This window comes from Microbacterium sp. GXF6406 (assembly GCF_054798215.1).
Window position 1 is genome coordinate 56,610 of the sequence record NZ_JBSJZH010000004.1, and the last position, 86,103, is coordinate 142,712.

General features: G+C 66.0%; 84 protein-coding genes, 3 tRNA genes and 1 pseudogene (1 of these 88 cut by a window edge). 44 read left to right on the top strand and 44 right to left on the bottom strand.

Features of this window, described 5'->3' with window-relative positions; genetic code table 11:
- A pseudogene (locus tag ACWAUG_RS04035) lies at positions 1 to 171 on the top strand (sulfite exporter TauE/SafE family protein); it begins 672 nt to the left of the window's first position.
- Here ACWAUG_RS04035 and ACWAUG_RS04040 read toward each other — a convergent pair.
- Both ACWAUG_RS04040 and aspS read right to left on the bottom strand, forming a co-directional pair.
- Positions 149 to 661: a GNAT family N-acetyltransferase gene (locus ACWAUG_RS04040; RefSeq protein ID WP_460801415.1), complete on the bottom strand. Its 513-nt coding sequence runs from the start codon at positions 659 to 661 to the stop codon at positions 149 to 151. The pseudogene ACWAUG_RS04035 and the gene ACWAUG_RS04040 sit on opposite strands and share 23 nt — an antisense overlap.
- Positions 662 to 783: 122 nt before the next feature.
- Positions 784 to 2,565, bottom strand: a complete 1,782-nt coding sequence (aspS, locus tag ACWAUG_RS04045) for an aspartate--tRNA ligase (protein WP_460801416.1) — start codon at positions 2,563 to 2,565, stop codon at positions 784 to 786.
- A gap of 198 nt (positions 2,566 to 2,763) precedes the next feature.
- Here aspS and ACWAUG_RS04050 point away from each other — a divergent pair, with 198 nt between their 5' ends.
- From ACWAUG_RS04050 to ccsB, 7 genes are all read left to right on the top strand, one after another.
- On the top strand, positions 2,764 to 3,069 hold the full coding sequence (locus ACWAUG_RS04050; RefSeq protein WP_460801527.1) for a DUF5684 domain-containing protein: 306 nt from the start codon (positions 2,764 to 2,766) through the stop codon (positions 3,067 to 3,069).
- 39 nt (positions 3,070 to 3,108) lie between these two features.
- Positions 3,109 to 3,732, top strand: coding sequence for a histidine phosphatase family protein (locus ACWAUG_RS04055; protein ID WP_460801418.1), 624 nt, complete (start codon positions 3,109 to 3,111; stop codon positions 3,730 to 3,732).
- 285 nt (positions 3,733 to 4,017) lie between these two features.
- Positions 4,018 to 5,247, top strand: coding sequence for a hypothetical protein (locus ACWAUG_RS04060; protein ID WP_460801420.1), 1,230 nt, complete (start codon positions 4,018 to 4,020; stop codon positions 5,245 to 5,247).
- Between the two features lie 211 nt (positions 5,248 to 5,458).
- Entirely contained in the window at positions 5,459 to 6,019 is a 561-nt protein-coding gene (locus tag ACWAUG_RS04065; RefSeq protein ID WP_460801421.1) for a TlpA family protein disulfide reductase, read from the top strand.
- A complete protein-coding gene (locus ACWAUG_RS04070) occupies positions 6,016 to 6,783 on the top strand; it encodes a cytochrome c biogenesis CcdA family protein (RefSeq protein WP_460801423.1) in 768 nt (255 codons plus the stop codon). The genes ACWAUG_RS04065 and ACWAUG_RS04070 overlap by 4 nt, the downstream gene beginning before the upstream one ends.
- Before the next feature lie 34 nt (positions 6,784 to 6,817).
- Positions 6,818 to 8,485: a cytochrome c biogenesis protein ResB gene (gene resB, locus ACWAUG_RS04075; protein WP_460801424.1), complete on the top strand. Its 1,668-nt coding sequence runs from the start codon at positions 6,818 to 6,820 to the stop codon at positions 8,483 to 8,485.
- 9 nt (positions 8,486 to 8,494) lie between these two features.
- Entirely contained in the window at positions 8,495 to 9,460 is a 966-nt protein-coding gene (ccsB, locus tag ACWAUG_RS04080) for a c-type cytochrome biogenesis protein CcsB (protein WP_460801426.1), read from the top strand.
- A gap of 310 nt (positions 9,461 to 9,770) precedes the next feature.
- Here ccsB and ACWAUG_RS04085 read toward each other — a convergent pair whose 3' ends face one another.
- A complete protein-coding gene (locus tag ACWAUG_RS04085; protein WP_460801427.1) occupies positions 9,771 to 11,804 on the bottom strand; it encodes a YhgE/Pip domain-containing protein in 2,034 nt (677 codons plus the stop codon).
- Positions 11,801 to 14,554 (bottom strand): MMPL family transporter, encoded by a 2,754-nt coding sequence (locus ACWAUG_RS04090; protein ID WP_460801429.1) that lies wholly within the window; start codon positions 14,552 to 14,554, stop codon positions 11,801 to 11,803. Before ACWAUG_RS04090 ends, ACWAUG_RS04085 begins: the two co-directional genes overlap by 4 nt.
- Positions 14,555 to 14,668: 114 nt before the next feature.
- On the opposite strand from ACWAUG_RS04090, the gene ACWAUG_RS04095 reads away from it, so the two are divergent.
- Entirely contained in the window at positions 14,669 to 15,295 is a 627-nt protein-coding gene (locus tag ACWAUG_RS04095; protein WP_460801431.1) for a TetR/AcrR family transcriptional regulator, read from the top strand.
- An 18-nt stretch (positions 15,296 to 15,313) separates the two neighbouring features.
- Here the strand turns inward: ACWAUG_RS04095 and ACWAUG_RS04100 are convergent, their stop codons facing one another.
- Entirely contained in the window at positions 15,314 to 16,291 is a 978-nt protein-coding gene (locus ACWAUG_RS04100) for an o-succinylbenzoate synthase (protein ID WP_460801433.1), read from the bottom strand.
- Between the two features lie 172 nt (positions 16,292 to 16,463).
- Between ACWAUG_RS04100 and ACWAUG_RS04105 the strand changes: the two genes are divergently transcribed.
- The 8 genes from ACWAUG_RS04105 (at position 16,464) to ACWAUG_RS04140 (ending at position 24,051) form a co-directional block, all read left to right on the top strand.
- A complete protein-coding gene (locus tag ACWAUG_RS04105) occupies positions 16,464 to 16,796 on the top strand; it encodes a PadR family transcriptional regulator (protein ID WP_460801435.1) in 333 nt (110 codons plus the stop codon).
- Between the two features lies 1 nt (position 16,797).
- Positions 16,798 to 17,784, top strand: a complete 987-nt coding sequence (locus tag ACWAUG_RS04110; RefSeq protein WP_460801437.1) for a permease prefix domain 1-containing protein — start codon at positions 16,798 to 16,800, stop codon at positions 17,782 to 17,784.
- Between the two features lie 9 nt (positions 17,785 to 17,793).
- A complete protein-coding gene (locus tag ACWAUG_RS04115; RefSeq protein ID WP_298037439.1) occupies positions 17,794 to 18,693 on the top strand; it encodes a 1,4-dihydroxy-2-naphthoyl-CoA synthase in 900 nt (299 codons plus the stop codon).
- A 15-nt stretch (positions 18,694 to 18,708) separates the two neighbouring features.
- Positions 18,709 to 19,857: an AMP-binding protein gene (locus tag ACWAUG_RS04120; protein ID WP_460801439.1), complete on the top strand. Its 1,149-nt coding sequence runs from the start codon at positions 18,709 to 18,711 to the stop codon at positions 19,855 to 19,857.
- Between the two features lie 60 nt (positions 19,858 to 19,917).
- Entirely contained in the window at positions 19,918 to 21,099 is a 1,182-nt protein-coding gene (locus ACWAUG_RS04125) for a sensor histidine kinase (RefSeq protein ID WP_298037441.1), read from the top strand.
- Positions 21,096 to 21,731: a response regulator gene (locus ACWAUG_RS04130; protein ID WP_298037442.1), complete on the top strand. Its 636-nt coding sequence runs from the start codon at positions 21,096 to 21,098 to the stop codon at positions 21,729 to 21,731. The genes ACWAUG_RS04125 and ACWAUG_RS04130 overlap by 4 nt, the downstream gene beginning before the upstream one ends.
- A 101-nt stretch (positions 21,732 to 21,832) precedes the next feature.
- Positions 21,833 to 22,594 (top strand): ABC transporter ATP-binding protein, encoded by a 762-nt coding sequence (locus ACWAUG_RS04135; RefSeq protein WP_298037443.1) that lies wholly within the window; start codon positions 21,833 to 21,835, stop codon positions 22,592 to 22,594.
- Positions 22,591 to 24,051 (top strand): ABC transporter permease, encoded by a 1,461-nt coding sequence (locus ACWAUG_RS04140; protein ID WP_460801441.1) that lies wholly within the window; start codon positions 22,591 to 22,593, stop codon positions 24,049 to 24,051. The genes ACWAUG_RS04135 and ACWAUG_RS04140 overlap by 4 nt, the downstream gene beginning before the upstream one ends.
- A gap of 118 nt (positions 24,052 to 24,169) precedes the next feature.
- Here the strand turns inward: ACWAUG_RS04140 and ACWAUG_RS04145 are convergent, their stop codons facing one another.
- Positions 24,170 to 24,358, bottom strand: a complete 189-nt coding sequence (locus ACWAUG_RS04145) for a helix-turn-helix transcriptional regulator (RefSeq protein ID WP_298037445.1) — start codon at positions 24,356 to 24,358, stop codon at positions 24,170 to 24,172.
- A gap of 1 nt (position 24,359) precedes the next feature.
- Positions 24,360 to 24,827: a hypothetical protein gene (locus ACWAUG_RS04150; protein ID WP_298037446.1), complete on the bottom strand. Its 468-nt coding sequence runs from the start codon at positions 24,825 to 24,827 to the stop codon at positions 24,360 to 24,362.
- 119 nt (positions 24,828 to 24,946) lie between these two features.
- On the opposite strand from ACWAUG_RS04150, the gene ACWAUG_RS04155 reads away from it, so the two are divergent.
- Positions 24,947 to 25,618: a 2-phosphosulfolactate phosphatase gene (locus ACWAUG_RS04155; protein ID WP_460801443.1), complete on the top strand. Its 672-nt coding sequence runs from the start codon at positions 24,947 to 24,949 to the stop codon at positions 25,616 to 25,618.
- Between the two features lie 215 nt (positions 25,619 to 25,833).
- Here the strand turns inward: ACWAUG_RS04155 and ACWAUG_RS04160 are convergent, their stop codons facing one another.
- The 4 genes from ACWAUG_RS04160 to ACWAUG_RS04175 form a co-directional block, all read right to left on the bottom strand.
- A complete protein-coding gene (locus ACWAUG_RS04160) occupies positions 25,834 to 26,322 on the bottom strand; it encodes a SprT-like domain-containing protein (protein ID WP_460801445.1) in 489 nt (162 codons plus the stop codon).
- Between the two features lie 53 nt (positions 26,323 to 26,375).
- Positions 26,376 to 26,909: a hypothetical protein gene (locus ACWAUG_RS04165; RefSeq protein ID WP_298037451.1), complete on the bottom strand. Its 534-nt coding sequence runs from the start codon at positions 26,907 to 26,909 to the stop codon at positions 26,376 to 26,378.
- Between the two features lie 80 nt (positions 26,910 to 26,989).
- Entirely contained in the window at positions 26,990 to 27,850 is an 861-nt protein-coding gene (locus ACWAUG_RS04170; RefSeq protein ID WP_460801447.1) for a spermidine synthase, read from the bottom strand.
- A gap of 10 nt (positions 27,851 to 27,860) precedes the next feature.
- Positions 27,861 to 28,751, bottom strand: coding sequence for a TIGR01777 family oxidoreductase (locus ACWAUG_RS04175; protein ID WP_298037454.1), 891 nt, complete (start codon positions 28,749 to 28,751; stop codon positions 27,861 to 27,863).
- A 215-nt stretch (positions 28,752 to 28,966) separates the two neighbouring features.
- Here ACWAUG_RS04175 and ACWAUG_RS04180 point away from each other — a divergent pair, with 215 nt between their 5' ends.
- From ACWAUG_RS04180 to rpoC, 6 genes are all read left to right on the top strand, one after another.
- Positions 28,967 to 30,637, top strand: coding sequence for an ABC transporter substrate-binding protein (locus ACWAUG_RS04180; RefSeq protein ID WP_298037455.1), 1,671 nt, complete (start codon positions 28,967 to 28,969; stop codon positions 30,635 to 30,637).
- 85 nt (positions 30,638 to 30,722) lie between these two features.
- Positions 30,723 to 31,727, top strand: a complete 1,005-nt coding sequence (locus ACWAUG_RS04185) for an ABC transporter permease (RefSeq protein WP_298037457.1) — start codon at positions 30,723 to 30,725, stop codon at positions 31,725 to 31,727.
- Positions 31,724 to 32,674 (top strand): ABC transporter permease, encoded by a 951-nt coding sequence (locus ACWAUG_RS04190; protein WP_460801450.1) that lies wholly within the window; start codon positions 31,724 to 31,726, stop codon positions 32,672 to 32,674. Before ACWAUG_RS04185 ends, ACWAUG_RS04190 begins: the two co-directional genes overlap by 4 nt.
- A gap of 19 nt (positions 32,675 to 32,693) precedes the next feature.
- A complete protein-coding gene (locus ACWAUG_RS04195; protein ID WP_298037464.1) occupies positions 32,694 to 34,358 on the top strand; it encodes an ABC transporter ATP-binding protein in 1,665 nt (554 codons plus the stop codon).
- Positions 34,359 to 34,579: 221 nt separating this feature from the next.
- Positions 34,580 to 38,074, top strand: coding sequence for a DNA-directed RNA polymerase subunit beta (gene rpoB / locus ACWAUG_RS04200; protein ID WP_460801452.1), 3,495 nt, complete (start codon positions 34,580 to 34,582; stop codon positions 38,072 to 38,074).
- Between the two features lie 58 nt (positions 38,075 to 38,132).
- Positions 38,133 to 41,999, top strand: coding sequence for a DNA-directed RNA polymerase subunit beta' (rpoC, locus tag ACWAUG_RS04205; protein ID WP_460801454.1), 3,867 nt, complete (start codon positions 38,133 to 38,135; stop codon positions 41,997 to 41,999).
- 63 nt (positions 42,000 to 42,062) lie between these two features.
- Here the strand turns inward: rpoC and ACWAUG_RS04210 are convergent, their stop codons facing one another.
- Positions 42,063 to 42,665, bottom strand: a complete 603-nt coding sequence (locus tag ACWAUG_RS04210; RefSeq protein ID WP_298038534.1) for a hypothetical protein — start codon at positions 42,663 to 42,665, stop codon at positions 42,063 to 42,065.
- Between the two features lie 68 nt (positions 42,666 to 42,733).
- Here ACWAUG_RS04210 and ACWAUG_RS04215 point away from each other — a divergent pair, with 68 nt between their 5' ends.
- The 3 genes from ACWAUG_RS04215 to ACWAUG_RS04225 all read left to right on the top strand — a co-directional run bounded on the left by ACWAUG_RS04215 (position 42,734) and on the right by ACWAUG_RS04225 (position 44,818).
- The gene (locus ACWAUG_RS04215; RefSeq protein ID WP_460801456.1) at positions 42,734 to 43,654 is read left to right on the top strand and encodes a PfkB family carbohydrate kinase; all 921 of its coding nucleotides are present in this window, start codon (positions 42,734 to 42,736) and stop codon (positions 43,652 to 43,654) included.
- Between the two features lie 87 nt (positions 43,655 to 43,741).
- Positions 43,742 to 43,826 (top strand) — tRNA-Tyr (locus tag ACWAUG_RS04220).
- Between the two features lie 167 nt (positions 43,827 to 43,993).
- Positions 43,994 to 44,818 carry a hypothetical protein gene (locus ACWAUG_RS04225; RefSeq protein ID WP_460801458.1) on the top strand — a complete coding sequence of 275 codons (825 nt, stop codon included), beginning with the start codon at positions 43,994 to 43,996 and terminating at the stop codon, positions 44,816 to 44,818.
- Here ACWAUG_RS04225 and ACWAUG_RS04230 read toward each other — a convergent pair.
- The 26 genes from ACWAUG_RS04230 to ACWAUG_RS04355 all read right to left on the bottom strand — a co-directional run bounded on the left by ACWAUG_RS04230 (position 44,808) and on the right by ACWAUG_RS04355 (position 66,225).
- Positions 44,808 to 45,629, bottom strand: a complete 822-nt coding sequence (locus ACWAUG_RS04230) for a DNA adenine methylase (RefSeq protein ID WP_460801459.1) — start codon at positions 45,627 to 45,629, stop codon at positions 44,808 to 44,810. The two genes, ACWAUG_RS04225 and ACWAUG_RS04230, sit on opposite strands and share 11 nt — an antisense overlap.
- A gap of 43 nt (positions 45,630 to 45,672) precedes the next feature.
- Positions 45,673 to 46,032 (bottom strand): DUF2958 domain-containing protein, encoded by a 360-nt coding sequence (locus tag ACWAUG_RS04235; RefSeq protein WP_460801461.1) that lies wholly within the window; start codon positions 46,030 to 46,032, stop codon positions 45,673 to 45,675.
- An 86-nt stretch (positions 46,033 to 46,118) separates the two neighbouring features.
- Positions 46,119 to 46,523, bottom strand: a complete 405-nt coding sequence (locus ACWAUG_RS04240) for a hypothetical protein (protein ID WP_460801462.1) — start codon at positions 46,521 to 46,523, stop codon at positions 46,119 to 46,121.
- Between the two features lie 8 nt (positions 46,524 to 46,531).
- Complete coding sequence (locus ACWAUG_RS04245) at positions 46,532 to 47,032, bottom strand: hypothetical protein (RefSeq protein WP_460801464.1); 501 nt, start codon at positions 47,030 to 47,032, stop codon at positions 46,532 to 46,534.
- 75 nt (positions 47,033 to 47,107) lie between these two features.
- Positions 47,108 to 47,488, bottom strand: coding sequence for a hypothetical protein (locus ACWAUG_RS04250; RefSeq protein ID WP_460801466.1), 381 nt, complete (start codon positions 47,486 to 47,488; stop codon positions 47,108 to 47,110).
- A 17-nt stretch (positions 47,489 to 47,505) separates the two neighbouring features.
- Positions 47,506 to 47,811 carry a hypothetical protein gene (locus ACWAUG_RS04255; RefSeq protein WP_460801467.1) on the bottom strand — a complete coding sequence of 102 codons (306 nt, stop codon included), beginning with the start codon at positions 47,809 to 47,811 and terminating at the stop codon, positions 47,506 to 47,508.
- A gap of 67 nt (positions 47,812 to 47,878) precedes the next feature.
- Complete coding sequence (locus ACWAUG_RS04260) at positions 47,879 to 49,480, bottom strand: Gp37-like protein (RefSeq protein ID WP_460801468.1); 1,602 nt, start codon at positions 49,478 to 49,480, stop codon at positions 47,879 to 47,881.
- An 8-nt stretch (positions 49,481 to 49,488) separates the two neighbouring features.
- A complete protein-coding gene (locus ACWAUG_RS04265; protein ID WP_460801470.1) occupies positions 49,489 to 50,715 on the bottom strand; it encodes a hypothetical protein in 1,227 nt (408 codons plus the stop codon).
- A 14-nt stretch (positions 50,716 to 50,729) separates the two neighbouring features.
- Complete coding sequence (locus ACWAUG_RS04270; protein ID WP_460801471.1) at positions 50,730 to 53,183, bottom strand: tape measure protein; 2,454 nt, start codon at positions 53,181 to 53,183, stop codon at positions 50,730 to 50,732.
- 11 nt (positions 53,184 to 53,194) lie between these two features.
- A complete protein-coding gene (locus tag ACWAUG_RS04275) occupies positions 53,195 to 53,599 on the bottom strand; it encodes a hypothetical protein (RefSeq protein ID WP_460801473.1) in 405 nt (134 codons plus the stop codon).
- A gap of 38 nt (positions 53,600 to 53,637) precedes the next feature.
- Entirely contained in the window at positions 53,638 to 54,081 is a 444-nt protein-coding gene (locus ACWAUG_RS04280) for a hypothetical protein (RefSeq protein WP_460801475.1), read from the bottom strand.
- A 105-nt stretch (positions 54,082 to 54,186) separates the two neighbouring features.
- A complete protein-coding gene (locus ACWAUG_RS04285) occupies positions 54,187 to 54,693 on the bottom strand; it encodes a phage tail tube protein (RefSeq protein ID WP_460801476.1) in 507 nt (168 codons plus the stop codon).
- A 1-nt stretch (position 54,694) separates the two neighbouring features.
- Complete coding sequence (locus ACWAUG_RS04290; protein ID WP_460801478.1) at positions 54,695 to 54,928, bottom strand: hypothetical protein; 234 nt, start codon at positions 54,926 to 54,928, stop codon at positions 54,695 to 54,697.
- Positions 54,925 to 55,362, bottom strand: coding sequence for a hypothetical protein (locus ACWAUG_RS04295; protein WP_460801479.1), 438 nt, complete (start codon positions 55,360 to 55,362; stop codon positions 54,925 to 54,927). Before ACWAUG_RS04295 ends, ACWAUG_RS04290 begins: the two co-directional genes overlap by 4 nt.
- A complete protein-coding gene (locus ACWAUG_RS04300; protein WP_460801481.1) occupies positions 55,359 to 55,772 on the bottom strand; it encodes a hypothetical protein in 414 nt (137 codons plus the stop codon). The genes ACWAUG_RS04295 and ACWAUG_RS04300 overlap by 4 nt, the downstream gene beginning before the upstream one ends.
- A complete protein-coding gene (locus tag ACWAUG_RS04305) occupies positions 55,765 to 56,166 on the bottom strand; it encodes a DUF6093 family protein (protein ID WP_460801482.1) in 402 nt (133 codons plus the stop codon). The genes ACWAUG_RS04300 and ACWAUG_RS04305 overlap by 8 nt, the downstream gene beginning before the upstream one ends.
- Positions 56,166 to 56,741 carry a hypothetical protein gene (locus ACWAUG_RS04310; protein ID WP_460801484.1) on the bottom strand — a complete coding sequence of 192 codons (576 nt, stop codon included), beginning with the start codon at positions 56,739 to 56,741 and terminating at the stop codon, positions 56,166 to 56,168. Before ACWAUG_RS04310 ends, ACWAUG_RS04305 begins: the two co-directional genes overlap by 1 nt.
- Before the next feature lie 84 nt (positions 56,742 to 56,825).
- Positions 56,826 to 57,749 carry a phage major capsid protein gene (locus tag ACWAUG_RS04315; RefSeq protein ID WP_460801486.1) on the bottom strand — a complete coding sequence of 308 codons (924 nt, stop codon included), beginning with the start codon at positions 57,747 to 57,749 and terminating at the stop codon, positions 56,826 to 56,828.
- 54 nt (positions 57,750 to 57,803) lie between these two features.
- A complete protein-coding gene (locus tag ACWAUG_RS04320) occupies positions 57,804 to 58,457 on the bottom strand; it encodes a hypothetical protein (protein WP_460801488.1) in 654 nt (217 codons plus the stop codon).
- 82 nt (positions 58,458 to 58,539) lie between these two features.
- Positions 58,540 to 59,511 (bottom strand): hypothetical protein, encoded by a 972-nt coding sequence (locus ACWAUG_RS04325; RefSeq protein WP_460801489.1) that lies wholly within the window; start codon positions 59,509 to 59,511, stop codon positions 58,540 to 58,542.
- The gene (locus ACWAUG_RS04330) at positions 59,483 to 60,961 is read right to left on the bottom strand and encodes a phage portal protein (RefSeq protein ID WP_460801491.1); all 1,479 of its coding nucleotides are present in this window, start codon (positions 60,959 to 60,961) and stop codon (positions 59,483 to 59,485) included. The genes ACWAUG_RS04325 and ACWAUG_RS04330 overlap by 29 nt, the downstream gene beginning before the upstream one ends.
- Before the next feature lie 23 nt (positions 60,962 to 60,984).
- Positions 60,985 to 62,616: a hypothetical protein gene (locus ACWAUG_RS04335; protein ID WP_460801493.1), complete on the bottom strand. Its 1,632-nt coding sequence runs from the start codon at positions 62,614 to 62,616 to the stop codon at positions 60,985 to 60,987.
- Entirely contained in the window at positions 62,609 to 63,118 is a 510-nt protein-coding gene (locus ACWAUG_RS04340; protein ID WP_460801494.1) for a hypothetical protein, read from the bottom strand. The genes ACWAUG_RS04335 and ACWAUG_RS04340 overlap by 8 nt, the downstream gene beginning before the upstream one ends.
- Positions 63,119 to 63,190: 72 nt before the next feature.
- Complete coding sequence (locus ACWAUG_RS04345) at positions 63,191 to 64,153, bottom strand: hypothetical protein (protein WP_460801495.1); 963 nt, start codon at positions 64,151 to 64,153, stop codon at positions 63,191 to 63,193.
- On the bottom strand, positions 64,150 to 64,500 hold the full coding sequence (locus tag ACWAUG_RS04350) for a hypothetical protein (protein ID WP_460801497.1): 351 nt from the start codon (positions 64,498 to 64,500) through the stop codon (positions 64,150 to 64,152). Before ACWAUG_RS04350 ends, ACWAUG_RS04345 begins: the two co-directional genes overlap by 4 nt.
- Before the next feature lie 54 nt (positions 64,501 to 64,554).
- Positions 64,555 to 66,225 carry an N-acetylmuramoyl-L-alanine amidase gene (locus ACWAUG_RS04355; RefSeq protein ID WP_460801498.1) on the bottom strand — a complete coding sequence of 557 codons (1,671 nt, stop codon included), beginning with the start codon at positions 66,223 to 66,225 and terminating at the stop codon, positions 64,555 to 64,557.
- A 175-nt stretch (positions 66,226 to 66,400) separates the two neighbouring features.
- Between ACWAUG_RS04355 and ACWAUG_RS04360 the strand changes: the two genes are divergently transcribed.
- A complete protein-coding gene (locus ACWAUG_RS04360) occupies positions 66,401 to 66,592 on the top strand; it encodes a hypothetical protein (protein WP_460801500.1) in 192 nt (63 codons plus the stop codon).
- A 730-nt stretch (positions 66,593 to 67,322) separates the two neighbouring features.
- On the opposite strand, the gene ACWAUG_RS04365 is transcribed toward ACWAUG_RS04360, so the two are convergent.
- The 5 genes from ACWAUG_RS04365 to ACWAUG_RS04385 all read right to left on the bottom strand — a co-directional run bounded on the left by ACWAUG_RS04365 (position 67,323) and on the right by ACWAUG_RS04385 (position 71,209).
- Positions 67,323 to 67,691, bottom strand: coding sequence for a hypothetical protein (locus ACWAUG_RS04365; RefSeq protein ID WP_460801501.1), 369 nt, complete (start codon positions 67,689 to 67,691; stop codon positions 67,323 to 67,325).
- A gap of 428 nt (positions 67,692 to 68,119) precedes the next feature.
- On the bottom strand, positions 68,120 to 68,359 hold the full coding sequence (locus tag ACWAUG_RS04370; RefSeq protein ID WP_460801503.1) for a hypothetical protein: 240 nt from the start codon (positions 68,357 to 68,359) through the stop codon (positions 68,120 to 68,122).
- Positions 68,359 to 69,873 carry a hypothetical protein gene (locus ACWAUG_RS04375; RefSeq protein ID WP_460801504.1) on the bottom strand — a complete coding sequence of 505 codons (1,515 nt, stop codon included), beginning with the start codon at positions 69,871 to 69,873 and terminating at the stop codon, positions 68,359 to 68,361. Before ACWAUG_RS04375 ends, ACWAUG_RS04370 begins: the two co-directional genes overlap by 1 nt.
- 189 nt (positions 69,874 to 70,062) lie before the next feature.
- Complete coding sequence (locus ACWAUG_RS04380) at positions 70,063 to 70,677, bottom strand: hypothetical protein (RefSeq protein ID WP_460801506.1); 615 nt, start codon at positions 70,675 to 70,677, stop codon at positions 70,063 to 70,065.
- On the bottom strand, positions 70,664 to 71,209 hold the full coding sequence (locus ACWAUG_RS04385; protein ID WP_460801507.1) for a hypothetical protein: 546 nt from the start codon (positions 71,207 to 71,209) through the stop codon (positions 70,664 to 70,666). Before ACWAUG_RS04385 ends, ACWAUG_RS04380 begins: the two co-directional genes overlap by 14 nt.
- 450 nt (positions 71,210 to 71,659) lie before the next feature.
- On the opposite strand from ACWAUG_RS04385, the gene ACWAUG_RS04390 reads away from it, so the two are divergent.
- From ACWAUG_RS04390 to ACWAUG_RS04465, 16 genes are all read left to right on the top strand, one after another.
- A complete protein-coding gene (locus ACWAUG_RS04390) occupies positions 71,660 to 75,025 on the top strand; it encodes a DUF3854 domain-containing protein (RefSeq protein WP_460801509.1) in 3,366 nt (1,121 codons plus the stop codon).
- Positions 75,026 to 75,500: 475 nt separating this feature from the next.
- Complete coding sequence (locus tag ACWAUG_RS04395; RefSeq protein ID WP_460801510.1) at positions 75,501 to 76,226, top strand: hypothetical protein; 726 nt, start codon at positions 75,501 to 75,503, stop codon at positions 76,224 to 76,226.
- Entirely contained in the window at positions 76,223 to 76,408 is a 186-nt protein-coding gene (locus ACWAUG_RS04400) for a hypothetical protein (RefSeq protein WP_460801512.1), read from the top strand. The genes ACWAUG_RS04395 and ACWAUG_RS04400 overlap by 4 nt, the downstream gene beginning before the upstream one ends.
- A complete protein-coding gene (locus tag ACWAUG_RS04405; protein ID WP_460801514.1) occupies positions 76,408 to 77,211 on the top strand; it encodes a DNA adenine methylase in 804 nt (267 codons plus the stop codon). Before ACWAUG_RS04400 ends, ACWAUG_RS04405 begins: the two co-directional genes overlap by 1 nt.
- The gene (locus ACWAUG_RS04410; protein ID WP_460801515.1) at positions 77,208 to 77,390 is read left to right on the top strand and encodes a helix-turn-helix domain-containing protein; all 183 of its coding nucleotides are present in this window, start codon (positions 77,208 to 77,210) and stop codon (positions 77,388 to 77,390) included. The genes ACWAUG_RS04405 and ACWAUG_RS04410 overlap by 4 nt, the downstream gene beginning before the upstream one ends.
- 29 nt (positions 77,391 to 77,419) lie before the next feature.
- Entirely contained in the window at positions 77,420 to 77,815 is a 396-nt protein-coding gene (locus tag ACWAUG_RS04415; RefSeq protein WP_460801517.1) for a hypothetical protein, read from the top strand.
- 83 nt (positions 77,816 to 77,898) lie between these two features.
- Positions 77,899 to 78,171, top strand: coding sequence for a hypothetical protein (locus tag ACWAUG_RS04420; protein ID WP_460801518.1), 273 nt, complete (start codon positions 77,899 to 77,901; stop codon positions 78,169 to 78,171).
- Between the two features lie 36 nt (positions 78,172 to 78,207).
- Entirely contained in the window at positions 78,208 to 78,519 is a 312-nt protein-coding gene (locus tag ACWAUG_RS04425) for a hypothetical protein (RefSeq protein WP_460801519.1), read from the top strand.
- Positions 78,516 to 79,850 carry a site-specific integrase gene (locus ACWAUG_RS04430; protein ID WP_460801521.1) on the top strand — a complete coding sequence of 445 codons (1,335 nt, stop codon included), beginning with the start codon at positions 78,516 to 78,518 and terminating at the stop codon, positions 79,848 to 79,850. Before ACWAUG_RS04425 ends, ACWAUG_RS04430 begins: the two co-directional genes overlap by 4 nt.
- 321 nt (positions 79,851 to 80,171) lie before the next feature.
- On the top strand, positions 80,172 to 80,675 hold the full coding sequence (locus ACWAUG_RS04435) for an FBP domain-containing protein (protein ID WP_460801522.1): 504 nt from the start codon (positions 80,172 to 80,174) through the stop codon (positions 80,673 to 80,675).
- An 87-nt stretch (positions 80,676 to 80,762) separates the two neighbouring features.
- Positions 80,763 to 81,563: an enoyl-CoA hydratase/isomerase family protein gene (locus ACWAUG_RS04440; protein ID WP_298038529.1), complete on the top strand. Its 801-nt coding sequence runs from the start codon at positions 80,763 to 80,765 to the stop codon at positions 81,561 to 81,563.
- A gap of 89 nt (positions 81,564 to 81,652) precedes the next feature.
- A complete protein-coding gene (locus tag ACWAUG_RS04445; protein ID WP_460801523.1) occupies positions 81,653 to 82,627 on the top strand; it encodes a hypothetical protein in 975 nt (324 codons plus the stop codon).
- On the top strand, positions 82,624 to 83,430 hold the full coding sequence (locus tag ACWAUG_RS04450; RefSeq protein WP_298038526.1) for an inositol monophosphatase family protein: 807 nt from the start codon (positions 82,624 to 82,626) through the stop codon (positions 83,428 to 83,430). Before ACWAUG_RS04445 ends, ACWAUG_RS04450 begins: the two co-directional genes overlap by 4 nt.
- Positions 83,431 to 83,561: 131 nt before the next feature.
- Positions 83,562 to 84,872: a M23 family metallopeptidase gene (locus tag ACWAUG_RS04455; protein WP_460801525.1), complete on the top strand. Its 1,311-nt coding sequence runs from the start codon at positions 83,562 to 83,564 to the stop codon at positions 84,870 to 84,872.
- A gap of 66 nt (positions 84,873 to 84,938) precedes the next feature.
- A tRNA-Thr gene (locus ACWAUG_RS04460) sits at positions 84,939 to 85,010 on the top strand.
- Between the two features lie 34 nt (positions 85,011 to 85,044).
- Positions 85,045 to 85,118: transfer RNA gene (locus ACWAUG_RS04465), tRNA-Met, on the top strand.
- Positions 85,119 to 85,241: 123 nt separating this feature from the next.
- Here ACWAUG_RS04465 and ACWAUG_RS04470 read toward each other — a convergent pair.
- Positions 85,242 to 85,961, bottom strand: coding sequence for a hypothetical protein (locus ACWAUG_RS04470; RefSeq protein ID WP_460801526.1), 720 nt, complete (start codon positions 85,959 to 85,961; stop codon positions 85,242 to 85,244).
- Positions 85,962 to 86,103 lie beyond the last annotated feature (142 nt).

Consider the following 86,103-nt stretch of genomic DNA (forward strand, 5'->3'; position numbering starts at 1 on the left):
GTCGCCGGCAGCTATCTCGGGTCGCGCATGGCGATCTCCCGCGGCACGAAGTTCATCCGCGTGGTATTCCTCGTCGTCGTGGCAGGTCTCATCGTCAAGCTCGGCTTCGACGTCTGGAACGAGAACATCGCCGTCGCGCTGGATCGCGTCAGCGCGGCAGGTGGTACTTGAAACCCACATGGGATGCCGTGAACCCGAGGCGCTCGTAGAAACGATGCGCGTCGGTGCGGGCGGCATCCGATGTCAGCTGCACCATCTGCGCGTCGAGTGCGGGGGCCGCGGCATCCGTCACCCAGCGCATGACCGCCGAACCGATCCCCGCCGAGCGCAGATCGCTGCGCACACGCACGGCCTCCACGAGCAGGCGCCGGGCGCCGCGCCGGGCCATGCCGGGGATCGACGTCAGCTGCAGCGTGCCGACGACGGCGCCGTCGAGCTCGGTGACGAGCAGATCGTTCGACGGTTCGGCGAGGACGGCGTCGAGGGCCTCGAGGTACGCGGGACGGTCATCGATGGATGCCACATCTCCACGACTCGCGCTGATCGGGTCGTCCGACATCAGGGCGATGAGCGCATCGCCGTCTGCCGCGGTCGCTCGGCGCAGGAGCACCGACCCGGCACGGCTGTCGAACGAGTACGGCAGAGGCAGGGATGCGAGCATCTCCCCATCATCCCCGAGTCTGCGCTGTCGAGCCCCCGTCTACGCGTCGAGCCCCCGTCTTACCTGCGCAGGTAAGACGGGGGCTCGACGTTAAAACGGGGGCTCGGCGAACGAGCGTCGGCTCAGGCCTCGTCGTCCTCCGGGACGAAGTCGACGCCGGCCTCGGCGCGCTGCGCATCCGTGATGGGGGCGGGTGCGCTGGTCAGCGGGTCGAAGCCGTTGCCGGTCTTCGGGAACGCGATGACCTCGCGGATCGAGTCGGTCTTCGTCAGGTGCTGCAGCACGCGGTCCATGCCGAGCGCGATTCCACCGTGCGGCGGGGCGCCGAACTTGAACGCGTCGAGCAGGAAGCCGAACTGCTCCTGAGCGACCTCGTCCGAGATGCCCATGACCTCGAAGACGCGCTTCTGCACGTCCTCGCGGTGGATGCGGATCGAGCCGCCGCCGAGCTCGGTGCCGTTGCACACGATGTCGTAGGCGTAGGCGAGAGCCGAACCGGGGTCGGTGTCGAAGGTGTCCTGGAACTCCGGCTTCGGGCCGGTGAACGCGTGGTGCACGGCGGTCCATGCGCCGGCGCCGACGGCGACGTCACCGGATGCGACAGCATCCGCGGCGGGCTCGAACATCGGCGCGTCGACCACCCAGGTGAAGGCGAACGTGTCGGGGTCGAGCAGACCCAGGCGACGGCCGATCTCGACGCGGGCGGCGCCGAGCAGTGCACGCGACTCCTTGGCGGAGCCGGCGGCGAAGAACACGCAGTCGCCGGCCTCCGCGCCGGTCAGGGCGGCGAGTCCCGCCTGCTCCGTCTCGGACAGGTTCTTGGCGACGGGACCGCCGAGTGTGCCGTCTTCGTTGAAGAGGACGTAGGCGAGGCCGCGTGCCCCGCGCTGCTTGGCCCAGTCCTGCCAGGCATCCAGCTGCTTGCGCGGCTGCGATGCGCCGCCGGGCATGAGCACCGCACCGACGTAGTCGGACTGGAAGACCCGGAAAGTGGTCTCCGAGAAGTACTCGGTCGCCTCGACGAGTTCGAGTCCGAAGCGCAGGTCGGGCTTGTCGGAGCCGTACTTGGCCATCGCGTCGGCGTAGGTGATGCGCGGCAGTGGCGTCTGCACGTCGACGTCGATCGTCTTCCACATCGCGACGATGAGAGATTCCATCATCTCGATGACGTCCTGCTGCTCGACGAAGCTCATCTCGATGTCGAGCTGTGTGAACTCCGGCTGGCGGTCTGCGCGGAAGTCCTCATCGCGGTAGCAGCGGGCGATCTGGTAATACTTCTCGACACCGCCGACCATGAGTAACTGCTTGAACAGCTGCGGGCTCTGCGGCAGGGCGTACCAGCTGCCGGGGTGCAGGCGTGCAGGCACGACGAAGTCGCGGGCGCCTTCGGGCGTCGAACGGGTCAGCGTCGGGGTCTCTACCTCGATGAAGTCGCGCTTGTCGAGCTCGTCGCGGATCGCCTTGTAGACCTTGGAGCGCAGACGAAGAGCGGATGCTGCGGCCGGGCGTCGCAGGTCAAGATAGCGGTGCTTGAACCGCACATCCTCGCCTGCTGTTTCGGAGTCGCCGAGGCCAGTGGAGACCTGGAACGGCAGCGGGGCGGACTCGTTGAGAATCTCGACCGTTGTCGCAATGACCTCGACCTCACCGGTCGGCAGGTTGGGGTTCTCGTTGCCGTCCGGGCGGCGCGAGACCTCGCCGGTGACCTTCAGAACGAACTCGCTGCGCAGCGGATGCGCACTCTCTTCGTCGCGGATGACCACCTGCGCGATACCCGAAGCATCGCGGAGATCAATGAACGCGACTCCTCCGTGATCACGACGACGATCGACCCAACCCGTAAGGGTGACGGTCTGACCGATGTTCGAGGCATCCAGGGAGCCAGTCGTGTGAGAGCGAAGCACGGAAGATTCCTCCAGTTCAGAAAAGGGAACTCGCCCATTCTACGGGGGCGCGCCGATGACCGATGAGCCAGTAGGTGTCGTCCGGATAGACTCCGTCGTAACTGGCCGATAGCGCCACTCACGCATAGGAGCGAACCCGTGGATTTGAATCTGGTTACCGAACAGGTGTTCTCGACGAGCTCAGTCCTATTGAGCATCGTGATTTACGTGATCTACGCGATCACGATGTGGAAGGTGTTCGCGAAGGCGGGCTATCCGGGCATCCTCGCGCTGATCCCGATCGTCAACTGGATCATCCTCGTGAAGATTGCCGGGATGAGCGGCTGGTTCGTGCTGCTGTATCTCATCCCGATCGTGAACATCGTCTTCGCCATCGTCGTAGCGGTCAAAGAAGGCGCTAATTTCGGCAAGGGTGGTGTCTTCTCGTTCTTCCTGCTGTGGTTGTTCCCTGTCATTGGGCACCTGATCATCGGGTTCGGCTCCGCGCAGTACCGCCGCGTCTGAACGACGCCACGATGCCGGGGCATCCCTAGACTGAGCAGTATGCCCGCCGAACGCCTTCATCTCGTCCGCCACGGCGAAGTTCACAATCCCACCCGTGTGCTCTACGGGCGACTTCCGCACTACCGGCTGAGCGAAGCGGGCAGGCAGATGGCGCATGCCGCGGCCGAACACATCGCTGATCTGGGGCGACCGGTGACTTCGCTGCGTAGCTCGCCGCTGCAGCGGGCACAGGAGTCGGCCGAGCCGTTCACGGAAGTCTTCGGGCTGGATGCTGTCATCGATGAGCGGGTCATCGAGCCGACGAACGTGTTCGAAGGCACCCAGATGCGGCGCTCGCTGCGCGACCCTCGCAACTGGTGGCATCTGCGTCGGCCGTCAGTGCCCAGTTGGGGCGAGCCTTACTTCTCGATCGCTGAGCGCATGGAGCAGGCGATGAACGGCGTTTGGGATGACACCGTCGGTGGCGATGCGGTCATCGTGTCTCATCAGGCTCCGATCTGGGTGACGCACCTGCATGTGGCAGGGCTGCGATTGCCGCACGATCCTCGAACCCGGCGTTGTGCTCTGTCGAGCGTGACCTCGTTCGAGCGCGTCGGTGATGTTTGGCGAGAGGTCGCGTACGCCGAGCCCGCATCGCAGGGAATCGACCTCGGCGCAGTCTGACTCGGGCGCTCCCTTCCTGGACGGCGAACGATCCATTCCTGGACGGCGAACGAGGGGCCACCTGCCCGGCGGCGGCTTTCGCGCGCCACGAGGGACAGCCCCGACCTGGCCACGACTCCAATCCGGTCTAGACGTTGTGCTAGTAGGTCTGGCAATTCGACTATTGCCTAAGGATCCTCTACCGTGGTATGGCCTCCCGGGGAGGGTTGGCGTCCAAATCTGAGGGGGGGGCGGGTCATGAATGATCGCGTCTTATCACGAAAATCCGAGCGATTCAGAAGGTTGGTGGCGGGCCTAGGCGCTCTGCTGCTGGCCACGACGTTCCTCGTATTCGGCTCGGCGCAGCCGGCGGCAGCCGCGGCTAACGGCGAGCTCGATGTTCGCGCGATGAGTATTGAGTGCGGGTTCACGAACCTCACCACAGGCAATGAGTCGGGCACGCGTTGTGCCGACATCCCGGGCACCTGGTACCCGAGCGAGACGGCCAACTACCAGGCGATCAAAGCAGGAGGCGGAACGCCGCAGGCCTGTGAGGCAACCGCGGTGACCGCTCCGGCAGAGAATATCTCGGACGCTTCGGTCGCGGTTGAGCCCTTCGACTGCCACGGTCGCACGCACGGTACACCCAACCTGCTCGCTTCGATCTTCTCCGGAACCGACGCTGATGGTCTCCCGGATCTTCCGAGCGAATCACCGTGGCCCAGCAATGGTGATGAGTGCGTCGTGACGACTCCGCTCGTCACTGATGTCACTGCGCCAACCTGCGGTGTCGGCACGAACAACCGGCACACCTCGGATCTGTACATTCTCGAGGGCTACCTCTTCCTTCCTGCTGTCGCCAGCGGTGAGATCATCATCCGCGCGAGCAACGAGGATCTGTCTGGCCAGGAGCGTGCCGAGTACATGGCATTCCTGGCGTCTGCGGACGAATCGTTCGCGAACCTGGAGTTCCGCGGTGAAGCGCAGACTGCGGTCAACCAGGCGAGCGGGATCGACTTTCCGGTAGCGGTCAGCACAGATGTCGGCCAGGTCTGCGCAAGCTCCACGAACGCATTCCGTCTGTACATGCAGGACAACATCGATGGATCCTCTGCCTCGCTGAAGTGGGACCTGGGAGAGGGTGACGGTTTCGTCAGCATTCCCGCGACAAACTTCGGCAACAACCCGACCGCTGCCCCGGGATGTGAGCCGCCGACGGACCCGACCGAGCCGACCGAGCCGACGGACCCGACCGAGCCGACGGATCCGACGGATCCGACCGAGCCGACGGATCCCACAGACCCGACTGAGTCGCCCGAGGCGACGGAACCCACGGACCCGACCGAGCCGGCCGAGCCCACGGTTCCGACCGAGCCGACGGACCCCGCGCAGCCGGCCGCGCCGCGCGAACCCTCCGCTGACGGTGGCCTTGCGGCCACGGGTGGCGCCGACCTCATGCCTTACGGCCTGATGGGTGCTGCCTTGCTCGTTGCCGGTGGAATCGCGCTCAGCATCCGCCGCGTACGTCGCGCTTGAGCTGACAGCAGATCAGACGGCCCGCCCTTTCGAGGGCGGGCCGTCTGTCGTTTGGCCGGATACGAGACCGCGCCAGAGATGGCTTCCAGCATCCAGAGCACCCATAGGGTCTCGAGCCTAAACTGGGGGAGTGCCTCTCGCATCGACGAATCGTGACAGCCGCCTCTCCATTACTCGACGTTCGCGTCGAATAATCGGAGCCGCGTTCGCCGTGCTGTCTGCTGTCGCTCTGAGCGCGTGTGCGCCGGACTCGGTCGCCCAGCAGTACCTCGAAGGTAGCGACAAGGGCTACATCTCCGCTGAGCTGACGGTGAGCGAGATCGCACCCGATGAGCGCGGGGAGCCCGTCGAGTTCGCGGGAGTAACCGAGCACGGCGACGAGTTCACCAGCTCTGAGATCGCCGGAGATGTGACCGTCGTCAACTTCTGGTACGCAGCCTGTGGGCCCTGCCGAGTCGAAGCGAAAGATCTCGAGGCGGTCTGGCAACAGTACGAAGACCAGGATGTGTCCTTCGTCGGGGTCAACACCTACGATCAGCCCGACACTGCTCGCGCATTCGCCGAAGAGTATGGCATCACCTACCCGAGCCTCATCGATGTCGACTCCGGCGATGCGAAGCTCGCGTTCGCGAAGGTCACCCCGATCCAAGCGACGCCGACCACGCTCGTTCTTGATAAGCAGGGGCGCGTTGCGGCTCGGATCATCGGCCAGCTCGATGGACCGAGCATCCTCTCCACCCTCGTGGGAGACGCGCTCGCGGAGAGCGCGTGAACACTCAGGAGCTGATCGGCTCTGGAGCCCTCTGGCTGGCGATTCCGGTCGCCATGCTCGCCGGACTCGTGTCCTTTCTCTCGCCCTGTGTGCTGCCGCTCGTGCCGGGATACCTCGGTTTTCTCGGTGGTGCGGCGGCGCCGCGTGGAGTTTCGGGAACGTCGGCAGGCTCGGGGAGCAAACCCGCCCGTGGCCGTCTGGTCCTCGGCGTGCTGCTGTTTATCCTCGGCTTCAGCGTCGTCTTCATCGCCTTCACGGCCATCGGTGGCGCAGCATCGGTGTTCTTCCTGCAATGGGGCGAGCTGATCACCCGCATTCTGGGCATCGTGATCATCGCGATGGGGCTCGTCTTCGTGGGATTATTCGGATTCATGCAGCGGGAGGTCCGGCTGCAGGTCAACTCGAGAACCGGTCTCATCGGCGCGCCCTTGCTCGGCTTTGCCCTCGGCATCGGCTGGGCTCCGTGCATCGGGCCGACACTCGCGGCCATCACCGCCGTCTCCTGGACTCTCGGCGATCCCGTGCGCGCAGGTCTGCTCGGTCTGGCGTACAGCCTCGGCCTCGGCATCCCGTTCCTGCTCGTCGCGCTCGGTTTCGGCTGGGCGACGAAGGCGGTCGGGTTCCTGCGCCGCCACATCCGTATCGTGAACATCATCGGCGGTGCCCTGCTCATCGCACTTGGCCTGCTCATGGTCACCGGGTTGTGGACCGAGATCATGTCGCGGTTGACGGCGGTGATGGGCAGTGTCAACCTCCCGCTCTGAGAACGCCGCCTCTGAAGACAAGAACAAGGATGCTGTGAAAACCGAATCCACTGATCCGCTGCGCCCCTCCGACCACGTCAACAGCGACGGCGGGGCGATCATCCAGCCGCGTCTCGGTGTCGTCGGCTGGCTGCGCTGGGGCTGGCGTCAGCTGACGTCGATGCGCACGGCGATCATCCTGCTGCTCGTGCTGGCGGTCGCAGCGATTCCCGGGTCGATCTTCCCGCAGCGCATGGCCGATCCCAACGGCGTCACGCAGTGGCAGAGCGAGAACCCCGACCTGTTCCCCGTGCTCGACGCGATGGACCTGTTCGATGTCTACCTGTCACCGTGGTTCTCGGCGATCTACCTGCTGCTGTTCATCTCGCTGGTCGGTTGCGTGCTTCCGCGCATCAAGCACCACATCACCGCGCTGCAGGCGCGGCCGCCGCGCACGCCGGCGCGCCTGAAGCGCCTCGAAGACCACCGGGAGGCGACGCGTGAGGCAGCGGATGCCGACGCCGAGGCCGCCCGGTCGATCGAGGTCGCCCAGAAGCAGCTCAAAGCACTCGGCTACCGTGTCGAGCGGTACGACCGCGGGCGCACCTGGTCGGTGTCGGCCGAGCGCGGATATTGGCGTGAGACCGGCAACCTGGTCTTCCACTTGGCCCTCGTCGGCGTGCTCATCACCGTCGGCATCGGCGGCAGCTTCGCCTACACGGGCCAGCGCGTGGTCGTCGAGGGACAGACCTTCGTCAACACGCTGCTCGACTACGAATCCATGAACCGCGGACGTTTCGTCAGCGATGAGGCGCTCGAGCCGTACGCCATGACGCTCAACTCCTTCGACGTCACCTATGAGGAGTACGGCAGCGCGGCCTCCGGCCAGGCCGGCGGGTTCGCGGCGAATGTCAGCGTGCGCGAAGAGGGCGACACGTGGGATGACGCCGTGCGCGTCAACCACCCGCTCGACATCGCCGGAGACAAGATCTATCTCCTCGGCAACGGATACGCGCCGACCATCACGGTGCGCAACGCCGATGACGAGATCGTCTTCCGCAACTCGGTCCCGTTCCTCCCGCAGGACACCAACCTCACCTCGCTCGGCGTCATCAAGGTCACCGACGGCATGCCCGAGCAGCTCGGCATCGCCGCGTTCTTCTACCCGACCGTCGCCCAGCTCGAGTCCGGGGCGTACACCTCGATCTACGGCGATCTGTACAACCCCGTGCTGACGCTGCGCGTCTACGAGGGCGACCTCGGCATCGACGGCGGAACGCCCCGCTCGGTGTACGTGCTCGACACCGAGGAGCTCACGCCGATCGTCGGCGACGGCAGCGGCGTCGAATCGATCGAGCTGCAGCCCGGCGAGACGGCAGAGCTGCCCGATGGGCGAGGAACCGTCACCTTCGAGAACGAGGCGCCGGCCGGTTCGACCGACTACCTCGACTCCGTGAAACGGTTCGCCTCGCTGCAGATCCACCACGATGCATCCGCCGTCTGGGTGCTGGTCTTCGCGCTGCTCGCCCTCGCCGGACTGATGATCGCCCTCTTCGTGCCCCGCCGGCGCATGTGGGTCAAGGCCACCGCCGAGGACGGCGCGATCACCCTCGAGTACGCGGGCCTCGCCCGCGGTGAGGATCCCACGCTCGCCGCCGCCGTCGACGACCTCGCCGCCGGCCACGCACGGCTCCTCGATTCCGCAGAAACCCCCCGAAAGTAGACTGGGACCATGGACCTCGATTCCCTCTCGATCCTGTTCATCTGGACAGCGATCGCGATCTACGCCGGCGCGTTCGTCGCCTACGCGTTCGATCTCGCCCGCCGTTCGGAGGTCAGCGCCGATGCGCGCTTCGAGCGCGAGTCCGCGCTGGTGGGCGCCGGAGCATCCGGCGCGCCGATCGTGCAGGGCGCGAAGACGCCCGCCAAGCCGCGATACGTCATGGCGCGCATCGGCACGACGCTGACGGTGATCGCCTTCCTCCTGCACCTGGGAGCGACGGTCATGCGCGGGATCGCGGCCGAGCGCGTGCCGTGGGCCAACCTGTACGAGTTCGCGATGACGGGAACGCTCCTCATCGTCTTCGTCTACCTGCTGGTCCTCACCCGGGTCGATCTGCGCTTCCTCGGCACGTTGATCACGGGGCTCGTCGTGATCCTCATGGGCACCGCGGGGCTGAGCTTCTACGTCGGCGTCGTGCCGCTCCCCGATGCGCTCAAGAGCGTCTGGCTGGTCATCCACGTGTTCGTCGCCTCGCTCGCGACCGCATTCTTCGCGCTCGCGTTCGGACTGTCGGTCCTGCAGCTGCTGCAGTCGCGGCGGGAGCGCCGTCTGGCAGAGAAGGCCGAGAAGCCGGGGCTGAAGTTCATGAGCACCCTGCCCGGTGCGGAGAAGCTCGAGGGGATGGCGTTCCGTTTCGCGATCGTCGGGTTCATCTTCTGGACCTTCACGCTGATCGCCGGCGCCATCTGGGCGCAGGATGCCTGGGGCCGCTACTGGGGCTTCGACGTCAAGGAGACCTGGACCTTCATCGTCTGGGTGCTCTACGCCGGATACATCCACGCCCGCGCGACGCGCGGTTGGCGCGGCAACCCGTCGGCCTGGCTGTCGATCGTCGGCTTCAGCGCCGTGATCTTCAACTTCACGATCGTGAACGTGTTCTTCAAGGGACTGCACGCGTACAGCGGCCTCAGCTGAGTCGCGCCGTGGCTGCCGGTCGGCAGCGCCGTGGAGGAACCGCCCGGAGACGATCGTCTCCGGGCGGTTCGCCGTTTCGGCGGGGTATGCGCGGTCGGTGTGTGGTCGGTGTGGTGCCGTCAGTCGGATTCTTCGGGGCCTGTGCCGGTGCTGCGAGGGCCCTGCCGGCCGGGACACGCCGTGAGCCGGGGCTGCTGTCCGACGGGCGGCACACGGGCCGGGGCCGGCATGCGGCATCCGGCACGAGCGCAAACAGAAGATCCCCCGGAGCGGATGCGTTCCGGGGGATCTTCAGTGAGCGGGACGGATGCTACGCCTGGGCGAGCACAGCCTTCGCCGAGGTCGTGCGGCGCAGGGCCACCACGAGGGTCGTGACGACCAGGGCCAGCACCGCCCACACGATGAGCGCCGCCACGGCCGCGCCGTTGCCGGCGATGAGGCCGGTGAACGCCGGCGCCGTGGGCAGGGCCGCGCTGATCGACATCAGCCATCCGGGAACAGTGGAGATGAGGCCGGTGGCGACCGCGACCACACCCACCAGGGCGCTGATCCAACGGCCGATGCCGCCGAAGACGGCGACGAGGGCCTGGTTCACGGCGGCGAAGGCGATGCCGGCGATGACGGCGGTGCCGGCGAACGCCCACCAGGCGGCGGCGTCGTACTTCGCGACGAACTGCACGATGAGAGCGACGAGCACGCCCTGACCGGCGCCGAGGAGGGCCGCCGGGGCGAAGGCACGCAGGGCAAGGGCTCCCGAGGCGCGACGCGAGGTCAGCGTGCGGGCGGTGTGCGCACGCATCACGAGGAACGAGGCGAGGCCCCCGAACCACAGTGCGACGGCGGCGAGCAGCGGGATCGCGGTCGGGCCGAAGATCGTGCTTCCACCGGCGTCGGAGGACACCGGATCGGCGATCACCGAGGCGATCGAGGTCGATTCCTCGTCGGTGAACGAGGGGAGCTGCTCGGATGCCGTGCGCAGGCCGCCGGCGAGGTCGCCGGTTCCTGTGGCGAGGGCGTCGAGGCCCTCGGCGAGGGTCGTCGCGCCCTCGGAGAGCTGGGTGGCGCCGTCGCCGAGCGCGGTTGCGCCGGTGGACAGAGCGGATGCGCCGCTCGCGGACTGGTCGACGCCGTCGGCCAGCTGCGTGAGCGCACCGGCAAGAGAAGTCGCACCGGCGCCGGCCGTGCGCAACTGGGCGGCGAACGTGGACGGGAGCGCCGCGACGCCGGTGGAGACGCCGTCGATGTGGCCGTTCGCGTAGCCCGCTGCCGCTGCCGCGTCGCGTACGGATTTTTCCGCACCGCCCACGGTCTGTGCGTCGGCGTCGATGGCGGTGGCGCTGGCGGCGAGCCGGTTGCAGAAGTCTTCACCGGCGGCAGCGGGGTCGCATTCCCGTGCCAGGTCGCTGAGGCCCGCTGCATTTCCGCGGAGCGATGCGGCGGCCCCGCCGAGGGTCGTCGCTGCCGAGAGGGTGGAGTCCGCCGCGGTCTGCGCGTACCCGGCTGCGGCCGATGCCGCACCGACGAGCTTGTTCAGGTCGCCGTCGGGGGCCTCCAGAGCTGCGGCGCCCTGGGTGAGGCCGGCGCCGAGCTCACCGGCGCCGGCGGCGGCGGAACGGGTTCCCGAGCCGATCGTGCCGAGGCCGGCGGCTAGGTCGTTCGCCCCGCTGCCGAGCTGGGTTGCGCCGTCGGCGAGCTGGGTCGCGCCGCCCGGGAGCTCTGCTGCGCCGTCTGCTGCGCTGCGCGCTCCGTCGGCGAGCTCGAGGGCCCCGGAGGCCGCTTCACCGATCTGATCGCCGATGGTCGTGAACCCGACGAGCACGTTCTCGAGGGTGGCCTCCGAGAGCATGGTGCCGAGGCTGGATGCCGCGGCCGAGGCGATCTGCGAGGTGATGAGGTCGTCGGCGATCAGGGCGTCGTCGGGGGTGGTGACGGAGATGGTCGCCTGCTCGGGGGTCCCCTCGCCGGTGAACGCCTGACCGGCGGAGGTCGCCGCGGCGGAGAACTCGGCGGGGATCGTGACGACCGCCTGGTACTTGCCGGTGGCGAGGCCATCGGCGGCGTCGTCCTCGTTGGAGATGACCCAGGTGAGGTTGGAGTCGAGGTCGTCCGAGCCTTCGACGAGGCCCGAGGAGAGCTGGCGCCCGAGAGGGGTGTACTGGTCGTCGATCGTGACGGGCTCGTCGAGGTTGACGATCGCCGCGGTCATGCTGTCGAGGCGATCGGTCGGGTTCTGCAGCGCGGCGACGAGGATGCCCCCGATGATGGCGGGCAGCAGCAGCACGCCCAGCAGCGTCAGCCAGGTGACGGGCTTGCGGGAGCGGGCGCGTTCGATGGGGAGGGTCATGCGGTCACCTCGGAGTCGTGGTGTGCGGGCGACGCCGCGGCGTCGAGGAAGTCGGGCGTCGGCCAGGACGCCTCGGTGAGGATGATGCGCGCGGTGCCAGCATCGGATGCCGTGGCGAGCACGGCGAGCTCGCGCCGTGCGGCGGCGTCCCGCAGCATGGCCGTGGCCTGATCACGCTGGGCGCCGGTGAAACGGTCGATGCTGTCGATGACGACGAGCTCGGACGTGCCGCGCAGGGCCTCCTGCAGGTCGAGCAGCGCAGCATCCGGGTCGTCGACGAGGACGAGGCCGACGCGTCCGCGCACCCAGGCCGCCCGGCCGGGCAGCAGGTGGCCGTCGACGCGCAGCAGCCCGGATTCGGGGGTCAGGCGTCCGGAGATCGCGAGGGCGAGCGCACGGCGAGCGGCACGGCCGCGGCCGTCGACGATGAGAGCCTGCCCGGGGGCGAGGCGCAGTGACAGCCCCTCGATGAGGGGAGCATCGCCGCTGAGCACGAGGTCGTCGGCGGCGACGAGCGAGCCGTCGCCGGGCCATGCCTCGAGGTGGCGCTCGCGCTCGACGGCCTCTCCCTCGATGTCGACGCTGGGCAGGATCTTCTCGAGCCAGGCGGGGATCTCCCACGCCTTCTCGCCCAGCAGCGCCATGAGCGCGGGGATCAGTGTCATGCGCACGAGGAAGGCATCGATCGCGATGCCGGCGGCGAGGCCGAGCGCGATCGGCTTGAGCGACGAGTCACCCTCGGGCACGAACGCGACGAACACGGCGAACATGATGAGACCGGCGGCCGTGACGACCTTCGCCGATCCGGTGAATCCGCTGCGCACGGCGCGCTTCGCGGCTGCCCGCCGCGCTGCGCGGTCAGGGGATTTGGCGTCGGGGTCGTGGACGAAGTCCTCGCGCATGCGCGAGACGAGGAAGACCTGGTAGTCCATCGCGAGGCCGAACAGCACGCCCATGAGGATGATCGGCATGAAGCTGATGATCGGACCGACCTTCGCGACGTGCAGGAGGTCTGCCGCCCAGCCCCAGGAGAACACGGCGCCGACGACGCCGAAGGCGGCGACGATCGACAGCAGGTATCCGAGGGCGGCGGTGACGGGCACCCAGATCGAGCGGAACACGATCGTCAGCAGCACGAGAGACAGGCCGATGACGAAGATGCCGAAGGGCAGCAGCGCTGCGCCGAGCTGGTCGGAGATATCGATCGCGACGGCGGTGAAGCCGGTGACCTTGATGTCGATGCCGAACTCCTCGAGCCATTCGTCGTGGTGCGAGCGCAGTTCGCGCACCACATCGGCGGTGGCCGGGTCATCCGGGGCGGTCTCGGGGATCACCTGAACGATGCCCGTATCGGCGGTCTCGTTCGGGGTGGCGAGCGCGACCTCCTTGACGCCGGGGATCTCGGCGACGGCATCCCCGAGGTCTTCCATGAGGCCCAGAGGATCGGTGGAGGTGACGATCGTGCCGGTGAGCACGAGCGGACCGTTGAATCCGGGTCCGAACTCCTCGGCGACGAGGTCGTAGCTCTGGCGCGCTTCGTCGTCGGGGGCGAGCACGCCGGCGTTGGGGAGCGCGAGGTTGAGGCTGAGCGCCGGGATCGCGACGGCCCCGAGGCCGAGGATGACAGCGAGCGAGACGAGCACCGGATGCTTCGTCACCCCGCCGACCCAGCGATCGGAGAAGCCGCGGCGCGGTGCCTTCGCGGTGCTCTTCGGGGCCTTCTTCGGACGGCCGACGATGCGCATGCCGAGGAAGCCGAGCACGGCGGGCGTCAGAGTCACCGAGATGAGAACGCCGAAGGCGACGGCGACGGATGCCGCGATGCCCATGGTCGTCAGGAACGGGATGCCGGCGAAACCGAGGCCGATCAGGGCGATGAGCACAGTGATGCCGGCGAAGACGACGGCCGATCCCGCGGTTCCCACAGCCCGGGATGCCGATTCCTCGGGGGCGACGCCCTCGCGGACCTGGTCCTGGTGGCGCGCCATGATGAACAGCGCGTAGTCGATGCCGACCGCGAGCCCGAGCATGAGCGCGAGCAGCGGGGTCGTGGAGGAGATGGTCGAGAAGGCGGTCGCGGCGTAGATGCCGGCGATCGAGATGCCGACGCCGAGGACGGCGGTCAGCAGCGGGAGGCCCGCGACGACGAACGAGCGGAACGTCACGACGAGGACGAGCAGGGCGATCACCAGGCCCACGGCCTCGGTGAGGGTCACGCCCGGGATCGAGATCGCGAACAGGTCGCCGCCGAGCTTGAGCTCGGTGCCGGCGGGCAGTTCGTCGCGCAGCGCGTCGACGGCGGCGGTGAGAGCGTCCTTCGTCTCATCCGAGACGTCGGTGGACTGGCCGTCGAACTGCAGCTGGACGATCGCGGCGGTCTCGGACTCGTTGACCATCCCCTCGATCATCTCGTCGTAGGGGGAGGTGACGGCCAGGGCGCCCTTGAGGTCGGCGAGCTCATCGACGGCATCCTCGATCGGCTCACGATAGGCGGCATCCGTGATCGAGTCGCCGTCGGCGGCGACGACGATGAACTGCGCGTTCGTGCCGCTCACCTGCGGGAACGAGCGGCCGAGCTGCTCGATGCCCTCCTGCGCCTCGGTGCCGGGGATCGTGAAGGAGTTGTCCGTGCCCTTCTGGAGGAACAGGGCGCCACCGCCGGCGAGGGCGAGGACGATGAGCCAGGCGGCGAGGACGCGCCAGGGGTGGCGGAACGACCAGCGTCCGAGGGACGACAGGAGTGTGGACACAGGATCCTCCGAGGAGTCGGACGGGAGAATGGATACAGATGTGTATCCGATACATCTCTGTATCCTACGCGGGTCGGGCGTGTGAAACTGTGGGCAGGATGTGAGAGTGGGAGCATGACGATTCCGGTGACGAAAAGGCGCGAGAACACCCGTGCGCGGCTGCTCGACGCTGCCGCCCAGGTGTTCGCCGAGGTCGGCCTGGAAGGCGCCAGCGTCGAAGCGATCTGCGAGCGCGCAGGATTCACCCGCGGTGCCTTCTACTCGAACTTCGTCTCGAAGGACGAGCTGTTCCTCCAGCTGGCGTCCGCCTTCGCCGAGCGCCGGCTCGTGCAGGTGCGCGCCAGCATCGCCGCATTCACCGAATCCGGTGAGCTGCACAGCGGCGCCGACGCTTTCGAGCTCGTGCGCCGCGTGCTCGAATCCGGCGAGGAGGATCGCCTCAGCATCCTCATGATGAGCGAGATCCGCATCCGCGCCCTCCGTGATGAGGAGTTCGGCGCCGCTTACCTCGCCCAGGAGAAGGACCTCGTCGACGGCATCCAGGAGATCATCCGGGGCATCGTCGACGCCGGCCTGTTCTCGTTGCGCGTCGACGTCGAGACCGCCGCGCGCATCCTCATGAGCGTGTGGGGCGATGCCATGGTGATCGGGGCGATCGGTGGCCTCTCCGAGAGCCAGATGCAGGACACGGGAGGCGCCATGCTCGGACGCCTCGTGGAGCTCATCGTCTGCGAGCCCTGATCCCTCAGGGCTGATCCGTCAGCGCGGCGCGAGCAGGGCGTGGCAGCGGGTCAGGCGGTCCAGCCACGCGTCGCGCCGGTCATCGGATGCCGCGAGCCGGTCGAGTCGCGCAGCATCCGGGATCACACGTCCCGCCGGGATCGCTCCATCCAGGGGCACGAGGTCGGCGACGTCCTCGATGAACAGCGCGCCGGTGCCCAGGCCGCAGTCGAAGTCGAGCGCGGGGAGCGCGGCCGCGAGCGCCGCGCCCTGGCTCAGGCCCACGGCGGTGTCGAGAGCGCTGGAGACCACCGCGGGCAGGCCCGCCTCGGCGACGATGTCGAGGGCGCGGCCGATGCCGCCCAGCGGCTGCGCCTTGATGATGACGAGGTCGGCGGCGCCGGCGCGGGCCACGGCGATCGGGTCCTCGGCCTTGCGCACGCTCTCGTCGGCGGCGATCGGGATATCCATGTACTTCACCCGCGCACGCAGCTCGGCGAGCTCGGCGACGGTGGCACAGGGCTGCTCGGCGTACTCGAGGTCGAACTCGGCGAGTGCGTGCAGGGCGCGTTCGGCCTCATCCACGGTCCATGCCGCATTGGCGTCGATGCGCACGCGCCCCTCCGGGCCGAGTACCTCGCGCACGGCGCGCACGCGGGCGATGTCGTCGGCGAGGTGCTGGCCGGGGTCGGCGACCTTCACCTTGGCGGTGCGGCATCCGGGGAAACGGGCGAGGATTCGGGGGACGTCCGCCGCGTCGACCGCCGGGACGGTGGCATTGACGCGGATGCTCGCGCGGTGCGGTGCGGGCTGCTCGTTCCATGCGTAGTCGATCGCCGCCGCGAGCCAGGTTGCGGCCTCGGCATCGTCGTACTCGACGAAGGGCGAGAACTCCGCCCACCCCTTCGGGCCCTCGAATAGGAGCGCCTCGCGAGTGGTCACCCCGCGGAACCGGGTGGTCATCGGCAGGGTGACGACGCGGGCGGTGGCGAGCAGGTCTTCCAGCGCGGGGAGCATGTGCCCATTGTCACCCCGACCTGCCGCCTCGCGCCGAACCTCGCACCGAATCGCCCGGCCGTGGCGTGTCGAGGGTAGTCGGGGCGGGCGGTCTCGCCTGAAGCCCGGGACGGGGGAGAAGGGGAGAAAACATCCATTGCCATAGTGTGTCTCACACGGTAAGGTGTGAGACATGAATGAAGTGACCGACACGCATCTGCAGGAACTGCGCCGCGGAACCGTGGTGCTCGCCTGCCTGCAGCTGCTGCGCGCGCCCGGGTACGGCTACGGTCTGCTCGAGCAGCTCGAACGACTCGGCTTCACCACCGACGCGAACACGCTCTACCCGTTGCTGCGCCGGCTCGAGAAGCAGGGCTTCCTCACGAGCGAGTGGAACACCGATGAGGCCAGGCCCCGCAAGTTCTACCGCACCTCGACCGAGGGCGCCGCCCTCGCCGACACCCTCACCACCGAATGGGTCGCCCTCACGCAGGCGATCGCCGCCCTCACCGAAGAGGAGAACTGACATGCCCAGCACGTACACCGAGCGATACATCGCCGCCGTCGCGAAGACCCTGCCGCCGCAGACCCAGGACGACGTGCGCGTCGAGCTGCAGGCATCCATCGCGGATGCCGTCGACGCGCGCATCGACCAGGGCGACGATCCGGCCGACGCCGAGCGCGCCGTCCTCGCCGACCTCGGCGACCCTGCCGCGCTCGCCGCGGGCTACGCCGACCGGCCGCTGCACCTCATCGGACCGCGCTACTACCTGACCTGGTTGCGGCTGCTGAAGCTGCTGCTGTGGATCGTGCCGATCTGCGTTGCCGGAGCAGTGGCGCTCGGAACGACGATCTCGAACGCGCCGATCGGCGAGATCATCGGCCAGACGGTCTCCGTCGGAATCAGCGTTATCGTCCACCTGGTGTTCTGGACCACGCTCGTCTTCGCGGTGCTCGAACGCACCGGCGCCGACACCGGAGCGGTCTGGAACGTCGACATGCTCGCCGAGCCCGAAGCATCCGGAAGCGGCCGCAGTGATGCGATCGCCTCGATCGTCATGGTCGTGATCCTCGCCGGCGCGATTGTCTGGGATCGCCTGCGCGGGTTCGTCCTCGCCGACGGCGAGGCGCTGCCGATCCTCAACCCGGATCTGTGGCCGTGGTGGGTGGCGGGGCTCTTCGCGCTGCTCGCGGCCGAAGCCGTCCTCGCCGTCGTCGTGTGGGCGCGGGGCCGCTGGAGCGTCGGCGCCGCGATCGTGAACACGGCACTCGCGGTGCTCTTCGTCAGCTGGGGGCTCACGCTGCTCGTGCGCGGTGAGCTCGTGAACCCCGAGTTCCTCGCCTTCGTCGTCGAGGCCGGCGGGGACGGGTTCGCGGCAGGAGATGCCGGCGCCGCTGAGCAGGGCGGCGTGCTGCGCATCCTCGCCGTGCTCACCGGATTCGTCATCGTCGGCATCTCGGCGTGGGATGCGATCGACGGCTGGCGCAAGACCCGCCGCGCGGCGCGCGCGTAGGCTGGGATCATGGTCTCCGATCTCTTCGATCCCGCGGAATGGGTGCTCGCGCCCGGTGCCGAGCACTACACCGACATCACCGCGCACGTCACGCACGACGGCGGCGTCGCCCGCATCGCCTTCAACCGCCCCGAGGTGCGCAACGCGTTCCGCCCGCACACGGTCGACGAGCTGCACCGGGCGCTCGACATCGCCCGGCAGGATCCGAAGATCGGCGCAGTGCTCCTCACCGGCAACGGTCCGAGTCCGAAGGACGGCGGCTGGGCGTTCTGCTCGGGAGGCGACCAGCGCATCCGCGGGCGCGACGGCTACAAGTACTCCGAGTCGACGACCGAGGTGCACGACACCGCCCGTGCGGGGCGTCTGCACATCCTCGAGGTGCAGCGGCTGATCCGCTTCATGCCGAAGGTCGTCATCGCGGTCATCCCCGGGTGGGCGGCCGGTGGCGGGCACTCGCTGCACATCGTCTGCGATCTGTCGATCGCGTCGGCAGAAGAGGCGAAGTTCAAGCAGACGGATGCTGACGTCGGAAGCTTCGACGCCGGATACGGCTCGGCGTACATGGCTCGCCAGACCGGGCAGAAGATCGCCCGCGAGGTGTTCTTCCTCGCCGAGGAGTACTCCGCGCAGCGCGCCTACGAGATGGGCGCGGTCAACCGCGTCGTCCCGCACGCCGAACTCGAGCGCGAGGCGCTGAAGATGGCGCGCACCGTGCTGACGAAGTCACCCACGGCGATCCGCATGCTGAAGTTCGCCTTCAACGCGGTCGATGACGGCATGGTCGGCCAGCAGGTGTTCGCCGGCGAGGCGACACGTCTCGCCTACGGGACAGACGAGGCCGTCGAGGGCCGCGACTCGTTCCTCGAGAAGCGCGACGCCGACTGGTCGGCGTTCCCGTACCACTTCTGATCGGCGGGCACGGTCATGCCAGAGCTGATCCCCGTGGCATCCGATGATGCTGTCGTTCTGCGCGATGCGCTGGCTCGCGCGCTCGACGGCGGCCCGGCGATCGGGCTCGGGATGCTCGGGGGTGAGTCCACGACGGTGTCGGAAGGCGTCGCCGTGGTGATCGCGACGTCCGGATCGACGGGTGTTCCGAAGCGGGTCATGCTCTCCGCCGAGGCGCTGCGCGCGGGAGCCGAAGCGACCGCTGCGCGCGTCGGCGCAGGACGCTGGCTGCTCGCGCTTCCCGCCTCCTATGTCGCGGGGCTGCAGGTGCTGACCCGATCGATCCTCTCGGGCACCGAGCCGAACGTGCTGAGCGGAAAGTTCTCCCCGCTGGCCTTCGCCGAGGCGACGCTGTCCCTCGTCCGCGAGGGGGGAGCGGACGACGCCCTGTTCACCTCGCTCGTGCCGGCGCAGCTTTCGACGCTGCTGGATGCCGCGGACGAAACCGCGGTGCGAGCATCCCTCACCGCCTATTCGGCGATCCTCGTCGGAGGCCAGGCCCTGCCCGAGCCGATCCGCGAGCGCGCGGCGGAGCTGGGCGTGCGGATCGTGCGCACGTACGGCTCCAGCGAGACGAGTGGCGGATGCGTGTACGACGGCATCCCGCTCGACACGGCCGCGGTGCGAACAGTCGACGGCGAGCTGCAGATCGCCGGCCCCATGCTCGCCGACGGGTACCTGGGCGATCCCGAGCGCACCGATCGCATCTTCGTCCGAGATGCGCACGGCATCCGCTGGTATCGCACCGGCGACCTCGGCATCGTGGAGGACGGCGTCGTGCGCGTGCACGGCCGCGCCGACAACGTCATCGTCTCCGGCGGCATCAACGTGTCGCTCGACCGGGTCGAGCGGGTCGTCCGGAACATCCCCGGTCTCGCCGGGGCGGTCGTCGTCGGCATTGAGGATCCTCGGTGGGGCGAAGCATCCGTCATCGTCGCCGCGCGCGGCGAGGCACTGCGTCGCACCGAGGCCGAACAGCTCGAGCACGCGCGGCAGGCGGTCGCCGACGGGATCGGCAAGCACGCGCGCCCCGCACGGCTCATCCTCGTCGATGAGATTCCGACCCTCGCATCCGGGAAACCCGACCGTGAGACGATCCGGCGGGCGGTCGCCGGCCCGCGCTGAGCACGACAGATACATCGCAAGACGGATGCCGCGGCATCCGCCCTCGCGTAGCGTGAGAACGTGATCCGTCCGCCGTCCCACGCCAGGCTCGTCGTCGACCTCGTCGCATCGCTCGCGCTGTTCGGGGCGTTGACGTCGATCTCGTTCGCCTTCTACGCGCCGGGCGCGCTGAGCACCACCATCCCCGAGGTCGTGGCCGTCGTCGCCCTCATCGTCTCGTCGATCCTGCAGTTCGGCGGTCTCGCCGTCGGCCGCATCGCCCCGGGGGTCGCGCTCGCCGCGGCCTGGGCAGGCGCGATCGTGCAGATGGCGGCGGGGCTGCAGCCACTGCCGATCAACCTGGCGATCCTCGGCGTGCTCTTCGCGACCGCCGCGTGGGGATCGCGACGCATCATGTGGGCGGGGCTCGCCTCGGCCGCGGGCGGCGGTGTCGTCGCCGTCGTCTACATGATCCTCGTCCACGGGCTGTTCCTCGGCACAGAGGGGCTGGCGAGCCTCACCGCGACCATTCTCGTCTTCGTCGTCGTCGTGATGCTCGCCCTCATCGCGCCCTGGATGGGCGGTTTCGGCTGGCGGATGGTGCTGCGCTGGCGCGCGAGCCGCGAGGCCCAGTCGCTCGCCGAGCTCGCAGCCGCCGAGGAACAGGAACGGGTCGCGATCGCCCGGGACATGCACGACGTCGTGGCGCATTCCCTGGCCGTGATCATCGCGCAGTCCGATGGGGCGCGTTATGCCGCGGCATCCGACCCGGCGATCGCCGTCGATACCCTCGGGACCGTCTCGGAGACGGCGCGCGCCGCGCTGTCGGACGTGCGGATGCTGCTCACACAGCTGCGCCACCGCCAGGGCGACGGTCCGCAGCCGATGCTCGCCGATCTCGAGCAGGTCTATGCGCAGGTGCGGCAGTCCGGCCGCGATCTGCGCGTCACGGTCGACCCGACCCCGCAGTCCGAGCCGCCGGCGGCGATTCAACTCGCCGTCTATCGCATCCTGCAGGAGGCGCTGACGAACGCGATCCGGCACGGCGCCGGTGACACGGTCGACGTCTCCCTGGCGTGGCTGCCCGAGCGCGTGGAGTTCGCGGTGCGCAACCCGGTCGGTCCTGGCGACGCGGGCGGTAGCGGCCACGGCCTCATCGGCATGCGCGAACGCGCACAACTGGTGGGCGGCACCGTGACCGCCGAGAGCGGGGAAGAGGAGTTCGTGGTGCGAGGGATGCTGCCGATTGGAGACGCCGAATGATCCGGGTGATGCTCGTCGACGACCAGGCGCTGTTCCGCGCCGGCATCCGCATGCTCGTCGGATCCCAGCCCGACATGGAGGTCGTCGCCGAGGCGGGCGACGGCGAGGAGGCCCTCCGTCTCGTCGCAGGCTCTCGGCCCGACGTCGTGCTCATGGACATCCGGATGCCGGTCATGGACGGCTTGACCGCCACCGCCCGGATGCTCGAGGCATCCGACGCCCCGCGCATCGTCATGCTCACCACGTTCGACCTCGACGAAGCCGCAGCGCGGGCGATCCGGCAGGGCGCGAGCGGCTTCCTCCTGAAGGACGCCGATCCGGAATTCCTGCTCGCCGCGATCCGCACGGTGCACTCCGGATCGAGTGTGATCGCCGCATCCGCCACCCGTGAGCTGTTCGCGCACTTCACGCCGCAGACGCGCCCCGTGCCGGAGTCGTTCGCAGCCCTCACCGACCGCGAACGGGAGATCTTCGCCCTCGCCGCCCGCGGACTGTCCAACGCCGAGATCGCGGGGCGCGAATACCTCAGTGAGGCGACCGTGAAGACGCACATCAGTCGCATCCTCACGAAGCTGTCGCTGCGCGATCGGGTGCAGCTGGTCGTGTTCGCTTTCGAGCACGGGCTGGCCTGAGCCGTTCCCGTTGCATCCGGTCCGGGATCATCCTCCGGATGTACGCGGATGCTCCGGGCGGGCGATGCGCCGCAGCATCCGCGATTCGTAGCGTCGGATGCATGGAGATCACGACCACCGACCTCGGGCTCGCCGCCCGTGTCCAGAACCTCACGAAGACCTATGGCACGGGCCACGGCGCCGTCACCGCCCTCGACGGGGTGAGCGTCGGCATCCGCCAGGGCCAGTTCACCGCGATCATGGGGCCGTCGGGATCGGGCAAGTCCACGCTCATGCACATCATGGCGGGCCTGGATGCGCCCACTGACGGACGCGTATGGATCGGGGACACCGACATCACCGGCCTCGGCGACCTCGAGCTGACGATTCTGCGTCGGCGCCGCGTCGGGTTCATCTTCCAGTCGTTCAACCTCGTGCCGACGCTCGATGCCAGAGCGAACATCCTCCTGCCGTTCGAGCTCGACGGCCGGCGGCCGACTGCGCTGGAGAGGGCTCGCATCGACGGACTGGTCGAGCGTCTCGGGCTCGCCGCGCGGCTCGGTCACCGCCCGCACGAGCTCTCCGGCGGACAGCAGCAGCGGGTTGCGATCGCACGTGCGCTCGCCACGGCACCCGACCTCGTCTTCGCCGACGAGCCGACCGGCAACCTCGACTCGCGTTCCGGCCGTGAGGTGCTGAAGCTACTCGCCGAGGCGAGCAGTCAGCAGGGACAGTCGATCGCGATGGTCACCCATGACGCGATCGCGGCGAGCCATGCCGACCGGGTGCTGTTCCTCGGCGACGGACGCATCGTCGCCGACCGGCCGCGCCAGAGCGCCGAGCAGATCGCGGCGCACATGCTCGCCGCGGAGGTGACGGCATGAGCGCTGTGACGGCGGTCGTCCCCGAGAGCTCGGCGACCGGACCGCGGTTCGGCTGGCTGAGCGAGCGGGGGATGGGCGCGAGCATCCTCGTCGCTGCTCTCTCGGCATCGTTCGGCGTCGTTCTGCTGGCGGCGACCGACTACAGCGGACGGATGCTTTCGCAGAACCCGTACATCGGGGACAGCGGCACACTCGCCGTGGTCGTCGGAATCCTGTCGGTGCTGCTGATCGGGGTGGCGATGTACGTCGCAGCGATCGTCACCGCCAACACCTTCTCGACCATCGTCGCCGGACGCACTCGGCGCATCGCCCTGCTGCGGCTGATCGGTTCGAGCGCCCGCGCGCAGCGCTCCGAGGTCGCCCGGCAGGGTCTCGTCGTCGGGGTTATCGGTGCAGCGGCCGGTGTCGTCGTCGGACTGGGCGTCGCGGCATCCGGGATCGCCCTCGCCGAGCGTTTCGTGGCATCCGTCGAAGGCTTCTCACTGGGGCAGCCGCTCTTCCTCGTGCCGGCCTTCGCGGTGGCCATCACTACCTGGGCAGCGGCGTGGGCCGGATCTCGTCGGGTGCTGACGGTGACGCCGCTGCAGGCGATCGGCGGGTCCGTCGAGCGCACGCACGAGGATGCCGCGGCCAGGCCCGTGCGTCACATCACGGCGCTGGTGCTCGTGGTCCTCGGCGTCGCGCTGCTCGTGGGCGGCGTGCTCGTCGGACTGATCACCCCGCTCGGCGTCATCGTGGCCTTCTTCGGCGGGCTCGCGTCGTTCACCGGTATCGCGCTCGCCGCGGTGCGGGTGATGCCGCCGCTGCTGCGTCTCGTCGGGCGCATGTTCGGGCGGTCGGCGGTCGCACGGCTCGCGGCGGAGAACGCGCTGCGGTATCCGGAGCGGTCGAGCCGGATGGCGATCGGCGTCGTGATGGGCGTGACGCTCGTGACGATGTTCGCCGTCGCGCTGGAGTCGGTGAAGAGGCTGCTCGCCGCGGCGGCCGGCGGTGCACTGGACCCGCAGTTCGCACTCATCATGGACGGATTCGCGACGGTCATGATGGTGCTCGTCGGCGTCTCGGCGGCGATCGCCGCGGTCGGGCTGGTCAACCTGCTCACGATCGGGGTGGTGCAGCGCCGCCGGGAACTTGGGCTGCTGCGGGCCGTGGGGCTGTCGAACGCGCAGGTGCGGCGGATGATCCTGCTCGAGGCGGTGCACATCACCGTGACGGCCACCGCGACGGGGCTCGTGCTCGGCGTCGGCTACGGGTGGGTGGCGGCGCAGTCGCTGCTGGGATCTGTACGAATGCCTCCGGATTTCGAGCAGACCGCCGGGCTCGTGGCGCCTGCCGTGCCGTGGATCCCGGTCGTCGTGATCGCCGTCGCCGCTGCGCTGCTCACGCTGATCGCCTCGGCCGCGCCGACCCGGCTCGCCACCCGCGTCGCACCCGTCGAGGCGCTCGCCGTGGACTGACGTCTTCCCGCATCCCTCCTGTCGCCGAGCCCCCGTCTTCGCGCCGAGCGCCCGTCGTGGGGCGCCCGGAAGACGGGGCGTCGGCGGCAAAGCGGGGCTAGGCGGTGGGAGGGACGGGCTACGGGGTGAACATGTCCTCGATCGTGCATCCGAAGGTCGCGGCGAGGCGGAACGCGAGGGGGAGCGACGGATCGAACCGTCCGCGCTCGATCGAGATGATCGTCTGGCGCGAGACGCCGAGCTCATCGGCGAGGCGCTGCTGCGACCATCCGCGCTCCTGGCGCCGAACCTGAAGCGAGTTCTCCATCTCAGCCCTGCCGCTTCGCGATGAGGTACCGGATGCCGCAGCTCAGCAGCGCTACGACGAGCACACCCATCAGCGCCCACATGGCGTCGAAGCGGAGCCCGGCCAACGCGATGCCGGTGAGAGCGAGTCCGGTGATGAGGATCGTGTCGCGGAACGCGCCTTCGGACGCCTGGTCGAGCCAGCGCGTCTCGACGGACTCCTCCGGGCGCTCGGTCGCATCGCGCAGCGTGCTGCGGTCGACGACGAGGGCGTAGACCAACGCGATACAGGGGGCGGACAGGCAGAGCGCGAGGACCGCGGTTCCCAGCAGAGCGATCTTGTCGGGGATGACCCCCGAGGCGAGGCCGATGAGGCTCGCCGCGGCGGCGATGAGGATGCCGACGGGGATCGCGATCGCCAGCGCGGGGGTACGGCCGCCGGCGAACTTCGTGCGTCCCCAACCAGTGTGCGGCTTCTGTGCGGTGTTCATGATGCCTCCGTGGTGAAGCGTGCTTGACATGTATGGTTAGCTTGACATGTCAAACGTGCTTGACGCAACACGGCGTCATGCGATGTGAGCCGCGGGTGCGGCTCTTCTAGGCTGAGAGCATGTCGCACCCCTTCGACCAGTCGTCGTACCAGGTCCGTTTCGAGTGGGGCGTTGCCGGTCTCGACCGCCTCGCGCCCGCCGACGTGATCGTCGTCGTCGACGTGCTGCGGTTCTCGTCCACCGTGACGGATGCTGTGGCATCCGGCCAGAACGTCGAACTCGCCGGCGCCCGCGAATGGTCGCCGAACGGGGCAGCCGTCGCAGAGGCCGCGGCAGCCGTGCCTGGTGCCACGGTCCTCCTCGGATCGCTGCGCAACGCATCAGCCGTCGCACGGACCGTGCTCGAGATCCAGAACCGCCGCCAGGCCCGCACCTCGGTGTCGGTCATCGCCGCGGGGGAGCGCGCGGGCGATGGCCTGCGCTTCGCCGTCGAGGATCAGCTCGGCGCCGGCGCGATCATCGCCGCGCTCAGCGACCTCGGCGCCGACCACACGTCTCCCGAGGCGGCGGCATCGTGCGAAGCCGCCCGCGGGCTCAGCCGCGCGGTTCGGCATCTGCTGACGGCATCCGGATCGGGCAAGGAGCTCGTCTCGGGAGCCGGCGGACAGCTCGCCACCGAGCGGATGCTGGCCGCGGGAATCACCCCGACCGAGCCGAAGGCCGCCGCTGAGACGGACGCCACCGAGGCCGTTCCCGTGCTCGCGGACGGTGTGTTCGTCGCCTTCGCTTGAAGGAGGGACCTCGGCCTCCGGCGCCCACACGGAGCGGGACGGCAGAGTCCTTGCCCCCCCAATCCGTTGCACAACTCAGGAGAATCGGCGCCCCCGACGTGATCTGCAGCGCAGAACCGCGGAAGTGCAGAAGTTCTCCTGAGTTGTGCAAACAACCAAGTAACCCAGGAGGGGACGGCGACGCGCGGTGGACCATGGCCGGGGCCCCGCCGTTCCTAGCGGGGTGTCTGTGCAGCGAGCTTCGTGGCCAGCGTGATTTCGCGCCGCACCCAGGTGAAGGCGTGCCGGGCGTCGAACGACTTCGAACATTTCGCGCACGACGTGGCGCGGGTGGGGCGGCGGTGCCGGTAGGTGGTGTGGCCGGAGGGGCAGGTTCCCACCCAGGGAGCGAGCTCTTCGGCTGTTTCGCCGTGGTGGGTGGTGCCGCCGACGTAACCGATCTCGGCGGCGACGGTCTTCCACTTCGGTCCGTGCGCGGCCTTGTGCCCGGCGAGCGCGTGGGCGACTTCGTGCAGCAGCACCTGGTGGATGTCGTCGTCCTCGAAACGTGCGGCGAGGTAGCGCGATACGGTGATGCGCTTGGCCCGAAAATCGCACTGACCGGCCCGGCGCTTCGCGTGGTCGAACCCGAACGACCAGGTGTCGTCGAGATGCAACCGGATCAGCGCTTCGCCCCAGGTGCGCACACGGTCGAGATCCGCCATGAGATCAGGCTAAGCCAGAGCGCCGACATTCGCGCGTTTCCGCGCGTGACGGTTCAGTAGACGGGGGTCACCAGTGCACCGCTGCGGCGCCGTTCGGCGGCTTCGATCGCCAGCAGTGCCGTCTCGAGCTCGGTGTCGGGCGCGCCGGCCTCGCGGCGCAGGAACAGGGCTTGCTTGAAGCTGTCGCGGGCCTGGTCGAAGTCGCCCGCCTCGTAGGCGTTGCGTCCGTGGTGATGGTGGGCGAAGGCGGCGATGCCGACCCAGTTCTGCCCCTCGGCTTCGGACGCGCACGTGGCGAGTTCCTGCTCGGCTGCGGCGTGGGCTCCGCGGTACTGGAGGATGGTCGCGTGGAGCACGCGCGAGCGCAGGACGTCCTTGCGGGTTCCGGCCATGCGGGCGACGCGCACCGATTCATCCGACAGCGCGAGGGCTTCGTCGAGACGGCCGAGGACCTTGAGCAGCCATACCCGTTCCAGCAGGGCGGGAAGGCTCCGTTGAGCCTCGATCTCGGCCAGTCGTTCAGCGCACTCGGCCGGGTCGACCTGTTCGCGAAGAGTCTCTGAGTCGTACCCCTTGATGTAACCCATGTGCTCTCCTTCCGCGGTGCTTCCCCCAGTCTGCCCGGCCGTTGCTCAGACGGGCCGAACGGCACACCTTGTGGGGGATTTCAGCGCAGGAAGATCGATGCGTCCGGCTTCGGGGAGGCGACGGCGTCGGCGTCGGTGACGACGGTCGCGTTCTGTGCGAAGGCGCGTACTTCGGGGCCCTGGGCGATTTTCGCGGGGTGGGGGCCGGCGGCGAGGATGCGGGGGAGCCATTCGGTGGGCAGGGTCGAGGCGGATGCCGCGACCACGAGGTTCCCGAAGCGGCGTCCCTTGAGCACCTGGGCGTCGGCGAGCACGGCGACATCGGCGAAGGCCTGTTGGATTGTCGCGACCTGCCGGCGGGCGAAGGCGAGGCCGGGGCCATCGGCGACGTTGACCAGGAGCACCCCGGTCGCGGAGAGGAGGGTCGCGAGTTCGCGGTAGAACTCGAGGCTCGTCAGGTGCGCGGGCGTCTGCGCGCCGGAGTAGACGTCGGAGACGATGAGGTCGCAGGTGCCGCGCAGAGCGGGCGGGAGCTTCTGGGCGCCGGCGCGGGCATCGCCGATGCGCATCCGGATCGAGGCTGCGCGCGGCAGCGGCAGGTGTTCGCGCACGAGGGCCGCCAGCGGCGCTTCCAGCTCGATGACCTGCTGGCGCGAGCCGGGGCGGGTGGCTTCGACGTAGCGCGGCACGGTGAGCGCACCGGCGCCGAGGTGCACCGCGGTGAGCGGGCCGGCCGGAAGCTGGTCGATGACGGCGCCCATGCGGACGACGTATTCGAAGTGCAGGTGGGTGGGGTCATCGAGGTCGACGTGGGACTGCGGCGTGCCGTCGACGACGAGTTCGAATCCGTTCGTGAACTCCGAGGGGATGATTTGCGCCGTGCCCCCGTGGTCGAGGCGTGCTTCAGGGTGCTCGACATCTCGAGCGCGGATGCGTCCCATGCTCTTGAGCTTAGGCGCGCGTCGGGGCGACTGCTGCGGCGATGGCCTCGTCGAGGGCCGGATGCTCGAATCGGAACCCGTCGTCGTTCAGGCGGCTCGGGAGCACCTGTTGATCGGCGAGCAGGAGCTCTTCGGCGGCGAGGCCCATGCCGGCGCGGAGTGCGAAGGCCGGCAGACGTAGACGATACGGGCGGCTGAGGGCGCGGGCGAGTCCGGTCGTCACCTGTCGCGATGTTGCGGATGCCGGGGCGACGAGGTTCACTGCGCCGGAGAGTGAGGATTCTGCGGCCAGATGCAGGAGGGCGCGGGCCTCGTCGGCGAGGGCGATCCATGGCCAGTGCTGCGTTCCTGTGCCGACGGTCGCACCGAGGCCGAAGCGCGTCGTCAGCATGAGCGGTTTCAGAGCTCCGTCGGCGGCGAGCACGAGGCCTGTGCGGGCGTGCACGACGCGTGTTGTGCGCTCCGCCGGTTCGGTGGCTTCTTCCCACGCGCCGACGACGTCGGCGAGGTAGCCCGCGCCGCGGGGTGATTCCTCGGTGAGGGGCTCGCCGGGGCGGTCGCCGTAGAAGCCGACGGCCGATCCCGAGACCCATGCTTTCGGCGGGGCATCGGAGGCTGCGATCGCCCGGGCGATCGTCGTCGTGGCATCCACCCGGCTGCGCAGGATCTGCTTGCGGTACTTCTTCGTCCAGGGCAGCCGCGACAGGCTTGCGCCCGACAGGCTGATGATCGCATCGGCCCAGGCGACGGCCTCTGAGGGGAGGGCGCCGGATGCCGGATCCCACGCGTATTCGTCGGCACCGGGGGTGCGTCGCACGAGACGCCGCACCTCGTGCGCATCGGCGTGCCGGGCCACGGCCGTGCCGATCAGTCCGGAGGCCCCGGCCAGCAGAATGCGCATCGCGTCTCCTCGCGTCGTCTTCGACGCTATCAGGGGCATCGGACGCCGCCGATGAGTGCCCCGAAACAAACATTCACACCGTCGATATCGGATCGAAACACGCAGACGTTTGGATTCTGAGTGCGCGCTGGGTAGCTTCTAAGGATCACCGTGCACTGGGGACGATGACGCTCCCAGCGTGCGCAATGAAGCGCCCCACAGGGAAGGTACCCAGCATGTACAACTCATCCATGCGTCGACGCGGCTTGGTCGCCGTCAGCGGAGCGGCCATCGCCACTCTGCTGCTCGCCGGTTGCGTCGCCAGTGAACGTGGCGACGGCGGCGGAGCGGCCGGCGACGTCGACACGACGTTCGTGTTCGCAGCATCCAACGACCCGGCCGGTCTCGACCCCGCCTTCGCGCAGGACGGGGAGACGTTCCGCGTCTCGCGCCAGATCTTCGAGGGCCTCGTCGGCACCGAGCCCGGGACCGCCGACCCCGCGCCGCTGCTCGCCGAGTCGTGGGACTCGGCCGAGGACGGCATGTCGCACACGTTCCACCTGAAGGAGGGCGTGACCTTCCACGACGGCACGCCGTTCAACGCCGAAGCCGTCTGCGCGAACTTCGACCGCTGGTACAACTGGACGGGCCTGGCCGCCTCCGAGGCGTTCGCGTACTACTACACGAAGCTGTTCCATGGTTATGCCGACAGCCCCGAGAACGCCGTCTACAAGTCGTGCACGGTCGATGACGACTCGACCGCGACGGTCGAGCTGAACAAGCCCTTCGCCGGCTTCATCCCCGCACTCTCCCTCCCGGCCTTCTCGATGCAGAGCCCGGCGGCGATGAAGGAGTTCGGTGCGGACGAGATCGGCGGCTCCGCCGAGGCCCCGCAGATGTCGGAGTACGCCGAGGGCCACCCCGCCGGCACCGGCCCGTTCAAGTTCGACGACTGGTCGCGCGGCGAGCAGCTCACGCTGAGCTTCAACGAGGACTACTGGGGCGAGAAGGGGCAGATCGAGCAGATCATCTTCCGCGTCATCGACGACCCGACGGCACGTCGTCAGTCGCTGGAAGCCGGAGACATCGACGGCTACGACCTCGTCGGCCCGGCCGACACCGCTGCCCTCGATGAAAAGGGCTTCACGATGGTGTCGCGCCCGCCGTTCACCATCCTCTACCTCGCCTTCAACCAGGCGATCCCGGAGCTCGCCGACCCGAAGGTCCGTGAGGCGCTCTCCTATGCGATCGACAAGGACGCCCTGATCACCCAGGTGCTGCCCGAGGGAACGCAGAAGGCGACGCAGTTCATGCCGCCGGTCGTCAACGGCTACAACGAGGACATCACGACCTACGACTACGACGTCGACAAGGCGAAGGAACTGCTGGCGGAGGCCGGCTACGACGAGGCCAACCCGCTGAAGCTGACGTTCAACTACCCGGTCAACGTCTCGCGCCCCTACATGCCGGACCCCGAGCAGATCTTCACCGTGCTCTCCTCGCAACTCGCCGAGGCGGGCGTCGAGACCACTCCGGTCTCCGAGGAGTGGGGCGAGTACCTCGACCGCACCTCCGGCACGGCGGATCACGGCATCCACCTGCTCGGCTGGACCGGCGACTACAACGACACCGACAACTTCGTCGGCGTGTTCTTCGGCGGTCAGAGCTCCGAGTGGGGCTTCGACAACCCGGAGCTCTTCCAGGCGCTGACGGATGCTCGTGGCATCGCCGACCTCGATGAGCAGAGCGCGCTCTACCAGGACATCAACGAGATGGTCGCGACCTTCATCCCCGGTGTCCCGCTCGCGCACCCCGCTCCGACGCTGGCCTTCGACCCCCGGGTCGAGTCCTTCCCGGCCAGCCCGGTCAACGACGAAGTCTTCAACGAGATCGTCCTGACCAAGTAAGGGCGAAGACGCCGCACTCCTCCCACCGTGCTTCCGCAGTGGTGGGAGGCGTGCGGCGTCCCCACCCGAAAGACGGAGATACCCTGTGCTGCGCACCATCGGCAGGCGACTGCTGTTCCTGATCCCCACTCTCATCGGCCTGAGCATTCTGCTCTTCGCCTGGGTCCGCGCCCTTCCCGGAGGGCCCGCCGTGGCCCTGCTCGGCGAACGGGCCACACCCGACGCGATCGAACGCATCAACGCTCTCTACGGCTTCGACAAACCGCTCATCGAGCAATACTTCATCTGGGTCGGCCGTCTCCTGCAGGGCGACTTCGGCACCTCGATCCAGACCAACCGTCCTGTTCTGGAAGAGTTCCTGCGCCGGTTCCCGGCCACGATCGAGCTCTCGATCGCCGCGCTCATCTTCGCCGTCGGCATCGGCATCCCGCTCGGTTATTGGGCGGCCCGCCGCCACGGCAAGTTCACCGACCACGCATCCGTCGTGATGAGCCTGATCGGAATCACCATCCCGGTGTTCTTCCTGGCATTCATCCTCAAATACATCTTCGCCGTGCAGCTGGGCTGGCTCCCCGCGGACGGCCGTCAGAATCCCCGCATCGATGCGACGCATCCCACCGGCTTCTACGTGTGGGACGGCATCATCACCGGCGAGTTCGACGCCGCGTGGGACGCCATCCTGCACCTGATCCTGCCGGCGCTCGCGCTCGGCACGATCCCGCTCGCCATCATCGTGCGCATCACGCGCGCGAGTGTGCTCGAGGTACAGAACGCCGACTACGTGCGCACCGGCCGGGCCAAGGGCGTCGCGCGCTCGACCCTGCGCGGACGCTTCATCCTGCGCAACGCCATGCTGCCGGTGATCACGACCATCGGCCTGCAGACGGGGCTCCTGATCTCCGGCGCCGTCCTCACCGAGACCGTCTTCGCCTACCCGGGAGTCGGATCCTTCCTCGCCCGGGCGATCTTCACGCGCGACTTCCCGGTTCTGCAGGGCTTCATCATCTTCATCGCGATCGTCTACGCGCTGATCAACCTGGCCGTCGACGTCTCCTACAGCCTGATCGACCCGAGAGTGAGGGTCCAATGAGCATTCCCCTTCCCCCCGCACAGGGCGGCGAGGTCATCGACACCGTCGCCGTCGCGCAAGCGCAGCTCTCCGACAACAAGGGCGGCTTCTGGAGCGATGTGTTCCGCCGCCTGCGGCGCAACCCCACAGCCTGGATCGGTGCGGTCATCGTCGCGCTGTTCGTGCTCGTGGCGGCCCTGGCGCCGTTGCTGGCCCCGTACCCCGAGACCGCGCTTCCCGGAGCCCGCTTCATCACGCCGACCCACATCCCCGGGCCCGGCGAGCTGCCCGAGTTCCCGCTCGGCCTCGATCGGTTCGGCGGCGATGTGCTGTCGAAGCTGATCTGGGGTGCGCAGGCATCCCTGCTGGTCGGTGTCATCTCGACGGCGCTGGGCCTCGTCGGCGGAATGCTGCTCGGGCTGATCGCCGGAACCTTCGGCGGCTGGGTCGACACGCTCATCATGCGGATCGTCGACATCATCCTCTCGGTGCCGAACCTGCTGCTCGCGGTCTCCATCGCCGCGATCCTCGGTCAGACGCCGTTCGCCGTCATGATCGCGATCGGTGCCTCCCAGGTGCCGATCTTCGCGCGGCTGCTGCGCGCCTCGATGTTGCAGCAGCGATCCAGCGATTACGTCCTCTCGGCGCAGACGCTCGGCCTCGGGCGTGGGCGCATCACGATGTCGCACGTGCTCCCGAACGCGATCGGCCCGGTCATCGTCCAGGGAACGCTGACACTGGCGACCGCCGTGATCGACGCAGCGGCGCTGTCCTTCCTCGGTCTCGGCGGCGGACGCCCCGAGACCGCCGAGTGGGGCCGCATGCTCACCTACGCGCAGGCAGAGCTCTCGATCGCCCCGTGGCTGGCCTTCCTGCCCGGCATCTGCATCGCCGTCACCGCTCTCGGCTTCACGCTGTTCGGCGAGGCGCTGCGCGAATCGATGGATCCGAGGACGAGGGCACGCTGATATGGACAAGGAACAGAACATGGGCACGCCGCTGCTCGAGGTCTCCGACCTCGCCGTCGACTTCAGCACGATGGACGGCGTGGTGCACGCCGTCGAAGGGGTGAACCTGTCGATCAGCGCGGGGGAGACCGTCGCGATCGTCGGGGAGTCCGGATCGGGCAAGTCCACGACGGCCATGGCCATCATCGGCCTGCTCGCCGGGGGCGGTCGCATCGCCGGCGGCAGCATCCGCCTCGACGGGCGGGAGATCTCGACAGCATCCGAGAATGAACTGCGCCGCATCCGCGGGCGCGACATCGGAATGGTGCCGCAGGACCCGATGTCGAACCTCAACCCCGTCACGAAGGTGGGCACGCAGGTCGCCGAGACGCTGCTCGCGCACGGCCTCGCGACCCGGCAGGACGTCGATGCGAAGGTGGTCGAGGCGCTGGAGGCCGCCGGGCTTCCGGATGCCGGGAAGCGCGCCAAGCAGTATCCGCACGAGTTCTCCGGCGGTATGCGCCAGCGCGCGCTCATCGCGATCGGCCTCGCGTGCAAGCCGCGGCTTCTCATCGCCGACGAGCCGACCAGCGCCCTCGACGTCACCGTGCAGCAGACGATCCTCGATCAGATCGGAGCCATGACGCGCGAGCTGGGCACGGCCGTGCTGCTGATCACGCATGACCTCGGCCTCGCCGCCGAGCGCGCCGAGCGGGTGATCGTGATGCACCGCGGCAAGGTCGTCGAGCAGGGGCCTGCTCGCCAGATCCTGGATGCGCCCCAGCATCCGTACACGCAGTCGCTCGTGAAGGCCGCGCCGTCGGTGGCGGCCGCGCGCCTGCGGCCGGAGGCCTTCGCCTCGCAGTCCGCCTCCCCGGAGGCCGTTGAGCGAGCCGCAGGGGAGCCGACGCCGACGGCATCCGACAACATCGTCGAGATCTCGAACCTCACGAAGGTCTACCCGGTGCGCGGGCGCGGCGACGACTTCGTCGCCGTCGACGACGTATCCCTCGCGATCCCGCGCGGCAAGACCGTCGCGATCGTCGGCGAGTCGGGGTCGGGGAAGACCACGACGGCACGGATGCTGCTGAAGGTGATCGAGCCGACGAGCGGCATCATCACCTTCGAGGGCCAGGACATCTCGACGCTGGACCGTGCGCAGATGCGTTCGTTCCGTCAGCGGGTGCAGCCGATCTTCCAGGATCCGTACTCGAGCCTGAACCCGATGTTCACGATCGAGCGGCTGATCGCCGAGCCCCTGGAGTTCTACAAGCGGGGGAGCCGGGCCGAGCAGGCCCAGCGGGTGCGGCAGCTCCTCGACGACGTGGCTCTTCCGCAGTCGATGCTGCGCCGATATCCCTCCGAGCTCTCGGGCGGTCAGCGTCAGCGTGTGGCGATCGCCCGGGCGCTGGCGCTCTCGCCCGAGCTGATCGTGTGCGATGAGCCGGTGTCGGCTCTGGACGTGCTCGTGCAGGACCAGATCCTGCGCCTGCTGGGGGACCTGCAGCGCGAGTACGGGCTCAGCTACCTGTTCATCTCGCACGACCTGGCGGTCGTGCGCCTGATCAGCGACTATGTGTGCGTCATGAAGGACGGCGCGCTCGTCGAGGCGGCGTCCTCCGAGGAGATCTTCACGAATCCCCGCGACCCGTACACGCGTCGTCTGCTCGCGTCGATCCCCGGAAACGAGCTCAACATCGCGTGATCCCGACGTCGTTTCGCGGCGCCGGATGCTATTACCCCAGCATTCGGAATTGGTCAAGGATTCTTCTTGCCATGTCGTGAAATCAGACGTATAGTTGTTCTTTGCGCCTCGGTTCTCCCTGCCCTCATATGGTGGTCGGCAGATGTTGAGCAAGCGAGCGTGCACTCCACCTGACGACAAAGGAATCGAGAAGCCCCGCGGGGCTCACGGAGGTTATTCCCTTGGCTGCTGCTCCCAACGCATCCACATCCACCACCAACAAGAACGGGCGCGGCGTTTCCCGCCTCTCGTTCGCGAAGATCTCCGACACGCTGACGGTCCCCGACCTTCTGGCGCTGCAGACCGAGTCCTTCGACTGGCTCGTCGGCAACGAGGCCTGGAAGGCCCGCATCGCGGAGGCCAAGAAGGCGGGCCGCAAGGACGTCAACCTGGTTAGCGGCCTCGAGGAGATCTTCGAGGAGATCTCTCCGATCGAAGACCTCAGCGAGACGATGCAGCTGAGCTTCACCAACCCGTACCTCGAGCCGGAGAAGTACTCGATCGACGAGTGCAAGGAGCGCGGCAAGACGTACGCCGCCCCGCTCTACGTCGAGGCCGAGTTCATGAACCACCAGACCGGTGAGATCAAGACCCAGACGGTCTTCATGGGCGACTTCCCGCTGCAGACCAGCCGCGGAACCTTCATCATCAACGGCACCGAGCGCGTCGTCGTCTCGCAGCTCGTCCGCTCGCCGGGCGTCTACTTCGACAAGACCCCCGACAAGACCTCCGACAAGGACATCGTCTCGGCGCGCGTCATCCCCTCGCGCGGTGCATGGCTCGAGTTCGAGATCGACAAGCGCGACCAGGTCGGCGTCCGCATCGACCGCAAGCGCAAGCAGTCCGTCACGGTCTTCCTCAAGGCGCTGGGCCTGACCAGCGAGGAGATCCTGGCCGAGTTCGCCGGTTTCCCCTCGATCGAGGAGACGCTCGCGAAGGACACGATCCTCACGAAGGAAGACGCGCTCCGCGACATCTACCGCAAGCTGCGTCCGGGCGAGCAGGTGGCCGCCGAGGCCGCACGCGCGCTCCTCGACAACTTCTACTTCAACATCAAGCGCTACGACCTCGCCAAGGTCGGCCGCTACAAGATCAACCAGAAGCTCGGTCTCGACCAGCCGCTGGACTCGTCGGTGCTCACCGTCGAGGACATCGTCGCGACGATCAAGTACCTGGTGCGCCTGCACCGCGGCGACGAGACCTTCGAGGGTCTGCGCGGCGGCAAGAAGGCCGAGATCCGCATGGCGACGGATGACATCGACAACTTCGGCAACCGTCGCATCCGCGCGGTCGGCGAGCTCATCCAGAACCAGGTCCGCACGGGCCTGAGCCGCATGGAGCGCGTCGTGCGCGAGCGCATGACCACGCAGGACATCGAGGCGATCACGCCGCAGACCCTGATCAACGTGCGCCCCGTCGTCGCCGCGATCAAGGAGTTCTTCGGAACCTCGCAGCTGTCGCAGTTCATGGATCAGAACAACCCGCTCGCGGGTCTGACCCACAAGCGCCGTCTGTCCGCGCTGGGCCCCGGCGGCCTTTCGCGCGACCGCGCCGGCGTCGAGGTCCGTGACGTCCACCCCTCGCACTACGGCCGCATGTGCCCGATCGAGACTCCTGAAGGCCCCAACATCGGTCTGATCGGCTCGCTCGCGACCTTCGCGCGCATCAACTCCTTCGGCTTCATCGAGACCCCCTACCGCCGTGTCGTCAACGGCACGGTCACGTCGGAGATCGACTACCTGACCGCGTCCGAGGAGAACGACTTCATCGTCGCTCAGGCCAACGCCGCGCTGAAGGCCGACGGCAGCTTCGCCGACGAGCGCGTGCTCGCACGTCGCCCCGGCGGCGAGGTCGACATGTTCGACCCCGAGGAGATCGGCTACATGGACGTCTCGCCGCGCCAGATGGTGTCGGTCGCGACCTCGCTCGTGCCCTTCCTCGAGCACGATGACGCACAGCGCGCGCTCATGGGCGCCAACATGCAGCGCCAGGCCGTCCCGCTGCTGCGCAGCGACTCCCCGTACGTCGGAACCGGTATGGAGGGCTACGCGGCCATCGACGCCGGTGACGTCATCACCGCCGAGAAGCCCGGTGTCGTCGCGGAGGTCTCCGCGGACCGCGTCGTCGTCCAGCTCGATGAGGGCGGAACGCAGGAGTACTACCTGCGCAAGTTCGACCGCTCGAACCAGGGCACGTCGTACAACCAGAAGGTCGTCGTCTCGGCCGGTGAGCGCGTCGAGGTCGGCGAGATCATCGCGGATGGACCCGCCACCGAGAACGGCGAGCTCGCGCTCGGCAAGAACCTGCTCGTCGCGTTCATGACCTGGGAGGGCTACAACTTCGAGGATGCGATCATCCTCAGCCAGGACCTGGTGAAGGACGACACCCTCTCCTCGATCCACATCGAGGAGTACGAGGTCGACGCCCGCGACACGAAGCTCGGCAAGGAGGAGATCACGCGTGACCTCCCCAACGTCAGCCCCGAGCTGCTGAAGGACCTCGACGAGCGCGGCATCATCCGCATCGGTGCCGAGGTCCGCCCCGGCGACATCCTCGTCGGCAAGGTCACGCCGAAGGGCGAGACCGAGCTCTCGGCCGAGGAGCGCCTGCTCCGCGCGATCTTCAACGAGAAGAGCCGCGAAGTCCGTGACACCTCGCTGAAGGTTCCCCACGGCGAGCAGGGAACGATCATCGCCGTCAAGGAGTTCAACGCCGAAGAGGGCGACGACGAGCTCGGCTCGGGCGTCAACCGCCGCGTCGTGGTCTACATCGCTCAGAAGCGCAAGATCACCGAGGGCGACAAGCTCGCCGGCCGCCACGGAAACAAGGGCGTCATCGCGAAGATCCTGCCGGTCGAGGACATGCCGTTCCTCGCCGACGGAACCCCGGTCGACATCGTCCTGAACCCGCTCGGAATCCCGGGTCGCATGAACTTCGGCCAGGTGCTGGAGACCCACCTCGGGTGGATCTCGAAGCAGGGCTGGAAGGTCGAGGGCAACCCGGAGTGGGCAGCGACCCTTCCCGAGGAGGCCTTCGAAGCCGCTCCCGGCACGAAGGTCGCGACCCCGGTGTTCGACGGTGCTGAAGAGCACGAGATCGCCGGTCTCCTCGAGTCGACGCTGCCGAACCGCGACGGTGACCGTCTCATCGGCCGCTCCGGCAAGACGCAGCTGTTCGATGGTCGTTCGGGTGAGCCGTTCCCGGCTCCGATCTCGGTCGGCTACATGTACATCCTGAAGCTGCACCACCTGGTCGACGACAAGATCCACGCGCGCTCCACGGGCCCGTACTCGATGATCACCCAGCAGCCGCTCGGTGGTAAGGCGCAGTTCGGCGGACAGCGCTTCGGTGAGATGGAGGTGTGGGCACTCGAGGCTTACGGTGCCGCATACGCCCTCCAGGAGCTCCTCACGATCAAGTCCGACGACATCCTCGGCCGCGTCAAGGTCTACGAGGCGATCGTCAAGGGCGAGAACATCCAGGAGCCCGGCATCCCCGAGTCGTTCAAGGTGCTCATGAAGGAGATGCAGTCGCTCTGCCTGAACGTCGAGGTCCTCTCGGCAGACGGCACGGCGGTCAACCTCCGCGACACGGATGACGAGGCCTTCCGCGCAGCGGAGGAGCTCGGCATCAACATCTCCAGCCGATTCGAGTCCGCCTCGATCGACGAGATCTGACGCTGACGCGTTCAGCCTCACGATTTCGCAGAATTTTTATTGAGACACAGGAGAACTAGTGCTCGAGTCCAACACCTTCGATGAGCTTCGCATCGGCCTGGCCACCGCGGATGACATCCGCGGATGGTCCTACGGCGAGGTGAAGAAGCCCGAAACCATCAACTACCGCACCCTCAAGCCCGAGAAGGACGGTCTGTTCGGCGAGCAGATCTTCGGCCCGAGCCGTGACTGGGAGTGCGCCTGCGGCAAGTACAAGCGCGTCCGCTTCAAGGGCATCGTCTGTGAGCGATGCGGCGTCGAGGTCACCAAGAGCTCGGTGCGCCGTGAGCGCATGGGTCACATCGAGCTGGCGGCCCCCGTCACGCACATCTGGTACTTCAAGGGCGTTCCCTCGCGCCTCGGCTACCTGCTCGACATGGCGCCGAAGGACCTCGAGAAGGTCATCTACTTCGCCGCGTACATGGTGATCTCGGTCGACGAGGATGCTCGTCACCGCGACCTCGCCACGCAGGAGAACAACATCCGCCTCGAGCTGAAGACGCTCGGCGACCGCCGCGATTCCAAGATCGCGGAGCGCCTGGCGAAGCTGGAGGAGGAGCTCGCGGCTCTCGAAGCCGAGGGTGCCAAGGCCGACGCCAAGAAGAAGGTCAAGGACGCGGCTGAGAAGGAGATGACTCTGCTGCGCAAGGGCGCGGACGAGGCCATCGCCCGTCTCGAGCGCGTGTGGGAGGACTTCCGCACGCTCGAGGTCGGCGCTCTGCGTCCCGAGGACGACGTCTTCCACGAGCTGCAGGACCGCTTCGGTCAGTACTTCGAGGCCCACATGGGTGCGGAGTCGATCAAGCGCCGCCTGGAGAGCTTCGACCTGGCAGCCGAGGCCGAGAGCCTGCACCTGCAGATCTCGGAGGGCAAGGGCCAGCGCAAGATCCGTGCGATCAAGCGACTGAAGGTCGTCAACTCGTTCCTCGAGACCGGCATGAGCCCGGCGTCGATGGTTCTGGACGTCGTCCCGGTCATCCCGCCGGAGCTGCGCCCGATGGTCCAGCTCGACGGTGGCCGCTTCGCCACCAGCGACCTGAACGACCTGTACCGTCGCGTCATCAACCGCAACAACCGTCTGCGTCGTCTGATCGACCTCGGCGCCCCCGAGATCATCGTCAACAACGAGAAGCGCATGCTTCAGGAGGCCGTCGACGCCCTGTTCGACAACGGCCGTCGCGGCCGTCCGGTCACCGGTACGGGAAACCGTGCTCTGAAGTCCCTCAGCGACATGCTGAAGGGAAAGCAGGGTCGTTTCCGTCAGAACCTGCTCGGAAAGCGCGTCGACTACTCGGGCCGTTCGGTCATCGTCGTCGGCCCGCAGCTCCAGCTGCACCAGTGCGGTCTGCCCAAGCAGATGGCGCTCGAGCTGTTCAAGCCGTTCGTCATCAAGCGCCTGATCGACCTCGGTCACTCGCAGAACATCAAGGCCGCCAAGCGCGCCGTCGAGCGCACCCGTCCCGAGGTCTGGGACGTGCTCGAGGAGATCATCCGCGAGCGTCCGGTGCTGCTCAACCGTGCACCCACCCTGCACCGTCTGGGCATCCAGGCGTTCGAGCCCCAGCTCGTCGAGGGCAAGGCCATCCAGCTGCACCCGCTCGTCTGCGCCGCGTTCAACGCCGACTTCGACGGTGACCAGATGGCTGTGCACCTGCCGCTGTCGGTCGAGGCTCAGGCCGAGGCGCGCGTGCTCATGCTCGCCTCGAACAACATCCTGAAGCCGTCGGACGGCCGCCCGGTGACCCTGCCCTCGCAGGACATGATCATCGGTCTCCACCACCTCACGGTGCTGAAGGACGGCGCTCTGGGCGAGGGCCGTGCATTCGGCTCCGTCTCCGAGGCGATCCTCGCCAAGGACGAGGGCACCCTCGACCTGCAGGCGAAGGTCCGCATCCGCATCCCGGGTCTGTCCTTCCTCGAGGGCCAGGGCCCTGAGGGCTACGAGAACCACGGTCTCGTGGACACCTCGCTCGGACAGGCGATCTTCAACGCGACGCTGCCCAAGGGCTACCCGTTCGTGCGCGAGCCCGCCGACAAGGGCAAGCTCTCGCAGATCGTCAACAAGCTGGCCGAGGAGTACCCGAAGGTCGAGACGGCTGCGACGCTGGACCGCATCAAGGATGCCGGCTTCTACTGGGCGACCCGCTCGGGTGTGACCGTCGCGCTCAGTGACGTGATCACGCCTCCGCGCAAGAAGGAGATCGTCGCCGGTTACGAGAAGCAGGCCGCGAAGGTCCAGTCGCAGTACGACAAGGGTCTGATCACCGACGCAGAGCGCCGCCAGGAGCTCATCCAGATCTGGACGTCCGCCACAGACGAGGTCCAGGCCGCGATGATGGACCACTTCCCCGAGGACAACACCATCAACCGCATGGTGACGTCGGGCGCACGTGGTAACTGGCTGCAGATCCGTAACATCGCGGGTATGCGTGGTCTGGTGAGCAACCCGAAGGGTGAGCTCATCCCGCGTCCGATCATCTCCTCGTACCGCGAGGGACTCTCGGTCGCCGAGTACTTCATCGCGACGCACGGTACCCGTAAGGGTCTGGCCGACACCGCTCTGCGCACCGCCGACTCGGGTTACCTGACCCGTCGTCTGGTGGATGTCTCGCAGGACGTCATCATCCGCGAGCACGACTGCGGCACGTCGAAGGGCCTGGCCCTGCCGATCGCCGCTCCGAACTCGCAGGGCGAGCTGGTCCGCGATGCGAACGTCGAGAACTCGGTGTTCGCCCGCACGCTGGCAGCCGATGTCGTGGGCGAGTCGGGCGAGGTCCTCGCATCGGCCGGCGACGACGTGGGCGACGTGCTCATCGACAAGCTCGTCGAGCTCGGCGTCGAGGAGATCAAGGTGCGCTCCGTGCTCACCTGCGACTCGGCCGTCGGCGTCTGCGCGCAGTGCTACGGCCGTTCGCTCGCGACCGGCAAGACGGTCGACATCGGTGAGGCCGTCGGCATCATCGCCGCACAGTCGATCGGTGAGCCCGGTACCCAGTTGACGATGCGTACCTTCCACCTGGCATCCGCCGGTGACATCACCCAGGGTCTGCCCCGCGTGCAGGAGCTCTTCGAGGCTCGTACGCCCAAGGGCGCTTCCCCGATCGCCGAGGCCGATGGCCGCATCACGATCGAGGAGAACGACAAGGGCAAGAAGGTCATCCTCACGCCCGACAACGGTGATGAAGAGGTCGTCTACCCGGTGCTGAAGCGTGCAACGCTTCTCGTCGAGGACGGCCAGCACGTCTCCGTCGGTCAGCCCCTGCAGGTCGGCACGCTCGACCCCAAGGAGGTCATGCGTGTCATGGGTGCCCGCGAGGTTCAGCGTTACCTCGTCAACGGCGTCCAGGGCGTGTACCGCTCGCAGGGAGTGCCGATCCACGACAAGCACATCGAGGTCATCGTCCGTCAGATGCTCCGCAAGGTCACCGTCGTCGATCACGCCGACACGACCCTGCTGCCGGGTGAGATGGTCGACCTCAAGCGCTACCAGCAGATCAACCGCGAGGCCGTGGCCGAGGGCAAGCGCCCCGCGTCGGGCCGCTCGGAGCTGATGGGTATCACGAAGGCGTCGCTGGCAACCGAGTCGTGGCTGTCGGCCGCCTCGTTCCAGGAGACGACCCGTGTGCTCACCGAGGCTGCGATGCAGGGCAAGCGCGACCCGCTGGTCGGTCTCAAGGAGAACGTCATCATCGGTAAGCTCATCCCCGCCGGAACCGGTCTGTCGAAGTACCGCGACATCACGGTCGAGGCGACGGAAGAGGCCAAGAGCGAGCGCTACCCGAACCGGATCTTCGCATCCGACGGCGCGTACGCCGAGGGCGACTTCGGTTACGTCGACTTCGACGCGTTCTCGACCGACGACGTGACGCCCGGTACCTACAACTGAGCGTGACTGACTGAAGAAGGCCCCGATTCCGCATGGAATCGGGGCCTTCTTCGTGGGCGGGACTCAGCCGAAGAGGTTGTCGACGATGCTCGCGGTGTAGCCGGTCGGGGAGAGATTCGAGTACTGCGTGTCGATGAGGATGCCGCCGCGCCAGAACAGGGTGCGCCCATCGGCGACCGGGTACAGCTCGTTCTCCCAGGTCTTCTCGCAGCGTGTTCCGCCTTGGCTCTCGTAGCAGGTGAAGTCCTCCTCGGTGACGAGGTCGTTCAGCATCTCCAGAGCGGGTCCGCGCCTCTCATAGGAGATGTAGGTGGCGAGCCCGGTGGTGTCGGCGCGCGGGTCGGCCCACATGCACAGCAGCGAGCCGTCGGCCTGCCGGCCGCCGTTCTCGCCGATCGCGGGGTCGTTCAGCGGGATGCCGTCGAGTTGAGCGAGCACATCGGCGGAGAGGATCGCGCGGCAGTCGTTCGGGATGACGACCGGTTCCTCGGTCGGCGTCGGTGTCGGGGTTGGGCTCGGGGGCGCCGTCGATGGTGCGGATGCCGAGGGCGAGGAGCTCGGCGGTGAAGATGCTTCGGAGGCCGGATCCGCAGGCGCGGAGCATCCAGCGATGCCCGTGACGGATAGGAGCAGGGCCGCGATGAGCGCGGAGCGCTGTGCCTTCATGAGCACACCGTAGCGCGCAGATGTGCGCGGAGGGAGACAGCGGTGCCGTCCCGGGCCAGAATGTGAGGATGCAGGAAACCTCCCCCTCCGTCGTGGTGATCGGCGACGCGCTCATCGACGAGATCCGAGACGGTACCGCTGTGCGCGAACTGGTGGGAGGGGCGGCGCTGAACGTGGCCGTGGGGCTGCGGCGTCTCGGGGTTCCGACGACGCTGATCGCGATGGTCGCAGGCGACGAGGCGGGGGAGCGGATTCGCGAGCACCTCGCCGAGCATGGTGTGGTGCTCGTTGCGAGCGCGGCCCCGCACGGCTCCTCTCGGGCGATCGTCACCCGCACGGCGGACGGCGAGCCGATCTACGTCTTCAATACGGCGGCGCAGCGGCGCAGCATCCGATACGGGGAGGAGGCGCGCGCAGCGATCGCGAAAGCCGACCTGACCGTCATCAGCTGCTTCCCCTTCGACGTTCGCCGCGAGGTCGATGCGGCGATCGAGGCGCTGGCGGGGGCGCGCGTTGCGATCGACCCGAATCCGCGTGCGGGGATGCTCAGCGATCGGGCGGAGTTCGTGCGCGGTTTCGAGCGGGTGGTGTCGGATGCTGCGATCGTGAAGGTCGGTGCGGATGATGCCGCGCTGCTCTACGACGGTGATCTCGACGCTTTGCGCGAGCGGTTGCGGGGGCTCGGTGCCCGGGCGGTTCTTGCCACGGCGGGGCGCGACGGTGCGGTCCTCGAGACGGATTCGGGTGTGGTCTCGGCGCCGATCACGGATCTTCCCGGATCGATCGTCGACACGGTGGGAGCGGGGGATGCCACGCTCGCCGCCGTCGCGGAGGGGCTGATCGGCACCCGCCCGGAAGCGCCCGAGGAGTGGCGCCGACTGCTGGATCGGGCGATGGATGTCGCGGCCGCGACGTGCCGCGCGGAGGGCGGTCTGCTGCGCACCCCCGAATCGTTCGGGGTCGCGAAACGCCAGGCGGAAAATTCTTGATCCCTCGATTTCTTACACCTGGCTCTGACCGGTATGCTTATAACTCGTGCCCCCGGTTGGCTGTATAAGCTGGACGGGTGTGCGCTTGGCAAGTTACCCAAGTGGCCAAAGGGAGCTGACTGTAAATCAGCCTGCATTGCATTCGGGGGTTCGAATCCCTCACTTGCCACCACCTAGAAACCCGCGGGATTCCGCGGGTTTTCGGGTATCCAGGGCGATGCTGCTTTCTCAGCAAGACGAGACAAGGGCTTCGCTGCGACTTACGGAGCGACTTACGCGGCGCTTCGTTCGACATAAGGGGTTCGACGGGGTGCTCTTGAAGATCGAAGTAGCAAGATCGTGAGTGTGGAGTACCCGCTCAGAGATCGCCCGCTGAACGCCGACGAACTCGAAGCCCTCCGTCTCATGCTTAGCACCTTCCGAGACGGCTCCGGTCAGGTCATCCTGAAATGGAACGGCGAGTCGATGCCGGGGTTCCGAGATTTCGAAAGAGCCACCGCTGCCGTCACCTACGGCTACGCACGCGAGGACAAGGGAATCTTCGACGTCTGGGTGCCGACTGCGGACGGGAAGCCGTACGGCATCTCCTGCAAGATGGCTTCGCTCCAGCCCGCGAAGAACAAGTGCAGCTTCATGGAGTTGTCGAACAGCGCCGCGAAGTTCCACGCCGCGCTAGCAGAGCACGGAGTCGTGTGGCGCGACGAACCGGCACGAGCCGGGAAGGTCATCATCGACCTCGTTATGTCGTGGCATGAGGCTGTCGCCGACGAGGTCGACCTTGAGGGCAGCCGGTACGCCGTGCTCGATCACGATGCACGCTGGAACGTGTTCTCGCTCAAGGTGTTCCCGCTCGATCTCCGCACCGCCGACCCTGTCACGGACGTCGAGTGGATCGCAGAAGGCAAACGCCTCGACGGATGGATTCAGGTCGATGGGCGTCGTCACCGGCTCTGGCAGTGGTACGCGGACAGCGGAGGGCAGTTGAAGTACTACCCGCCGCTGTCGTGGGGTGAGTGGTCGTCTGGCTCGTTCACGCTGGAGCAGCCGGACCCTCAGTCGCTTCGATCTCGCGCCATCGACTACTTCCCAGACCTGTGGCCCGCAAGCATGGCAGAAGCGCCTGAGGAGGCGGAGACCGACCCGGACGCCGATCTCACGGCTTGACGTACAGGACTTCGACGCGAGCAGCGCCCTTCTCCACCTTCGGGGGGGCGAGTTCGATCGTCTTCCACCCGGTCAGCATCGACGTGTACAACTCGTTCGCGTAGCCGGACAGGACGACGGGTCCAGCGTGCTGCACCAGTAATTCGAGCAGTTCGACGTGCTGCTGCTCCGTCATCTCCTCGCCGTACATCTTCTGCGTGCGTGTGCTCGGCAGGTACGGCGGGTCAGCGTAGATCAGGACGTCATGCGAGTTGAACCGCCGGATGACTTCCAGCGCCGGTCGGCACTCAATCTCAGCATCCTGTAGGCGCATCGCGACCGCACGAAGCTGCTCAGGCACCTTCTGCCAGCGCACGGACATGCCACCGGCTCGCTGAGTGCGCCCGCGGTTCTTCCAGCCGGTCTTCTTCGCGAGATCGCTCGCGTGAGCCTGCCAGCAGCGGACGACGAAGCGTCGAGCGTCTTCGAGTTCATCACCGGTGACGATGTGAGACTCGTCGTACTCCTCGCGCGACCACGGTGTTGATTCGAGGGCGAAGACGAGATCGTCAGTGCGATCCCGCAGCATCCGGAACATGTTGACCGCGAGCCCGTTGAGGTCGTTGATGAGTTCATGTCCACTCGCGGACTTCGAGAAGAAGACCGCCCCAGAGCCGAAGAACGGTTCGACATAGTGGTAGTGCGGGGCGAAGTGCGACACGATCTTCGGAGCGATCGACCACTTAGCACCGGGGTATCGGAGCGCCGCCGCGAGCGGTGACGCGGGTGCCGGTGCAATGTCGAACAGTGCAGACTGCTCGTTCAAACTCATGGTGTCTCCGATCGGGTTAGGTTCCATCGTATTCGTTCGCCTGTCACGCTCTGCCGAGATCGCCGAACGCGCACGGCTCGAAGTTGTCGTCGAACTGAGCATGGAGACGAACACCGTCTGCTCGCTCGATGTCGAGCGCTGCGACCTCCGGCATCCAAACCCAGCCCCATTCGCCGAGACCAAGTCCGAGATCACACCACGCGAAGGCTCGCTGGCTGTCGGGCTCGTACTCGCAGAGCAGCCACTCCGCAATCGTGCCGGGTGCGAAGACGCGCAGCTTGATCCATTTCGCGCGGGACGGAACACCCTCCGTGGCGTACGCCTCGGGCAGCTTCGCCTCGACGATCTTTTGATGCCATCTCTGCCAACGCTCGTCCTCGATGTCGTACTGCTGCTCGCTCATATGGTCATCATGGTCGGCTCAGCAGACGCGAAGAGCGGGCTTCGCAAACCAGTGATTTGCCAAGCCCGCTCGTGCGATGCGTACTGCTATAGGTCGTTGCAGTACGACGTACGGAACTCGAACCGCAGGAGGTCCGTGCTGGTCCCTGCGGGTCGAACGCCGATGTTCGCACGGTCATCATTGTCATGCACGATCATCGTCACAGAGTCGTCATCCTCGGTGAGGTCACCGTGCAGATCGGCGAACTCATACCCCTCGGCATCGTTCACGGTCACCCCGACGCCTGGGGCGGCGCATACGAGCACGCGCCCTCCGACACCCAGCGCCTCGTAGTTCTCCGCTGCGCTGATCGTGCCGCCTCCGCGTCCGTCCATCGAATACCAAGTCCTCGTCGGCTCCGGCTCGATGAGCGGGATCGTGCTCGCGCATCCGGCGAGCGTTGCCAGGGCCAGCGCCGAGGCGGCGAGGGCGATGGGTGTGTACTTTTGCATGGTGTCTCCTATCGGTTTTGACGGGCGTGCTTGGCGAACAGTTCGAGGAAGTCGTCACCGTTCAGTGCTTTTTCGATCGGCGACGGGAGTACTCGGATGGAGCAGAGCGCGCCGCGGGCTTCGAGCAGCACGTTGATCTTTGAGATAAGTTCGCGCTCGATCTTGAGTCCGGGAATCGACTCGATTCGGTCTGTGATGAGCCAAACGATCGACGGTGCGACGTTCGCTGCGTCGAACCCATCTATCAGCCACAGAACGCGGCGAAGGAGCGCTTGAGCTCGCTCATCTTGCACAACCAAGCGTTCGCCACCGAGAGCCGACTCCGCGCGCCCCATAGCGGGAGTCGGCTGCTCGGGCTCCACCCGGAATAGCCACAGGGGGAACCACCCCCGCGCGCGCTCGATCGCATCATTGATGTCGTCGAGACCGGCGCTATCCATCCACGGCGAGCACAGTGGTGACCCGTCGAGGATGAGAAACGCTGGGCGAGCAGGTGGGGGCGTGGTCACAGCGTCATCATGGTCGGCGCGGAGACGACAAAAAGCCCCCTCACCCGCGAGGGGCAAGGGGGCTAGAAGTCAGGGTCACTCGCCGCCGCGGAAGATGTGCGGCTCGTCGTTCTCCTCAGGGAAGTAGTGGTCGTCGTAGAGAACACCCTCAGCCGGTGCCTCGGCGACTGGCGCGATGACCTCATGGGGCTTGTGGGCGTACTCCGGCTGCGCAGGGTAGCCGAGCAGCCATCCGGCCCACGGGAACTTTCGGGCGAGCCAGGTTGCCGCCGCCCAATACACGGCGGTCACGAGTGCGGTGAGCCCGCTCGCGATAGCCACCTCGCTGCTCGGGTCGAGTGCGATGTTCGCCGTGGCGAGCCATGTCACGAGCGCTCCTACCGCGATCGGCACGAACGTGCGGATCGCAGCGATGACGGTGTTGGAAATGTTCGGGGAGGGGATGGGTGAGGACATGCGCGGTTCCTTTCGGGTCAGCGGGGAAGGTCGATGGGCCAGCTCGGAGGAGGCAGCCGGGGAGTGCGCTCGTCGTGCAGGTGCGCCCACAGAACGTGCGACCAGGATCGATAGGCGTCGCGGGTCTGCTCAAGGGTCTCCACACGAGCGGAGACTCTGTGAATCTCTTCTTGTAGCTGGTCTACGAGCGCCTGTAGGTCATCACGCTTCGACTTTTGTGAGCCGATGACGTGGCCAGTGATGACACCCACGGCAGCGATCGCGGCGACGATTATCGCGCCACTCCACCCCCAGATGTGTTCGGGAAAATCCAGCGGGTTCATGAATGGGGTCTTTCGGGAACGGGAACGGGACGTGCCCGTGATGGACACGCCCCGTCTGGTGGATGGATCAGCGGCTCTTGAGGATTCCGACGATCTGGCGAGAGTTCGCCTGGAGCCCCACCGCGAGTTCGCGCGTTGCAGCCGGATCGCCGAGGGTCGGCTCGATGACGAGTCCGTCCTTCTGGTCGAGCGTGATTCTGACCGAACGCACGCGCTCGTGGACCACACCGAGGTTTGGGACTCGCACGGCGACCCTCGTTCCGAGGTCGTAGCCTTCGAAACCGCTCGGTGTGAACCGGAACCACTCGGACTCTTGCAACTTGACGTCGATTCCGTCGCGCTGCCGATCCTCTTCGAGGCGCTTCGACGCGGCCGCGTTCAGCGTCGCGGTGTAGGCGTTCCTCACTCCTGCGGAGAGACCAGTCTCGACGTGGTGGTACTTGGGGATGCGTTTCTCGGCGGGGGTCTCGTAGCTTCCGTCCTTCCAGACCGGGCTGGAACCGGACGCCTGCTCGTAGACCTCACGCTTCCACCCATAGGTGTTCGCGTTCGTGATGCTCTGCTTCCCGAGCATCGCCCGCTCTGATCCGTTACCTGAGCCTCCAACGACGACGTCACTCGTCGGCGTTTTCGACAGCGTGGCTGAGCCGCCGATGATCTCCCCGCCTTCGACGGTGAGCACTCGGCGGCTCAGGTCGCTCGGTTGGTCGATTATCAAGTCCCACCGGCGAAGCCCCTCGCTCCAGTCGATTCGTGCGCGGATCGAGTTGTCATCGACGCCGTCCAGCCACTCCTCGACCGCATCCTCGATCACGTCGAAGCGCAGCAGAGGGCCGTAGCGCCAGTCCTCGGGCGCAGCCGCGACCTGGTCTTCCACCCATCCGCCGGGGTACCACACGAGCTTACCGAGGGGGTTATGAGCACCGACGCTGAGACGTGCGCCATATCCGAGACGCTGCACGACATTCTGCTGAACGATCGCCTGAATCCACGACGCTTCGGTGTGAGTCCGATTCTGATCGAGGTAGGTCTGGTCGAGATAATCCCGCCACACCGGATTCCAGTACCCGGTGTTGCTGTGCCAGTTGGTGAAAAACTCATCTCCGAGGAACGCGAGCGCTTCGGCGGTGATGTTCCCATTGGCGGTGTACGTGGGGAGTGTCGGTCTCTGCGCATACATCGGCGAGAGGTCGGGGATACCGGACTGTCCGATGTCGAATCGATCGACGGGGCGCAGTCCTCCACGGGTCCACGGGTCCACCCGCCGCAGAAGCGTGCTCGATGCCGAGCGTGCCTCCGCAAACCCGGAGGGGCGCGGGTTGGGCCACGCGAGCGAGCCGCCCAGAAACATCTCCCAGACGTCTACGATCACGAACTCAACGACGCCACCGGGAATCAACGGAAGCGTCTGTTCCTCGACGTGACCGGAGTAGACCGATGCGCCATCGATGAAGATCACTGCATCCGTGTCCCGTTTCACGATCTGGGGGATGAGCGCGTTGTCATCCGCGACGGTGACGACGGCTGTGCCGTTCTTGTTGTATCGCAGCGTCAGGTCCAGGTCGAAATCCGATGCGAGAACCCCGCGACTTCCGAGCGCATTGCCGAACGCCGCGGAGATCGGACCCCAGAGTTCGATCCTGACGCGGTCACCGTTCTCCAGTGCCATAGCTCCTCCTAGAGGTAGGGCATCGTCCGTGCGTTCGGGCGATGGATCATTTTCACGTCGTAAGCGCTTGCCGCGTCGTATTGGAGGACGCTCATCGGGTCGGGGACGGCGCGGAGTCCACGCCCGCCGTAGCTCACGAGGTCCGTGACATCGAAGCGCCCTGCCCCCGAGAACGGGATGCGCCACGCGCCACGTCGCGCCGGGTGTGTGTCAACGACGACCCGATCCCGAGCAGCGGTGAACGCCGCGTCGAGGACGTTGATCGTGTAGACCTGAACTCCGCCGTTCGCCTGGTCGTAGATGCGCACGCCCGCGCGGTTGCCGTTCGGTGCATCGCCGGTTGGGCGCTGGAAGACGAACCTCCGCCAGGTGCTCTCGGTTGAGGCACCGGTGAATCCATCGGGCTCGACGGTCGGCGTGATCGAGAGTCGTCCCGACCCGGAAGGAACCGAAAGGTCCAGCAGAGGGTCGGACCAGAACGGCTCCTCCTCTGCCACGAGGGTGACGTTGGCGGGAACCTCGTACGCTCGGACGCCGGGGGCGGTCACAGATGCGATGCGGACCTCGGCGACCCGCACCGACAGGTGGGATTCTCGAACATCCGAGAATCGCCATCCCAGTGTGGGGTTCCAGACCGGCTCCCATCGGCGAACGATGAGCAGTCCGCCGATGCCGACACGGACTCTTCGCTGGAACGAGCGGAAGGCAGCCGACCGAAGTTCATCCGGGTGTGGTCCTGGCTGTCCGCTGCGCTCAGCCATCTCCGCGAGGCGGTAGGGGGTGGTATCTCCGCCAAGCACGAGGGGGAGTTCGATGGTGCGGTGCGGAGCACGTATGCCGCGGAAGCGCCGTCCGTCGCCCGATCCGAGCGACGTGACGAACTCCTCACGGATGTCCTCCATGAGTCCATCGATGCCTTCGTCGGTGAGCCTGGCCGCGTTCTCGGAGGCGATCTTCGCAGGCATCGACGCGGACATCTCTGACAAGGAGAACGCGGACTGGTATCCCCATCGATTGATGGTCGTAATGCCGGTGCCGAGATCGCCGACTTGCTCCAGCACAGCCACGGCTGCGGCAACGTTGGGAACCGGCGACCCACCGGGATCGGTGAGGTACAGAACCGGGGTTCCGGTATGTGCGGCTGTGGAACCCTCTCCAGAGACGATGGTGGTGCTGGTTCCGTCGTTCAGAACCAGCACCACCTCGACGAGTGGACGTGGACGCTCGGGGATCATCGTTCCTCCTACTGCTACTGCCGCGCGAGGCGGCGTTTGATTGATGCCTCGCGCTCGATTCCGCGCCCGATGGACTCAGGGTCGTATCCGAAGTTGCCTCCGGTGATGGTCACGCCGCCGACGGAAGACGTCGATGGTGCATCCGAGGCTGAGCCGACGGACCCGCCCTTGGCGTACTGATGAAGACCCTGACGGAACCCGTAGACAGCCGCCTGTCCGCCCATCTTCTGAACGTCCTTCGCGGTGAGAACGTGTTCTCCGTTAGAGAGACGTGCCGGGATGGAATCAGACGTCGTGCTGCCGGGTCCGTGTACCGCGCCACCGGTGGCGAATGATCCGCCGTAGCCGTAGTTCACGGTTCCAACGCCGGGGATAAGGATCGACCTGACCCGAGTTGTAATCTCGCGAGGGATGTTGTCCAGCGCGTTCGTCACCGGTCGAGTGTCGTATGTGATGTCGAGGTCGGTTCCGACGGACTCCGGGATGCTCCTGACGTACTTGTCGAAGTCGGAAGCCTTGCCTCCGGCCGCGACGTATGCGTCACGCTGGGCGTAGAGCTTCTGCCTGCCGTTCTCAAGGACCGCGTTCGCCGCCTCCTGAGAGCCGGTCTGGATGAGGGTGTCGCTGGAAAGCTTCACCGTCTTCGAGATCAGGTCGTCTAGCGCACGACCGTTCGCGATTCCCTCCGTGGTGTGCTCATTGAGAACAGAACCATTCGTTGAGAACGAATCGGTGAGAGCCCAGACGGACTCCTCGAACTTACGGGTGGACTCACGTACGTCGATCTCGGCGCTGCCGAAGTTCAGGATGTCCTGAGCCAGTTGATCGATCGCACCGGAGGCGTCCTCGGCTGCACCGGTGATGGCTGCGACCCTCTCCGCCTGCTCCTGAGCCTGCGTATTCATCTGCCCCATGAGGAGCGCGACGAGCGTCTGGTCGTCCGCGGACTGCCCGAGAGCATCCGCCTGACGAACCAGTTCCGCACGCAGCGCGTCGGAGGAGTTGATGAACGTCAGCACCTGGTCGTTGCTAAGACCCTGCTCCTCAGCCATTCGGCTGAACGCCTCGGTTGCCTGAGGAAGGTCTTCGGCAGCGATCTGAGCGAACCCGTCGCCCAGCGCCTCGACGTCGTTTGCGACACCGGCGAGGTCGAGCCCCTTGAGTCCCGCGAGCGAGACCGAGCCCATGACGCCGACCTCTTCACCAACGTTCTTGAGTTGGTCAAGAGCGTCGTTGAGGTCGAGGGTTTCACCGGTGAATTTGCGAAGTCCTTCGCCGCCGTTGTCGGCGACCTTGGCGATCAACTGCGACGTGTCCGCGACGTTCTTGATCGCGTTCGCAGCCTCATCTGCGGAGAGGGAGGTGCCCTGGAGTTCCTGATACAGGATCGCCAGTCCAGCACCGGCCGCAATCATCGCGACACCCCACGGTCCACCGAGCAGTCCGACGACGCCGTTGAGAGCGCCGCGCACACCGCCGCCGACGAACCCGAGGGTACGCAGCGACTCGGTGAACACCGTGAGCTTAGGTCCGGCGAGCATGGATGCTCCACGGAACGCCACCGTCGCGGACGTCAGTCCGACAATCGTCACGGTGGCAGCCTTGACCGGTTCTGGAAGCGCCTGGAATCCGCGCATCAGGTCGGCGGCGAGGTTCAGAGCATCGACGAGCATTCCGCCGCCGTTCTGGCTGACCAGAGGCTCCGCGAGTTCAGCGGAGAGGTCACGCCAGGCAGCGCTCACACGGTCCATCGCGCCAGAGAAGGTCATCTTGACGTTCTCCGAGGCACCCTCGAACTTCGAGTTCATGCCGCCGACGAGAGCGTCCAGCGCTTCGTCTGCGCCGAGGGTTCCGGCGGTGATGTCCTTGCGAATCTGAGCGCCGGTCTTACCCATCTCAATGCCGATGAGTTCGGCGGCGTTGATACCGTGGTTGCCGAACTGGTTCAGGTCTTCTGCGGTGATCTTCGACGAGGAAGAAATCTTCGCCATGATGGCGCTGATCTCTTCGATCTGCTGGTTCGACCCACCGGCGGCTGCCGTGGCGTCACCGATCGCGGCCAGGTACGGGATGACCTTCTCGGTCTCGATCCCGAATGCGAGCATCTGCTGCTGCGCCTTGATGAACGTTGTCTTGGCGAACGGCGAGGTCGTCGCGAACTCGTCGAGCTTGTCCATCTGCGCGTTGGCTGCCGCAGCGGACCCGAGCAGCGTCGTCAGCGCGGCGCGCGTGTTCTGCTGCATCGCGTTGTACTGGACACCGGCGACGAGCATTGCAGAGCCGACGGAGAGAACCGCACCGCCGACAGCGAGCATCCCCTTACCGACGACCTCCCATGCTTTCTGGGCGTCCTCGGCGCTCTTCTTCGCCTCGTTCTTGACCTCCTTAGAGGCTTCCTTCGCCTTGTTCATCTGGGCGACGTACTGCTCCACCGTTGCGGAGAGTACGACCTTGACGGGACGATCCACGGGGATGCCTCCTAGCTGTCCGGCGTCGCCTCCTCGCGCATGACCGGCACGCGGTCAGCGGTGAAGATGAGATCGCTCATATCGGTGTCTGGGTGGGAGTTCTTCCACTCCTCCTGCGCGCGGTTGATCGCCTGCTGCGCGAAGTCACGGGACGGCGCTTGCACGACGTAGCGGAACTTCGCAGCACGACTCGACGGGTTCGCCTCCGCGGAGGTCGCCTCGGAGATGAGGTGTCCGTGCGGGCCACGCGGTGCGTTTCGGATGCGCCGCGCTGCGACGAGACGAGCCACGTCCTCTTGTGAGAACTCGGTCTCGGTGAACTCGACGCTGCGCACGAGACGACCGTCTTCGTCGTAGACATGCTCGACGACGCTCTTCGGGCTCCACCCGTCGAGACGACGAGGGGCGATACCCATCTCCAGCGCGAGAATGGTCTTCTCGAACTCGAATGGGTCTACGCGCGAGCCGTCTTCGAACTCGCGCTCGAATCTTTTCCCGCTGCGCTCGCACGGTCCATCGGCATCTGCACGTTCATCACGTAGAGCGTGAGCGCAATGCTGTTGATAACCGGTGCACCGGCAACGTTGAACAGCCGGTTCCACTGCTCGCCGTCGGGCTTGACGCGCTCGCCGTCTGGCTGGATGAGGATGCCCCAGCGCTTCGCGTACTCAAGTGCGAGCCCCGTCTCGTTGTAGCCGACGACGAGGTCGCCGGTCGCGTTCGAGCGTGGCGGGTTCGCGGCGACGAGGTCGGACCATCGGATGCCGCCGATGTAGGGAAGCTCGACGGTGATCTCGGTTGCACCGATCGTTACGCCGATCGTCTCACCGGGCTTGTCGAGGACTTCTTCTGCTGCGGCGTCCAGAATGGCGTCGAGTCCGAAAGCGGATGTGGACATGTTGGTTCCTCCGAAATGTCTGTGGTCCTCCGGGTGCCCTTGCGGGCGGTACCGAGGGGCGGGCTGGAGGAGAACCCGCCCCTCGGGGCTTGTGAGCCGTCGTGCTTACGCGACGACCTTGACCTTGCGACCGACAACGCCGGTGACCAGGAGCTTCTGGATGATCTTCCACTCCTCGTTCGCTGCCGGGGCGACGTCACGCTGGACGCCCGCCCTGATCGGCAGCACGGTGACGCGCTGGTCGGCAGCGATGTCCAGAGCGTTCGAAACCGCGATGCGCTTCACGATGAAGCCGGTCGTGCCGCGCTCCAGCGCAACGCGAGCGATGTCCTGCTCGTCGTCCTCAGTCGTCACGTACGTGATCTCGACAGAGTCGGTGATAGTTCCTTCCTGCTCCAGCGCCTGCTCCAGCGTGAAGCGCCCAGAGGTGCTGGTCGCGACGGTGGTTTCGTGAGCGAAACCGTCAGGCGTCAGCGAGTAGGTGAGCTTCTTCACACCGGTGGCGGTCAGTTCCTCGACGGTCGGTGCGTTGACGTCGGCGATGGCCGGCACGAACAGGACGAGTCCGGTTCCGTCCGTGACAACGCCGGGGGCGACAGCCTCAATGGTCATGTCACTTCTCCTTCGTGTTCGATTCCCGCTTCGTGCGGGGCTTGCTAGTGGATCGGGGGCGGGCGGGCTTGCTCGTCTCCGAGGGGGTGCCAGTGACGTACCTTGTGGCCCGCGCATTGCGCACGGGCGTAGGGTCGATCACGACGTAGAGTTCAGGGCGCTGCTCGACCTCGATCTGCGGCGCATCGAACTCGTGTGCCGCACCCTTTGCGGAGCGGACGCGAATGAAGCTCATGTGGTGCCTCCTGGGCGTGTGGTGATCTCGACGGAGCCATCCGCGTAGAACAGCGGTGGCTGGATGGTTCGGTCATCCTGAGCCGACGTGGTCAGGGTGAGACGGATCGGATCACATGAGCGTCTGGGGACCAAGAGGGTCTGCCCGACGAGCGCTCGGAGCGCGCGGGAGAGTGCCTTCGTCGCACCTCGCGCGGTCGTCGCGACCGCCTGGATGTCCAGGTCCACTCGGGTGATGCCGGTGTCGAAGTCCGGCACTGCGGAGAATCGAGCCTGTTCGACGTCGTACGGGATCGCGGGGAAGGCGATGAGGTAGGTGTCGCGAGCGAGACGCCCCTCCGAGTCGTAGCGGAGGGAGTCGTGCACGGTGAGCCCGGTCGCCTCGATGAGTGCGACAGCGGCGGTGTACTCGGGGAGTTCGTCCGCGTCAGTCACAGGTCCGCCTCCCTCAGCGCATCATTCACAGCGATCTGCACACCGCGCTGCAAGTCCTTCTCTGCCTTACGGGCAGCCTTGAGACTCGCGTTCTGCGGGCGAGCGCCGAGACGACGCCAGCCGCCGGATGCTTCCTCGGCGGCAGCGAATCGACCCTGCGGCTTGGCAGGGTTCGGACCGACGACTGCGGTGACCTCGCGACGCTTGGTGCGCTCGACCTCGTAGTCGATCGATCGCGGGTAGTTCTTGAGTCGGGTTCCCGACTTGGCTTTCGCCTCCGCCGTCCATTCCTTCTTGACGTCGTTGGCGCTCTTCTCGACCGCCTTCTCAACGAAGGGCATGACGTTCGACGTCGCCTTCTCGATGCTGGCGACCAGGCGGTCGAGTTCGGAGAAGTCAGAGTCAGACATCGCGGACCTCCTCGACGTCGTAGCGGTGTGCGGTCGTCTGCCCCGCTGCCGGTCGTGCGACGATGCGCACGGTGCGACCTACGAGGTTCGTGTCTGACGCGCTCGCGGTGACGCGGGCGTAGAGCCCGATGTCGAGGTTCTGCACGGCGACGGGAAGGTGAAGCTCGCGTCGTGTGACAACGGCGATCTGACCACCTTGCTCGCGGGCGCTGGAGGCGCTTCCGGTGCCGATGCTCAGACGTGCGATGGAGGTGAGAATCTTCGTCTCGACGAAGGTGGTCTTGAGGGTGACGGGGTCTTCTGACTCGACGCGCGAGAACACATCGACGGTGTCCGTCATGCGCATCTCTGCTGCGCGCCGCCCCATCGTGAGCGCTCCTGTGAGGATGCTCATTACGGGTTCCTCAGATCGACTGTGTAGACGCCGCCTGAATAGCCGAAGCGGTCTCGAATCGACTCGACGGAGCGGTCATTCAACGCCATGCCGGTCGAAGCTCCGCCGTCCGCGAACGCGGCCTTGAAGTCGTCGATCGAGACGCTGCTCAGACCGCCTGCACTCAGCCCGAGCCCAAGCTCGATCGTCGAGAGCGTCTGCGCGACGAGCACGATCGCCCATCGCTGTAGCTCCTTCGGGGCATCCTCGATGCCGCATACGAACGTGACCGTCGCCGGTGAGGTTCCGGGGATGAGAAGTTCTGCGCCGTCGAAGCTGTAGCCACCTACGGGCTCGCCGTTCCGCACCACTGAGGCGACCTCGGTGGTGAACGCGGGAAGGTAGTGAGCGCCAGCGGGGAGCGTGACGACGTAAGTCTTAGGTGGGGACACCTGGCTGCCGACAACACCGCGAAGGTGCTCGGAGGCGTCCTCCAGAAGCGCGACGATCTGCGGCTTCTGCTCGTCGGGGAAGGTGCGCCCTGTGCGCAGAGCGAGGGCTTCGACCGTCGTGAAAGCGTCGGAGGTCTCAGGCATGGTTGCTCCTTCGTGAGATGTGGTGTGGGGACACCGGAGGGCGGCTCAATGAAGAACCGCCCTCCGATATGGAAGCCGTGAGGCTTACGGGGTGACGACAACCGTGGTTGCGCCGGTTCCAGCCTCGAACGCCTGGATCGTCGCGGTGGCGATGCCCTTGGGGCGGGTCACCTTCGCGCCAAAGACGTTGAGTCCGCGAACCCAGTCAGCGATGCGCTTCTCCGAGCGACCAGCCTCAGTGTTGAGAATCTGGTCGGCGAAGGTGAACGCTCCGGGGACACCGGCGACGATGACCTTGTCGTCCTTGTTGGCACCCGATCCGCCCACCGTCGCGAGACGGTTGGAGAGGAGGATGTCGAACCCAGCGGCGCGAGCGATCAGCCCGTTACGCAGAGTCTCGGAGGTGCCTGCGGCGTCCACGCGAGCGAAGCGGTCGTCCTTCTGCGTCGCCGAAACGAACGCCGGGGGAACCACGACGTAGCGTCCTGCGAGCGGGACATCCGCCTCGTTGAGCTTCTGACCGAGGTCAACCAGAAGGTCGTACGCGGTGATCTGACCCGCGCCCGCGATCTGCGTGCCACCGGAGACGATCTTCACGCGACCGATCTTGTTGTCGGCGTGAGCGCCAGCGGCGAGCACACCGGCGGCGAAGGCGTCAGACGCCTCAGCGAGACCGATGCCCGCTTCGTTGATGGCGTGCGACTTGAAGTCGCCAGCCGCCTGAACCTTGTCCACGTCGTTGACGTAGAAGGCGAAGGACTTCGCCTGGTCGATGTTCATCGTCTGACCGGCGGTCGAGACGTTCTCGAACGACAGGTCGGTGTCCGGGTCGTAGTCCGAGATGGTGACGGAGCCGATCGAGTTGATCTCGACCGAGTCACCCTTGTGAGTGATCTCACCCTGGTAGTCGCGGTTGGCGACAGAGCCCTGGGTGAAGACGGCTGCGCCGTGGTAGGGAACCAGAAGTCCCGCTGCCCACAGCTTCGGGATGAACGAGGCAACAGACATTGCGTCATTCCTTTCGATTTGATCCGGGGAATCCCGGTTGGTTGGGTGGTTGGGTTAGCCCATGAGGGACTTGAGGAGACCCGCCTTGTGAGCGGCGAGGATTTCGGCGGGGGTCGCCTTATCCATGTCTGCCTGCGTCCACTGCTTCGGACCGGTGACGTTCTTCGCGCCTGCGTCAGCGCCGCCCTCGAATCGCGGTGCCGTTGCGGCTGCGAGGTAGGGGCGTTCGGCGATCAGATCGTCGATCAGTGCGGTAACCGCAGAGGTGTCGATGTCGCCGTCATCGTTCACTTCGACCTGCGAGATGTCGATGAACGCGAAAGCGTCGTCGGCGTTCGAGAGACGTCCCTTGGCGGCGGTGCGGACTTCGGCACGAACCAGTCGTGCGTTGGCCTTCGCGATCGCCTCGGACTGAACACGCTCGCGCTCGGTGGCGGCGGCGTGCTCGGCTTCGGTGCCGTTGACCTTGGCTTCGAGAGCGGCGAGCTTCGCTGCCGTCTCCTTAGCCGCTGCGTCGGCAGACTTCCACTTCGCCTTCATCGCGTCGAGCGCCTTCTTGCCAGGGTCACCCAGCGCCTCTGCGCCCTTCTCGATGTCGTCGTCGTTGGTGTCGTCTGCGACGTTGTCCGTGTCGGTCGTCTCGTCGGTAGCCGTTGCGGCTTCCCCGTCGATGACCTCGTCGGTCTTGTCGGTGTTCTCTGCGGTCATGGGAATTGCTCCTATGTGGGGTGGATGCCGCATTGCGCGGCGGGGTTGACCCGCCCTCATAGGGGAGGGAGACTGTGGTCGGCTACTGCGCTGCTGCGCGGCGTTCTGCCGAGGTGAGTTGCCGTGGATCGGTGAGATCACGTCGGTCAACCCGGTTGGTTCTGGCGAGCGTCACGCGCCCGGACTCACTGAGGTATCCGTTCTCCCGGAGGAGAGTGATCGCGCGGTCTCGGTTGTCGCCAGCGACGGTGTAGATGTCGTCGATGGTGAGGTTCGTGCTCCGCTTGTTCTGCCCACGAGCGCGCTTGTTGATGACGGTCACGGGGTTCGCTCCGTCACGGATCGCCTGAGCGTCACGCTCGCCGAACACCGCGTCCTGCTGCGCTCTGGAGAGCGAGTTGAAGTACGCCTTCGGATCGGTGAGGTACGGCTCTGCCGCTGCCGCGTCAGATACCGGAACGTGGATGCAGTCGCATTTCGGGTGGCGTTGGAAGCCCGTGTTCGTCCGGTAGAACGCGCCCGCGAGAGCGACACACGATCGACACGATGGAACCGACAGCTGCCGGACATACCCGCCGACACCTGGTCGTCGGGTTGCGTCGATGGAGACGAAGTCTGATGCGGTCTGGCGGATCGTGTCAGATGTCGCGGATGCGATGAAGTCGCGTGAGCCCACGAGCGCGTCGTGCCACCCGGAGCCGCCTGCGATCGCCTGCTTCGCTTTGATGATGCCGTTGTCGAGTAGACCGCCGAGCGTGCGCCCGTCCGGCGTCGTAGCGAGAAGCCGCTGCGTGTTGATGGTGAGTCCACCGGCTGCGGCGAATGCGAGACCTTGCTCTGCGAGAGCGCGGTCGATGTATCCGTCCGCCTGACTAATCGCCTCCGAGCGCCCCGCCTGCACCGTGCGGATCATCTCGTCTCGAACTCCCTGATCCCATTGGGTCGAGAAGTCCTCTCCGAGACGATCCCACACGGCTACGGCTTGGTGCGCTGCTGCGAACGCGATGAGGGTCTGGCGCGCCTGCTCACGCTTCGATGCCTGGAGGGTTGTCATCGACGATCTCCGCTTCTACTACGTCGGGCTCGCCCTTTTGGGGTACAGCCCACGGAAGCTGTCGGCGGCGTTCGTCCTCCGCCATAGCGAGCACGCGGTCGATCTCAATGCCCGACAGTCCGTCGAGTTCGAGGAGGTATTCGAGCGGGTAGCCGATTGCCTTCTTCTTCATGAGCGCGTCCGCAAGCTGCGACTCCGAGCGAATCTCGGGGTCAACCCACGAGAGCATCAGAGCGTCCGCGTTCTTGATGAGCACGGACTCGTTCTTGACAAGCGCGATGAGTCGGAAGATTTCCCGGATCGCGGGGCTCACGAAGCTCGCGAACTCCTTGGTCTTCTTGACCAATCCGATCTCCGACGCCTTGAGACCGTCACCAGAGACGTTCGACATCCCCACGGTGGAGAGGAGGTACGTCGGTGGCGTGCGCGTCTGAGCCGAAATGTGACCGACGGCGAACTCGATCGTCTTGGTGAACGGTTCGAGAGCGGCAGCCTGCCACGAGTCGATCGACGTGTCCTTCCCCTGGAGGAAGAGGAGACGCTTCTCGGCGAGGTCTTCGATCTTGAGGACACGTTCCTTGCCGGGGATCGGCTGCCCGTCTTTGTCGAGCACCGGAACCTTCGGCGGAGCCTGGTGCATCACCACACGAGCGGGCATCGAGGCGTAGTCCGCCGCGAGGAGGAGGTACGCCCAGAGGAGGTTGATGGCATCCTGCATCGCGGCGACCCCGGCGATCTCGGAGATCGGGTCACCGGCGAGGATCGGTCGGTTGGGGATTTCCACGATCGGAACTACGCCGAGCGGGTTGCGTAGCGGCCACGGTTCGTTGCCCACCTCGCGCGGCTCCCAGCCACCAGTTGAGGTGGCATCCTGCCGAGCCTGCTTCGCCTGCGACTCGCGGTCGAGACGTGAGGTCTGACGCTTGCGTCGGAACTTCCACACCTCATCCGGTGTGTACAGCGTGGCGTACTCCCATGCCTGGTCCTGCCACGTCTTGAGGGCGGCAGAGCGCAGACGGGGGTTCTCCCAGTCGTACTCGATCTCGACGGATGACGGGTGCTCCCACGAGATGACCGGCTTGTCGTCGCTGTCGCCCCAAACAAGCACGAAGCTGCGCGTGGCGGCGAGCGAGGTGACGAACCCCTGGGAACTCTGGAGTTCCATCTCGTTGCGTTCCCACTCACCCCAGAGGGTGCGTCCGGCGTCGCGGTCGTCCGTACGGATTCCCTTGATGCCCAGACGCTCCGCCTCGGCGTCCACCACGGGGCGGCACCAGTTGTCGGAGAAGCCCTTGTAGCGCGCGCTGTTCGCCTTCTGCCACTCGTCCGTAGCGAAAGCGAGCGGCTGATCGCCCGCGTAGTAGCTTTCGAGACGTGTGATGTCTGGTCGTCGCGCTGCGAGGCGATCATAAATGCGGTTCACGAGCCGGAGGGCGTTGGATGACTCCACAGTGACCTCCTTTGGGTCGGTGACTAGAACCAGACGTACTGGTCGTCTTCTTCTTCGGCGGCACCGGATGCGATCGCATCCATGCAGGCCGCGTGGGCGAGGACAGCGCTCATTGCGCCGTCGATCTTGAGGTGCTCTTCTTGCTTGCCGAGGACATACCTGCGCTCGCCGGTTGCCATATCGAGCCCGCGGGCTCGCATCACGGCGTTGGTGATGTACCTGCTGAGCGCGTCGTTGCCGTCGTGCGTGAGGAGGCTGTCGGGTTCTGACACGTCGGTCTTGAACCGGCGCAGTTCGCCCCACATCTTCGGGATGCTGTTCGTGGCCCACCTCAGGAAGACGCGATCTCCGTACGCCGCCGCGAACTCGTCGATCTCTGATTGCCAGAGGAACGGGTCGAGGTAGGCGCGAACGATGGAGTAGCGCTCCGCGATCTCAGCGACAGCGGCGCGCACCTCGTCACGAGGGATGCGTCCTTCCCAGTCCTCAGGTCGCCAGATCGTCGGGCGGTTGGAGGGACCGTAGGTCGGAATGAACAGGTGTCCGTCGAGGGTGGACAGAACGAGCACGGTGTGGTCGTCTGCGTCAGAGCCGTCGAAGCCGAGTACGACGCGGGTGCCGTCGGCGACCTCGCGGTCGTCGTGCTTCCCGGTCCACTCAGGCTCGCCGATCCAGCGTCCGTCGCCGACGACGAGTCGGTTACCGAAGAAGCGCTCCGCGGTAGCGGCGTCGTGCCGCATCATCTCGGATGCCAGAGCCTCGATGCCGTCCACGTCCACCCAGGGGGCTTCCTTGTAGTTGGCGACGAGAATCTTGCGGCGCTCTTCCTTCTTGGTGAAATCCAGATGCTTCGGCGGCATCGTGAAGTCACGTTGAACGTCGTCTGCGCCGGATTCGTACGTGCGCTGAGCTACGGAGTCTTCTGTCGGGTTCCAGGCGTTCGTGGTCTCGATGGACCGTCCACCCATACCCGCGAGTCCACGCTGCTGCGCGTTCGCGAGTTCGTGTCCCTTATTCGACTTCGTCCACAAGGCGGTTTCGTCCTGCGCGACGAAGGTGACTCTCTGACCGACGCGGGAGATCGCCGCCGAGGTGACGGTCGCGATCTTGCCGCCGCCGGGGAGTCGGATGAACTCCTCGCCGGTCTTCGGGATCAGGTCCGCGAGCGGACCCAACTCGATCATCGGGCGAAGGGCGTCGTAGGTATTACCTGTCTGGTCCTCGCTCGTGGCGGTGACCTGGATGAGCGGTGTCTCCCACGGACGACCCATCGGGTCGCCTGGCTCGTACTCGAACTGCCAGCCGCATCCGCAGCCGAAGTCACGGCAGTCGTAAAGCTCGCCGCCGGATGCCCAGCCGTCGAAGAGCGCCGGTCCGACACCTTCAAGACAGATGACACCGGCCACGAGCGGTGACTTCCCGAACTTCTGCGCGCGCACGTATTGAGATCGGCGGAACACGAAGTTCGTGCCCTTGCGGTTCGGCGTTGCGCCGGGTCGCACCGTGTAGTGGCGTGCGGTGAATCGGAACTGGTCGTCAGAGAGGCGGAACGCCTCACCGCGGTGATCCTGATCGGGGATGACGCAGTGGGACTCCATCCAGTCGAGAGCGACGGTGAGAACCTTCGCGCCCTTGGGCAGCTTGATGTCAGCCATTCAGAGCCTCCAGTCGAGCCCGTGCGCCTCCCGTCTTGCGGGCGGTCGCTGCGTGCTCGGTCCGCTTCGTAGCGAGGTCGTCGTCGGCGAAGCGCCAGCGGAGGGAGTGCATTCCGGGGATGGTGAGCCCGATCTCAGCACCGGCCCGGAGGACCATCGTGCGAAGACCAGCGCTTGCGTCGGGGAGAACTGACTCGTAGAAGCTGCGGACATAGAGTGCGACCTCGTGGGTCATATCCATGTCCGCCCAGAGAGCAGCCTGCGGCTTCCGCCACAGCGTCTTCCAGAGTTCGGTCTCGTACTTCTTGCGCTCCTGGTTGATGATGAGCCGACCGGTCTTCTCGTTCTCGATCTTCTCGTCGGGGAGCGGGTACTTCGGGATCGCACCCTGGTAACCCTCACGCGGAAGCGTGGTCCACTCGGCGTCATCCTTGCGATCACGTCGAAGAGCGTTGGGGTCGGGTGCTGGTCCGGAGTTGCGACGTGCGCCTCCAGATGCCATGACCGCCTCCTTTTCACCCTCGCATTGCGCGTAGGGGTCGGGTGTGCGGGGATTAGCCGTACTGATGTCCGGTTAGGGCTTGGCGATTACTACGTAGGAGGCGAGCCCTAGTGTGACCGCGGTGAGAGTCGGGTAGGAGGCGAAATCGAATGACGTCCCGTCGACCCGGAACCCCACGCCGTTCGACGGGGCTGCCAGGAGTGGCGATGGAAGGATGACCTCGACCTGGCCCGCGCCTGGGAGGAACTGAGGCGAGGAGGAGGGTGCTGCGGCATAGGAGTAGGCGCTCGCAACCCAGTGGAGACCTGCGGTCAGCGAAGCCGGGTAAGCAGCGTCCTTGAACGCGCGACCGTCGCCAGACGTGATCGGAATAGCCACCGGCGGCAGCACCACACCGCCCACCAGATCGGGGAGACCTGACGGAAGTGACCGGTAGATCGCCTGACGGAGGGATACGCCTGCTCCGGTGGTCACCGTCGTCCCCCAAAGACCCAGCGACTCGATGCTTACATCCTCGGACACCCACCAGGGGGTCAGGGTGATTGCATCGAAGGTGGGAGATACGAGAGACGTGTTAGGAACCGTCGGCGTGTGCATCCCTGCCGGGGTAGAGATCATCGGTTTAGGGGTCGATGATCCGTTGATGCCGTCGAGACCCCGGTCGCCTTTATCGCCCTTAGTGCCGCGGGGGATGGTGAAGTTGAAGATCGCGTCGCCGAGAGTTCCGACGTCGGTGACCGATGCTGCCGAACCTGGGTCGCCAGTCGTGACGGTGCCGACGGTGATCTTCGGCGTAGCGCCCTTCGAGCCGGTAGCGCCACGAGGGATCGAGAACTCGAAGACCGCATCTCCAGTCGTGCCGGAGTTAGTGACTGATGCATTCGATCCGGGTGCGCCTGTGGCGACGGTGCCGACTGTGATCGTGGCCGCGTTCCCCTTGTCGCCCTTGTCACCCTTCGCGCCGCGAGTTCCCTCAGAGACGGTGATGACGGCGACTTCTTCTTCGCGAACGGTGATGTTGGTGATGTCGCTCATCGCGTCACGTCCTTCGTCAGGAGGCAGCGTCCGTGGACCCACGTCCTCGTTTCCCCGGACTTGACCGCCTGGAGGTCGAACCATCCGTCGCGGTCTAGCGCTGCGGTCTGCGATTCGGAAAGCGAGATCGCGACCTCTCCCGATGCGGCGAATGACGCATCGATCGAGAAGTCCACGGACTCCTCGCTGTCCGGTGCGGAACGCCACTGTGCGGCGAAGGACCATCCGGTGAGGTTGATCGGTGCCCCGTCTGTCCAGGCGTTCGGGCGCGGACCAGCGAAGTGGAACTCCGCCCGAAAATCGTCGCCTCGGTAGATGTGAAGGTCGCAGTATCCAGGTGTGGACATTGGGAACTCCTTTCTGAGGAACCCTCCCCAGCGCGTAGCCGGGGAGGGTTCGAGTCACTTGCCGAGGATTGCCTTGAGTTCATCCAGAAGGTGCTGGATGCGGGTGCGCTTCACGACGATCTCGTCGTCGTTCGGTTCAGGTACCACAGGAGCCTGAGTCAGCGCGATCTCGCGAGCGCGCACGACGATCTCGTCGAGGTTCATCGACGGTCCGGGGCACGCAGTCGCGTTGACGCCTGCCTCGTTATGTCCGATGACGTGCGTCCGGTCGAGCGGGAGATCGACCGTGAAGCCGTCGATCGTCTTACCGTGGTAGTTCATGTGGAACCAGGCCACGATCTGCGCGATCGACTCGTGCGACGCCTCGGAGATGCCCCATGACGGAGCGGCGCTCGTGTTCTGCGTCTCGACGGACACGCTGCGCGTGTTCGCCGATCCGGTTGCACTCGGGCGCTTCGCCGGGTCGATCATCTCGATGACGTTGCCGTTGGATTCCACATACCACGTCGGGCACGACGATCGGGAGTTCTTCGTCTTGAAGAACGCTTCCTCTGAGTTGAGGTTCGTCGTGTGGTGGATGATGAAGCGGTCGATGACCGATCCTGCATCGCGATCGCTCGACAGTGGCACGTTCCATCCGCGCGATGCCTTCGGGTAGCGAGGCGTGCGAGGTGTTGCCGTCGGTGTCGGGGTAGTTGGCTTGGGGGTCGTAGGCAGGGTCACCTTCGTGAACTTCTTGCCTGCGTTCAGGAACTCCTGGAGCTTCCGAACCGTCTCAGGCCCGGTCTCACCATCGACCGTTGCGCCGACAGCAACCTGGAGTGCTCGACGCGTCTGCGGTCCGATCTCTCCGTCCACCGTGACGCCGAGCGCCTTCTGGAGCGCGCTGTAGGTCTGAGGACCAAGCTCTCCGTCCTGCGTGACACCGAGTACCTTCTGGAGAGCCTTCGTTGTCGCTGGACCCCAGTCACCGTCCACGGTGAGCTTGCCGGTCGCGGGCTTCGAAGCCACGACGAACTTGCCGCCGACGTTGAGGTAGAACTGGAGTCCTCGAATCGTCTGCGGTCCGAGGTCGCCGTCCGCGTGCTTCGCGCCGAGAAGGAAGACCTGCATGGCACGGATGGTCGCTGGTCCGACCTCGCCGTCGATGTCGATGCGGTGTCCGGCAGCCACGAGCTTCGTCTGGAGAGCACGGATCGTGATCGGACCCATCTCGCCGTCTGCATTGACACCGAGTGCGGTCTGGAGAGCGCGAGTTGTCGCCGCGCCCCACTCGCCGTCTTCGATGAGCTTGCCGTTCGCGTCGGTGCCGCTGTTGAACGATCCACGCTTCTCGTAGTGCCAGCCCTCACGGGGCGAGAAGTAATGCCCCGCGTTCGTGAAGCCCCAACGTCCGCAGTTCGCCGCGAGCCAGTTCGAGCGCTTGCTGCCGATGACGGTGACGCCTGCATCAGAGCCGCTGTCGCGAAGGTCGAGTGCGATCGGTCCGATCGGTCCGAACTCTTCGTGGTTCGACTGACCGGGCTTCGCAGCGAGATTGAATCCCGGTCGGCGGTTGATCCATCCGTCGTAGAGGTACTGCTGCTCGGCGCGCGTGCGCGTGCCGGAAGAGACGATCAGGTCGAGCCCGAAGACTCGCTTGAACTCCGCCGCCATCGCGTCGAATGCAGCGGCGACAGAGATCTCGATGCGCTGACCGTTTCGGGTCGTGTAGTTGTATGCCACGGCGACCTCCTGGTCGTAGTTGAGTTGGATTCCCCGCGCGGCGGAGCATCGCGGCCAGAGCAGCCACACACGAGGCGTCCGCGGATCGACGCCGCGCGGGGAAGTTGAAGTGAGTGCCGCATTCCTACATGACGAGGTCGGGGTCTTGAGCCCGGTGCGGCGTATCGTTGTTGTCGTGAGCGACGTCGGTGTCTGCCCTCAGTGCAGAGAAGTCCTGCTGTCCGTCAGGGAGACGGAGGCGGGACTGATGCTCGCGTGCGACGAATGTCTGTACGTCGAATGGATGAACGAGCCGCCGAGCGATCCGGATGCACTGCGCGACATGCCGGGATGGTCAACGGACGACCCGAAGCCGCAAACGTTTTGAACCTGACAGACCTTTGAGAGCCATCCCCGGCGGTACTGAGCCTCGGAGTCGAAGGGGGTCTACCCCCACCCTCTGAGTCGCGACCCGCCGCCGCCCCGCCACCCGTTTCGATCAACGAGATGAAGACCAAGAAGACGGTTCGTTCGCGACGGTTTCGCGTGAGTGACATGGAGCACAAAGTCCACGACCTCGCGATGGATCGTTCGGGTCAAGGTGCAGGTCGGTCAGGTCACGACGTGAGAGTGGGTGGTGGTCAGCGACCGTTGCTTCGGTGACGTCGCACAACACGCAGATCGGATCACGCGCGAGCACCGCGTTGCGAAAGCCACGATGACCGGCACCCCCATACCCCCTGTCCCCTGAGGTACCTCGGGAGAGGTCAGCTTGCCTGCGGTGTTCGGTGCATCGTGTTCCTTCGGATGCGTCGAAGATTTCAGGGCAAAGATCGACGGTGCAGACCCGCATCGCCATGACGCCCCCTCGGATGCCCCCGGTGTTCGAGCACCCCGGCATGGAGTGACCCCGATGTCCGGTGACCCCCGGTAGTAGGTGAACCCCGCGCGACGGAGACGACGGGGCGATGGGAACGCCCAGACTCAGAAGTGACAGCACACACCAGAAGGTGTCGCCTGCGACGACGCGCGGGGGAAGGAGGGTGTAACCCTCCCTATCTACTCTTGGCCGAGGTTTCCCCGAAAGTGCACAACTTTCTTGAAAAAGTTTTCTGGAGCTACAGGAGGATGCCCTTGCGGGTGAAGTAAGACCACGATCCGAGCGGCTTCTCAGAGAGATAGATCGGCTCGTCCGGAACCGGAACGCGCTCCAATCCACGCAGGTTCGGGTGCTTGGTGAGGACGTCCCGGTAGACGCGCTTGAGGATCAGGGTGTGACGCAGCAAGTACTTCGAGCGATCAGTCATCCTCGACAGATCGATGGCAGCAATCTCCGCATCCCGTTCGCGCTTCGGTTCAAAGAGGCGATCACAATATCGGAAGATCGAATACATGCTGTTGACCGTCTCGGTCGGTTGGTCACCGGCGAAGACTGGATGCATCCTGCTCTCGCTCATCGCATCATCATGGTCGATCACCTCAGACACGACGTGATGTCGATCGCGTTCGAGAGTTCATCGACAGTCGGAGCGGTGGGATCAGCGATGCCGGTCACGAGGAAGAGCCGACTGACTGGAACGGTCGCGGCAGCGAGGTCGGGCGCGACAGCGCATATAGGGCCGCTCGCTGCGCTCGCGTGTGTGTCGTCTCGTTGATCGTGTCGGTGGTCGTTCCGTTGCATGGGTTCGTTCCTTGTTCGTGAAGCTCCGGATGCAGTTGGCTGTGGACGTGAGGTGTGTTGTGCTTCTTGGTCTACGTCTGCTGTGATCTCCGTTGTCGTCCGTCGTGTTCGCTTCTTGTTGCCGTCGTGATTCCCCGTTTGGGGCGACGGGTGCAATGCGGGAACCGGTCTCGGGCGAATCTCGGGGCATATGCGGCGGGCTCTTGATGGACCTGAACCCGCCGCACGATCGCGTCAGGAGCGCTGACCTCGCGCGCTCGGCGGGATGACCTTGTCGTCTTCGGGGGAGAGGTCGATCTTCACCCTGCGGGCCGGTTCGCGCACGTCTTCTCGGTACATGAACGACACCGATGAGAACGGCTCCGCCTTGTCCGACTGCGGCTCGAAGGTGAAGTCGAACGCGCGGTTGAATGCGTAGCCGTATGCGTCGAGGAGCGCGTAGACGAGTTTGAAGAACGGGTGGACGCTGGACATTAGGCTGCTCCGAAGTGAGTCGTGCTGCGCTGCTGCGCGGCGGTGATGCGGTCCCAAGGTGCGGTGATGATTCGGCGGCTCTGCGGGTTGTAACCTTCGGACTCCGACACCTCGAAGTAGAGCGCGCTCGGTGCTGCGGTTGCCTGTCCGTTGATCTGCTCGAACCACGAACTGCCGCCATCCAGCGAGCCCGCCTGCTGCCACCACGTCGGGCGTCCGGTGCGTGCAGTCCCGACCATTCCCTCGGTGGGGTTGTGCAGGTGTCCCGTGATGAGCACTTCAACGCCAGCCACCGGTGAGTGAAAGTTCGAGCACTGCTTCGCGTACCAGCCAGCGGCTCCACCGCGCAGCTTGTGACCGTGGGTCATGCCTAGCGCAACGCCGTGCGATCCGACTTCGATGCGCACGCTCTCGTCGAAGTCGTCGGGGATCGCGATCTGGAATCGGTCGTCGAGTCCGCGGAGCCCTGCGTAAATCTCCATCTGCTTCGCGACGTGAATTCCCCAGTCGTCGCTGCTGCGTCCGAGGTCGCCGCCTCGACGCCACTTCGAGTGGTTGGAGGACACCGATGAGTAGCACACAAGAGGTGCGACTCGGAGCGCTGTCTCGACGAAGCGCCACTGCATTGCGGCCGCGACTTCGACCTGCTTCATCGGCGAGGCGATGTCATTTTGTACCAGCGTGTTGAGACCACCGGCGGACCATTCGCCCTCAACCAGATCACCGGGCTCGGCGACGATCGCACCGGCGAGATCGCGAGAACCTGCGTGAGCCTCGAACCACTGCCTGACGTACTCGGCACGGTCGAGAAGTTCTTGCGTGCCGCCGCGTCGGTCAACCTTTCCGACCTGTGCATCGGACACGACGAGCACGCCGTAGGTGTCACTCGAAGACGTCACGCCGGTGTACGCGGTGACGCCAGCCTCGGCCAGAGCGAAAGCTCCGCTGAGGTCGAACTCGACGTCGTCGCGGATGCTCTCGATGTGGAACTTGTGCGCGGTGTTCCAGATCGTCTCGACCTCGCCGGACTCCTTGTTCCAACGCGAGGTTGTCCACCGGGACATGGACGCTTCGCCGACGATGCGAACGCGCTCCGGGTCGAGACCGTGAAACGTCAGCATCGACTCCAGGTCGGTAGGAAGCGGCTTGTCGTCGCCCTGAGTGGTGACGGTGAGGTGACCTTGTCCGGTGAGGAGGTCGAACTCGATGTCGCTGCCGCGCCGGTCTGCTTCACGCTCTGCAGCACGGCGCTCATTGCGCGATTCCTGCGTACCCCGATTGTTACCCACGCCGTAGTGACGACGCCACGTCGAGATCGAGGACGCTCCGATCGAGGCGGGGGAGACGAGTTCGCTGATCTTCTCGGCAGCCTTCGCGCGGGTCAGATCGAGGTTGCCAGCGATCTCGCGGATGTGAGCGGCGAGTTCAGGGCGATCCTCGCAGAGGAGGTCAACTTTGGGTCGGTTGCTGCGTCGGATTCGGGATGCTACTGATGATGCTTCGCGAGAGGACATGACGGAAACCTTTCGATGGTGAGGTCGGACTCCGCCGGTGTGTGCGTGTGTGTGTCCTACGGGTATTCGAGAGAGGGAAGCTCTGTGGTGAGACTGCGGTGAGATTCGAGACTTAGCCAGGTATCCGTCGAGCTTCCCTCTACCTTCTCTTGGCCGAGAAACGCTCAGAAGTGCACAGCAATCTCGAAATCATTCCGTCAGGAGTTCGACAGCGCGGTGCGCCATCCACGGATCGCAGGTGTCGATGTACCCGCCTGCGATGTCTGGGAAATAGGCGAGTGCGACGCACTCAGCGTGCGCCTCCAGTGACGACAAGGGCGCTCCGTCGCGGTCCGTCGTAGTTCCGTAGCCAGCGTCATCGAGTGCAGCCTCGGCAGCCTCAAAAGAGCCCCAGCGGAGCGCCTGGGCGACGTGTGCTGTTTCATGCGCGACGATGTAGCGATCCTCCGGGGTGTCCATCGTTGGGTCGCCCCACGCAGAGAACGCAGTCACGTCGAAGATGATCGTTCGCGGCATCGAATAGAACACACACGCGGCGGCGAACTCACCACACGTCTCTTCGTCGGAGAGAACGAAGCTGACCCCAAGCTCTGATGCGTTCGGGATCATCTTTTCGATCTCGCGCTGAATGAGTTCGGGCTGCGTCGGTGTTCGGATGGCGACGAGCGGTTCGATGTCGAAGGGAACCGCTGTGGCGCGATCTGAGAGCCCGTCCGTGTGCCCGGTAGCGGTTGCTCCACCGAGCACGAACAGCGCAGTGAGAGCGACGCTGGCGGCTGCTCCGATGACCTTACGAGCGTGCATCGTCGTCCTCCTTCGGGTGTCCACCGCGCACCCACTCCTCGACGCGGCGCTCGACGTCCCGGAGGATCGCGTCCACGTACTTGTCGCTTTCGTCCCCGAGGTCTGAGAGCGCTTCGATGCGGAGGATCAAGCGCTGGACATCAGGAGCGGTGCCGTGAGGGAAGACCGAGTCCTTGACCTCGCGGCGTGCGAGAAGCACGAGCGCAAGGTGGCGCTCGTGCTCAGGGATCGGAAGAAGTCGCTCGCGCTCCTCGAATCCAAACGTGCCGTCTTCGTGCGCGACCTCCACTTCGATGGTCGTCGGGACGGAGGTACGTGCAAGATCACTCAGCGCGAGGTTGCCCGATACAACGGCATCCGCGATGTACGAGTACCACCTGCTGATCTCCAGGATTGTCTCGCTCGCGGGGAGCCTGCGCGGATCGCGAGTACCGCTGACGCGCTCACCGGTACCGCGAACGGGCGGGTGTGCGAGCAGGTTGCTGATGTTCTGGTGCAGCGCGATCGCTCGCGCGCGAAGTTCGTATCCCATATCCTCTCTTGGCCGAGAAACGCTCAGAAGTGCACAGCAACCTGTCCGATCGGGCTGTTTCACGAAATTTCACCGGAATTTCAAGTGTGTTGAAACAGCGAAAACCGCGGAATCACGCGGCAAAACGGGGTGTCAGGACACGGAATTTCAGAATTTCACGATCCGGGAGGTACAGACACATATATATAGAGAGAGAAGTTACGAACACGATTAGAGGGGGCTTAGAGGAGTGAGTGAGAGAGAAAAACTCTGTCTCGTATAGAGAGACCCTTATATACGTGAAATTCTGAAACAGATGTATGTATATACCTGTTTTGCCCCGTCTTTCCGGGATTTTTTGGACTTTTCAGGTTTGAAATTCTCTTGCAACGATCGGTCGAAACGCTGAAACAGCACCCCTCAATCCTGAAATTCTGTGCACTTCGGAGCGTTTCTCGGCCAAGAGAGGGTATGGGAGACAACAAGCAGCAGCCACAGCGCACCTACCTCATCGACACCACCCCGACGCACGTCAACCGCCGCGAAGGGGCAACCTACCTCGCCGATCGGGCGATCGACGACGAGATCGCAGCCGCTCGCGGGTACCGATTCATCAGTCAGGGAAACCACGGTGACCCCATCGCAGCGAAGTCCGGCATCGGCTCGAAGTACTTCGAGGATGGTGGATCAGCCATCGCGATTCCGCTGTACGCGCTTCCCGAGCATGACGAGCGCGCAGGGGAAACGGCAGAGCCCAATCTCGTCCAGTTCCGCGTCGAAGACCCCGATTCTCTTCCGGGGTCGCTGTCCGGACGCCGCTTCCTTCTCCCGAAGGGCGCGGAGCGAGGCGACAGCCCTCGGCGCAACCCTCTCGACGTCAACCCATTCCCGACTAACCTCGCGTACGTCCGCGACGTCGGCGTCCCGCTCTTCATCACGGAGGGGGCGCCTAAGGGTGACGCCGTCATCTCCGCGTCGCAGCGCGAGGGCGTTGCGGTCGGAGTGGCAACCGTCACCGGCGTCGATATGCCGGTGCTCGGTGGCGAGGGTGGCGACGCGGACGGACTGCACCCGCGCACGATCGGGTCGAACATCTGGCGTCCCCTGCTCAAGCACCGCGTGGTGATCCTTGGGTTCGACGCCGACATGTGGACCAAACCCCAGGTCGCGTCGGCCCTGCGCAAGCTCGCCGTTCTGCTCACTGAGCAGCGCAACACGGAGGTTCGCGTTCTGGTCCTCGACCCCGCTGGACCGAAGGGCGTCGATGACTACCTCCGATGGGCAGAGAGCAAGGGCGAGCGCAAGCCGCTCTCGAAGCTGCTCCGTGCTGCGAAGCGGTTCGATCTGGTGGAGAAGGATCTGATCCGCCGTGGCGTGCTGAGCCCGCGCCCGAAGCCGCGCCCGCTCGCCGATATCGATCTCGACCGCGCGAAGGAGCAGTGGTTCTCCGACCTCGACGACGAGGTGTCCGACGAGATCGTCTGGTCCCTCGACCTCGCGGGCAACAGCGTTCTCCGCGCGCGCTCCGACGCCGCCAAGGACGCCCTCGGCGGATGGCACCTCTACCCCGAGGACGGCATCCGTGAGTTCGTGTGCTACGGCGACGAGCCGGAGGCGAAGCGCATCGTCGCGGCGCTCGCAACGTCGGACCTTGACCGCTTCGACCGAGGTGATCTCCTCGCGCACGACCGCGACGACCTGCTCGCAGAGTTGAGCATCGGCTCGTCGGTGGACCTCGACGTCATCGACCGCGGAGCGACCCTTGAGCACGCGATCAAGGAGGTACGCGGAGGGCGCGCCCCCGGCTTCTCGTTCCTGCTCGACTCTGACGGGCGAACCGAACTGCGGGCCGAGGTGGCGAGCAAGGAGAGCGCTCACGGAATCTGGGAGGTCACCTATAACAACGAGGGTGTGCCCGTCGGACGAAAGCGACTGCTCCCGTACGTTCCCGTGCAAGGCGGAGAACTCTTCTACCGCCAGGTGGACTTCAACAACAGGTACCTAGATGACGAGGAGCGAACCGGATTCTCTATCCGCGCCGTCTTCGCAGGTGGTCACGTCCGCGTAGCACGAGGCGTTCCCGTGGCGGCCACGACGTCGGCAGTCTCCGCCGTCACCGCGTTCCGTAAGGCTGGTATTCGAGTGCAGAGCCCTGTTGGCTTCGATGAGCGCGAGGCTTTCGAACGCTGCCTGAACCTCGTTGGCTTCGACGAGGCGACGGCGGGCGCGATGTACTCCCGCCTCGGGTACGTGAACGCGGCCGGTCGGGGAGAGTCCAGGAACTACGTCTACGCGACGCTCAGCGGAGGGATCGACGCCGAGGGCATCCGTGAGGACGTGATCGCATCGAACAAGCCCGACGTGCGAAAGCGCGGCGCAGGACTCAGTGACTGGACCCGTCGAGTGGAGTTCACTAGGTTCGCGACCGACAAGGAGTTGGCGGAACTGCCGCGCATCATCGCGGAGTTCATCGCATGCGCACCCGTCGAGATCACCCTTCCGGTGGCGGCTCAAATGCTCGGCTCGCTGTTCCCGCGAGGGAAGCAGAACCCGTCCATCTTCGTTTACGGACTCCCGAAATCCAACAAGACGGGTGTCGTTTCGGCATTCGCTTCGGCGTTCGTGGACTGGCGTGGGGAGCGCGAGGAACACCGGTCAGCATCGGTGTTCAGCGACTCGAAGGCCGCTGTCGGAAACCTCGGTGCGTTCGCGGGGCACCTCCCGTTTATCGTTGACGACCTCGTCGAAACGAAAGACCCGGCGCAGATCGAAGCTCAAGCTGCCCTCGTGGATGCCGCGATCACTGCGGCATACGAAGGTGTGTCGGGCGGTCGAGCCGAGATCGATGGATCGCTTCGCGATAACGTCCCTCACGTCGAATCCCCGATCTTCACCGCTGAAACGCGTGACCCGATCGCTAACTCCCGGCAGTCCCGCGCGATCATGTGCGAGGTCGAGAAAGGTGACGTGGACCTCCAAGCCCTCGACGCATGGCGTGACGCGTGGATCGCGACGGGGAAGCTGAACCGCATCATGGCTTCGATCATCCGCGTTGTCATCCGGGAGATGAACGAACTCGGTGACCTCGCCGGACACGCCGACACCGCGATCGGACCCCTCCCTCTGAATGGTTCCACGGACACCCTGCGACGCCTGAACGGATGGGACGACAGCCGTGAGGCAAACAACGTCGCCCGTCTGCTGGCGGGGCTCTGGCACGCTCTGAACGCGGGCTTCATGGCGATCAGTGAGGATGAGAAGGCGCTGCGCGAGTCGTATGTCGAAGCTCAGAAACCGCTCAACAGTAGGTTGCTCTTCGGTGAGTCGGCGAGCGCTCTCGTCGCATCCCAGCGGGAATCGATCGTCGCGATGAACCCTGCCCGCGGATTCCTGGATCACGTCGCTGAGTTGATTGCGGGTGGCGGGGCGTACCTACTGGACCCGGCCGGCGATATCCCCCGCGGGGCTGACCGGTACGGATATCGACGTCACACCTTCCGTGGCGAGACGACCTGGCAGACGCGCGGCAACGCGATCGAGGCGGGTCGTCTGTCGAAGGACGGCGAGTGCGTATTCCTGCACGCCTCGTTCGTCCGCCGGGTGCGAGAGCAGCTTTTCGGTAAGACGATGAGCACTGAGAGCTTCGACGAAGCGATGAATGAGTTCATGCCTGAGAAGTTCCAAGGTAAGGGCGGACAGATGACCTCTGGGGTCATCCTCCAAGACGACAGGAAGCGCAACCTGGCCCTCCGCGGGCACGTCATCTTCCTGGAAGCCTTCGGGCTCGAACCGGAGGGCGATGCGAAGTACGCCCCGAGGACCGAAAAGCCGGAGTGACCCGTGGAGAAGCCCCTGACTTTTGTGGATAACTCTAATACTCATCTTGAGTATTAGAAATCTTCTCTGGTCAGGGGTTTCTTTCAGCTCACTCACAGGAATGGTGTGACATACTGGTGTTGTTGTCGAAGCCATAGACGAAAGTCGAAGGCACTGCCAGACAGCAGAGTCCCCAGAAGGGGAATGAGGAAGCAACCGCTCCGACGGGTAGGCACCGGATTAGTAGTCCAGCTACGGCTGGGCTCGTCCGAATGGTTGCTTCCCTTTGTCTGGATTCATCGGTCGTTCTGACCTCACAGCACTCTCTCCTTCACTTCTCTCTGACCGAGACCTCGTCGTCCGGGTTCAGTCCGATCCTCAGGACCAGCGCGCATGGCGCGAGGTCTACAAGCGCACGCAGGACTCGATCCGCTCAGCGGTCTATCGCCGCCTAGGCGCTCACGCATCCAGCGAGGACGCTCAGGACGCGATCTCGATGTCGCATATCGAGGTTCGACGTCGGCTCCTCGGCGCGAAGGTCATCGGTGACCGCGAGGTCATCGGGCACCACGTACAGCCCGATGCCGAGACATTCTGTAACTGCGACGAGCACGTCCTCGGCACTGATGGTGACGACGGGTGCACCGATCTCCGCCTCCCGTCGTTCGCCGCGAAGGTAGGCGCACCGGTTGGAGTCCGCGAGGTTCGCCGTCAGGCATACGGACCGGACTACGAGACGATCATCGCCCCGGCCCTCAAGCTCCGCGGACTCGTCTCCGAGGGATTCACCCACGACGATGCCTGCCGCACAATCGGTATCAGCGCCGAGCGCGGTCACGATGTCCTCGCCGACCTCAACTCGAAGCCGATCCTGGTAGGTCCGGAGACCATCCCGGACATCTCTGAGTCGGAGTCCCCGAGCGCGGAGGACGTCCTCGAAAACCACCCTGAGCAGATGCTCGCGACGGTCGAGCGGCTGTTCCCCGACAAGAGCCTGCGCAAGTACGTCGTGGTCCTAGCCGGTAGCCGCCAGTACATCGGCGACAGCATCGACGTCCGGGAAGCGCAGGACGCCTGCGGCATCGACCGGGCGGAGCACCGCCGCCGCAAGATCGCCGTCATCCGTTCCGTGCGTCGTGCCCTCGAACTCGAATCCGACAGCGCGGCCCGTGCCGCCGCACCACAGGTGCTCGCAGTCCTCCGTGGGGAGGCAGTGGCATGATCCGCCCCGCCGTCTCTCTCGACACCGCCGCCCGCGCTCTGCGAGTCCGCCCGAACACCCTGCGCCGCTGGGTATGCCGCGGACTCATCACCAGCCGCCTCGACGAGCGCGGTGAGACCTTCCGCGTCGCAGACCTCCGCAGCTTCCCGAAGCCGCTCACCGTGTTCGGAGGTGAGCGCTGATGGGCATCATCAGGTACCCCGGCGGAAAGGACCGCCACCTCCGATTCCTCCGCCCTCTCGTACACGAGCGCGCAACGCGCTCCGGAGCGATCTGCGAGCCGTTCGCCGGGATGGCGGCGGTTACCCTCGATGTCCTCAAGCACGGACTCGTTGAGCATTACTGGATCAACGACTTCGACCCGTCGGTCGCAGCCTTCTGGACGACCGTGCGGGACGAGCCAGAAGCTCTGATCTTGGCGATCGGGAACTACACCCCGACGGTGGACGACTTCTACGAGTTCAAGTCCGACCCCGGCACCGGAACCTTCGAGCGCGCATTCCGCAAGGTGGTCATCCAGCAGGTGTCGTACTCCGGTCTCGGCGCGAAGGCTGGTGGACCTCTCGGCGGACGCGATCAGAAGAGTGCCTACACCGTGGACTGCCGCTGGCGTCCAGAGCGCCTGGCGAAAGGCATCCGCACCGCGAGCGCGCTCCTCAACTCCGTGCCTGGCGTAATCTCGTCGGACTCGTTCGAGGACATGCTGCCGCCCGCCCTCGACGTCGGGGACACCGTCTACCTCGACCCGCCGTACGTCGCGGCTGGTCCGGACCTCTACGTCCACGGGTCGATCAATCACGAGGCGCTGGCGAGCATCCTACGCGAGTCCGCGAATGAGGACTGGGTTCTCAGTTACGACTTCGCACCCGAAGTGCAGTCGATGTACTCCTGGGCCGACGTCGAGCCCGTCTCGGTAGCCAGCGGGGTAGCCAACGGCAAGGTCACAGACGCGCTGATCCTCCCGAGAGTGGGGGTGCTCGTATGACCGCGCCGATCGTCGTCAACCAGCAATCCGCCGCCGCGATGCTCTCTGTCTCGACGAAGACGGTGAAGCGCTGGACGGATAACGGAACGATCCCATCGGTGACCCTCGGCGGGCTTGTCCGCTACCGCGTCGCCGACCTCGAATCTCTCGTCGCATCCGCGTCGAGCAACCAGGGCTGAGCAGCCCAACACACAAAGGAAACATAGAAATGAAGAGCAGCAGCTTCGACGAGATCGTCTCAGAGATTGAACTCCGCGATCCGCGCGAGTGGGTCCGCAGCCGGTTCGGTAAGTACACCCCGATCCTCCCGGTGACCCCAGTGCTCGGACGAGGGGACACCTACCTCGCCGAGATCGCCCACCCCGGCTTCGCCTACGCAGTCGCGCAGTCCGGTACGCGGGCCTACAGGAACGTCGAGACGGGCGAAGTGCTCGTCGGCGGTCGCGTCCCGAACATCGTCCCGGTTCTCGATGCGGACGGCGAGGTCACCGAGGTTCGTCTGGTGCTGAACGGACGCGAGACCCGCCTCACCGAGTTCGACGGTGAGATCACCGACTCCTACGAGCCCGACGGCGAGAGCCGCGAGCGCACCCTGCACGCCTGACGACCGCCCGCCGACCCCTCACAGTCCGGGCGGCGGGCACGACCTCACACACGAGGCAGACCCAGATAAAGAAAATGGACACCATGTCAAAACGAATCTCTCGCGTTCGCCACGTCTTCCTGGTGCCGGAGGAAGACCTCAATGTCTTCCTGTCAGCCACCCCGACGGATCGAGCAGCAGGCATTGCCATCGAGCGGTTGTCCGCCATCGCGTCAACGCCGGGACGCCGAAGCCGCCGCGAGCGCGCGCTCATCGAGGTGTACACCGACGTCGCCAACAACGGAAACGGCTGGCACGTCTGGAATGCGATCCGCGACTACGCGCAACTGCTGGACCAGTGGCGTGGAGAGAACTGACGGACGCCGACCATGATGACCAAAAGGAGCCGTTTCATGACAGCACTCATCGTCTTCACCGACAAGTCGTTCCCTCGCGACAGCAGCGGGGAACCCGACCTGCTCCGCGCGGCAGACTATATCGCCGAGCGCGGTGGCGGGGACGCGGCTGTGGTCTTGATCGCCGACAACTACCCCGGTCTCCGGGATGAAGCTCTGCTCGACGCGACGTCCGGGTACGAGCGAATCTACCTGAGCACTACTCGCCAGATGAACAACTCGTACGAGGTCGCCCTCTCGCTCTGGCTCCACCGCCGGGGCTTTGAGCCAGCCGAGGTCATCTTTTATGGGAAGGGGCTATGGGCATGAGCGAAGAGAAGAAGCCTAAGCCGAAGAAGCGTCGCGCTCGCGGAACCGGCGGCGCGTACCAGGTAGCTCGCGGAAAGTGGCGAGCGTTCAAGGAGTTACCTAACGAGGATGGATCGAAGAGCCGTCGCTGGGTCAGCGGTACGTCACGGGCCGACGTCGAAGCGAAGCTCGAACTGCTCGTGCCGGTCGATTGGGCTGCGGTGCGCGCGGCGGAAGACGAAGCCGCGGCGATCGCAGAGCAGGAGGATCGTGAGCGCCGTCGTCGTGAGTTCGAGACCGTCGATGCTGCGGCGACTCAGTACATCGCCAGCGCCGGGAAGCTCAGCGTCAAAACGCGCTCGCAGTACGAGTGGCTGCGCAACCGGCACCTGGGCGATCTCGCATCGATGCACGCATCCGAGGTGACGGTCTCTGACATACAGCGCCGGTACCAGGAGATGCGCGACGCCGGGCTGAGCGACAGTGCGGTGTCCGCATTGCACGCCCTCCTCAAGAAGAGCTTCGACATCGCGAAGCCATACGCTATGCACAACCCGGCCAGAGATGTCTCCCTGCCCAAGAAGGAGGTCCGGCGAAACGATCAGGGGGTAGACGACGAAGGACTCGTGAGGCTCCAGGAGGCACTGACCGACGATCCTCTCCGCGCATCGTGGGAGCTTGCGCTCCGACTCGGCATCCGACCCAGCGAGCGTCTGGGGCTCACCTGGGATCGTATTGATCTCGATGGTGGACGCCTCCACATCCGAGGGCAGCAGCAGCGCGTCGCTCTGAAACTCGACGACGGAAAGCCGCTCGGTGATGTGTACTTGCCGTGGCCGAAGACGGCGCGCGGAGATCGTGTCATCGGTCTTCCTGACGACATCGCGGAACTGCTCCGCACCTACTACAAGGACACTCGACAGGAGGTGTACGACCGGGATGTCGCGGGGGAGTTCGAAGCGCAGCAGCAGCGTCAGCGCGAGCGAATCGATCGAGCGGTACGGTCCGGCATCGTTCCGGGCGGCGCGAAGAACACCCCTCACCCGCTGCCCGACAACCTCGTGTTCCTCCGCCCACCCGGACCCCGACGGGAGATCGTCGGCGCTCCTCTCGACCACTCATCGGACCAGCGTCTGTGGAAGGCACTAGTCAAGCGGGCGGGTCTGCCCGAGATGGCTAGATACGGCGCTCGTCACGGCGTCGCGACCAGAGCGTTCCAGAGGATCGGCACGGGGGAGGGGTCGGCTCTAAAGGTCTCCGAAATCCTCGGACACCACAGCCCAGCGTTCACACTCCGCACCTACGTCGGAGCCCTCGACAGCATCACCGACGAGTTCGGCAAGACTCTGTAACGACGACTCACAAAGCCCCCGGTTCGCGCCGGGGGCTTTGTCGTGCACAAAGCGACTTACAGTGCGGTCTAACCGCAGCTTCACGACGACCCTAAGTCGGTGGTCATCCTAGGGGTGACCACCGACATTTCCCCGGCCCTCCCGCGGAATCCTGCGGCTTGTCCCCTCCAGTCCGCCTCAGTCACGATCACGATCTGACTGTAAATCAGCCTGCATCGCATTCGGGGGTTCGAATCCCTCACTTGCCACCACGACAAAAAGCCCCGCATCTGATGCGGGGCTTTTGCGTTGCCTCGGAGGATCTGTTCGTAGACTGGGGCGATGCGTGCGCTCACCGAGACCGATGTCCGGGCATCCTTCGTCAATGCGACGGAGGAGGAGCTCGAGACGATGGAGATGCCGCACGATTTCTTCTTCATCGACTGGGACTTCCGCGACTTCTTCGCCTGGCGGGATCCCGTCTTCGGCAAGCGCGGGTATGTGATCGTCGAGACGGCGGCGAGGGCCGTCGGAATCGTGCTGCGTGCGAGCGAGTCGGGCCGCGCACAGGCGGGTATGTGCAACATCTGCCGCACGATGCAGCCGGGCGCGCAGGTCGCGCTGTTCACCGCGCGTCGCGCCGACAGTGCGGGGAGTCGCGGCGACAGCATCGGAACGCACATGTGCGTCGATCTGTCCTGCCACGACAACGTGCGCCTCGCGCCGCCGCTGGCCCCGAATGAGATCCGGCCCGCGGGCCAGGTCGACATGCGCCTGGACGGCACGCGCCGCCGTATGGAGGCTTTTGTCGCCCGCGTACAGGAGAACCCCGACGTCGCGGACTGAAGCTGGTCTCCGGCGACAGCAGTCATGCTCGATGGCGGAGACGACCGCTTAGGCTGACCGGGTCTGCCCCGCTTCGAAGGAGATGCCATGAGCGAGCCCATCCTGCTGTCCGTCGACGATCACGTCGCACGCCTGACGCTGAATCGTCCGGCCCGGCTCAACGCGTTCAACGCCGATCTGGCCCGGGCATGGCGGGATGCGACGGTCGAGGCGACCTCGCGCGATGATGTGCACGCGATCGTGATCGACGCAGCGGGGCCCTCGTTCTGCGCGGGTGGTGATGTCGTCGAGATGGCGACGACGATGCAATCCGGAAGCCAGCTCACCGAGCTGGCCGGCGTCATCAACGCCGGCATCCGTGCTCTCACCGAATCGGCGATCCCTGTTGTGGCGGCCGCCCACGGCACGACGGTGGGCGGGGGACTGGGCATTCTGCTCTGCTCGGACTACGCGGTGGTCGGTTCGCGCTCGCATCTCGGAAGCCTCTACGCCAACATCGGGCTCACCCCCGACCTGTCGGTATCCGCGCACCTCGCGGCGGCCATCGGCGAGCGGCGCGCACTGCAGCTCGTCCTGCAGGATCGTCTCCTCACGGCGCAGGAGGCTCGGGACTGGGGGCTCGTCGCCGAGGCCGTCGAGGGGGCGGATGCCGGGGCTGAAGCGGATCTCGTCCGAGCCCGCGCCGCGGAGATCGCCCGGTTCTGGTGCGAGGGCGCCGCGGGCGCCTATGGGCAGGCGAAGCGCCTGATCCGTTCCCGCCCGGCCCGAAGCTTCACCGAGCAGCTCGCGGAAGAGGCGCACTCGATCGGTGCGGCCTTCGAGACGCCGGATGCGCGGGCCCGGGTGACGGCATTCGCCGCGGCATCCGCGAAGAAGAAGGCTGAGTGACGAGTTGTTCACAACCGGAACGGCCCACGGCCAGAGGGCGGTGGCTCGTGGCAGGATGAAGGTCACCGCCCGCCGATGAGGAGAAGACCATGGCTGACAGCACGACGCGGCAACCAGAGGGCGCGAACACCTCTCTGCTCATCCGAGGGGCCATCTGGATCGCGATCGGGGCGCTGATCGCCGCAGCGATCGTCTGCGTGGTGTGGGTGCTCGTCGATAACCAGGACGGCATCATCGGCCGGGCGTTCCTCACGATCCTGCTCTTCGTCGCCTTCGCGGGCATCGCCATCCTCGAGGCGGGTCTGTCGAGCAAGCGCCCTGACTGGCTCGCGCTGGCGAGCATGATCACCTGGATCATCGCCCTTCTCGTGGGCGCAGTGAAGATCTGGATGCCGATTCAGTGGTTCGAGGGCGCGGTCGGCTTCACCCGATTCTTCTTCCTACTCCTCGTCGTCGCGATCCTGCAGCTGGCACTGCTGCACGTGCGGCTGTTCACAACCGCGGCGCAGCGCTATGTGACGCTGTTCACCCAGGTCATCCAGTACGTGACGATCGGGCTGCTCATGATCCTCGCGGTGATGCTGATCATCCCGCTCACCTTCACGAGGCTGTTCGAGTACCCCGACATGTACTGGCGGATCGTCGTCGCCCTCGCGATCCTCGTCGCGGTCGGAACCACGCTGATCCCGTTGCTGAACGCGCTGTTCGCACCCAAGCGCCCGTCGGGGTCCATCGGACTGCCGAACCACAGTGCCCCCGCGCCTCAGAGCTTCGCCGGGCAGGGCTATGCACAGCCCGCAGTCATCGAGCAGCCGGTGAACGCGTGGCCAACCTACGCCGATGGCGTCACGCCGTTGCCGGTGCTTCCCGACGGCACCCCGGATGTCAGTGCCTACTACACGGGCTACCCGACGCCCCAGTACTACGGCAACGCGCAGTCCCCTGCGGCTCAGCCGCAGCACCCGGCTCCGGTAGCCGCGGATCCCGTTACCGAACCGCCTGCTCCTCCTGCGCAGACTTCGGCCCCCGGCTCGTTCCCCCCTCCTCCGCCGGCACCGCAGTGAGCGCCGTGGAATACGACGGCGAGCAGCTGCGACTGCTCGCCGCGGATATCGCGCGCGAAGCCGGAGACCTGGCCCGCCGTCGTCGCGCGGAGGGAGTCGCCCTCGCGGCGACGAAGTCGACGGTCGCCGACATCGTCACCGAGGCCGACCGCGAGGTCGAGGCATTGATCCGCTCGCGTCTGGCTGCGGAGCGTCCCGGCGATGGCTTCCTCGGCGAGGAATCGGGAGAAGCCCGCAGCAGCACGGGGGTCACCTGGGTCGTCGACCCGATCGATGGAACCGTGAACTACGCCTACGGGCTCGGTGCTTACAACGTGAGCATCGCTGCCGTGCAGGGCGAACCGCATCCCGACCGGTGGACGGCCCTCGCCGCCGCTGTATGCGCCCCGGCATGGGGAGAGCTGTTCACCGCCGCTCGCGGCGGCGGCTCCTGGCTCGACGGCTCACGGCTCGCCGTCACCCAGGAGACAGCGGCGGGGGCCCTGCTCGCAACGGGCTTCGGCTACGACCCGAGCACGCATGACCCGGATCTCGCCGTGGTGCGCCGTGTCATGCCCCTGGCGCGCGATCTGCGCCGAATGGGGTCTGCGGCGCTGGATCTCGCCTATGTGGCCGCCGGTCGGCTCGACGGCTATTTCGAGCGCGGCCTCCAGCCGTGGGATCACGCCGCCGGCGCTCTGCTCGTGACCGAAGCGGGCGGCCGCGTGCAGCGCTTCGACACCGAGTCTGCGCGACCGATGCTGGTAGCGGCCGGCCCCGAACTCTTCTCACGACTTTCTGCGATTGTGGACAACCACAATTGAGGGTCCGCACATGGCATTCCCAGGAGCAGCCCGGTAGTGTATTTACCTGATCGTTACTTTCGCTGCCCGAACAGCGAACTCCCTTCATGCTGACGAACGACGAGAGATCCGTTTTGCCCTTCGACTCCTCCATGGCTGAGCCTGTGCCCACACGCCGCTCCAGCCGTCGCGCGACCGCGGCTTCCGCGAACCCGACAGGTATCGAAACCGGCTCCGTCGAAGCTCCGCGTGCACCGCTGTCCCGCCGTGAGATGCGCGAGCTGCAGCACGCCGCAGAGCTCGCTGAGCAGCGCACCGCAGCCGCGCTCGCCGCGCAGCAGGCGCCCACCGCGCCCCGAGAGCCCGTCTCGGTCGTCCACGATGTCGCTCAGACGGTTGTGCGTGCGGCAGAGGTTGCTTTCGAGGTCGCAGCGCAGACCGCGCCCGCTCCGGCTCGTGTTGAGACCGTGCCCGCGACAGCAGCCCTGCCGGCCCTCGTCGATGCCGGGTACGAGCCGATGCCCGTCGTCTCGCCTGAAGATTACGGTTCTGTTCTCGTCGAGCCCGCACCGGTGCGCACAGCAGTCGCAGAAGATGCGTTCGTCGCAGCATCCCGTGCCTTCGGCACGGTCGAAGCCGACACGTCGATCTTCTCCGTCGCGAACATGCCGGTCGCACCCGAGGCTCCCCTCGACGAAGAAGAGCGCCCGACCACCCGCGTCGCACTGCGACGCCGCTTGCTGACCCTTGGCGCGACCGTCGGAGTCATGGGCGTCGCCGGCCTCCTCGCCGTATCGATGACGCTTCCCGCTGAGGCCGTGGCAGCCGCTCAGGGTGCACAGCCGGCATCAGCGATGTCGTTGATCACGAATTCCGACGGCACCACGTCGGCGATGTCCGAGGATGAGATTCAGGCGTTCGTCGCCTCGTCCGACCTGCAGAACGACGCCATCCAGCGCTCTGAGGACTTCTCCTCCGAGTCTCTGATCGATCTGGCCGCCGAGCAGGGCATCGCGTTCTCGGATGACCTGTACACGAACGACCCCGATGCGGCCATCCAGTGGCCGTTCAAGGTGGGCGTCGCGATGAGCTCCCCGTACGGAGCCCGTTGGGGCCGCATGCACGAGGGGATCGACCTCGTGCCCGGCGACGGCGCTCCCATTCAGGCGATCGCCGATGGAACGGTTCGCATCGCGACCGAGTCCGGCGGCAACTACGGTGTGACCGTCTACGTCGACCACATTATCGACGGTCAGCTCGTCACGAGCCACTACTCGCACATGCAGTACGGCTCGCTGCGCGTCAGCGCAGGGCAGACGGTCAAGGTCGGCGACATCGTCGGGCTCACCGGAAACACGGGCCGTTCCTACGGTTCGCACCTGCACTTCGAGATCATCATCAATGGTTCGACCATCGATCCGTTGCCCTGGATGCAGAAAAACGCCGGGAGATACGACTACTAGCCGTCTCGTTTTTGAGAATCCGAAAGTTGTTGGTATTCTCGTATAGTTGCCTCGCGGGGCAACAGCGCCCCGATAGCTCAGTGGCAGAGCACTTCCATGGTAAGGAAGGGGTCGTCAGTTCAATCCTGACTCGGGGCTCGCAGCATTCACTTTTTCAGGTGAATCGTCTTGCGGCAGGGTAGCTCAGTTGGTGAGAGCGCACGACTCATAATCGTGAGGTCGCGGGTTCAAGCCCCGCTCCTGCTACAGATGAAAACCCCCGGGATTCCGGGGGTTTTGTCGTATCCGGCGATCGATTTCTCCCACTACGCGAGGTGAAACGCGACGCTTTGGGCCGGTTTGGGGCCGGTTGGCGTGCAATTTGGGGTGTCATTCCTGACCAAGATCGACACCGTACTCGCGAGCCAGCTCATCGAGGGATGTGCTTTCGCCTGCTGCGGATCGTTCGCGAACGAGCGCGGCGATCTTTTCCTCTTCGCGGTGCAGATCATCGAGCCAGGCATCGATCAGTTCGAACTGGATCGGTGCGAAGCCGAAGGCATCGACTCCGACATGAAACTCATGTGAACCGTGCGGACCGAAGTCGTGCTCATGCGTGTGCCCGTGGAGGAGCGGAATCCCCGTGTTGTCGGGGCGGTGGGTACTGTGGCGCTCGACGCCGGTGGTGTCGCCCGCGTAAGGGTAGTGGCACGCGAGGAGTCGGATACCGTGGCGGGTGCCGTCAAGAATCTCCGGGAGCACCGTCCAACCGGCATCTTCGTAGATGGGGCGGAACCGTTCGATCGCGCGCTTGGATTGCGTAGCAGGGGAGACGCGGTCGTGATTGCCGGGGACGAGGAGCCGCGTGCCGTTCAGCTGCGCCGTGAGCGCGACACTGTCATCGATCGGACCCAGTGCGAGATCACCGAGGTGCAGCACAACATCGTCGGGCTTCACGAGCGCGTTCCAGCGTTCGATCATGACAGCGTTCATTTCATCGACCGAGGCGAACGGGCGACCGGCGAGTTCGCTGATCCGTGCGTGTCCGAAATGGTGATCGCTCGTCACGAAGTCAATGGCGTCGAAGTCGAAGGCTTCATCGGTCTCCATGCTCGACTCCGTTCACGTCGTCCTGGCTCTGCTCGTCAACAAGCATCGCATCTGAATCGACGTTGGGGCGTGAGGAACGGATCGGTGACAGGTTGGGTTTAGGCCGCGAGGGTGAGCGGCTCGGTTAGTTTCGCCTCGAACT

Bases quoted from the DNA above. Each gene is read 5' to 3' on its own strand.
- ACWAUG_RS04280 (WP_460801475.1), bottom strand. From the start codon at position 54,081: ATGTCCACATCCGCTTTCGGACTCGACGCCATTCTGGACGCCGCAGCA.
- ACWAUG_RS04110 (WP_460801437.1), top strand. From the start codon at position 16,798: ATGCCCAGCACGTACACCGAGCGATACATCGCCGCCGTCGCGAAGACC.
- ACWAUG_RS04420 (WP_460801518.1), top strand. From the start codon at position 77,899: ATGTCAAAACGAATCTCTCGCGTTCGCCACGTCTTCCTGGTGCCGGAG.
- ACWAUG_RS04345 (WP_460801495.1), bottom strand. From the start codon at position 64,153: ATGAGCGACATCACCAACATCACCGTTCGCGAAGAAGAAGTCGCCGTC.
- ACWAUG_RS04135 (WP_298037443.1), top strand. From the start codon at position 21,833: ATGGAGATCACGACCACCGACCTCGGGCTCGCCGCCCGTGTCCAGAAC.
- ACWAUG_RS04115 (WP_298037439.1), top strand. From the start codon at position 17,794: ATGGTCTCCGATCTCTTCGATCCCGCGGAATGGGTGCTCGCGCCCGGT.
- ACWAUG_RS04325 (WP_460801489.1), bottom strand. From the start codon at position 59,511: ATGACAACCCTCCAGGCATCGAAGCGTGAGCAGGCGCGCCAGACCCTC.
- ACWAUG_RS04375 (WP_460801504.1), bottom strand. From the start codon at position 69,873: ATGTCCTCTCGCGAAGCATCATCAGTAGCATCCCGAATCCGACGCAGC.
- ACWAUG_RS04100 (WP_460801433.1), bottom strand. From the start codon at position 16,291: ATGCTCCCCGCGCTGGAAGACCTGCTCGCCACCGCCCGCGTCGTCACC.
- ACWAUG_RS04230 (WP_460801459.1), bottom strand. From the start codon at position 45,629: ATGAGTTTGAACGAGCAGTCTGCACTGTTCGACATTGCACCGGCACCC.
- ACWAUG_RS04150 (WP_298037446.1), bottom strand. From the start codon at position 24,827: ATGAACACCGCACAGAAGCCGCACACTGGTTGGGGACGCACGAAGTTC.
- ACWAUG_RS04320 (WP_460801488.1), bottom strand. From the start codon at position 58,457: ATGACCGCAGAGAACACCGACAAGACCGACGAGGTCATCGACGGGGAA.
- ACWAUG_RS04120 (WP_460801439.1), top strand. From the start codon at position 18,709: ATGCCAGAGCTGATCCCCGTGGCATCCGATGATGCTGTCGTTCTGCGC.
- ACWAUG_RS04180 (WP_298037455.1), top strand. From the start codon at position 28,967: ATGTACAACTCATCCATGCGTCGACGCGGCTTGGTCGCCGTCAGCGGA.
- ACWAUG_RS04140 (WP_460801441.1), top strand. From the start codon at position 22,591: ATGAGCGCTGTGACGGCGGTCGTCCCCGAGAGCTCGGCGACCGGACCG.
- ACWAUG_RS04255 (WP_460801467.1), bottom strand. From the start codon at position 47,811: ATGAACCCGCTGGATTTTCCCGAACACATCTGGGGGTGGAGTGGCGCG.
- ACWAUG_RS04300 (WP_460801481.1), bottom strand. From the start codon at position 55,772: ATGTCTGACTCTGACTTCTCCGAACTCGACCGCCTGGTCGCCAGCATC.
- ACWAUG_RS04195 (WP_298037464.1), top strand. From the start codon at position 32,694: ATGGGCACGCCGCTGCTCGAGGTCTCCGACCTCGCCGTCGACTTCAGC.
- ACWAUG_RS04445 (WP_460801523.1), top strand. From the start codon at position 81,653: ATGGCTGACAGCACGACGCGGCAACCAGAGGGCGCGAACACCTCTCTG.
- ACWAUG_RS04305 (WP_460801482.1), bottom strand. From the start codon at position 56,166: ATGAGCATCCTCACAGGAGCGCTCACGATGGGGCGGCGCGCAGCAGAG.
- ACWAUG_RS04425 (WP_460801519.1), top strand. From the start codon at position 78,208: ATGACAGCACTCATCGTCTTCACCGACAAGTCGTTCCCTCGCGACAGC.
- ACWAUG_RS04275 (WP_460801473.1), bottom strand. From the start codon at position 53,599: ATGGGTATCGCCCCTCGTCGTCTCGACGGGTGGAGCCCGAAGAGCGTC.
- ACWAUG_RS04340 (WP_460801494.1), bottom strand. From the start codon at position 63,118: ATGGCATCTGGAGGCGCACGTCGCAACTCCGGACCAGCACCCGACCCC.
- ACWAUG_RS04095 (WP_460801431.1), top strand. From the start codon at position 14,669: ATGACGATTCCGGTGACGAAAAGGCGCGAGAACACCCGTGCGCGGCTG.
- ACWAUG_RS04470 (WP_460801526.1), bottom strand. From the start codon at position 85,961: ATGGAGACCGATGAAGCCTTCGACTTCGACGCCATTGACTTCGTGACG.
- ACWAUG_RS04310 (WP_460801484.1), bottom strand. From the start codon at position 56,741: ATGCCTGAGACCTCCGACGCTTTCACGACGGTCGAAGCCCTCGCTCTG.
- ACWAUG_RS04040 (WP_460801415.1), bottom strand. From the start codon at position 661: ATGCTCGCATCCCTGCCTCTGCCGTACTCGTTCGACAGCCGTGCCGGG.
- ACWAUG_RS04410 (WP_460801515.1), top strand. From the start codon at position 77,208: ATGACCGCGCCGATCGTCGTCAACCAGCAATCCGCCGCCGCGATGCTC.
- ACWAUG_RS04395 (WP_460801510.1), top strand. From the start codon at position 75,501: ATGTCGCATATCGAGGTTCGACGTCGGCTCCTCGGCGCGAAGGTCATC.
- ACWAUG_RS04415 (WP_460801517.1), top strand. From the start codon at position 77,420: ATGAAGAGCAGCAGCTTCGACGAGATCGTCTCAGAGATTGAACTCCGC.
- ACWAUG_RS04435 (WP_460801522.1), top strand. From the start codon at position 80,172: ATGCGTGCGCTCACCGAGACCGATGTCCGGGCATCCTTCGTCAATGCG.
- ACWAUG_RS04335 (WP_460801493.1), bottom strand. From the start codon at position 62,616: ATGGCTGACATCAAGCTGCCCAAGGGCGCGAAGGTTCTCACCGTCGCT.
- ACWAUG_RS04285 (WP_460801476.1), bottom strand. From the start codon at position 54,693: ATGACCATTGAGGCTGTCGCCCCCGGCGTTGTCACGGACGGAACCGGA.
- ACWAUG_RS04455 (WP_460801525.1), top strand. From the start codon at position 83,562: ATGGCTGAGCCTGTGCCCACACGCCGCTCCAGCCGTCGCGCGACCGCG.
- ACWAUG_RS04260 (WP_460801468.1), bottom strand. From the start codon at position 49,480: ATGGCACTGGAGAACGGTGACCGCGTCAGGATCGAACTCTGGGGTCCG.
- ACWAUG_RS04250 (WP_460801466.1), bottom strand. From the start codon at position 47,488: ATGTCCTCACCCATCCCCTCCCCGAACATTTCCAACACCGTCATCGCT.
- ACWAUG_RS04155 (WP_460801443.1), top strand. From the start codon at position 24,947: ATGTCGCACCCCTTCGACCAGTCGTCGTACCAGGTCCGTTTCGAGTGG.
- ACWAUG_RS04350 (WP_460801497.1), bottom strand. From the start codon at position 64,500: ATGTCCACACCTGGATACTGCGACCTTCACATCTACCGAGGCGACGAT.
- ACWAUG_RS04240 (WP_460801462.1), bottom strand. From the start codon at position 46,523: ATGCAAAAGTACACACCCATCGCCCTCGCCGCCTCGGCGCTGGCCCTG.
- ACWAUG_RS04055 (WP_460801418.1), top strand. From the start codon at position 3,109: ATGCCCGCCGAACGCCTTCATCTCGTCCGCCACGGCGAAGTTCACAAT.
- ACWAUG_RS04265 (WP_460801470.1), bottom strand. From the start codon at position 50,715: ATGATCCCCGAGCGTCCACGTCCACTCGTCGAGGTGGTGCTGGTTCTG.
- ACWAUG_RS04190 (WP_460801450.1), top strand. From the start codon at position 31,724: ATGAGCATTCCCCTTCCCCCCGCACAGGGCGGCGAGGTCATCGACACC.
- ACWAUG_RS04160 (WP_460801445.1), bottom strand. From the start codon at position 26,322: ATGGCGGATCTCGACCGTGTGCGCACCTGGGGCGAAGCGCTGATCCGG.
- ACWAUG_RS04175 (WP_298037454.1), bottom strand. From the start codon at position 28,751: ATGCGCATTCTGCTGGCCGGGGCCTCCGGACTGATCGGCACGGCCGTG.
- ACWAUG_RS04290 (WP_460801478.1), bottom strand. From the start codon at position 54,928: ATGAGCTTCATTCGCGTCCGCTCCGCAAAGGGTGCGGCACACGAGTTC.
- ACWAUG_RS04430 (WP_460801521.1), top strand. From the start codon at position 78,516: ATGAGCGAAGAGAAGAAGCCTAAGCCGAAGAAGCGTCGCGCTCGCGGA.
- ACWAUG_RS04315 (WP_460801486.1), bottom strand. From the start codon at position 57,749: ATGTCTGTTGCCTCGTTCATCCCGAAGCTGTGGGCAGCGGGACTTCTG.
- ACWAUG_RS04210 (WP_298038534.1), bottom strand. From the start codon at position 42,665: ATGAAGGCACAGCGCTCCGCGCTCATCGCGGCCCTGCTCCTATCCGTC.
- ACWAUG_RS04380 (WP_460801506.1), bottom strand. From the start codon at position 70,677: ATGCACGCTCGTAAGGTCATCGGAGCAGCCGCCAGCGTCGCTCTCACT.
- ACWAUG_RS04145 (WP_298037445.1), bottom strand. From the start codon at position 24,358: ATGGAGAACTCGCTTCAGGTTCGGCGCCAGGAGCGCGGATGGTCGCAG.
- ACWAUG_RS04165 (WP_298037451.1), bottom strand. From the start codon at position 26,909: ATGGGTTACATCAAGGGGTACGACTCAGAGACTCTTCGCGAACAGGTC.
- ACWAUG_RS04105 (WP_460801435.1), top strand. From the start codon at position 16,464: ATGAATGAAGTGACCGACACGCATCTGCAGGAACTGCGCCGCGGAACC.
- ACWAUG_RS04170 (WP_460801447.1), bottom strand. From the start codon at position 27,850: ATGGGACGCATCCGCGCTCGAGATGTCGAGCACCCTGAAGCACGCCTC.
- ACWAUG_RS04390 (WP_460801509.1), top strand. From the start codon at position 71,660: ATGGGAGACAACAAGCAGCAGCCACAGCGCACCTACCTCATCGACACC.
- ACWAUG_RS04385 (WP_460801507.1), bottom strand. From the start codon at position 71,209: ATGGGATACGAACTTCGCGCGCGAGCGATCGCGCTGCACCAGAACATC.
- ACWAUG_RS04440 (WP_298038529.1), top strand. From the start codon at position 80,763: ATGAGCGAGCCCATCCTGCTGTCCGTCGACGATCACGTCGCACGCCTG.
- ACWAUG_RS04400 (WP_460801512.1), top strand. From the start codon at position 76,223: ATGATCCGCCCCGCCGTCTCTCTCGACACCGCCGCCCGCGCTCTGCGA.
- ACWAUG_RS04235 (WP_460801461.1), bottom strand. From the start codon at position 46,032: ATGAGCGAGCAGCAGTACGACATCGAGGACGAGCGTTGGCAGAGATGG.
- ccsB (WP_460801426.1), top strand. From the start codon at position 8,495: ATGGACCTCGATTCCCTCTCGATCCTGTTCATCTGGACAGCGATCGCG.
- ACWAUG_RS04130 (WP_298037442.1), top strand. From the start codon at position 21,096: ATGATCCGGGTGATGCTCGTCGACGACCAGGCGCTGTTCCGCGCCGGC.
- ACWAUG_RS04215 (WP_460801456.1), top strand. From the start codon at position 42,734: ATGCAGGAAACCTCCCCCTCCGTCGTGGTGATCGGCGACGCGCTCATC.
- ACWAUG_RS04370 (WP_460801503.1), bottom strand. From the start codon at position 68,359: ATGTCCAGCGTCCACCCGTTCTTCAAACTCGTCTACGCGCTCCTCGAC.
- ACWAUG_RS04405 (WP_460801514.1), top strand. From the start codon at position 76,408: ATGGGCATCATCAGGTACCCCGGCGGAAAGGACCGCCACCTCCGATTC.
- ACWAUG_RS04085 (WP_460801427.1), bottom strand. From the start codon at position 11,804: ATGACCCTCCCCATCGAACGCGCCCGCTCCCGCAAGCCCGTCACCTGG.